The sequence below is a fragment of the Hymenobacter sp. BRD128 genome, from assembly GCF_013256625.1.
GTDB lineage: Bacteria > Bacteroidota > Bacteroidia > Cytophagales > Hymenobacteraceae > Hymenobacter.
In genome coordinates this window covers 4390058-4505400 of sequence record NZ_CP053908.1, presented here as the reverse complement: position 1 = coordinate 4505400, position 115343 = coordinate 4390058, and the positions used below count along the sequence as shown (strand labels likewise).

General features: G+C 61.7%; 96 protein-coding genes, 1 tRNA gene and 2 pseudogenes (2 of these 99 running past the window's edge). 64 read left to right on the top strand and 35 right to left on the bottom strand.

Going from position 1 to position 115343, the window contains the following annotated elements:
- From GKZ68_RS19945 to GKZ68_RS19895, 11 genes are all read right to left on the bottom strand, one after another.
- Positions 1–644, bottom strand: partial view of a hypothetical protein gene (locus tag GKZ68_RS19945; RefSeq protein WP_173117910.1) — the 5' portion only. The gene continues 199 nt to the left of window position 1, outside the view; only the first 644 of its 843 coding nucleotides appear in the window; it begins with the start codon at positions 642–644; the stop codon falls past the left edge of the window.
- Positions 645–689: 45 nt separating this feature from the next.
- On the bottom strand, positions 690–1874 hold the full coding sequence (locus GKZ68_RS19940) for a M20 family metallopeptidase (RefSeq protein WP_173117908.1): 1185 nt from the start codon (positions 1872–1874) through the stop codon (positions 690–692).
- Positions 1875–1951: 77 nt separating this feature from the next.
- Complete coding sequence (locus tag GKZ68_RS19935) at positions 1952–2524, bottom strand: hypothetical protein (RefSeq protein WP_173117906.1); 573 nt, start codon at positions 2522–2524, stop codon at positions 1952–1954.
- Positions 2511–3185, bottom strand: coding sequence for a deoxyribose-phosphate aldolase (gene deoC / locus GKZ68_RS19930; RefSeq protein ID WP_173117904.1), 675 nt, complete (start codon positions 3183–3185; stop codon positions 2511–2513). The genes GKZ68_RS19935 and deoC overlap by 14 nt, the downstream gene beginning before the upstream one ends.
- Before the next feature lie 28 nt (positions 3186–3213).
- Complete coding sequence (locus tag GKZ68_RS19925) at positions 3214–4434, bottom strand: T9SS type A sorting domain-containing protein (protein WP_173117902.1); 1221 nt, start codon at positions 4432–4434, stop codon at positions 3214–3216.
- A 602-nt stretch (positions 4435–5036) separates the two neighbouring features.
- On the bottom strand, positions 5037–8456 hold the full coding sequence (secA, locus tag GKZ68_RS19920; RefSeq protein WP_173117900.1) for a preprotein translocase subunit SecA: 3420 nt from the start codon (positions 8454–8456) through the stop codon (positions 5037–5039).
- 224 nt (positions 8457–8680) lie between these two features.
- Complete coding sequence (gene glf, locus GKZ68_RS19915) at positions 8681–9859, bottom strand: UDP-galactopyranose mutase (RefSeq protein WP_173117898.1); 1179 nt, start codon at positions 9857–9859, stop codon at positions 8681–8683.
- A gap of 60 nt (positions 9860–9919) precedes the next feature.
- Positions 9920–11146: a glycosyltransferase family 1 protein gene (locus GKZ68_RS19910; protein WP_173117896.1), complete on the bottom strand. Its 1227-nt coding sequence runs from the start codon at positions 11144–11146 to the stop codon at positions 9920–9922.
- A gap of 135 nt (positions 11147–11281) precedes the next feature.
- Positions 11282–11800, bottom strand: coding sequence for a GNAT family N-acetyltransferase (locus tag GKZ68_RS19905; protein WP_173117894.1), 519 nt, complete (start codon positions 11798–11800; stop codon positions 11282–11284).
- 5 nt (positions 11801–11805) lie between these two features.
- The gene (gene dapF, locus GKZ68_RS19900; protein WP_173117892.1) at positions 11806–12603 is read right to left on the bottom strand and encodes a diaminopimelate epimerase; all 798 of its coding nucleotides are present in this window, start codon (positions 12601–12603) and stop codon (positions 11806–11808) included.
- Positions 12604–12665: 62 nt separating this feature from the next.
- On the bottom strand, positions 12666–14567 hold the full coding sequence (locus GKZ68_RS19895; RefSeq protein ID WP_173117890.1) for a penicillin-binding protein 2: 1902 nt from the start codon (positions 14565–14567) through the stop codon (positions 12666–12668).
- A 180-nt stretch (positions 14568–14747) separates the two neighbouring features.
- Between GKZ68_RS19895 and galB the strand changes: the two genes are divergently transcribed.
- The gene (galB, locus tag GKZ68_RS19890; protein WP_173117888.1) at positions 14748–17195 is read left to right on the top strand and encodes a beta-galactosidase GalB; all 2448 of its coding nucleotides are present in this window, start codon (positions 14748–14750) and stop codon (positions 17193–17195) included.
- An 86-nt stretch (positions 17196–17281) separates the two neighbouring features.
- On the opposite strand, the gene GKZ68_RS19885 is transcribed toward galB, so the two are convergent.
- Entirely contained in the window at positions 17282–17803 is a 522-nt protein-coding gene (locus tag GKZ68_RS19885) for a Dps family protein (RefSeq protein ID WP_173117886.1), read from the bottom strand.
- A 188-nt stretch (positions 17804–17991) separates the two neighbouring features.
- Here GKZ68_RS19885 and GKZ68_RS19880 point away from each other — a divergent pair, with 188 nt between their 5' ends.
- Together GKZ68_RS19880 and GKZ68_RS19875 are read left to right on the top strand one after the other, a co-directional pair.
- A complete protein-coding gene (locus GKZ68_RS19880; RefSeq protein WP_173117884.1) occupies positions 17992–18888 on the top strand; it encodes a class I SAM-dependent methyltransferase in 897 nt (298 codons plus the stop codon).
- Positions 18889–19037: 149 nt separating this feature from the next.
- A complete protein-coding gene (locus GKZ68_RS19875; RefSeq protein WP_173117882.1) occupies positions 19038–19991 on the top strand; it encodes a phosphatase in 954 nt (317 codons plus the stop codon).
- On the opposite strand, the gene GKZ68_RS19870 is transcribed toward GKZ68_RS19875, so the two are convergent.
- On the bottom strand, positions 19962–21053 hold the full coding sequence (locus tag GKZ68_RS19870) for a putative zinc-binding metallopeptidase (RefSeq protein WP_173117880.1): 1092 nt from the start codon (positions 21051–21053) through the stop codon (positions 19962–19964). The two genes, GKZ68_RS19875 and GKZ68_RS19870, sit on opposite strands and share 30 nt — an antisense overlap.
- Before the next feature lie 227 nt (positions 21054–21280).
- Between GKZ68_RS19870 and GKZ68_RS19865 the strand changes: the two genes are divergently transcribed.
- The 4 genes from GKZ68_RS19865 to GKZ68_RS19850 are packed head-to-tail and all read left to right on the top strand — an operon-like array spanning position 21281 to position 24658.
- The gene (locus tag GKZ68_RS19865) at positions 21281–22726 is read left to right on the top strand and encodes a circularly permuted type 2 ATP-grasp protein (protein ID WP_173117878.1); all 1446 of its coding nucleotides are present in this window, start codon (positions 21281–21283) and stop codon (positions 22724–22726) included.
- A 21-nt stretch (positions 22727–22747) separates the two neighbouring features.
- Positions 22748–23671 carry an alpha-E domain-containing protein gene (locus tag GKZ68_RS19860; protein WP_173117876.1) on the top strand — a complete coding sequence of 308 codons (924 nt, stop codon included), beginning with the start codon at positions 22748–22750 and terminating at the stop codon, positions 23669–23671.
- A 12-nt stretch (positions 23672–23683) separates the two neighbouring features.
- Positions 23684–24367 (top strand): transglutaminase family protein, encoded by a 684-nt coding sequence (locus GKZ68_RS19855; RefSeq protein ID WP_173117875.1) that lies wholly within the window; start codon positions 23684–23686, stop codon positions 24365–24367.
- Between the two features lie 51 nt (positions 24368–24418).
- Complete coding sequence (locus tag GKZ68_RS19850; protein WP_173117873.1) at positions 24419–24658, top strand: hypothetical protein; 240 nt, start codon at positions 24419–24421, stop codon at positions 24656–24658.
- A 28-nt stretch (positions 24659–24686) separates the two neighbouring features.
- Here GKZ68_RS19850 and GKZ68_RS19845 read toward each other — a convergent pair whose 3' ends face one another.
- Genes GKZ68_RS19845 through GKZ68_RS19835 form a run of 3 tightly spaced genes read right to left on the bottom strand, consistent with a single transcriptional unit; the run spans position 24687 to position 27098 of the window.
- Positions 24687–26177, bottom strand: a complete 1491-nt coding sequence (locus GKZ68_RS19845; protein ID WP_173117871.1) for a TonB family protein — start codon at positions 26175–26177, stop codon at positions 24687–24689.
- Between the two features lie 39 nt (positions 26178–26216).
- Positions 26217–26675, bottom strand: a complete 459-nt coding sequence (locus GKZ68_RS19840) for a toxin-antitoxin system YwqK family antitoxin (protein ID WP_173117869.1) — start codon at positions 26673–26675, stop codon at positions 26217–26219.
- A gap of 12 nt (positions 26676–26687) precedes the next feature.
- Positions 26688–27098, bottom strand: coding sequence for a BlaI/MecI/CopY family transcriptional regulator (locus tag GKZ68_RS19835; RefSeq protein WP_173117867.1), 411 nt, complete (start codon positions 27096–27098; stop codon positions 26688–26690).
- A 224-nt stretch (positions 27099–27322) separates the two neighbouring features.
- Here GKZ68_RS19835 and GKZ68_RS19830 point away from each other — a divergent pair.
- Positions 27323–28386, top strand: a pseudogene (locus GKZ68_RS19830) (Ldh family oxidoreductase).
- Here GKZ68_RS19830 and GKZ68_RS19825 read toward each other — a convergent pair.
- The gene (locus GKZ68_RS19825; RefSeq protein ID WP_173117865.1) at positions 28383–29015 is read right to left on the bottom strand and encodes a phosphatase PAP2 family protein; all 633 of its coding nucleotides are present in this window, start codon (positions 29013–29015) and stop codon (positions 28383–28385) included. The pseudogene GKZ68_RS19830 and the gene GKZ68_RS19825 overlap by 4 nt on opposite strands.
- Before the next feature lie 113 nt (positions 29016–29128).
- Here GKZ68_RS19825 and GKZ68_RS19820 point away from each other — a divergent pair, with 113 nt between their 5' ends.
- A complete protein-coding gene (locus GKZ68_RS19820) occupies positions 29129–29665 on the top strand; it encodes a GNAT family N-acetyltransferase (RefSeq protein WP_217275280.1) in 537 nt (178 codons plus the stop codon).
- 40 nt (positions 29666–29705) lie between these two features.
- On the opposite strand, the gene GKZ68_RS19815 is transcribed toward GKZ68_RS19820, so the two are convergent.
- Positions 29706–30452 carry a hypothetical protein gene (locus GKZ68_RS19815; protein WP_173117863.1) on the bottom strand — a complete coding sequence of 249 codons (747 nt, stop codon included), beginning with the start codon at positions 30450–30452 and terminating at the stop codon, positions 29706–29708.
- Positions 30453–30488: 36 nt separating this feature from the next.
- Between GKZ68_RS19815 and GKZ68_RS19810 the strand changes: the two genes are divergently transcribed.
- From GKZ68_RS19810 to GKZ68_RS19800, 3 genes are all read left to right on the top strand, one after another.
- Positions 30489–31931 (top strand): alpha-amylase family glycosyl hydrolase, encoded by a 1443-nt coding sequence (locus GKZ68_RS19810; RefSeq protein WP_173117861.1) that lies wholly within the window; start codon positions 30489–30491, stop codon positions 31929–31931.
- Between the two features lie 47 nt (positions 31932–31978).
- Complete coding sequence (locus tag GKZ68_RS19805) at positions 31979–33226, top strand: alpha/beta hydrolase-fold protein (protein WP_173117859.1); 1248 nt, start codon at positions 31979–31981, stop codon at positions 33224–33226.
- Between the two features lie 100 nt (positions 33227–33326).
- The gene (locus GKZ68_RS19800) at positions 33327–34682 is read left to right on the top strand and encodes an alpha-amylase family glycosyl hydrolase (RefSeq protein ID WP_173117857.1); all 1356 of its coding nucleotides are present in this window, start codon (positions 33327–33329) and stop codon (positions 34680–34682) included.
- A gap of 52 nt (positions 34683–34734) precedes the next feature.
- On the opposite strand, the gene GKZ68_RS19795 is transcribed toward GKZ68_RS19800, so the two are convergent.
- Both GKZ68_RS19795 and GKZ68_RS19790 read right to left on the bottom strand, forming a co-directional pair.
- Positions 34735–34887 carry a hypothetical protein gene (locus GKZ68_RS19795; protein WP_173117855.1) on the bottom strand — a complete coding sequence of 51 codons (153 nt, stop codon included), beginning with the start codon at positions 34885–34887 and terminating at the stop codon, positions 34735–34737.
- A gap of 146 nt (positions 34888–35033) precedes the next feature.
- A complete protein-coding gene (locus GKZ68_RS19790; RefSeq protein WP_173117853.1) occupies positions 35034–37046 on the bottom strand; it encodes a M1 family metallopeptidase in 2013 nt (670 codons plus the stop codon).
- A gap of 158 nt (positions 37047–37204) precedes the next feature.
- Here GKZ68_RS19790 and GKZ68_RS19785 point away from each other — a divergent pair, with 158 nt between their 5' ends.
- On the top strand, positions 37205–37609 hold the full coding sequence (locus tag GKZ68_RS19785; protein WP_173117851.1) for a VOC family protein: 405 nt from the start codon (positions 37205–37207) through the stop codon (positions 37607–37609).
- Positions 37610–37612: 3 nt separating this feature from the next.
- Complete coding sequence (locus tag GKZ68_RS19780) at positions 37613–38560, top strand: hypothetical protein (RefSeq protein WP_173117849.1); 948 nt, start codon at positions 37613–37615, stop codon at positions 38558–38560.
- Positions 38561–38657: 97 nt separating this feature from the next.
- Here the strand turns inward: GKZ68_RS19780 and GKZ68_RS19775 are convergent, their stop codons facing one another.
- Positions 38658–39815 carry a T9SS type A sorting domain-containing protein gene (locus GKZ68_RS19775; protein ID WP_173117847.1) on the bottom strand — a complete coding sequence of 386 codons (1158 nt, stop codon included), beginning with the start codon at positions 39813–39815 and terminating at the stop codon, positions 38658–38660.
- A 444-nt stretch (positions 39816–40259) separates the two neighbouring features.
- Here GKZ68_RS19775 and GKZ68_RS19770 point away from each other — a divergent pair, with 444 nt between their 5' ends.
- Positions 40260–41204: an aldo/keto reductase gene (locus GKZ68_RS19770; RefSeq protein WP_173117845.1), complete on the top strand. Its 945-nt coding sequence runs from the start codon at positions 40260–40262 to the stop codon at positions 41202–41204.
- Positions 41205–41317: 113 nt separating this feature from the next.
- Here the strand turns inward: GKZ68_RS19770 and GKZ68_RS19765 are convergent, their stop codons facing one another.
- On the bottom strand, positions 41318–42043 hold the full coding sequence (locus tag GKZ68_RS19765; RefSeq protein ID WP_173117843.1) for an NADPH-dependent F420 reductase: 726 nt from the start codon (positions 42041–42043) through the stop codon (positions 41318–41320).
- A 129-nt stretch (positions 42044–42172) separates the two neighbouring features.
- Positions 42173–43165, bottom strand: coding sequence for a transglutaminase-like domain-containing protein (locus tag GKZ68_RS19760; RefSeq protein ID WP_173117841.1), 993 nt, complete (start codon positions 43163–43165; stop codon positions 42173–42175).
- A 212-nt stretch (positions 43166–43377) separates the two neighbouring features.
- Here GKZ68_RS19760 and GKZ68_RS19755 point away from each other — a divergent pair, with 212 nt between their 5' ends.
- The 4 genes from GKZ68_RS19755 to GKZ68_RS19740 all read left to right on the top strand — a co-directional run bounded on the left by GKZ68_RS19755 (position 43378) and on the right by GKZ68_RS19740 (position 48309).
- The gene (locus tag GKZ68_RS19755) at positions 43378–44004 is read left to right on the top strand and encodes a (2Fe-2S)-binding protein (protein ID WP_217275279.1); all 627 of its coding nucleotides are present in this window, start codon (positions 43378–43380) and stop codon (positions 44002–44004) included.
- Positions 44001–44981 (top strand): xanthine dehydrogenase family protein subunit M, encoded by a 981-nt coding sequence (locus GKZ68_RS19750; RefSeq protein WP_173117839.1) that lies wholly within the window; start codon positions 44001–44003, stop codon positions 44979–44981. Before GKZ68_RS19755 ends, GKZ68_RS19750 begins: the two co-directional genes overlap by 4 nt.
- Before the next feature lie 13 nt (positions 44982–44994).
- Complete coding sequence (locus tag GKZ68_RS19745) at positions 44995–47232, top strand: xanthine dehydrogenase family protein molybdopterin-binding subunit (protein ID WP_173117837.1); 2238 nt, start codon at positions 44995–44997, stop codon at positions 47230–47232.
- Between the two features lie 174 nt (positions 47233–47406).
- On the top strand, positions 47407–48309 hold the full coding sequence (locus tag GKZ68_RS19740) for an NAD(P)-dependent oxidoreductase (RefSeq protein WP_173117835.1): 903 nt from the start codon (positions 47407–47409) through the stop codon (positions 48307–48309).
- A gap of 123 nt (positions 48310–48432) precedes the next feature.
- Here the strand turns inward: GKZ68_RS19740 and GKZ68_RS19735 are convergent, their stop codons facing one another.
- Together GKZ68_RS19735 and GKZ68_RS19730 are read right to left on the bottom strand one after the other, a co-directional pair.
- Positions 48433–49035: an FMN-dependent NADH-azoreductase gene (locus GKZ68_RS19735; protein WP_173117833.1), complete on the bottom strand. Its 603-nt coding sequence runs from the start codon at positions 49033–49035 to the stop codon at positions 48433–48435.
- Positions 49036–49447: 412 nt separating this feature from the next.
- Positions 49448–49855, bottom strand: coding sequence for a hypothetical protein (locus GKZ68_RS19730; RefSeq protein WP_173117831.1), 408 nt, complete (start codon positions 49853–49855; stop codon positions 49448–49450).
- A 169-nt stretch (positions 49856–50024) separates the two neighbouring features.
- Between GKZ68_RS19730 and serA the strand changes: the two genes are divergently transcribed.
- Genes serA through GKZ68_RS19715 form a run of 3 tightly spaced genes read left to right on the top strand, consistent with a single transcriptional unit; the run spans position 50025 to position 52701 of the window.
- Complete coding sequence (gene serA / locus GKZ68_RS19725; RefSeq protein WP_173117829.1) at positions 50025–51926, top strand: phosphoglycerate dehydrogenase; 1902 nt, start codon at positions 50025–50027, stop codon at positions 51924–51926.
- Positions 51927–51952: 26 nt separating this feature from the next.
- Positions 51953–52216 carry a DUF6364 family protein gene (locus GKZ68_RS19720; RefSeq protein WP_367949237.1) on the top strand — a complete coding sequence of 88 codons (264 nt, stop codon included), beginning with the start codon at positions 51953–51955 and terminating at the stop codon, positions 52214–52216.
- 29 nt (positions 52217–52245) lie between these two features.
- Positions 52246–52701, top strand: a complete 456-nt coding sequence (locus GKZ68_RS19715) for a PIN domain-containing protein (RefSeq protein WP_173117825.1) — start codon at positions 52246–52248, stop codon at positions 52699–52701.
- On the opposite strand, the gene GKZ68_RS19710 is transcribed toward GKZ68_RS19715, so the two are convergent.
- From GKZ68_RS19710 to GKZ68_RS19700, 3 genes are all read right to left on the bottom strand, one after another.
- Positions 52652–53035 (bottom strand): hypothetical protein, encoded by a 384-nt coding sequence (locus GKZ68_RS19710; protein ID WP_173117823.1) that lies wholly within the window; start codon positions 53033–53035, stop codon positions 52652–52654. The genes GKZ68_RS19715 and GKZ68_RS19710 overlap by 50 nt on opposite strands.
- 304 nt (positions 53036–53339) lie before the next feature.
- Positions 53340–55115 (bottom strand): FG-GAP-like repeat-containing protein, encoded by a 1776-nt coding sequence (locus tag GKZ68_RS19705; protein WP_254244302.1) that lies wholly within the window; start codon positions 55113–55115, stop codon positions 53340–53342.
- A 274-nt stretch (positions 55116–55389) separates the two neighbouring features.
- Positions 55390–56757: a D-alanyl-D-alanine carboxypeptidase gene (locus GKZ68_RS19700; RefSeq protein WP_173117818.1), complete on the bottom strand. Its 1368-nt coding sequence runs from the start codon at positions 56755–56757 to the stop codon at positions 55390–55392.
- Between the two features lie 175 nt (positions 56758–56932).
- Here GKZ68_RS19700 and GKZ68_RS19695 point away from each other — a divergent pair, with 175 nt between their 5' ends.
- Positions 56933–57934 carry a S9 family peptidase gene (locus GKZ68_RS19695; RefSeq protein ID WP_173117816.1) on the top strand — a complete coding sequence of 334 codons (1002 nt, stop codon included), beginning with the start codon at positions 56933–56935 and terminating at the stop codon, positions 57932–57934.
- A 4-nt stretch (positions 57935–57938) separates the two neighbouring features.
- On the opposite strand, the gene GKZ68_RS19690 is transcribed toward GKZ68_RS19695, so the two are convergent.
- Entirely contained in the window at positions 57939–59483 is a 1545-nt protein-coding gene (locus tag GKZ68_RS19690; RefSeq protein ID WP_173117814.1) for a hypothetical protein, read from the bottom strand.
- Positions 59484–59649: 166 nt separating this feature from the next.
- On the opposite strand from GKZ68_RS19690, the gene GKZ68_RS19685 reads away from it, so the two are divergent.
- The 9 genes from GKZ68_RS19685 (at position 59650) to ilvA (ending at position 71243) form a co-directional block, all read left to right on the top strand.
- Entirely contained in the window at positions 59650–60816 is a 1167-nt protein-coding gene (locus tag GKZ68_RS19685) for a 2-isopropylmalate synthase (protein WP_173117812.1), read from the top strand.
- 302 nt (positions 60817–61118) lie between these two features.
- Positions 61119–62510: a 3-isopropylmalate dehydratase large subunit gene (gene leuC / locus GKZ68_RS19680; protein WP_173117810.1), complete on the top strand. Its 1392-nt coding sequence runs from the start codon at positions 61119–61121 to the stop codon at positions 62508–62510.
- Positions 62510–63106 carry a 3-isopropylmalate dehydratase small subunit gene (gene leuD / locus GKZ68_RS19675; RefSeq protein WP_173117808.1) on the top strand — a complete coding sequence of 199 codons (597 nt, stop codon included), beginning with the start codon at positions 62510–62512 and terminating at the stop codon, positions 63104–63106. Before leuC ends, leuD begins: the two co-directional genes overlap by 1 nt.
- Positions 63094–64215, top strand: coding sequence for a 3-isopropylmalate dehydrogenase (gene leuB / locus GKZ68_RS19670; protein WP_173117806.1), 1122 nt, complete (start codon positions 63094–63096; stop codon positions 64213–64215). Before leuD ends, leuB begins: the two co-directional genes overlap by 13 nt.
- Before the next feature lie 200 nt (positions 64216–64415).
- Complete coding sequence (gene ilvD, locus GKZ68_RS19665) at positions 64416–66137, top strand: dihydroxy-acid dehydratase (RefSeq protein ID WP_173117804.1); 1722 nt, start codon at positions 64416–64418, stop codon at positions 66135–66137.
- Positions 66138–66162: 25 nt separating this feature from the next.
- Positions 66163–67845 (top strand): biosynthetic-type acetolactate synthase large subunit, encoded by a 1683-nt coding sequence (ilvB, locus tag GKZ68_RS19660; protein WP_254244301.1) that lies wholly within the window; start codon positions 66163–66165, stop codon positions 67843–67845.
- A gap of 163 nt (positions 67846–68008) precedes the next feature.
- Positions 68009–68614 carry an acetolactate synthase small subunit gene (gene ilvN / locus GKZ68_RS19655; RefSeq protein WP_173117800.1) on the top strand — a complete coding sequence of 202 codons (606 nt, stop codon included), beginning with the start codon at positions 68009–68011 and terminating at the stop codon, positions 68612–68614.
- A 115-nt stretch (positions 68615–68729) separates the two neighbouring features.
- Positions 68730–69791 carry a ketol-acid reductoisomerase gene (gene ilvC / locus GKZ68_RS19650; RefSeq protein WP_173117798.1) on the top strand — a complete coding sequence of 354 codons (1062 nt, stop codon included), beginning with the start codon at positions 68730–68732 and terminating at the stop codon, positions 69789–69791.
- A 177-nt stretch (positions 69792–69968) separates the two neighbouring features.
- Positions 69969–71243: a threonine ammonia-lyase IlvA gene (gene ilvA, locus GKZ68_RS19645; protein ID WP_173117796.1), complete on the top strand. Its 1275-nt coding sequence runs from the start codon at positions 69969–69971 to the stop codon at positions 71241–71243.
- 77 nt (positions 71244–71320) lie between these two features.
- Here ilvA and GKZ68_RS19640 read toward each other — a convergent pair whose 3' ends face one another.
- Together GKZ68_RS19640 and GKZ68_RS19635 are read right to left on the bottom strand one after the other, a co-directional pair.
- Positions 71321–73369 (bottom strand): cellulase family glycosylhydrolase, encoded by a 2049-nt coding sequence (locus tag GKZ68_RS19640; RefSeq protein WP_173117794.1) that lies wholly within the window; start codon positions 73367–73369, stop codon positions 71321–71323.
- Between the two features lie 178 nt (positions 73370–73547).
- Complete coding sequence (locus GKZ68_RS19635; protein WP_173117792.1) at positions 73548–75416, bottom strand: right-handed parallel beta-helix repeat-containing protein; 1869 nt, start codon at positions 75414–75416, stop codon at positions 73548–73550.
- Between the two features lie 127 nt (positions 75417–75543).
- Here GKZ68_RS19635 and GKZ68_RS19630 point away from each other — a divergent pair, with 127 nt between their 5' ends.
- The 4 genes from GKZ68_RS19630 to GKZ68_RS19615 all read left to right on the top strand — a co-directional run bounded on the left by GKZ68_RS19630 (position 75544) and on the right by GKZ68_RS19615 (position 79788).
- Entirely contained in the window at positions 75544–77196 is a 1653-nt protein-coding gene (locus tag GKZ68_RS19630; RefSeq protein ID WP_173117790.1) for a CTP synthase, read from the top strand.
- A 188-nt stretch (positions 77197–77384) separates the two neighbouring features.
- On the top strand, positions 77385–77609 hold the full coding sequence (locus GKZ68_RS19625) for a hypothetical protein (protein WP_173117788.1): 225 nt from the start codon (positions 77385–77387) through the stop codon (positions 77607–77609).
- On the top strand, positions 77585–79168 hold the full coding sequence (gene yidC / locus GKZ68_RS19620; protein WP_173118569.1) for a membrane protein insertase YidC: 1584 nt from the start codon (positions 77585–77587) through the stop codon (positions 79166–79168). Before GKZ68_RS19625 ends, yidC begins: the two co-directional genes overlap by 25 nt.
- 128 nt (positions 79169–79296) lie before the next feature.
- Positions 79297–79788, top strand: coding sequence for a DUF6438 domain-containing protein (locus GKZ68_RS19615; RefSeq protein ID WP_173117786.1), 492 nt, complete (start codon positions 79297–79299; stop codon positions 79786–79788).
- 9 nt (positions 79789–79797) lie between these two features.
- On the opposite strand, the gene GKZ68_RS19610 is transcribed toward GKZ68_RS19615, so the two are convergent.
- The gene (locus GKZ68_RS19610; RefSeq protein WP_254244079.1) at positions 79798–81471 is read right to left on the bottom strand and encodes an ABC transporter substrate-binding protein; all 1674 of its coding nucleotides are present in this window, start codon (positions 81469–81471) and stop codon (positions 79798–79800) included.
- 109 nt (positions 81472–81580) lie between these two features.
- Between GKZ68_RS19610 and GKZ68_RS19605 the strand changes: the two genes are divergently transcribed.
- The 10 genes and pseudogenes from GKZ68_RS19605 to GKZ68_RS19565 all read left to right on the top strand — a co-directional run bounded on the left by GKZ68_RS19605 (position 81581) and on the right by GKZ68_RS19565 (position 88473).
- The gene (locus GKZ68_RS19605; protein WP_173117782.1) at positions 81581–82267 is read left to right on the top strand and encodes a metal-dependent hydrolase; all 687 of its coding nucleotides are present in this window, start codon (positions 81581–81583) and stop codon (positions 82265–82267) included.
- Positions 82268–82529: 262 nt separating this feature from the next.
- Positions 82530–83339, top strand: a complete 810-nt coding sequence (locus GKZ68_RS19600) for a ParA family protein (RefSeq protein ID WP_173117780.1) — start codon at positions 82530–82532, stop codon at positions 83337–83339.
- A 25-nt stretch (positions 83340–83364) separates the two neighbouring features.
- A complete protein-coding gene (locus tag GKZ68_RS19595; protein WP_173117778.1) occupies positions 83365–83637 on the top strand; it encodes a hypothetical protein in 273 nt (90 codons plus the stop codon).
- 129 nt (positions 83638–83766) lie between these two features.
- Positions 83767–83988, top strand: coding sequence for a DUF433 domain-containing protein (locus GKZ68_RS19590; RefSeq protein WP_173117776.1), 222 nt, complete (start codon positions 83767–83769; stop codon positions 83986–83988).
- Positions 83989–84053: 65 nt separating this feature from the next.
- Positions 84054–85055, top strand: coding sequence for a ParB/RepB/Spo0J family partition protein (locus GKZ68_RS19585; protein WP_254244078.1), 1002 nt, complete (start codon positions 84054–84056; stop codon positions 85053–85055).
- A gap of 43 nt (positions 85056–85098) precedes the next feature.
- Positions 85099–85839, top strand: a complete 741-nt coding sequence (locus tag GKZ68_RS19580; RefSeq protein ID WP_173117774.1) for a DUF5683 domain-containing protein — start codon at positions 85099–85101, stop codon at positions 85837–85839.
- Between the two features lie 23 nt (positions 85840–85862).
- Positions 85863–86585, top strand: a complete 723-nt coding sequence (gene dapB / locus GKZ68_RS19575) for a 4-hydroxy-tetrahydrodipicolinate reductase (protein ID WP_173117772.1) — start codon at positions 85863–85865, stop codon at positions 86583–86585.
- A 147-nt stretch (positions 86586–86732) separates the two neighbouring features.
- Positions 86733–87131, top strand: a pseudogene (lepB, locus tag GKZ68_RS22465) (signal peptidase I); the annotation flags it as partial.
- A gap of 48 nt (positions 87132–87179) precedes the next feature.
- The gene (gene lepB, locus GKZ68_RS22835) at positions 87180–87821 is read left to right on the top strand and encodes a signal peptidase I (RefSeq protein WP_367949236.1); all 642 of its coding nucleotides are present in this window, start codon (positions 87180–87182) and stop codon (positions 87819–87821) included.
- Between the two features lie 157 nt (positions 87822–87978).
- The gene (locus GKZ68_RS19565; protein ID WP_173117770.1) at positions 87979–88473 is read left to right on the top strand and encodes an HNH endonuclease; all 495 of its coding nucleotides are present in this window, start codon (positions 87979–87981) and stop codon (positions 88471–88473) included.
- Between the two features lie 72 nt (positions 88474–88545).
- Here the strand turns inward: GKZ68_RS19565 and GKZ68_RS19560 are convergent, their stop codons facing one another.
- Complete coding sequence (locus GKZ68_RS19560) at positions 88546–89451, bottom strand: alpha/beta fold hydrolase (RefSeq protein ID WP_173117768.1); 906 nt, start codon at positions 89449–89451, stop codon at positions 88546–88548.
- A gap of 194 nt (positions 89452–89645) precedes the next feature.
- Here GKZ68_RS19560 and GKZ68_RS19555 point away from each other — a divergent pair, with 194 nt between their 5' ends.
- The 4 genes from GKZ68_RS19555 (at position 89646) to GKZ68_RS19540 (ending at position 93026) form a co-directional block, all read left to right on the top strand.
- A complete protein-coding gene (locus tag GKZ68_RS19555; protein ID WP_173117766.1) occupies positions 89646–90875 on the top strand; it encodes a DUF3298 and DUF4163 domain-containing protein in 1230 nt (409 codons plus the stop codon).
- Between the two features lie 48 nt (positions 90876–90923).
- Entirely contained in the window at positions 90924–91517 is a 594-nt protein-coding gene (locus GKZ68_RS19550; protein ID WP_173117764.1) for a DUF4202 domain-containing protein, read from the top strand.
- A 17-nt stretch (positions 91518–91534) separates the two neighbouring features.
- The gene (locus GKZ68_RS19545; protein ID WP_173117762.1) at positions 91535–92113 is read left to right on the top strand and encodes a Crp/Fnr family transcriptional regulator; all 579 of its coding nucleotides are present in this window, start codon (positions 91535–91537) and stop codon (positions 92111–92113) included.
- 151 nt (positions 92114–92264) lie between these two features.
- Positions 92265–93026 carry an SDR family oxidoreductase gene (locus tag GKZ68_RS19540; RefSeq protein ID WP_173117760.1) on the top strand — a complete coding sequence of 254 codons (762 nt, stop codon included), beginning with the start codon at positions 92265–92267 and terminating at the stop codon, positions 93024–93026.
- Between the two features lie 67 nt (positions 93027–93093).
- On the opposite strand, the gene cobA is transcribed toward GKZ68_RS19540, so the two are convergent.
- Positions 93094–93870, bottom strand: a complete 777-nt coding sequence (gene cobA / locus GKZ68_RS19535; RefSeq protein WP_254244077.1) for a uroporphyrinogen-III C-methyltransferase — start codon at positions 93868–93870, stop codon at positions 93094–93096.
- Positions 93871–94200: 330 nt separating this feature from the next.
- Between cobA and nirB the strand changes: the two genes are divergently transcribed.
- The 12 genes from nirB to GKZ68_RS19480 all read left to right on the top strand — a co-directional run bounded on the left by nirB (position 94201) and on the right by GKZ68_RS19480 (position 112090).
- A complete protein-coding gene (gene nirB, locus GKZ68_RS19530; RefSeq protein WP_173117758.1) occupies positions 94201–96705 on the top strand; it encodes a nitrite reductase large subunit NirB in 2505 nt (834 codons plus the stop codon).
- 209 nt (positions 96706–96914) lie between these two features.
- The gene (gene nirD / locus GKZ68_RS19525) at positions 96915–97265 is read left to right on the top strand and encodes a nitrite reductase small subunit NirD (protein WP_173117756.1); all 351 of its coding nucleotides are present in this window, start codon (positions 96915–96917) and stop codon (positions 97263–97265) included.
- Positions 97266–97367: 102 nt separating this feature from the next.
- On the top strand, positions 97368–98687 hold the full coding sequence (locus GKZ68_RS19520; protein WP_173117753.1) for a NarK family nitrate/nitrite MFS transporter: 1320 nt from the start codon (positions 97368–97370) through the stop codon (positions 98685–98687).
- 52 nt (positions 98688–98739) lie between these two features.
- Positions 98740–100641 carry a molybdopterin oxidoreductase family protein gene (locus GKZ68_RS22830; RefSeq protein WP_367949182.1) on the top strand — a complete coding sequence of 634 codons (1902 nt, stop codon included), beginning with the start codon at positions 98740–98742 and terminating at the stop codon, positions 100639–100641.
- Positions 100584–102218 (top strand): FAD-dependent oxidoreductase, encoded by a 1635-nt coding sequence (locus tag GKZ68_RS22825; protein ID WP_367949235.1) that lies wholly within the window; start codon positions 100584–100586, stop codon positions 102216–102218. Before GKZ68_RS22830 ends, GKZ68_RS22825 begins: the two co-directional genes overlap by 58 nt.
- A 79-nt stretch (positions 102219–102297) precedes the next feature.
- Complete coding sequence (locus GKZ68_RS19510; RefSeq protein WP_254244076.1) at positions 102298–103773, top strand: rubredoxin; 1476 nt, start codon at positions 102298–102300, stop codon at positions 103771–103773.
- A 31-nt stretch (positions 103774–103804) separates the two neighbouring features.
- On the top strand, positions 103805–104491 hold the full coding sequence (locus tag GKZ68_RS19505; RefSeq protein WP_173117749.1) for a bifunctional precorrin-2 dehydrogenase/sirohydrochlorin ferrochelatase: 687 nt from the start codon (positions 103805–103807) through the stop codon (positions 104489–104491).
- 25 nt (positions 104492–104516) lie between these two features.
- Positions 104517–105122 carry a hypothetical protein gene (locus tag GKZ68_RS19500; protein ID WP_173117747.1) on the top strand — a complete coding sequence of 202 codons (606 nt, stop codon included), beginning with the start codon at positions 104517–104519 and terminating at the stop codon, positions 105120–105122.
- Between the two features lie 135 nt (positions 105123–105257).
- Positions 105258–107147 carry a 30S ribosomal protein S1 gene (gene rpsA, locus GKZ68_RS19495; RefSeq protein WP_173117745.1) on the top strand — a complete coding sequence of 630 codons (1890 nt, stop codon included), beginning with the start codon at positions 105258–105260 and terminating at the stop codon, positions 107145–107147.
- Positions 107148–107256: 109 nt separating this feature from the next.
- Positions 107257–107327 (top strand) — tRNA-Cys (locus GKZ68_RS19490).
- 138 nt (positions 107328–107465) lie between these two features.
- A complete protein-coding gene (cphA, locus tag GKZ68_RS19485; RefSeq protein WP_173117743.1) occupies positions 107466–110105 on the top strand; it encodes a cyanophycin synthetase in 2640 nt (879 codons plus the stop codon).
- A 170-nt stretch (positions 110106–110275) separates the two neighbouring features.
- Positions 110276–112090, top strand: coding sequence for a DUF885 family protein (locus tag GKZ68_RS19480; protein ID WP_173117741.1), 1815 nt, complete (start codon positions 110276–110278; stop codon positions 112088–112090).
- Positions 112091–112156: 66 nt separating this feature from the next.
- On the opposite strand, the gene GKZ68_RS19475 is transcribed toward GKZ68_RS19480, so the two are convergent.
- On the bottom strand, positions 112157–113083 hold the full coding sequence (locus tag GKZ68_RS19475; protein ID WP_173117739.1) for an SMP-30/gluconolactonase/LRE family protein: 927 nt from the start codon (positions 113081–113083) through the stop codon (positions 112157–112159).
- A gap of 131 nt (positions 113084–113214) precedes the next feature.
- On the opposite strand from GKZ68_RS19475, the gene GKZ68_RS19470 reads away from it, so the two are divergent.
- Both GKZ68_RS19470 and GKZ68_RS19465 read left to right on the top strand, forming a co-directional pair.
- Positions 113215–114582 (top strand): POT family MFS transporter, encoded by a 1368-nt coding sequence (locus GKZ68_RS19470; protein WP_254244075.1) that lies wholly within the window; start codon positions 113215–113217, stop codon positions 114580–114582.
- 37 nt (positions 114583–114619) lie between these two features.
- Positions 114620–115343: the 5' portion of a creatininase family protein gene (locus GKZ68_RS19465; protein WP_173117735.1), read on the top strand. Its footprint extends 41 nt past the window's final position; the window shows 724 of its 765 coding nt (coding positions 1–724); the start codon lies at positions 114620–114622; the stop codon falls past the right edge of the window.

Genomic DNA, 115343 nt, shown 5'->3' with positions numbered 1-115343 from the left:
TTGGCAAAGTGAAAACCCAGCTCACCGCGCAGGCTGGTAAAGTCGATGGTACGCTTATCGGGGTCGGTGGCGGCTTTTTGCAGGCGCAGAAACAGAGCGGGCTCGAAACTCAGGCGCGGATTCAGACTTACGGCCTCGCCCAGGCTAATGCCGTTCTGGAGTTGCAGGTCGAGCCGCAGGCGCACCAGCGTGGGGCTGGCGGCGTAGTAAGTTGGCAGTAACCCGTAGGCTGGGTTCAGGCGGATGCCGTCGGCCAGGGAGTACTCTACCGCCAGGCGCTGCCCAAAGGTGAGCGGGCCCAGCGTATTGCGGTGGCGTAGCAGCAGGCCCGGCTGCAACACGGTGCTGGAGCCAACGGCGTTGGCCAGGCGTGCGGTGGCACCCCAGCTCCAGAGACCGTTGTTGAACTGCTGCTCGTAGCCAGCCGCCAGGTAACGCGTATCGAGGCCCAGCGAGCGGTCTACCACAACGTTGTTGTAGTCGCTGTAGCGTGCGCCGCCCACGGCCAAGTAGGCGTAGCTGTGGTTGGTGGGGACCAGCTCGGCTTGCAGCTCAGGCTGAGCCACGTAGCCGCGCTGTACGTGCTCGGTACCCTGGCCGTAGGAGGCCAGCGGCAGCAACGCCAGCAGTAAAATAATGCGCATAATGAGGTATTCGGGCGTAAATACTAAACCAAGAACAAGCGCCACTTATTGCGCGCCGCCCAATTCCTGCAAGGTGAGCCAGGCCATGAGCCCCGCGCCTACGCTCAGCGCCTGCTCGTCGATGTCGAAGATGGGCGTGTGCACTGAGGCGGCGAAGCGGCCATCGGCGGCGCGGGTACCTAGCCGATAAAAGCAGGCCGGCGCCGCCTGCGAGAAGTAGGCAAAGTCTTCGGCCGCTAGCCACTGGTCGAGCTCAATTACGTTTTCGGCACCCAGGTACTGCTCGGCGGCGGCGCGCACGCGGGCCGTCACGGCGGGGTTGTTGTCGAGGCACGGGTAGCCGCGCCGGATTTCCAGCTCGCACACCGCGCCCATGCTGGCGGCCAGCCCCTCGCAGAGCTGCCGCAGGTGCTGGTGGGCTTCGTCGCGCCACGCTTCATCGAGGGTGCGGAAAGTCCCTTCGATGTAGACCTCGTCGGGGATAACGTTGGTGGCGCCGTTGGCGATGACCTTGCCGAAGCTCAGCACCGAGGGCATTTTGGGGTTGGCGCGGCGGCTCACTATCTGCTGGGCGGCCACGATGAGGTGGGCCGCTACCAGCACCGGGTCGAGGTTGAGCTCGGGCATGGCGCCGTGGCCACCCTTGCCCTTGATGCGCAGGTACAGCTCGTCGGTGCTGGCCATGTAGCGGCCCGGCCGCAGCCCAATCTGCCCCACCGGCAGGCGTGGAAACACGTGCTGGCCCAGCACCTCGGCCGGCGCGGGGTTTTCGAGCACGCCGTCTTTTATCATCAGCGAGGCGCCGCCGGGCAGCAGCTCTTCGCCGGGCTGAAAAATCAGCTTTACGGTACCCTTGAAGCGGGCGCGCTGCTCGGTGAGCAGGCGGGCGGCTCCCAGCAGGCAGGTGGTGTGCACATCGTGGCCACAGGCGTGCATCACGCCGGGGTTCGTCGATTTATACTCGACCTCGCTCAGCTCATGAATGGGCAGCGCGTCCATATCGGCGCGCAGGGCCACTACCGGCCCGCCCGGCTGGCCCTCGATGAGGGCCACCACGCCGGTGCCCGCCACGGCGTAGGGGGCTAGCCCCATGGCTTGCAACTGCTGGGTTACGAAGGCCGACGTTTCGGTTTCCTTGAACGAGAGCTCGGGGTGGGCGTGCAGGTGGCGGCGCACGGCCGACAGCTCGGGGGCTAACGCGGCAGCACGGGATTTTAGATTTTCTAGCATAACATCTTATCGGCTGTCCTGCTCATCTGGCGGCCGCTTGCCGAAGCAGGACGTTCATTTTGTTTATATACAGCCCACTAGGGCACCTTATTCAGCAGCACCTGCATGGGCTCCAGCTCGGCGCGGGGCACAAACTGGCGCACCCTGGCCAGGCCGCGCGCGGCGTCGAGCTTGTTGAGGTAATCGCCGATGTAGAGCCGGTACACGGGCTGCTTGAAGGTGATATAATCCGTCTCGTCGGGGTAGCGGCTGATGATTTGGCGCCGGATATTCATTACCTGGTCGCGCTCCAGCCCCAGATAGGCCCGCACCCGGAAGCCGCTGGCATACTTCACGTTTTGGTTGGTGAATGCCTGGTCGCGCAGGCGCTGCTCTACCTGGGCCGTGACGTGGCTGGTGGGCGCGGGGGCAGCCTTGGTAGCGGGCGCGGCAGGCCGAGGAGCCGCCGCTGGCGCAACAGGGCTAGCCGCCGTAGGCTGCGCAAACACTGGCCGGTACTTGGCTACCTCCTCGCTAGGGGCGCTGGCCACGGGCCGGCGCGTGGTATCTGCGGGCGTTTGGGCGCGGGCGGTGGGGGCGGCCGGTGAGGTAGCCGCGCAGGCCGCTAGTAGCGCTAGACTCAGGACCAGCACGGCATTACGAAGGCGCATTTTCATCTTCCTGCAAGATAGCCAGACTGTTGGACGTGCCCAGGCGGTCGGCGCCGGCGGCTAGCATGGCCAGCGCCTGCTCGCGGGTGCGAATGCCCCCGCTAGCCTTGATGCGCACCCCGGCGGGCAGCACGCGGCGCAGCAGCTCCACATCGGCCACCGAAGCGCCCCGGCTGGCAAAGCCGGTGCTAGTTTTTACGAAATGCGCGCCGGCCTCGGCGCAGAGCCGGGCGGCGGTTTCCAGCTCGTCTTCGGTGAGCAGGGCGGTTTCGATGATGACTTTTAGCAGGGCGTTGTGCACGTCGGCGAGGTCGGCCAGGTCTTCAAGCTCCGCCTTTACGGCATCGAGCTGGCCCGATTTCAGGAGCGACACGTTCAGCACCACGTCGAGCTCGGTAGCGCCTTCGGCCATGGCTATTTCCGCTTCCCGAAACTTGACCCGGCTGCTGCTGTACCCGAGCGGAAAACCGATGACTGTGCACACGGCCACGCCCGAGCCGCTGAGCTCACGGGCGGCCAATGCCACGTGGCACGGCGGCACACAGGCGCTGGCAAAACCATGCTGGCGGGCTTCCCGGCACAGCTGACTTATCTGGGTTTCGGTGCAGTCGGGCCGCAGCAGGGTATGGTCGAAGGTAGCGGCGAGGTTGGGCGTGGGCATGGGGCAAAGGTACGGCGGGGGCCGGGCCTTACTCAACCACCAGTTGCTGCGTGGCCAGGCGCTCGCCTAGCCACACCTGCACCGCATACATACCGGGCACCAACCCGCTCAGCTTTAAGGCGTAATCCTGCCCAGCCGGGACCTGGGCGGTACGTACTAGCCGGCCTAACCCATCGACCAGAGTAAGCGTGGCAGCGCCTGCCCCGGCCGGCACACGCACGGTAGCCGTGTTGGTGGCTGGGTTGGGATACAAGCCAAGACCGGGCAGCGAAGCAGACTTGCTGGTGGATAGCGGCCCGGCCTCGATAGAAGGGGCTAGGGCAGCTAAAAATGCTCTGGGACCACTCGGGGCCGGAATAGTTAGCGCCCCGAAAGTAGAGCCGGCCCCTACAATACCCGCTACGTACAAATTATTGCCGCTACGGGTCATTACGTTTGCTTGCATGCCCGTGCCCGTTGAGTACTGCAGCCAAGCTAGGCTAGCCATAGTACCCGTGTCGATGAGCTTAATTACTACCGCCCCATTGCCGGCCGCAACGGCAACGTTGCCATCAAAGCCAAATGCACCAGTGTATGTGCCGGCTACGTATACGCTGCTACCGCTTACTATTAGCGACGAGGCGCTGTGACCGCCACTCGCGCCGCCGGCCTGCCGCACCCAGTTTACATGGGCGGTAGTACCCGCATCGGTAAGTCGCCCTACCAGTAGGTCCTGGTCCCCGATGCTAGTGAGCGTGGTGGCCCCTATGGTTGCGCGGCCAGTAAAGTTTCCGGCCAGGTACACCGTCGAACCGCTAGCCGCCAAGGCCAGCACGGCTACGGAACGACTATTAGCCGGGCTGCTTAGTAGCTGTACCCAGCTGGCGCTGCTGCCGGCCCCGGTATCGGTGAGCTTAGCTATAAAGGAATTTTGGCCAGGTAGCGCCAAATTACCAATACTGGTAGAATTATAGTAGATACCCGCTACATACACGCTGCTTCCACTCACCGCTATGGCCCTAGCCGCGGTAGGCAAGGCAAAGCCAATGCGTTGGGTCCATGCGTAGCTGCCGGTAGCCCCAGCGTCGGTGAGCTTAACTACGTACATATCATTGTTTCCCAAGGCGGTATACGTAGCGGAGCCAAACTCAGCCGTTCCCGAAAAAGACCCCGTAGCGTACACATTACCGCCACTGGCCGCTAGCGCCACCGTCGGCCCACCCACCGGCTGCGCCCACACCAGCGCGCCGGCTTCGGTTAATTTGGTCAAGTAGTAGCCACTAGCCGCTGGCCCACCGCCTAAGCCGGCGGGCGCACCCCGCAACGCAGTCGCCACATATACACTACCGTTGTCGACGGCTAGAGCAGCGACGTAGTCCCCATCGGTAGTGCCGCCAGCCCGGAGCGCCCACACAAAATCGTTGGCTGTGGGGCTCCACTTTGCCACGAAGGCATCCTTACTGAAACCTACCGTATTGCCGCTGATCACGGCGTTAGTAAGCGTAAGGCTGCCTAGGACTAGCTGACTGTTAGAAAACCAGCCAGCGATGTACACGTTGCCAGCCGCATCAGTAGCCGCATCAGTTATGGTAGAATAGGACCCACCGCCGGCAGAAAGAGCCATTTGCCAGGCCGGTGCCTGGGCCCGAGCCGAGGCACCGGCCAATAGCAGTAGTACTATACTTAACAGGCGTGATACAGCGGCTAGCATGGCGTTGGGTGAGAGTTGGGAGTAAGTAAGCTTGATGATTAGCAGGTGCCAAGCAGCGTTGCATTGCAGCACCCAAAGTAGCACTATTTGCTTTATTATACTTGTACCCAACTAAAAAGGCCCGCTTGCGCGGGCCTTTTTAGTTATTACTGAGCCGTTTCTTACTCCACTAATACGCAGCGCTGAGCGGCCAGGTCTTCCTCTACCGTCTTGAACTTCACGTCGCGCAGCACGCGGCCGTCCATGTACTGCACACTCACTTTGTCGTTGCGGTTAGCAATTTTCTGGCTGCGCACCGGTTCCTGTTTGATGGCCGGAGCTGGGCCCACACCCAACTCAGCGGCCTGGTCGAGGTCTTCCTGGCCGGCGCCGAGGCTCACGTCCGACACAGCTTTCTCGGCTTTCAGCCTGGGCAGGGGCTCTACGATATCATCTTCGTAATGAAAATCTGGCTCGGCAAAACCGGCCTCGGCGGCCACCGGCACGTCGGCCTTGAAAAGGAATCCGCTGGTGCTGTGGTTCACCTTGGCTAGCATGCGCTTAAATAGTTCGAAGGCTTCGAACTTGTAGACCAAAAGCGGGTCCTTCTGCTCGTACACCGCGTTTTGCACTACCTGCTTGAGGTCGTCCATCTGGCGCAGGTGCTGGGTCCAGGCTTCGTCGATGGTCGAGAGCACGGCGCCCTTTTCCATCTGCCGAATGATGTCGAGGCCCTGGCTAGCCTGCGCTTTGCGCAGGTTGGCGATTACCTGGGTGTGCTTGTGGCCATCGGTGAAGGGAATGGCGATGTTTTCGTAGGGCGTGTTCTGGCTCAGCAGGTCGTTTATCATCGGCAGGGCGTTCTGGCCAATGTGCTCATTCTTGCTTTCGTAGTAGCCCGTGGCCTCGTCGTAGAGCTTTTGGGTGAGGCGCTCGGCGGGCAGGGCCGCAAACTCCTGGGCCGTGATGTGCGTGTCGTAGCCAAAGTCCTTGATGATGGCCAGCTTAAAATCCTCAAAGTCGTTGCTGATTTTATGGCCGGCGGCGATGTCCTCGCTCACGTCATAAATCAGGTTGAGAATGTCCAGCTCCAGGCGCTCGCCGAAGAGGGCATTGCGGCGGCGGCGGTACACCACCTCACGCTGGGCGTTCATCACGTCGTCGTACTCCAGCAGGCGCTTGCGGGTGCCGAAGTTATTTTCTTCCACCTTCTTCTGGGCGCGCTCAATGCTCGACGTAATCATCGAGTGCTGAATTACTTCACCCTCTTCCATCCCCATGCGGTCCATGAGCTTGGCAATGCGCTCCGAGCCGAACAGGCGCATCAGGTTGTCTTCGAGCGACACGAAGAACTGCGACGAGCCCGGGTCGCCCTGGCGGCCGGCGCGGCCCCGCAGCTGGCGGTCCACACGGCGGCTTTCGTGGCGCTCGGTGCCGATGATGGCTAGCCCCCCCGCCTCGCGCGAGGTCTCGCGCAGCTTGATGTCGGTACCCCGGCCGGCCATGTTGGTGGCGATGGTTACGGTGCCGGGGTAGCCGGCGGCGGCCACAATCTCGGCTTCGCGCTGGTTCTGCTTGGCATTCAGCACCTGGTGCTTGATGCCGCGCAGCTTCAGCATGCGGCTCACGAGCTCCGAGATTTCCACCGAAGTCGTACCCACCAGCACCGGGCGGCCAGCTTGTACTAGGGCCTGAATTTCCTCGGCTACGGCGTTGTACTTCTCGCGCACCGTGCGGTACACTTTGTCGTGGTCGTCCTTGCGCGAGATGGGGCGGTTGGTCGGAATCACTACCACGTCGAGCTTGTAGATTTCCCACAGCTCGCCGGCTTCGGTTTCGGCCGTGCCGGTCATGCCGCCCAGCTTGTGGTACATGCGGAAGAAGTTCTGCAACGTCACCGTGGCGTAGGTCTGGGTGGCATCCTCGATGCGCACGCCTTCCTTGGCCTCGATGGCCTGGTGCAGGCCGTCGGAGTAGCGGCGGCCTTCCATCACGCGGCCGGTCTGCTCGTCCACAATCATCACTTTGCCTTCCTGGCTCAGGATGTACTGGTCGTCGCGCTCAAACAGCGTGTAGGCTTTCAGGAGCTGGTTTACGGTGTGCACGCGCTCCGACTTCTCCTGGTAGTCGCTCATGAGCTGCTCCTTTTGCTGGAGCTTTTCCTCGGCGGTCAGGGCGTCGGCCTTTTCGATGTTGGCGATTTCGACGCCGATATCGGGCATAATGAACAGGTACGGGTCCTCGCCCTGCGCCGTAATCAAATCGATGCCTTTTTCGGTCAGCTCAATCTGGTTGTTTTTCTCATCGATGGTGAAGAACAGCGGCTTGTCGGCCTCCGGCATCTGGCGCGAGTTGTCTTGCAGGTAGAAGTTTTCGGCCTGCTGCAAAATCACGCGCATACCGGGCTCCGACAGAAACTTGATGAGCGGCTTGCTCTTGGGCAGGCCGCGGTAGGCGCGGAACAGGGCTAGCCCGCCGTCGCCGTTTTTACCACCTTCCTCGGCGCCGGTTTTGCCTTCGGCAATGAGCTTACGGGCCTGCACCAAGTAGTTCTGCACCAGCTTTTTCTGCTCGTCCACCAGCCGCTGAATGCGGGGCTTGAGCTGCAAAAACTCGTGCACGTCGCCCTTGGGCACGGGGCCCGAGATGATGAGCGGCGTGCGCGCATCGTCAATCAGCACGGAGTCCACTTCGTCCACCATCGCGTAGTGGTGTTTGCGCTGCACCAGCTCGCTAGGGTCGCGGGCCATGTTGTCGCGCAGGTAATCGAAGCCGAATTCGTTGTTGGTACCGTAGGTTACGTCGGCCAGATAGGCGTTGCGGCGGGCGTCGGTGTTGGGCTGGTGCTTGTCGATGCAATCCACCGTGAGGCCGTGAAACTCGAACAGCGGCGCATTCCACTCCGAGTCGCGCTTGGCCAGGTAGTCGTTCACCGTTACCAGGTGTACGCCCCGGCCGCCCAGCGCGTTCAGGAACGCGGGCAGGGTCGAAACGAGCGTTTTACCCTCACCGGTGGCCATCTCGGCAATCTTGCCCTGGTGCAGCACCACGCCGCCAATCAGCTGCACGTCGTAGTGTACCATGTCCCAGGTAATCTCGGCGCCGGCGGCCAGCCACTTGTTGCTCCACACGGCCTTATCGCCCTGAATAGTCACGTTCGACTTGGTGCGGGCAATGTCGCGGTCCATGTCAGTGGCCGTCACCACCAGCTGGCCATTTTGGGCGTAGCGGCGGGCAGTTTCCTTCACAATGGCGAAGGCCTGGGGCAGCACCTCGGTAAGGGCCGCTTCGAGGTCTTTGTTGCGCTGCTTTTCGAGGGCGTCTATTTGCTCAAAAATGGCCTCCTTACGCGTCACGTCGAGGTTAGGCTGGGTGTCAATCTGCTCGTGCAGGCCGGCCAGCTGCCCATCGATGCCGGCTAGCTTGCCATCGAGCTGCTGGCGCACTTCCTGGGTACGGTGGCGCAGCTGGTCGTCGGTCAAGGCCGCCAGTTTGGCATATTCCGCATTAATGAGGGCCACGTAAGGCACCACGTCCTTGAGGTCCTTTTCTGCTTTGGAGCCAAACAGCTTGGCGACGGTTTTGCCGAGGAAATCTAACATTGGGTAAACAAATTGACTAAAAAGAGCAGCGCGTTCTGGACAAATTTACGGCCTACCCGCTTAACGACGCGATGGGCCATAAACCACAAAACCCCGCACACTCAAAAAGAGTGCGGGGTTTCAGGAAGCGGAAATATTGGCAGGGCTGCCTGAAGGAAGAATGCTGAGCGAGAAATTATCGTTTGGAAAACTCCTGACTCCTCATTCAGCATTCTTCCTTCGGGCTACTCTACGGCCGGCTCGCGGTTGATAAGCTTCTCGACCAGCGAAGTCGAGCCAGCGATGGCCGGACGCACGGGCTTAGCGGCTTCCTCCTTGTCCGTCAGCTTCTTATAAAGTGTCAGCGCCTGAGCTACTACCTGGTCCATGTTGTAGTACTTGTAGGTGGCAAGGCGGCCTACAAAGTGCACGTTGGGCGTCTCGTCGGCGAGCTTCTTGTACTTGGCATACAGCTCGGCATTTTCGGGCATGGGCACCGGGTAGTAGGGGTCGCCCTCGGCCTGCGGGTACTCGTACACGATGGCTGTTTTGGGGTGGCTCTGGCCGGTAAGGGCCTTAAACTCGGTGATGCGGGTGTAGGCGTGCTCGTTGGGGTAGTTCACTACCGGCGCAGCCAGGTGCTGCTCTTTATTCAGCGTGTCGTGCTTGAACTCAAGCGAGCGGTAGGGCAGCTTGCCAAACTTAAAGTCGAAGTACTCATCGACCGGGCCGGTGAAAATCATCTCCTTAAAGGGGATGAATTTAATCACTTCGTGGTAGTCGGTATTGAGCATGATTTTGATGTTCGGGTGGTCGAGCATCTTCTCAAACATGCGGGTGTAGCCGTGCAGCGGCATGGCCTGGTAGGTATCAGTGAAGTACCGGTCGTCGCGGTTGGTGCGGGTAGGCACGCGGCTGGTCACCGACTTATCGAGCTGCGAGGGGTCGAGGCCCCACTGCTTATTGGTGTAGTTCTTGAAGAATTTATTATACAGCTCCCGGCCCACCTTACTCACCACCACGTCCTCCGACGTTTTCACGACCGGCACGTCCTCGGCCACCGAAGCGAAGAACTCTTCTACCTGGAAGCTAGTCAGGTTCAAGCCATAAAGCTTGTTAATCGTGTCGAGGTTAATCGGCATTGGCACCAGCTGGCCATCAACCGAGGCGAGCACGCGGTGCTCATAAGGGCGCCAGTCGGTGAAGTTACCGAGGTAGTCAAATACGTCCTTGGAGTTGGTGTGAAAAATGTGCGGACCGTACTTGTGAATCAGAATTCCGTCTTCGTTATAATGGTCGTAGGCATTACCCCCGATGTGACTGCGCTTGTCAATGATGAGCACTTTTTTGTTGCTGCGGGTGGCTAGCCGCTCGGCCAGCACGCTGCCAGCGAAGCCGGCCCCGACGATGAGATAGTCAAACATGGGAGGAAAATTTAGAGGATGTGGAGTAAAACCTTGAGTAGTTGGGCGGGAAAGAATAACTTATCGGGCGGCAGGTTGCTTGGCAGCTAAGCGCTCCTGCATCAGATTTACCATGTTTTGCCAGGTCAGGTCCCAGCTGATGGTGGCCAGGTAATCGTCGGTGCGGGTGCGCCAGCTGGCATCCTTGCCCTGCTCCAGCGCGCGGGCAATGGCCTGGCCGAATTCCTTCGGGTCGTCGGCAATCTGGACCAGCTCCAGGTCGCCGTAGGGGCGCACCACGTCGCGGATGCTGGTGCTCACCACCGGCCGGCCGGCCGCCAGGTACTCCGGCGTTTTGGTAGGCGAAATAAATTCAGTGCTTTCGTTGCGCGCAAAAAGCAGCGTCGCTACGTCCCAGCCGCGCAGATACGCGGGCAGCTCCTGGTAGTTTTTGCCGCCCAGATAGTGAATGTTTGCATTGTGGGGCAGCGTGGCGGGGTCAATCTTCACCACTGGTCCGATGATAACGAACTGCCACTGCGGATGGTTCGTGGCCAGCTGGCCTAGCAGCTCAATATCGAGGCGCTCGTCGACTACGCCAAAGAAGCCGACGCGCGGGTGCGCAATGCCGGCTTGGTCGGCGGGCTCGGCCAGCGCGGGGTTGCGGGCCTGGCCAAAGTGCTCTTTGTCAATGCTGCTCGGAAAGGCGTGGGCATCGTTATGCTGCTCGCGCTTCGCCTCGTAGAGGCGCTGGCCGCCGGTAAAGACAAGGTCGGCCTGCTGAAACAACTCCTGCTCGCGCTGCCGCAATTCGGGCGGCGCAAATTTGAATTGGGCCAGCTCATCCATGCAGTCGTACACGGTAAGCACGGGCTGAAACTGGCGCGCCCGGCTCATAGCCATTGGCGTATAAATCCAGAAGATGTAGGTATCGAGGCTGTTATCCGCGAAGAATTTCTTTAATACCGCTACCTGCGCCTGGTCGCTAGCCTGCTCGTTGCCCCGCAGGCGGTTGGGCAGGTGCACTACTAATACTTTCACGCCATTCTGGCGCTCCTTCACTTCCAGGTGCGGCTCGATGAGGTCATCGGGGTGGAAGAAGGCATCTTCAACATAAAAAACCCGACCGTGCTGCGCAAAGCGCGACAGCAGATGCTGGGGCCGCTGCCATACAAAATCCCAATGCAGGTGCGCAAAACACACCAAATCGGGCAGCGAATACGTAGGATGGTTTGCGTCGGCTAGGTCCGCAGCCGGGGCGGTGGAGGCGGCACGCACAGGTGCCTCCGCCGGAGTAGAAAGCGGCATGAAAAAAGACAGGAAAGAGCTTCAAGAGCCGCCAAAGCCGGGTAAAAACGTCCAGCAGGCAGCAATCTGCCTAGTCTACGAAAGCCCCCATAAAAAAGATATGGCTGAGCTTAAAATGGTAGTTTTTCGCAGCGCTTAGCCTTCCCCACTCAGTATTAGCTGCAATTCGACGGCATTTGCCCAGCCGGCGGGGGTATTTTCACGCAGCCAGTCGTGGCGCACGCCCACGCGCCGAAAACCCGTTTTTCGGAACAAGCTGAGGCTAGCCCGGTTAGTACTAGCTACGGTGCAGTATAGCTGATGCAGCCGCAGCTGCTGCCGGGCGTAGGGCAGCAGCCAGGCCAGGGCAGCCTGCGCGTAGCCGCGCCGCCGGGCACTTTTGCGCACCGTGATGCCCACGCCCGCCCGCTGATGCAGCGCCGAGTAGTCGAATAAGTCGAGCGTGCCAACCGGCTGATTTTCTTCAGAATTGATTATCAGGCGCATCTGTCCGGCTTCGGCGAGGCTAGCGGCGGCGTGGCGCAGGTATTCGCGCAGGGCGTGGCGCGAAATGGGCGCCGGCAGCACGTCCGAAACGGCCCACAGCGCGGGGTCGTTTTCGAGCTGAAATAAAAATTCTAAATCATCGGGTTCGAGCGCGCGCAGGGTCACCATCGCCGCTAGATTTCGCCGCCAAACACGCGCACGGCCGGGCCACTCAGCCACACGTTTTCAAAGCCACCGTCGGGGCGCTGGTCGAAGGCTACTTCAAGCAGGCCGCCGGCGGCTTGCAGCTGCACCGGCGAGACCGCGCCGCGCGTCGAGGCGGCCAGGGCCACGGCCGTGACGCCGGTGCCGCAGCTCAGGGTTTCGTCTTCGACGCCACGCTCGTAGGTGCGCACCGGCCAGGGGTGGCTAGGGTCGGCGGGCACCTGCACAAAGTTGACGTTGACGCCGGCCGGGTCGTAGGCCTGGTCGTAGCGGATGCTGTGGCCGTGGCCATACACGTCGAACTCGGCCAGCGAGTGGTGCTCTTCGGGGTCGAGAAAATGAATGTGGTGCGGCGAGCCGGTGTGCAGAAAAACGTCGTCCTCCCCTACCCCGGCGGGCTGGGCGGCGGCCACGTCTATCATCTTCAGGCGCACCGTGCCATCGGCTTCCACGCGGGCTTCGTGCGGGCCATCTACGGCGATAAAACGCGCCTTATTCTCAATGACTCCCAGATACTTGGCAAAGGCGACCAGGCAGCGCCCACCGTTGCCGCACATAGTGCTGGGGCGGCCATCGGCGTTGAAATACACCATCTCGAAGTCGTAGCCGGCGCGGTTGCGCAGCAGCATCAGGCCATCGGCCCCGATGCCGAAGCGGCGGTGGCAGAGCGCCGCAATGCGGGCGTGGTCGGTGTGGTCAAATTGCTGGGCACGGTCGTCGATGATAACAAAGTCGTTGCCGGTGCCCTGGTATTTATGGAAGTACATGGCGAGAAGGCGAAGGCGCCCCGAACCGAGCCGCGCTTGCAGCTACAAAGAAAACACCGGCATCAGTGCCCCTGGCTAGCCAGGTCGCCGCAGCGCAGCCAGTTTTCCCATTTTTTGCGCTTGGGGGCAATGTGGCCCTTCAGGTATTTCTCCATGAGCAGGGCTGCAAAAGGCGCCGCCGACAACCCGCCAAAGCCCGCGTTTTCGATGTACACGGCCACCACAATCCGGGGCTTAATGGCCGGCGCAAAGCCGGCGAAGGTGGCGTGGTCGTCGCCCTCGTCGTTTTGCACGGTGCCGGTTTTGCCAGCTACCGTGATGCCCACGTCGGCGAGGCTAGCCAGCTCGGCGGTGCCGCCGTGCTGCATAGCGGCTACCATACCGGGCACGAGGGCGGCCAGGTTGGCGCTATCGACCAGGGTGCGGTGGCGCGCGGTGAAGCGCGGCAGCGGCCGGCCGCTAGCCCCGATGCTGCGCACAAAATGAGGCGTAATAAACCAGCCCCGATTAGCAATGATGGCCAGCACATTGGCCGTTTGCAGGCCGGTGAGGTTGATTTCGCCCTGCCCGATGCTGAGCGAGTAGATGGATTTAAAATTCCAGTTCTTCGTGCGCCGGGCTTTGTCATAATACGCCGCCGTGGGCAGGAAGCCGGGCTGCTCGCGGGCCAGGTCTACCCCAAGCAGCGTGTCGAGCCCAAACGAGCGCACGTAGCGCCGCCAAGCCGTGAGGTGAGCGTGGCGCTGGGCCACGGTATCGGCCAGCGTGGCGGCCGAGTCGGGCCGGGGTTCGACCACCGTCCGCAGCACCTGGTAGAAGTACGGATTGCAGCTGTACTTGAGCGCCATCGTGAGGTTGCGGGCCATCGGGTGCGGGTGCACGCAGTTGATGAGCGACTGGTCGCAGGGAAACGGCGTGTTGGCCGTGACGGCCCCCAGCTGCAAGGCCACGGCCGCATTCACGAGCTTGAACACCGAGCCCGGTGGCTGGGCCTGCACGGTGGGGCGGTTGAGCAGGGGCCGGTTTTCGTCGTCGAGCAGCAGGGCCCGGCGCTCGGCATTGCGGCCGGGGGCGGTGAGCACGGCGGGGTCGTAGGTGGGGGCCGATACGCAGGCCAGAATTTCGCCGGTGGCGGGGTCGAGGGCCACCACGTAGCCGCGGCGCTCGCCCAGCAGGCGCTCGGCGTAGGCTTGCAGCTTGGCGTCGAGACTCAGGTGCAGGTCCTGGCCTTGCTGAAACGTCGTGTCGGCGGCCCAGCGGCCGTGCACGCGGCCGTGGCCATCGGTGAGCGGGTGGTAGGCGCCCCGGTGGCCGGCCAGCAGCGCATTGTAGTAGCCTTCGAGGCCGCTGTTGCGCAGGCGGTAGTAGCGGCCGTGGTCGAGCCGCTGGGCCAGGTACAGAAACGGCTGAGCGGCGGCCGGCTGGTAGCCCAGCACCGGCGCGGCCAGGCTAGCCACGTTGGCGCGCACCCGCCAGCGGCGCACCACCAGGCCGGGATATTCGCGGGCGTGGCGGCGCAGGCTGTCGGCCTCGGGCTTGGTGAGGACTAGCTCCACGGGCCAGCGCTGCACGCGCGGCGGGGCGGGCTTAGGCTTAGCCGTATCGGGGGCAATAAAGCCGGTAGAGTCGGCCACCAAGATGCGGCGGTGGGGCGGCACAGCCGGCAGGCGAGCGGCAAACACGCGCGCCTGCAACGCGCCGGCTGGCCAGCCCATTAGGCTATTAACGGCAACGGTATCGAGCGGCGCGCCTCTGGGCAGGCTGAGCGTATAAACTACCTCGTTGGTTATCAGCAGCGTGCCGTTGCGGTCGTAGAGCCGGCCGCGCACGGGCATGTACACCTCGCGGCATTGGAGGTAGTCTTCGGCCGGGGCAGTGGGCGCGTCCGGGCCGGCACAGGCCGCCACCGCTAGCCCGCTCAGGGCCACGAGCAGTTGGGGCCAGCCCGCAGATTTTCTTCGCAAAAAGCCAAGCATCGTGTAAAGCTAGGGCGCTGCGGCCCAGCCCCGACCACCGGGCCAGCCCAAGCAGCGCCGGGGCCAGCCCAACGGCCGCTACCGCCCGGCAAACCACGGTTGGGCGACCTGGCCGTAACTTGCCCGCCGATGCGGGCCGCCCCTTTTGCGGCCGGCCGCCCTTACCTTATGCCCCGTGCCAAACCCCTAGCTGCGGCGCTGCTGCTAGCCGCTAGCCTCCCTGCCGCCGCCCAAAGCCGCCAGGAAACGCTACTCAATACCAATTGGAAATTCACGAAAGGTGACCAGCCCAACGGCGCCAAGCCGGAATTCAACGACGCCAAGTGGCAGACGGTGCGCATTCCGCACGACTGGGCCATCACGGGGCCATTCGATGGCAAGAATGATGCGCAGGTAGTGAAGATTGAGCAAAACGGTGAAAAGGAGGCTAGCCTGAAATCGGGCCGCACCGGCGGCTTGCCCTTCGTGGGCGTGGGCTGGTACCGGCGGCAGCTCACGGTGCCGGCGCTGGGCAAAAATGGCCAGGCCGTGCTGCTCTTCGACGGCGCCATGAGCAATGCCCGCGTGTTTGTCAACGGCAAGGAAGCCATGTTCTGGCCCTATGGCTACAACTCGTTTTCGGTTGATATCACGCCTTTCTTGCGCGCCGGCGGCCCCAACACCCTAGCCGTGCGCCTCGAAAACCAAACCGAAGCCTCGCGCTGGTATCCCGGCGCGGGATTATACCGCAACGTGCACCTTATCACCACGCAGGGCGCGCACGTGCCGGTGTGGGGCACCTACCTCACCACGCCCGAGGTATCGGCCACTGCGGCCAAGGTGAAGCTCAAAACGCAGGTGGTGGCCGCCGGCCTGACGGGCCTGAAGCTGCAAACCGACTTGCGCGACGCCGCCGGCCGGGTAGTAGCCAGCGCTACTACGCCGGTTTCGGGCACCGAGGTCGAGCAGGAGTTTACGGTGGCTAGCCCCAGATTATGGTCGCCCGAAACGCCGGCTCTGTACACTGCCGAGTCGAAGCTGGTGGCCGGCAGCGCGGTGCAGGATACGTACAAAACGCCGTTTGGCATCCGCACTTTCAAGTTCGAGAAGGGCAAAGGCTTCTCGCTCAATGGGCAGCCGCGCAAGTTTAAGGGCGTGTGCAATCACCACGACCTCGGGCCGCTGGGCACGGCCATCAACGTGGCGGCGCTGCGCCACCAGCTTGTGCTGCTCAAAGGCATGGGCTGCGACGCCATCCGCACTTCGCACAACATGCCCGCGCCCGAGCTGATGACGCTGTGCGACGAGCTGGGTTTTATGGTGATGGTGGAGTCGTTTGACGAGTGGAAGTCACCGAAGGTGAAGAACGGCTATAGTCAGTACTTCGACCAATGGGTGGAGAAGGACCTGACCAATATGGTGCACCGCGACCGCAACCACCCGAGCGCCATTATGTGGAGCATCGGCAACGAAGTGCCCGACCAGAGCAGCCCCAACGGCCCCGAAATCGCCAAGCGCCTGCAAGACCTTGTGCACCGCGAAGACCCCACGCGCCCCGTCACGATGGGCATGGACCGCTACGACGACGACTTCAAGTACGGCATTGCCGCCGTACTCGACATTCCGGGCTTCAACTACAAGCCCATGCGCTACGCCGACGCCATCACCAAGCTGCCGCAGGGCTTTCTGCTGGGTTCCGAAACGGCGTCTACCGTCAGCTCGCGGGGCGTGTATAAATTCCCGGCCGTGCTGGCCAAGGACAAGCAATACCCGGATAATCAGTCGTCCTCCTACGATTTGGAGGCTTGCCGCTGGTCACAGATTCCCGACATCGAGTTCGCGGCCCAGGACGACCTGCCGTATGCCATCGGCGAGTTTGTGTGGACGGGCTTCGACTACCTCGGCGAGCCCACGCCCTACGACGAGAAGTGGCCCTCGCACAGCTCTTACTTCGGCATTATCGACCTGGCCGGCCAGCCCAAGGACCGCTACTACCTCTACCGCGCCCGCTGGAACCCTGGCCAGCCCACCGTGCACCTGCTGCCGCACTGGACCTGGCCCGGCCGCGAAGGCCAGCCCACGCCCGTCTTCTGCTACACCAACGGCGCCTCGGCCGAGCTCTTCGTGAACGGCAAAAGCCAGGGCCGCCAAACCAAAGCCACCACCGGCGCCACCGACCCGCAAACCCGCTACCGCCTGGAGTGGAAAGACGTGGTGTACCAGCCCGGCAGCATCAAAGTAGTGGCCTACGATGCGCAGGGCAAAATCCTTGGCACCGAAGAAGTACGCACCGCTGGCGCGCCCCACCATATCAAGCTCGTGGCCGACCACACCCGGCTAGCCGCCGACGGCGAAGACCTCGCCTACCTCACCGCCCGCGTCGAAGACGCGCAGGGCAACCTCTGCCCCGACGCCACCAACCAGCTGCATTTCACCGTGACGGGCGCCGGTAAGTTTCGGGCCGTCGGCAACGGCGATGCCACCAACCTGGAGCCCTTCCAGCAGCCGCAGATGCACGCCTTTCAGGGGCAGCTGGTGGCCATTGTGCAGGCTAGCGAGGCAGCCGGCGCCGTGCAGGTAAAGGCCTCGGCGCCGGGCCTGAAGGACGGCACCGTGCAGCTGACTACCAGCAAGTAGAAGGCTGCTATTAAAATCAGGTAACAGCAAAAAGTCCCGACTCACGCGTGAGTCGGGACTTTTTATTTTCTTGGCAGCGGGCTGCGTTAGTTGATTTCGCGGCTAGCCTCGAACAGGAACCAGGCGCGGCGCTCGGCCTCGTCGATGTACACTTCGAGCAGGCTAGCGGTAGCTACGTCCTTGATTTCATCGGCGATTTCGTGGGTTGCACGCATGTTGTGCACGAGGTTGCGGTTTTCGTTTTGCAGGTCGATGAGCATATCGAGGGGGTTCTCGAAGATGTCGTCGTTGTCTTTCACGCGCTGCTTGCGGCCGATTTCGCCAATCGAGTGAATGGTCGGAAAGCCCAGCTTACGCACGCGCTCGGCTACGTCGTCGGTGATGGCAAAAATCTGGTCGGCCTGCTCATCCAGCAGCAGGTGATAGTCGCGGAAGTGGCGACCGCTCATGTGCCAGTGGTAGTTCTTGGTCTTGAGGTAGAGCGCAAACAGGTCCGAAACCAGCAGGTTCAGGCTGTCGCTGAGTTTGGCGCGGCCGGTTTCGCTGAGGTCTGACGGCGTGTGCAGCAAAGTAGGCTTCGCTTCTTTGGCTTGAGCGGTGGTAGGCATAAAATGAATTTTAGATTAAATTTTTGAAAATCAAGCGCTTGCTCAGCAAGCGGCGGGTTCTGGTCTGTTTACGCAATAGCTGCGCGCTGGTTTAAAAAAAAGTAGGCATTCGGCAGTTTGCGGCTGCGCGCCCGACCTTTGCAAGTCACGGCCAGAACCTCGCGCCCTGTAAACCCGCATTTTACCTCGTGTACGATTTTCTTACTACCTCCCCCTGGCCCGACTATGCGCTGCTTGACTCCGGCAATTTTCAGAAGCTCGAGCGCTTTGGCAAGTACGTGCTGGCCCGCCCCGAGCCGCAGGCCATCTGGGATGCGCACCTGCCCGCCAGCGAGTGGCAGCAGGCCGATGCCACCTTTGCCCGCGCCCCCGGCAGCACCGAAAAGGGCCAGTGGAGCCTGAAAAAAGGCATGCCCGAGCAGTGGGTTATTGCCTACGAGCGCCCCGACGGCCTGCGGCTGAAGTTCCGGCTAGGGCTGTCGTCGTTCAAGCACGTGGGCCTCTTCCCCGAGCAGGACCCGAATTGGCAATTCATTTATAACCAGACCAAGGCGCGCCGGGCCCAGCTGCCGCGCGTGCTCAATCTGTTTGCCTACACCGGCGCGGCGACCCTGGCGGCCCGCGCCGCCGGCGCCGACGTGACGCACCTCGACTCGGTGAAGCAGGTCAACTTCTGGGCCCGCGACAATATGGAGGCTAGCCAGCTCGATGGGGTGCGCTGGCTCGTGGAAGACGCCATGAAATACGTGCGCCGCGAGGTGAAGCGCGGCAGCAAGTACCAGGGCCTCATCCTGGACCCGCCCGCCTACGGCCGCGGCCCCAACGGCGAAAAGTGGCAGCTCGAAGATGAGCTGAATGAGCTGCTCAAGCTCAGCCAGCAGCTCCTCGACCCGGAAGACCATTTCTTCGTGGTGAATTTGTACTCGCTGGGCTTCTCGGCGCTGATACTGGACAACCTGACCCAGGCCATTTTCCCGGGCAAAAAGGCCGTGCGCGAGCTGGGCGAGATATACCTGCACGATGCCGGCCAGCACAAGCTGCCGCTGGGCACGTTCTGCCGGTTTGCCACTTCGCACAAACACTAAAAGACGTTGTCATTGCGAGCGCAGCGCGGTAATCGCCCCAGAACGATACCCGCGCCCGTCGTTCGGTATGCGTTCGGGTGCGATTGCCGCGCTGCGCTTGCAATGACAGACGATTTTGACGCCTGCTTCATTCAGTAATACCTTCTCTTATGCACGCCCCCGTTCATCACCGCCGGCTAGCCCTTATCGACATGGGTACCAATACCTTCCACCTGCTGATTGTGGAAGACCAGCCGGGCCAGCCGCCGCACGTGCTGGTGCGCACCAAGGTGGGTGTGCGCCTGGGAGAGGGCGGCATCAGCAAGGGCGAAATTGCGCCCCTGCCCTACGCCCGCGCCCTGCAAACGGTGCGTGGCTTCAAGGAAGAAATTGAACTGCACCAGGTGACGGAGGTGCGCGCCACGGCCACCAGCGCCATGCGCGTCTCGCGCAACGGCCCCGACCTAGTGCGCGACATCCTGGACAGCACCGGCATTCAGGTTGAAGTAATTCCGGGCAACCGCGAAGCCGAGCTCATTGCCAAGGGCATCCGGCAGGCCGTGCCGCTCGGCCAGGCCAAGCACTTGCTGATGGACATCGGCGGCGGCTCGGTCGAGTTTATTATCGCCAACGAGGACACCATTTTCTGGAAGCAGAGCTTCGAAATCGGCGCCCAGCGCCTGCTCGACAAGTTTTTCCCCGACCCGAGCGGCGTGTTTCCACGCGAGCAGGTGCAGGCCGAGCTTGAATACCTGGCCGACAAGCTGGCGCCGCTCACCGCCGCCGTGGCCGAGCACGGCCCGCTGGCCAGTCTGGTGGGCAGTTCGGGCAGTTTCGACACCCTGGCCGACCTCAGCGTGGGCCAAGTGCGCCGCGAGGCCGACCTGCCGCCCAGCACGCCGCTGCCGCTGGCCGATTTTGAGCAGCATTTCGCCCAGCTCCTCACCCTCGACCACGACGGCCGCGTGGCCCTGCCCGGTATGTTCCCGATGCGCGCCGATATGCTGGTGGTAGCCAGCATTATCGTGAAGTATGTGCTGACTACCTACGGTTTAACGCAGATTACGACTTCCGCCTTTGCCCTTAAGGAAGGCCTATTGGCTGAGCTGCTGGGCCGGGGCTAGCCCCCCGCGGCCACCGGCTACTTTGTGGATAAACGCCAGTTTATCGGCCACCGCCGGGCTGATGATGAAGGGGTACGGGTCGGGCTGGCCCATGCTGCGGTTGAGGCTGTTCATGGCGAAGGTCAGGGGCAGCCACATGGCCATAATCTGCCCAAAGTCGGCTACTTGATAAGGGTCTTGCATGGCGGCGCGCAGGCCCTGGCTAGGGGCCGCGTCGAGCGGGTCGAGGCGCAGGCCGAAGGCGTGGGCCGTTTGCAGCGTGTCGAGAATGTGCAGGTAATGGGCCCAGGTTTCGGCCCAGTCCTCCCAGGGGTGGCTGCTGGCGTAGGCGCTGATGTAGTGCTGCGGCCAGTCGGGCGGGGCGCCCTGGGCGTAGTGCATTTTGAGCGCCTCGCCGTAGTCTAGCTGCTCATCGCCAAATAGGTGCCGAAAGCCGGCCAGGTTGGGCGAGTCGGCAAGGAGGCGGTCCCAGTAGTAGTGGCCCACCTCGTGCCGGAAGTGGCCGAGCAATGTGCGGTACACCTCATTCATCGACTGCCGGGCCTGCTCGCGCTCAATAGTATCGGCCTCAGCGATATTAATGGTAATGAGGCCGTTATCGTGACCCGTTAGTACGCGCTGCCCGGAACTTTCGTCGGCCTTGAAGTCGAATTGCAGGCCTTCTTTGGGGTACACGCTTTTGCTGACTACGGGCAGGTGCAGGCACAGCAGGCTATAAACGAGCCGGTGCTTGGCCGTTTCCAGGTCGCGCCAGCGGCCCAGGTAGCCGGGGTGCGCCAGGTCGGGAATGGTGCGGTTGAGGGCGCAGGCTGGGCAAAACGACGTGGTGCTTTCGCTGGGCACCAGCCAGTTGCATACACCGTGCTCGTGGTTGGCGCAGTACGAATAAGCGGGGCTTTCCGGCTCGCCATACAGGTGGAAAGTGTGGGCCTCGGGCAGCGCTTCCAGTGGTAGCAGTTGCCGCCGCGTAGCCTCAAACCCTAGCGGATACTGGCATTTCTCACACCGGCTGTTTTCAAAATACAGCACTTGGCCGCAGTGGGTGCAAGTAAAAAGCTTCACGGAAGTAGCGCTAAAAGTTGCCTTGCTCAACGGGAAGCTTAAGGTGGGGGTTAAGCTAGGCCCCTCTTTTTCTATCAAATCCATATTTTACTAAAAGCACCCCTAAGCCGCAGGGGTATTTGTCAAAAATAGTAGTCTTTTGAATTTTTTAGCCGTTTATTTAGCCCCAAGCTGGCACTTGCAAACTATGTTTTGCTGGCACTGGCCTTCTAACTAATTGCCGCCTTATGTCTAATCCGCTGCTAGCTTCCTACCAAAATCAGCCCCAGGTGTGGGACGAGATGTTTCGGACCGAAGGCGTGCGAGCCGAGTACCAGCACTTTGTGGCCGCCATTGCGGACCTAGCGGGGGCCGAGATGACCCGCAAGGACGAATTGGCTAAGAAACTCTTTATGAGCCAGGGCATTACCTTCACTGTGTACAGCAGCGGTGAGGGCATCGAGAAGATATTTCCCTTCGATATTATTCCGCGCATCATCTCGAATAGCGAGTGGCGGCGCATTGAGGCGGGCATTAAGCAGCGGCTGAAGGCACTCAATATCTTTTTGAAAGACATTTACCATCAGCAGTTTATAATTAAGGATGGTGTGGTGCCGGCGGCGCTGGTGTACTCGTGCCCGCAGTTTTTGCGCGAGATGGTGAATGTGGATGTGCCGCACGACGTGTACACCCACGTGGCGGGCGTAGACCTGATTCGGGACCACGACGGCGAGTTTTACGTGCTCGAAGACAACCTGCGCACCCCCTCCGGCGTGTCGTATATGCTGGAGAACCGGAGCATTACCTACCGCATTTTCCCCGACCTGCTGCCCAAGAGCAACGTGCTACCGGTCAAGGACTACCCCGATTTGCTGTACCGCAACCTGCTGGCCCTGGCCGACCGCCAGACGAGCGACCCCACCGTGGTGCTGCTCTCGCCGGGCATCTACAACTCGGCTTATTTTGAGCACAGCACCCTAGCCCGCCTCATGGGCATTCAGCTGGTGGAGGGCCGCGACCTTCTTGTGCACAACCACTTTGTGTACATGAAAACCACGCGCGGCCTGGAGAAAGTGGATGTTATCTACCGCCGCGTCGATGACGAGTTTCTCGACCCGCTGGCCTTCCGGCCCGATAGTGCGCTCGGCGTGCCGGGACTGTACTGGGCCTACCGCAAGGGCAACGTGGCGATAGTAAACGCCATGGGCAACGGCGTGGCCGACGACAAGGCCGTGTATTGCTACGTGCCCGACATGATACGGTACTACCTCAATGAGGAGCCGATTCTGAAAAACGTGCCCACTTACCAGCTAGAGCACCCGGAGCACCGCGAGCTGGTTTTCAAGGACATGGATAAGATGGTAATCAAGCGCACCAACGAAAGCGGCGGCTACGGCATGCTCATCGGCAGCGCCGCTACCGGGCAGGAAATGGACGATTTCCGCACCGCCATTCTGGCCGACCCGCGCAGCTTCATCGCCCAGCCGATTATCAGCTTGTCGTCCACGCCGTGCTACATCGATGGCAAGTTGCAGCCGCGGCGCATCGACCTGCGGCCGTTTGCGCTGTGCGGGCCTAGCGGCATTGATATTGTGCCGGGCGGCCTCACGCGGGTGGCCCTGCGCGAGGGCTCGCTGATTGTGAACTCGTCGCAGGGTGGCGGCAGTAAAGATACTTGGGTGCTAGGCGCCTAATCGACTCATTAGCACCTACCTATGCTTTCTCGCGTTGCCGATACTATCTACTGGCTGGGCCGCTACATGGAGCGCACCCAGGTCATGCTGCAAACTATTCGTATTCAGTATATTGCCTCGCAGGATGAGCCGCACTACTGGGGCTGGCAGCCGCTGCTGCTGACTTACGGCGACCTTAGCGAGAAGGAGCTGGCCAGGCGCGCCCCGCACACGCCGCAGGTACTCTACCACCTGCTGTTTGACCGCAATAACGCGGCCTCGGCCTACCGCAATATTGTGCAGGGCCGCGAGAATGCCCGCGCCGTGCAAGACCACATTACCAAGGAACTGTGGCAGACGCTGAATGACTACTACCACCTTATCCGGCACGATGCCCTGGCCCACCAAACGCTGGGCGAAGACCCGGTTTCAGGATTAGATAATCTATTGCAGCAAAGCGTATTGTACGTGGGTACGGTGCAAAATACCATGCCGCGCGATGAAGGGTACATCTTCCTCAAGCTGGGCAAGTTTCTGGAGCGCGCCCTGCAAACGGTGGACTTGCTGCGCCTCAGCCAGCACCTGTTTGAGCGCGAGCCTGAGACCGGCAACCACGAGCTGCGCTACCTGCTCTACAGCCTGCTAGGGTATGAATTGTACGTAAAAACCTACCAGGGCCAGCTCGACGCGAGCAGCGTGCTGGAGCTGATTTTGTACAATCCCGACTTCCCGCACTCGCTGCTCTATAGCCTGGGCCAGCTGCTGCGCTACTGCGAGCGCCTCAAAGACAAGAGCCGGCCCGAGAGCTACGAGCAGCTGCGCTTTCTCATCGGCAAGGCACGCACCACGGTGGCCTACAGCACCTTGCAGGCGCAGCAAGGCGGCGCACTAGGGCCGTTTCTGGGGCAGGTGAAAGGCGAGCTGCTCGACATTACGGCGGCGCTCAGCACGTCTTATTTCAATTGATAGTGAGCAGGTATGGCTACTTATAAAATTCAGCACCGCACGCGCTACGCCTACGCCGCGCCCGTTATCGACTGCGCCAACCAGCTGATGATATACCCGCTGCCCGATGCGCGCCTCACGGTGAAAAGCCACCTCGTGCACATTACCGGGCAGCCCGAGGTGGCGGTGTTCACCGATTATTTTGGCAATCAAGTGGGCGTGTTTTCGCTCATTCAGCCGCACGCCGAGCTAGTCATCGACTCGCTGGCCGAGGTCGAAACCCACGCCATCCAGTTTCCGATGGATGAGGAGAGCGCCGAGGCGCAGTGGGCCCAGCTGGCTAGCCTGCGCACCGACGTAGCCTTTATGGACTTTCTGAAAGTGCCGCCCGCCGAGGTCGAAGCCGAGCTGCGGGCGGCGCTAGGGGGCATCGTCACGTTCGGGGCCAAGCCGCTGAAACAGGCGCTCGAACTATCAGAATACGTGCACGATAACTTCCAGTACCAGCAAGGCGTGACGAGCATTGAAACGCCCATTGAAGACATTTGGCGGCTGCGGGCGGGCGTGTGCCAGGACTTTGCGCACCTGCTGCTGCACCTGCTGCGCCTCAACGGCTTGCCCGCCCGCTACGTGAGCGGCTACGTGTGCCCCCGCGAGGAGGGCGTGCGTGGGGCGGGCGCCACCCACGCCTGGGTCGAAGTCTACATCCCGTTCTAAGGCTGGCTGGGCCTCGACCCGACTAATAATTGCATCGTCAACGACGGGCACGTGCGCATGGCCCTCGGCCGGCACTTTGCCGACTGCACCCCCGTGAAAGGGACTTACAAAGGCACCGGCGCCCACACCCTGGAAGTAACGGTGCACATCGAAAACGGCCGCCCCATTGCCGGCAACGAGCTGCCCGCCACGCCCACCTACGTGCAGCAAGCCCCTAGCCCTACCCCCGCCGTCAACTCCTACCGCAAGTACATGGATTGGGAGCAGCAACAGCAACAACAGCAGCAGTAGGAACAGGGAACCGCTGGCTAGCCTCAGTTCAAGGCGCTACTTTAAACGTAACCGGCACCGTGAAACTCACGGCCACCGGCTGGCCGCTTTGCTGGCCGGGCTCGAAGCGTGGCAGCCGTTGGATAGCTGACACCACGGCCTCGTCGTAGGCTGGAGATAACCCTTTCACAATCTTCGTATCGCCCACGCTGCCACCGGCATTCACCGTGAAGCTGGCGAACACTTTCCCCTCCTGGGGCGGGCCGGCTGGGTACATGAGGTTGTGCTGAATCTGCTCGACGATGGCGCCCATGCCGGGTTTGCCGGGCAGATGAGGCATCTGCTCGACGTAGGTGTAGACTCTATCGGCCTCCCCAATGGCTACGTCGGGCCGGGTAGTCAGCACAGGTGGCGGCGGCGGCGGCGGGGCCATTTCCTGGGTGGCTTTAAGCTGCTGCTTGAGGTAGTCATACGACCGCTGTTGCCCGGCCGAAAGAGGCTGTCCAGCGCGTCGCTGCTGTTCATACGGGGCTAACTTTGCTTCCAGTATCCTGGTCATGCTGCTCTGGAGCGTTTCCAAGGGCATTTCCGCTATCTTTTCGGTGGCCGCTTGCTGGGGCACTACCGGCTCGTTGTTCGACTGGCAAGCCGTAGCCAAAAACATCCCACCCAGCACGGGCAAGGCTAGCCACTGCTTCCAGCGGCGCACAGGAATCTGATTCTGCAACATGGCAATTCGGGTTAAGGTGAAGGAAAAGGCAAACGATTGAACCAGGGATGAGTAGCCCGGCCCGGCCACGCGGCGCACGGCCAGCCGGGCCAGCAGCGAGGGGTAGGGCGGCGCCGGGGCCAGCGCATCGGCGGGGCTAGCCACTTGCCGCATGGCTTCCCAGTCGGCCAGCAGCTCGTGGGTGAGGCGCAGGGCCGGTAGCAGTAGGTGGGCGAAGGGATTGAACCAGAGCAGCGCTCGCCACACTTCGAGCCATAACAGCTCGTGGCTGTGCCCCTGGCGCACGTGCCCTAGCTCATGCGCCAGCACCGACGTAGCCTCCGTAGCAGTCAGTTCGGCTGTATCATCCCAAAAAATGGTGCGGCCGAAGGAGCTCGTGGGCAGGCGCCCGCCGGTATAGGCGAGCACGTAGCCGGGCCGGCGTTCGCGGGGCAGGTGCCGGGTAGCGCGCCGCAGCCGCCCGTAGCGATAAGCCAGGCAGCTCAGCGATACCAGCACCCCGAGCAAATACAAGCTAATCAGCCATGTATCGGGCTGCCAGCCCGGCGCAGACGCTAGCACCACGCGGGGCATGGGCAGCGCTACCGCCCCCGCTACTAGCACCGGCGCGCCAGTGGGGGCTAGCCAGCTGGCCACATTGGGGCGGGGCAGCAGCGGCAGCGCCAAGGCCACCACCGGCGCCAGCAGCAGCAAGGCGCGGTTGTAGCCAAAGCATCGCTCGCGCCGCAGCACCAGCCGAAACAAGAGCCAGACGGCCCCGAGCGGCACCAGCGTACCTGCTAGCCAGCCCATCAGAAAGGAAGTATCCATAGCACAAACGGGAAGTGGTGATGCATAATGGCCAAGCTGCTACTTAGCAAGCGTCATTGGGCTGGCACTCAGGTGGCGGGTGCCGGTGCGTTTGCCCAGGGTATACACCTGCACGCTATCGAGCGCCCCGGCGGGCGAGTAGTAGTTCCAGTCGCCGAACCAGTAGAAATGCAGGCCATCGGGCTCGTCGGCCAGACGCGCGTGGCCCTGCTTCGCCACCCGGCCGCTAGGGTAGTAGTAGGTGATGTCGCTGAGGCCGTGGCGGCGGTAGCGCTCCTTATGCTGCACTTCGCCGGCTTGCGCGTAGTAGCGCCAGCGCCCCACCGGCTGCCCGTGCCGGTAGCGGCCCCGCATAAAAAGCTGCGTGCGGGCATCGTCGTAGTAGGTGCGGTAGCGCCCTTGGCGGTCGCCCTGGCGGTCGAGGCGGCCAGTGGGCTTGGTGCTGGCGCAGGCCGTAGCCAGGGCCAGCAGGAGGCTGAATAGCAGAAGACGAGGCATGGCGGGGCGGGCTTAGGCTAGGGGTTGATTTTCGGTGGGCGAGTCCGGGGCTAGCCCCTCGGCCGGGGCCTGGCGCAGCAGGGCATCGAGCTGGGCGGCATCGAGGTTTTCATCCTGGGCAAAAAAGGATACCAGCTGCCCAAACGAGCCACCGAAGTAGCCGCGCAGCAGCTTGCGCAATGAGAAGCGCCGGTAGTCGTCCTGCGCCACCAGGGCGTGGTAGCGGTAGCCCCGCCCCACCGGCTCGTAGCCCACAAAGCCCTTTTGCTCCAGAATGCGCACAATGGTGCTCACCGTAGTAAGGGCCGGCAGCGGCAGCGGCAGGGCCTCGCGCAGGTCCTTCACGTAGCTGGGGCCGCGCTGCCAGAGCAGCTGCATCACCTGCTCTTCGGCGCGGGTTAGTTCAGGAAATGGTGGTTGCATAGCTAGCTAACTGAGGTGACAAGGCGAAGTACGTAAGTTTTCAACGTAAAAATTAGTTTTAAACTAATTTTTACGTTGAAAAAAAGTAACTTATTAATTATCAGTAATAAATTTATCAATACAATCCCCAAGTGGCGGCCTCGGCACGGCAGTAGTAGGTTTGCAGCCCCCAATGTGCCTCCTTGCCCAGTGCTTTGGCTTGCACGGGCCGGCCTTCTTTTCTCATGCCTACCTTCTCCTACCAGCAGCTGTTCACCTTTGCCGAGCAGGTGTTCCAGGCCATCGGCTGCTCCGAGGCCGACGCCACCCTAGCCACCGAAACCCTGCTCTCGGCCGATTTGCGGGGCGTCGATTCGCACGGCGTGGCGCGGCTCTCGGGCTACGTGCGCCTCTGGGAGGCGGGCCGCATTAATGCCCGGCCGCGGGTGGGCATCAGCTACGAAACGCCCAGCACGGCCGTGGTCGATGGCGACGGCGGGCTAGGGCTGGTGGTGGGCCCCAAGGCCATGCGCATTGCTATGCAAAAAGCCGCGCTGGTAGGCACCGGCTGGGTATCGGTGAAGAACTCCAACCACTTCGGCATTGCCGGCTACCACGCCATGCTGGGGCTGGCGCAGGACATGATAGGCATCGCCATGACCAACGCCTCGCCGCTGGTGGCGCCCACGTATTCGCTCGACAGGTTGCTGGGTACCAACCCCATCGCCGTGGCCGTGCCGGCCGGCGAGCAGCCCGACTTTGTGCTCGACATGGCCACCACTACGGCCGCCAACGGCAAGCTCGAAATCGCGCAGCGCAAGCACCTGCCCATCCCTGAGGGCTGGGCCCAGGATGCCGAAGGCCACCCCAGCACCGACGCCAACGCTGTGAAAAACGGCGGCGCCCTGCAGCCGCTGGGGGCGCCACCGGCTCGCACAAAGGCTACGGCCTGGGCGCGGTAGTCGATATTTTTTCGGCCGTGCTGAGCGGGGCCAATTACGGGCCGTGGGTGCCGCCGTTCGTGGCCTTTTTGCAGCCGCCCGCCGACCCGGTGGGCCAGGGGCTGGGGCACTTCTTTGGGGCCATGCGCGTCGATGCCTTCCGGCCGGCCGACGAGTTTAAGCAGCACATGGACAAGTGGATAACCACCTTCCGCGAAGCCAAAGCCGTGGCAGGCAAGCAGGTGCTCATCCCCGGCGACCCCGAGCGGGCGATGGCCGCGCACCGGCTCATTGAGGGCATTCCGCTGCTCGATGCGGTGGTGCAGGACCTGGAAAAGACGGGGACTAAGTTTGGCGTAAAGTTCTAATCGACCGCAGCTACTAGCGTGGGCTGGGCACGGCTAGCGGCCACCAACTGCACCAGCAGCACCCAGCCTACGGCGCTGCTCCAGCCCGCCAGCACATCGCTAGGGTAATGCACGCCCAAATACATGCGTGCCATGCCCACACTCAGCGCAAACAGCGGAGCCAAGGCCCACAGGCGGCGGTGGCGCGGCAGCACAAAAAACAGCGCCGTGGCCAGCGCCGCCGTGTCCATGGCGTGGCCGCTGGGAAAGCTGAACGTATGCTCGGGCCGCAGGCTGAGCCACAGCGCCGGCCGGGGCCGCTGCACCGCGTACTTGATGACTTGCGTGAGCAGCATGGAGCCGCCCAGCCCGGCGGCAAACAGCCAGGCATCGCGGCGCCGGCCGGCCCAGACCAGCGCGGCGGCGGTGAGCACGCCGGCCGCTGCCACGGGCCAGGTATTGCCCGCAATGGTAAAAAAAATGGCCAGCCCATCGAGCGCCGGCGTGGCATGGCGGTGCAGCGCCAGCAGCAGCGGCTCATCAACCGACGCCTGGCCGAAGCGAACTACCAGCGCCGCCATGCTCCCCAATATGCCCCAGGCTAGCCCGGCCAGCAGCCACAAGCGGCGGCGAAAAGCAACAACGCCCATAGAAAAACGAAAAAAATGTACGCGCACCGCATACGCAAAAATGCCGGTTCGCGTGGCCGCGTGAGCTGTTTTCCTGTATTTTGCCGCCCCCTGAACCTGGCTAGCCCTCACCTGTGCACCCTTTCACCACCAACCGCCTGCTGCTGCGCCCGCTGACAGCCGCCGACGCCCCCGGCATGTTTGCGCTGGATAGCGACCCGGCCGTGCGGCGCTACCTGCGTGGCATTGGCGGCCCGCAGGCGGCTAGCCCGGCCGATAGCCTGGCCACCATTGCCTACATTCAGGCGCAGTACGCGGCCCACGGCATCGGGCGCTGGGCGGTGCTGCTGCGCGCCACCGGCGAGTTTATGGGCTGGGCCGGCCTGAAGCTGGTAGCCGGCCCGGTAAATGGCCAGCGCGATTTTTACGACCTGGGCTACCGGTTCCTGCCGCGCTTCTGGGGTCAGGGCTACGGCTACGAGGCTGCCCAGGCCTGGCTAGCTCATGGCTTTGATGTGCTAAGGCTGCCGCGCATCTGCGCCTACGCCGATGCGCAAAACGCCGGCTCGCGGCGCATTCTGGAGAAAATCGGGCTAGCGGCGGGCAATGAGTTTGTGGAAAATGGCACGGCTTGCGTGTGGTATGAGGCACAACGCCCGGCCGGGCGCTGAGCGTATCCGTCGGGCGTTGGCAGCAAGCAGTTGCCTGGCATTACAGCTGGGCTAGCGCGGTACGCAGCTGCGCCAGCGTAACGGGGTGGAAGCTCAGCGTGGGCTGCGCCGTTTGCCCTAAGCTTACGCCGCTGGTGGCCAGGTAGGTAATGCCTTTTTCGCGACGCAAGGCTACCACCGTGGCCGCCTGACCGCCCGGCACTTGCTCGAAGATGGCCGCGCTGCCCCCGGTGCGCGAGCTGGCCAGGATGCTGCGCTGGCCTTTAAATACCAGGGAAACTACCGTGCAGGGGTCGGGGGTGGCGACGGTATAGCGAATGCGCGGGCCCGGGGCGAGCAGGCGGTCGCAGTTTATCCAACCCAGGCCACCGGCGGCCAGCTCGTAGTAGAGGCCACTAGCCAGGGTGAGGGGGGTACTGGCGTTGTTGAACTGCTTGGCAAACGCGGCGCGGCGGCGCTGAGCATTGCGGGCTAGCTCTTCCTGCAATTGCTTGTCCATGACCAGCCAGTTGAAGCCCACCAGCTGCCGGCCCGAGCGGGCATACAGCACCGAAAATACGCCCCGCGCCCGGCTAGCCGTGCGCTTGCCATGCAGCAGGGCGCTGATGAAGCTGGCCGCCCGTTGCGTGGGCAACTGCCGCACAAACGCCAGCACCTTGGCGGCCAGCACCGAGTCGCCCATTACTAATTCCGATTTCTGGAGCACGCCGGCGCTATCTACTTCTACATCAATTAGGAGGGCGCGGCGGATGGGCGTGTGGTTCTCCTGGCTCAGGTCTTTCAACATGCGCTGCTCTTCCTTGTGAGCCTGTTACCTTGCGCTATGCTTCTTCCCACTCTTCACCGGCCGGGGCGCGTGCTGCTGGGCCTGCTGGGGCTAGCCGCTTGTTCGCCCCCCGACCCAGCTAGCCAGGCCGATACCGCCATTCCGGCCAATTGCCGGCCGCCCGCGCCGTTCACCATTCAGCACCCGGCCTGGGCTACCAATGCCAGCCTCTACCAGGTAAATGTGCGCCAGTACACGCCCGAGGGCACGTTCCGGGCCTTCGAGAAGCACCTACCGCGCCTGCAAAAAATGGGTGTGAGCGTGCTGTGGCTGATGCCGGTGCAGCCCATCGGCGAGGTGAAGCGCAAGGGCAAGCTGGGCAGCCAGTACTCGCTGCGCGACTACCGGAGCGTGAACGCAGAATTTGGCAGCCTGGCTGATTTGCAGCACCTTATAAACGAGGCGCATAAGCTGGGTATGCACGTCATCCTCGACTGGGTGGCCAACCACACCAGCTGGGACAGTGAGTTGAGCAAGCAGCATCCCGACTGGTTTACCCACGATGCGAAGGGCAACTTCGTGCCGCCCGTGGCCGACTGGCAGGATGTCATCGACCTCGACTACTCGAAGCCTGGCCTGCGCCAGTACATGGCCGAAAGCATGGCCTACTGGGTGAAGGACGTGGGTTTCGACGGCTTCCGTTGCGATGTGGCCGGGCTGGTGCCCACCGACTTCTGGGACAGCACGCGGGCTGCTTTGGAGAAGATAAAGCCTGTGTTTATGCTCGCCGAGTGGGACGAATTGCACGACCCGCCCTTCCTGCCTAAAGGCACCTTCACGCCCCATACGCACCTGCTCGAAAAGGCCTTCGATGCCACCTACGCCCTCAAGCTGCACTACCTCCTCGACAGCGTGGCGCAGGGTAAGCGGCCGGTAGCGGCGCTGCCCGGCTACTTCGCGGCCGAGCGCCGGATGTACCCGGCCGGCGTGTACCTAATGAATTTCACCAGCTCGCACGACGTTAACAGCTGGGACAATCCCGAGGGCGTGCGGCTAGGGGCCAATGCCCAGGCCCTGGCCGTGCTCACGGCGCTGGTACCCGGCATTCCGTTGGTTTACAGCGGCCAAGAGGCAGACTCGACCAAAAAGCTGCGCTTTTTCGACAAGGATACCATTCAGTGGAATGGCTACCCGCTCAATGCGTTTTACGCCGCGCTGCTGCACCTCAAGCAAAATAGCCCGGCCCTGCGCAACGGCGACGCCTGCGCCAAATTTACCATCTTGCCGGCCCCGGCCGACTGCTTCGTGTTTGAGCGGGCTAGCGGCGATGGCCGGGCCAAAACCTGGGTGGCCGTGAACCTCGGCGCGCAATCCCAAACGCTTGCCCACCCCGCCGAAACCGTGACCGACGCCTTCGCCGACGTGGGCTCGCCGGTGACGGATGCGCAGGTAACGGTGCCCGCCCACGGCTGGCGCGTGCTCAGTACCAAAAAGCCCTAGCTTTAGTACCGCGCAGCACGTGCCGTGCGGTCTTTTCTCAAGCCACTATGAAACAACTTCTTCTGCTATGGCTCTGCATCCTAACCACGCTGACGCGGGCGCAAACCGTTAAGAACAACACCATCGTAATCGGCCGCGTCGATAGCGTGACTTCTAGCGTGCTCAACGAAAAGCGCAAGCTGTGGGTGTACGTGCCGGCCGGCGCCAACGACCCTACCTATGCCCAGCAGCGCTACCCGGTGCTGTACGTGCTCGATGGCGATGCGCATTTTGCCTCCGTGATGGGCATGGTGCAGCAACTAAGCCAAGTCAACGGCAACACGGTATTACCCGAGATGATTGTGGTGGGCATTCCGAACACCAACCGCACCCGCGACCTTACGCCTACCCACGTAACTAGTGCCCCGGGCCTGCCGGCTGAGGCGCTGAAAAGCTCCGGTGGCGGCGAAAACTTTACGGCGTTTTTAGAAAAGGAGCTGATTCCCTACGTCGATGCCCACTACCCCACCGTGCCCCACCGCACGCTGGTGGGCCATTCGTTTGGCGGCCTGCTGGTGATGAACACGCTGCTGCACCACCCTGCTTTGTTTGACAATTACGTGGCCCTCGACCCCAGCATGTGGTGGGATGGGCAGAAGCTGCTGCGGGAGGCTCCTGGCCTGCTGGCCCAGCCGGGGCTGGCCGGCCGGGCGCTGTTTGTGGGCATTGCCAACACGATGCCGACGGGCTTCGACACGGTGCAGGTGCGCCGCGACACGTCTTCGGCCACCGATTTTATGCGCTCCAAGCTGAGCCTGCGCGACGAATTGGCCCGCCACTCCGGCAACGGCCTGCGCGTGCGGTCCAAGTACTACCCCAACGATACCCACGGCTCGGTGCCGCTGCCCGCTACCTACGACGCGCTGCGCTTTCTGTTCCAGGCCTACGCCCCGTCGCCGGCGGCGCTTTACGATTTGTCTGAGCCCGGCTCGAAAATCCAGCCCGCCGCCTTTGTGGAGGCACACTACCAGCGTGTATCGGCCGCGATGGGCTACCCCGTGCTGCCGCCCGAGCCAATGGTGAACAGCCTCGCCTACTACTTGCTGCAAAGCAACCAGGCCGCCCACGCCCTGGCCATGTTCCAGCTTAATGCGCGTAATTATCCCACCAGCTTCAATGTGCACGACAGCTTGGGCGACTACTACAGTGCGCAGAAGCAGCCCGCGCTGGCTATTGCCGCCTATACCAAAGCGTTGCAGCTAAAAGACACCCCCGACACCCGGCAAAAGCTCAGCAAGCTAAGAGCCAAAAAGTAGGCCCTTGTGCGGCAGCCAGGGGGTAGGGCCCGCCCCGGCTGGGCACCCCGGCGCCGGGGTGCCGCGTACAGGTATTTTTTGCTACGCTTAGCAGGCCTCCATGACTGACACCGACCATCCGCTAGCCTCCCGCTTCACCGTGCGCCACCCCGAGTGGGCCGCCAACGCCACGATTTACGAAGTAAATGTGCGCAACTACACGCCCGAGGGCACCTTTCGGGCTTTTGAGGCGCACCTGCCACGGCTGGCCAAGCTGGGCGTCGTTATCGTGTGGCTGATGCCGATTCACCCGATTGGGGCGGTGGGGCGCAAGGGTTCGCTGGGCTCGCCCTACGCGGTGCGGGACTATTTCGGGGTGAACGAAGAGTTTGGCACCCTGGCCGATTTGCAGCACCTTGTACAAACGGCCCACGCCCTGGGCCTCAAGGTGATACTGGACTGGGTGGCCAACCACACGAGCCGCGACAACGCCCTCATTACCCAGCACCCCAACTGGTACCGGCACGATGCCCAGGGCCAGCTCGTGCCGCCCGTGGCCGACTGGACCGACGTGGTGGCCCTCGATTACACCAACCGCGAAATGCGCGCCTACATGATTGAGGCGCTCACGTATTGGGTGCGCGAGGCTGACATTGATGGCTACCGCTGCGACGTGGCCGGGCTGGTGCCCACCGACTTCTGGGACGAGGCCCGGCCCGCGCTGGAAGCCATAAAACCCGTTTTCATGCTGGCCGAATGGGACGAATTGTATCCCTCGGGCGGCCTTACCTGGGAGGAATTTAATTCCGACACCAAGCTGCTGGAGCGGGCCTTCGACATGAGCTTTGGCCTGCGCCTGCACTACCTGCTCGACCACATCGCCGAGGGCAAGGCCAGCCTGGCCGACATCGACACCTACCTGGCCGCCGAGCGCGAGAAGTACCCGCCCACCACCTACCTCATGCACTTCACCAGCAACCACGACGTGAATAGTTGGGACGGTACCGAGTACGAGCGACTAGGGCCGCTGGCGCTGCCCTTTGCCGTGCTCGCGGCGCTGCTGCCGGGCATGCCCATGCTGTATAGTGGCCAGGAGGCGGGGCTGAAGCGCCGGCTAGCCTTCTTCGAGCGCGACCCTATCGACTGGGCCGAGCTGCCGCTGCAAGACTTCTACACCAAGCTGTTGCAGCTTAAAAAGCGCCACCCGGCCCTGCGCAACGGCGACCCCGGCAGCCAGTTTCAGCGCCTGGCCGGGCCGGCTGGGCTCTACGGCTTCGTGCGCGAAAAGAATGGCTCGGCGGTAGTTGTGCTCATCAATGCCACGGTCGAGCCGCTGGCGCTACCGGGCCAGAAAACACTTATCAATCCCCAAAAAGGCTTGTTCGACGTGTTCAGCGGCGAGCAGTGCACGCTGGCCCAGGCCAAGGCGCGCACCGTGCCGGCCCACGGCTGGCGCGTGCTGCGCACCCGCGACTAGCAGCGCCAACCCTCGTCGAAGGCCAGGCGCTGCCGGCCGATTGGCGCGGCAGCTACGAGCTTACGAACGAGCCTAGCCACCGCCGGCCGGCCGGCAGCGGCGGTGCCGGCTGCGCTGGGCTAGCGGCACCGCTGCCACCCTCGGCGGCCGACCCCGACCAGGCAAAAAACACAACCGGCAGCAGCACAGCAAGCTTGCGCATCATTTCTCTGCTTTCTATATAATAGCAAGTTACTGCCAGTAAGACGCGGGCCGGCCGCGCTATAAGCCAGCACGGCACCCGTGGAAAACTCCGCGAGTGCCGTGGATTGGGCAAAGGACCGGGCCGGGCTAGCCCGGCGGCGCACGGGCCTATTCGGGCAGCTTCAGGGCCCGCCAGGTGTTGTTAAAGCGGTTGGCGTCGGGCAGCAGGTTGGTGGGGTTGAGCACTACCTGCGTGAGCGGCGTGGTGGTGTTGGCCCGGAAAGTCCAGGTGCCGCCGCGCTGCCAGATTTCGACCGGCAGGTGCACGGTGGTTTTTTTGCCGCTAGCCTCCGTGAGTTCGGCCGTCACGGGCATGGCCATCTGGCCTTTATTCTCGATGGTGATGAGCGCGCCCTTGCTGGGGTCCTGGTTCACGTAGGCTACCGAGTTCACGGCCTGGTCGAGCTGCCAGTTCTCGAAAAACCACTCGTGGTAAAACCACGTCAGGTCTTCGCCGGCCACGTTGTTCATGGTGCGGAAAAAATCGCGCGGCGTGGGGTGCTTGAAGGCCCAGCGCCGGATGTAGCTGCGGAAGGCGTAGTCGAAGCGCTCGGGGCCCAGGATTTCCTGACGCAGCAGGTACAGGCCGAAGCCCGTTTTGGAGTACGCCGCGAAGCCCAGGTTGCGGGCCTGCGTCACGTCGGGCACGGTGTAGGGCGTGTCCATATTGGGGTCTTGCAGCGCCCGCACGATGCCGGGCGTAGTGCGGGTTTCAACGTCCTCGATAGCCTTATACTCGCCGTTATTGAAGTTCTTGGTGGATAAGATGTTGATAAAGGTGTTGAAGCCCTCGTCCATCCACGGGTACTTGCGCTCGTTGGAGCCCACAATCATCGGAAACCAGTTGTGACCAAACTCGTGGTCGGTCACGCTCCATAGCTGGCCTTTGCGGGCCTTCGCGCCGCAAAACACGATGCCCGGGTACTCCATGCCGCCCACCACGCCGGCCACGTTGGTGGCCACCGGGTAGGTGAATTCGTACCACTGCTTCGAGTTGAATTCGATGCTCTTTTTCACGTACTCGGTGCTGCGGCTCCAGGCGGTGTCCTGGGCCGCTTCCACCGGGTAGAGCGACATGGCCAGCGACTTGCGGCCGCTGGGCAGGTTCATCTTGGCGGCATCCCATACGAAGGCCGACGACGCGGCCCAGGCCACGTCGCGCGCCTGCTGGCACTTGAAGTGCCAGGTGAGGCGGCCGTTTCGGCCGCTGGGGCGCGAGCCGGCCTGCGTCACCTCATCGGGGCCGCGCACTATCACGGTCTGGTCCGAGCCGGCGGCCTGGGCCAGGCGCTTTTGCTGGGCGGCGGTGAGCACCTCGGTGGGGTTCACGAGCTGGCCCGAGCCGCCCACGATGAGGTTGGCCGGCACGTTGATGGTGTAGTCGAAATTGCCGTATTCGAGGTAAAACTCGGCCGTCATGTAGGGCAGCGTGTTCCAGCCCTCCACGTCGTCGTACACGGCCATGCGCGGGTACCACTGCGCCACCTCAAAGATTTCGCCGTTCTGGGTCTTGAGGCGGCCGAGCCGGTCGGAGCCGTATTCGGGAATATTAAACCCGTAGGCGATGCTGATTTTGAGCTTGTCGCCGTGCGGCTTCATGGGTTCGGGCAGGATGATTTGCATCCGCGTATCCTGCACGCGGTAATTGGCCTTCATTTTTTTGCCGTGCAGCTCAATGTTGACCGTCTGCAACGAGTCGCCGCCCTGAAAGCCGCGCGCCCCGTTGCCGAAGCGGCTGCCCGCCACCGGCGTCGTGGCCGACCCGCGCGAGTCGGCCCGGTACAGGTTCTGGTCGAGGTACACCCACACGAAGGGCAGCGCGTCGGGGCTGTTGTTGGTGTAGGTGATGGTGACGCTGGCGGTCACGCGGGCCGCCTTGTCGTCGAGGCTGGCCGCAATCTGGTAGTCGGCCGCGTTCTGCCAGTAGGTGGCGCTGGGCTGGCCGCCGGCCGTGCGCGTGGCCGGCCCCACCTGGTTGAGGTAGTCGGGGTTAAAGAGTGCCCGGGCATTATAAGGAGGCAGGGGGCCGGTGGGGACCGGCGCGTTGGGCTGGGCCTGGGCAGCCCCGGCCAGCAGGACGGCCGCGCCGGCCAGCAGCGGGGCAAGAAAGCGTTTTTTCATGAAAAAAGAATAGACTAGGCTACGAAGCCAAAAGTAGCTACCCAAGCCCGCAGCGCCCCGTGGCGGGGGCTACTGGTTTCGGCAGGGCCGAAAGACGGCGCGGGCTGCGCACCGTTGCAGCGCCGGGCTAGCCGGCGCGCCCGCCCGTTCTTTGCGGCATGACTGCTCCTGCCAAGCTGCCCCTGCTGGGCGTGCACCACCTCGCCATTATCTGCACCGATTACGCCCGCTCGAAGCGGTTTTACACCGAGGTGCTGGGGCTGGAAATCCTGGCCGAAACCTACCACGCCGAGCGCCAGTCCTACAAGCTCGACCTGGCGCTGAATGGCCAGTACCTCATCGAGTTATTCTCGTTTCCCAGCCCGCCGCCGCGCCTCAGCCGGCCCGAGGCGGCGGGCCTGCGCCACCTGGCCTTTGCCGTGGCCGACGTGGCGGCGGCGGCGCAGCACCTGGCTAGCCACGGCGTGGCCTGCGAGCCCCTGCGGGTAGATGCGCTGACGGGCCGGCGCTTCACGTTTTTTAGCGACCCCGACGGCCTGCCCTTGGAATTTTACGAAGTGTAGCGTATGCCGAAAACCTACCTACTGGCCGGCTTGCTGGCCCTGGCCGGCTGCGCCACCCGCCCGCCCACGCGCCTGGCCGTGGCCGCCGGCTACTGCGACCCGCCCCTGCCCTACCGTTACAACCCGGCCTTTGCGCCCCAAGCCGATTTTGAGGCGGCGCTCACGCCCGCGCTGCTGGCCCGCTACCCGCGCCGCAACTTACTCACGGCCAATGCCGTCGGTATTTTACCCGCTTTGCAAACGCTGCTGGCCCGGCAAGAGGCCGCTCGCCAGCACCCCGGCCCGGCCGCCGAGCTGGCCGTGCTGCGCCAGCGCCAACTGCTTGCGGCGCAGGTGGCGCTGGTGAGCAGCACCGTGGCCAGCCTCGCCGCCGAGCTCGACTGCGAGGGCGAGCGCGCCGACCAGGTGGCCAGCTACCTCAAAAATCTGGACGACCGCCGCACCCAGCGCCTCAACGTACTGTCTATCAGCATCGGGGCGGCTAGCGGCATCGGCACTACCGTCATTGAGCATAAGCCGGGGCAGTACGCTTTCGGCATCGGGGGCGGCCTGCTGGCGGCGGGCCTGGGGTTGCTCACACTGCGCCAGCGCGGGCACACCATTGATTTTGAGCATCCGCGCAACCTGCTGGCCCAGGTGTGGGCCGAGCAGCCAGCCGCCGACCTGTTTCCGCCCAGCGTGTGGTATCTGCTCACGAACCCGGCCTTTAGCAACGGCGGCCAGACGAGCATTGTCCACAACACGCGCCAGCGCTGGCAGCGCTACGGCCAACTCGACAAGCCCGATTCCAAGCAAGGCCAAGCGCTGGCTAGCCTGCTCTTCGGCCCCGGCGGCCAGTACTCGGCCGACCAGCTCACGGTGCGCGCCAACCTGCTCAACGAGCTGCAATCGGCCGTGCGCCTGCTCAACCAGGAGGTGCAGAGCCTGCTGGTAGTGCTGAATGAGGACTGAGGCACCGACCGCAAAAAGCCGCTCACAAAAAGGCGGGGCAACCCGCCGGCCCGCGCCCGCTGGTTGCCCCGCCCCGGTAAGTGACCCTAGCCAGCCGCTACTGCACCGTAATGCGCTGCACGGCGCGCTGGCCATCGGCAGCGGTGATTTCGAGTAGGTAATTACCCTGGGGCAGGCCCGAAAGCAGCGCGGTAGGCTGGCCCAGCGTGCCGCTGCCGGCCACCAGCTGGCGGCCCAGCACGTCGCGCACGCTGAGGGCCACGGCCGCCCGCGAGCCATTGCCAGCTGCCAGCACGAGCGGCCCCTGCGCCAGCGGGTTAGGATACGCCGAGAGTCCGCCCACGGCGGCGGCCAGGCTGGGCCGGGTGGCCAGCAGGGTGCTTTCGCGCGAGTAGAACGCGCTTTGCAGCGTCTGGTAGCTGGCCGAGGTGTAGGTGAAGCCCGCTACCGGCTGCGACGAGCCCGCGCGGTAAAAATTGTCGTAGTAGGAGCGCGTCACAGTGCCCTGCGTCACGCCCAGCGCGCCCAGCAGCACGGCCGGCGCCGGCTGGCCCGCCAGGTAAAAGCTGTCGACTTCCACCACGCGGCTGCGCACCAGCAGCACCTGGCTGGCCGAGGCGCCGCCAGCCACGGGCACGCGCAGGGTGCCGTAGCCGGCCACGCTGTCGGTGCTGCTCACGCGCTGCACCAGGCGCAGCGGCGTTTTGTTGAGGGCTACCAGGCCCACGGTCAGTAGCCCCGTAGTGCCCGAGCGGTAGAAATTTTTAGTGACCGTGCCGGTGGTAGTGGGGAAAGCCATCAGCGTGGCGCCCACCGCTACCGACTGCATCGGCACCACCAGCGAGTCGGTGGCGGCGCCGGTGAGGGTGCCCAGCCCGAAGCGCTGCGTGGGAATGGTATAGCCCAGGTAGGTCAGGCCCGTGGCCGTCAGGGCCTGCGACTCAACGCCTTTCACCTGGAAGGACCCCAGCGGCAGCGTGTAGTTGTAGGTGCGGGTGGTGCCGGCAAAGGCGGGCGTAGCGCTCGGCGCGTTGTAGGTAGCCGTGGTTTGGCCCGTGGCCGTGAGGTTGCTGTAGTTCCAGGTCTGGTTGGCACCTACAGTAGGTGCCATCACGCCCGTAATGCTGGCCGTATTATACAGCTCCACCGTGGTGGGCAGGGCCGGAAAATTGCTCTGCGTGAGCGTGATGGGGGTTTGGGCAGCGGCCGTGAGGCCAGTCGCCAGCAAGCACGGCAAGAGTAGGAGTGCTTTCATACGTAAAAAAAAGGAAGAAATGAGAAATGAGTAGGCAAGAATAAGCCAACTTTTATGAATAGCTGGTGATACTAAAACACTCCTGCGGACAAACGTAGGGGCGGCGCGCCAGCTAGCCCGCTGCTTAAGCGCCCGCAGCAGTGCGACGTGGGGCGTGGGGGGCCGCAATCCTGGCTAGCCCCCCACCATCGAAAACCCTTGATTTAGAAGAAATAAGACCTGCTATGTCACCAAAGTACTAGCCTTTCGCTTGGTATTTAACACTCGCCCAAACTGCTGGTGGGGCGCTGATTTCAACTTTGGGTCAGCTCCGTGCGGATGCCTCGCAACCCAAGATAAATCAGGTAGAAATACCTAGGCGGGCCACCTGCTCACCAAGGCCCCCGCCGCACAAAACGCGGGACCCGCGGTTATAGGAGCTCCCCTTACTTTTCCACCTTATAAATGGCAACGCAACGTGAACTCGGCCACTCGGGCCTGCATATTACTCCGCTCGTGCTGGGCGGCAACGTATTTGGCTGGACGGCCGACGAAAAAACCTCTTTCGCCGTGCTCGATGCCTTCGTGGCGGGCGGCGGCAATGCCATCGACACGGCCGACGTGTACTCGGCCTGGGTGCCCGGCCACGCCGGCGGCGGGCAGTCGGAAACCGTGCTTGGCAAGTGGCTGGCCCAGCGCGGCCGGCGCGACGACGTGCTGCTTTTTACCAAAGTCGGCATGGAGCTGGCCCCCGACAAAAAAGGCCTCTCGAAAGCCTACATCAAGCAAGCCGTGGAGGCTAGCCTCCAGCGCCTGCAAACCGATTACATCGACCTCTACCAGAGCCACAAAGACGACGAGAGCCTGCCCGTAACCGAGCCGCTCGAAGCCTACGCCGAATTGCTGAAGGAGGGAAAAATCCGCGCCATCGGGGCCAGCAACTTCAAGCCCGCGCGCCTGCAAGCCGCCCTCGACGCCGCCCAGCATGGCCTGCCGCGCTACGAGAGCCTCCAGCCCGAGTATAATCTCTACGCCCACGAGACTTTTGAGCACGACGACCTGCCCATCGTGCAGGCCAGCGGCATCGGCGTCATCCCGTACTTCGGGCTGGCGGCGGGCTTCCTCACCGGCAAGTACCGCACCGAGGCCGACCTCAGTAAGAGCCCACGCGGCGCGGGCATCGGCCAGAAGTATTTCAACGACAAGGGCTTTAAGATTCTGAAAGCCTTGGACGCAGTGGCCCAGCGCCACGGCGTAAATCAGGCGCAGGTGGCCCTGGCCTGGCTGATGCAGGCGCCCGGCATCACGGCGCCCATCGCCAGCGGCACCAGCCCCGCCCAGGTGCAGGAGCTGCTGAAGGCGCTGGAGGTGCAGCTGACCCCGGCTGACGTAGCCGAGCTGCAAGGCTAGCCCCACCACTGTAGCCGGCACCAAACCCACCAAACCAAAAGAGCCGCGGCAGTTGCCGCGGCTCTTTTGGTTTGGTAATAGCCAGCCAAGTGGCCAGCCTCGGCTGCGGCTGATTATTTCAGCTTGATGCCTTGGGCTGCCATTTGCTTTTCCTGCTCGGCGTGCTTGGCCATAAACTGCTGGTGCTGCTCCGCCGTGCGCTCGTGGCCCAGGCTACGCAGGTGCTCGCGCAGCTTGTTTTCTGGCCAGTCGGCGCCGTAGGAGGGCGTGCCGGGCTGCTGGCGCCACGATTCGTGCAGGCTGCCATCGTCCACGGCGTCGAAGCCCAGCTCCTCAACCAGGTCCATTACCTTGCGCTTGGCGGCTTCGTCGTCGCCGGCCACGGGCAGCGCAATGCGGCCCGGCGCGCCTACCGGCTGGCCCTTCTTTTCGAGGTGGTCGGCGTAAATGTTGTTAAACACCTTCACCACTGGGCGGCCCAGGTGCTGCTGCACCCACTCGCTTTCGGTGAGCGAGCCGGTTTCGAGTTCGTGCAGGTGGCCATCGCGCAGCAGGGGGTAGTAGTTGCTGGTATCAATCACCGGCACGCTGGCGGGCACGCCCTCAAACAAGTCCTTGGGCAGGTCGGGAATGTTAATCAGCGGAATGGTAACTACGATGATTTCGCCGTGCCGGGCGGCTTCTTTGGCCGTGGCGGGGGTAGCGCCGGTTTTCTGGGCCACGTCGCCCAGCGTTTCGGGGCCGCGCGAGTTGGCAATAAGCACCGAGTGGCCGAGGCTGACGAGCCGCACGGCGAGGGCGCTGCCGATGTGGCCGGCGCCAATAATTCCAATGTTCATCCGTGGAAAAGTTAAGTAAAAAACGCACCGCAGCGTTGTAGCGCGGTGCGTTTTTTAAGACCATCCGGCGGGCAGATTGTTTTTGGCTTTAGTCAGCTTTGGCCGGAAAACCGCCCCTGGCGGCGGGGCTTACTTTCCGCCCGCCACGTCCTCAAAGGTGTAAGTGCGCGTCACTTCTACCGGCTGGCCATCGGCCTCGGCGTAGGGATACACGAAGTAATTGAGCGGCGGCCCGGCCTGCTTGGGTACCAGCGTAAGGTCGCGGCCACGGGTAAATTCGACGCGGTTTTCATCGTGCGCGCCGAAGAAGTAATTGCGCTTATCGGGGTTTTTGGCCGCCTCCGAGGCATCGACCGGCACCCAGCCGGTTTCCTTGGTGAAGAACTCGGCCCAGCAGTGATAGCCTTTTATCTCCCCCTTGCCGCGCTCGGCCGGCAGCGGCAGCCCAATGCTGAAGCGCGCCGGAATGCCCAGCGCCCGGCAGTAGCCAATGACAATGGCGTGGAAATCGGTGCAGTTGCCCCGGCGGGCATCGCAGGCGTAGTAAATGTCGCCGCGGCCCCATCCCTGGCCGGTTTTGTCGTAGGTCACGGTGCTCACTACGTGCTCGTAGATGGCGCGAGCCTTTTGCAGGTCGGTTTTGGCGCCGGCCTTATCTACCACTTCCTGCGCCTGGGCCTTGATTTTGAAATCGAGGGGCACCAAGCGGTCGGGGGCTAGCCAGCGGCTGAGGTTGGGGTCGCGGGCTTCGGTTTCGGCGGGGGCGTGGTCGTCGGTGGCGCGCAGGTTGAGGTGCTCGCGGCGCGTGATGAGGGCCGTGAGCGTGACGGTGAGCGGCGCCGTGGGCACGGTGGCCGGCTTCAGGTGCAGCATTTGGTTGCCGTACTGGTCGGGGGCCACGGTGTAGGGCGCGCTGGCCTCAATTTTGAGGTCGCGGACGTCCTGGCTTTTGTCGGAGTGCGGCACCGGCAGCCACAGCTCGACTGCTTTGGTGCCGGCGGCCGGCACGGGCACCGTGGCCCGGCACGTAAGCACCAGCGTGCGGCTGCGCGGAGCTAGCGGCCGGGTGGCCGGGGCGGCGGCCGTGAGCAGGGCAGCAGTAGCGAGCAGTAGCAATTTCATAAATACAGGGCGATTGAATAGCAGGCAAAGTTACGCCCCCCGGTTCAGCTTGAAATTTAGCGAAATAAGCCGGAACTTCGTGAGCCCACCTCCCCCCGGTGAAACGCCCGCCGGGCCGCACTAGCTTGGCAAGGTGGAGGTTCGGCGCAACATATAGGCTACGCCGAGGTCTTTACGCAAGTTGTCTCATTTTATCGCAGTCTTTTATGGCTATGAATCCCGAACCCGACACGCCCACCGGCCACGACGAAGCCCGGCGCACGTTTCTCAAGCAGTCGTCGCTGCTCACGGCCCTGGCCCTGGTGCCGGCGCCGGTGGTCATGGCCGCCGCCGAAGGCTTTGACGAGCGCGTGGCCGCCGCCTTCGAAAAAATCCCGCTCAGCCTGAAAGTCAACGGCGTAAAGCACAAGCTAGCGGTAGAGCCGCGCGCTACCCTGCTCGACTTTTTGCGCGAGCAATTGCACCTCACCGGCACTAAAAAGGGCTGCGACTACGGCCAGTGCGGCGCCTGCACGGTGCACGTGGACGGCCAGCGCGTGAACTCCTGCCTGAGCTTTGCCGTGATGCACGACGGCCAGGAAATCACCACCATCGAGGGGCTAGCCGACGGCGACCAGCTGCACCCCATGCAGGAGGCATTTGTGAAGCACGACGGCTTTCAGTGCGGCTACTGCACGCCGGGCCAGATAATGAGCGCCGTGGCCTGCGTGCGCGAGGGCCACGCCGGCACCGCGGACGAAATCCGGGAATACATGAGCGGCAATATCTGCCGCTGCGGCGCCTACGCCAACATTGTGGCCGCCATTCAGGACGTTAAAGGGGGAGGGCAGAAGGTATGAACCAGTTCCAGTACGTGCGCGCTACCAAGCCGCAGGCCGCCATCGACGTGGTGGCCAAGGACCCCACCGCCAAGTTTATCGCCGGTGGCACCAACCTCGTCGATTTGATGAAGCGCGGCGTGATGACGCCGCAAAAGCTGGTGGACATCAACCGCCTGCCCCTCAACAAAATCGAGAGTCAGAACAACACCCTGCGCATCGGCGCGCTGGCCCTGAACTCGGCCGTGGCCAACGATGCGCAAGTGCGCGCCCGGCAGCCGCTGCTGGCCCTGGCCCTGAACGCCGGGGCTTCGCCGCAGCTGCGCAACATGGCCACCGTGGGCGGCAACATGCTGCAGCGCACCCGCTGCGCGTATTTCTACGACCTGAGCATGCCCTGCAACAAGCGCGAGCCCGGGACCGGCTGCGCCGCCCTGGAGGGCATCAACCGCATGCACGCCCTTTTTGGGGCTAGCGACAAATGCATTGCGGTGCACCCTAGCGACATGAGCGTGGCCCTGGTGGCGCTCGATGCTACGGTGCTCGTCAGCGGGCCCAAGGGCGACCGGCGGCTAGCCTTCGGCGACTTCCACCGCTTGCCCGGCGACACGCCGGAGCGCGATGCTAACCTCGAAGCCGGCGAACTGATAACGGCCGTGGAAATTCCCGACGGGCCTTTTACCAAGCACGTGCACTACCAGAAGGTGCGCGAGCGGGCCAGCTACGCTTTTGCGCTGGTGAGCGCCGCGGTGGCGCTCGACATTGAAAACAACACCATCAAAGCCGCGCGGCTAGCCCTCGGCGGCGTGGCCCACAAGCCGTGGCGCCTTCCGGCCGCCGAGCAGGCGCTGGTGGGCCAGCCCGCTACCGAAGCCAGCTTCCGGCGCGCCGCCGAGGTGGCTATGCAGGGCGCCAAGGCCTTCAAACACAACGCCTACAAGCTCCGGCTAGCCCCCAATACCCTCGTGCAGGCCCTCAAAACGGCCAGCGCGGCCTAACCCACTTTCCGATATGAACACGCAAGAAAAGCACATCGGGGGCTCGATGAGCCGGGTGGATGGCCACCTCAAAGTGACGGGCGGCGCCCGCTACTCGGCCGAGTACGAGCTGCCGGGCATGACCTACGGCGTGCTCGTGGGCAGCACCGTGGCCAAGGGCCGCATCGTCAGCCTCGACACCAAGGCGGCCGAGCGGGCGCCGGGCGTGCTGGCCGTTATCACGCACCTCAACGCGCCCAAGGTGCCGGGCTTTAAGCCCACCGGCAAGGACCCGTCGCAGCCCCAAACCGAGGGCGGACCGCTGAAGGTATTTAATGACGAGAAAATTCGCTTCAACGACCAGCCGATTGCCCTCGTCGTGGCCGATACTTTTGAGCGGGCCCGCCACGCGGCTAGGCTCGTAAAGGCGCAGTACGCCAAGGAATCGCACCAGACCAGCCTGGCAGCCGGCGCGCCGCAGGCCTTTTTGCCGACTTCGGCCCAGAAAAACCCGAAGTCGCCGATGGCCGACTACCAGCGCGGCCAGGCCGATGCCTACAAAACGGCTAGCCTAAAAATCGAAGCCGAGTACGTGATTCCGACCGAGATGCACAGCCCAATGGAAATGCAGTCCATTACGGCGCACTGGGAGGCACCCGACCGGCTGACGCTGTATGACAAGACGCAGGGCACGATGGGCACGCGCCGCGACTTTGCCAGGGAGTGGAACCTGCCCGAGGAGAATGTGAAGGTGATTGCCACCTTCGTGGGCGGGGCGTTTGGCAACGCCCTGCACAGCTGGCCGCACGAGTCGGCCGCCGTGATGGGCGCCAAGGTAGTAAACCGCCCGCTGAAGCTGATGCTGACCCGCGAGCAGATGTTTACGCTGGTGGGCTACCGCCCCTATACCTGGCAGAAAATCGGGATGAGTGCCACGCCCGACGGCAAAATCACGGCCATCAGCCACGATTCTATTGGGCAGACGTCTAGTTACGAGGAGTTTACCGAATCGACGCTGGCCCAGACGCGCATGATGTACCAGTCGCCCAACCTGACGACGCGCTACCGCATCGCGGCCCTCGACGTGAGCACGCCCATTTGGATGCGCGGCCCCGGCGAGGCCACCGGCGCGTTTGCCCTGGAGTCGGCCATGGACGAGATGGCCCACCTGCTCAAGCTCGACCCGCTGGAGTTTCGCCTGCGCAACTACACCGACCAGGACCCCGAGCGCAACCGCCCCTGGAGCACGAAGTTTCTGAAGGAGTGCTACCAGCTGGGCGCCGACCGCATCGGCTGGCAGAACCGCAAGCTGGAGCCCGGCGCCGTGCGCGAGGGCGACTGGCTGCTGGGCTACGGCATGGGCGTGGGCACCTTCGGCGCGCACCGCGGCTCGGCCCACGTGAGCGCCCAGCTGCTACCTAGCGGCCACGTGGTGCTGCAATGCGCTACCACCGACATCGGCCCCGGCACCGGCACGGCCATGACCCAGATTGCGGCCGATGCGCTGGGCATCGACCCTAGCCGCATCACGTTTGAGCTGGGCAACTCGGGCTTTCCGCAGGCAGGCTCGCAGGGCGGCTCCTCCACGGTGAATACCGTGGGCCAGGCCGTGCAAGATGCTTGCCTGGCCCTGAAAGACAAGCTGCGCGAGCTGGCGGGGGCTAGCCAGCCGGCCTTCGCCGCGGCCAAGAAAGAGGATGTGCAGCTGGCCGATGGCTACCTCACTCTAGCCAGCGCGGGAGCTAGCCGCGCGAAATACGTTGACTTGGTGAAGCAGCCGGGCGCGGCTTTTGTGAATGTAGAGTCGAAGCCGACCGGCAACGATGGGCAGACGTATTCGATGTACTCGTTTTCGGTGCACTTTGCCCAGGTGGCGGTGCACGCGCTCACGGGCGAGGTGCGGGTGCGCAAGCTCGTGTCGTGCGCCGATGCGGGCACCATCATCAACCAGAAAACTGCCGCCAACCAGATGAAGGGCGGCGCCGTGGGCGGCATTGGCATGGCCCTGATGGAAGACGCAGTTATCGACCACCGCTACGGCCGCTACGTCACCGCCGACTTTGCCAATTACCACGTGCCCGTGCACGCCGACGCACCGGCCGTGGAAGTAGCCTTCGTGAACCAGCCCGACTACCACGTGAACGCGCTGGGCACCAAGGGCATCGGCGAAATCGCCACCATCGGCGTGGCCCCGGCCATTGCCAACGCCGTGTTCAACGCCACCGGCAAGCGCGTGCGCGAGCTGCCCATCACGCCCGATAAGCTGGTATAAAACTGGCTAGCCAGGCAGCTAATGCAAGCGCCGCTGTTTAGGTTTCGCCACCTGGACAGCGGCGCTTTTTTGCGGCGTTTTCTCAGCGGCCAAGGTCATTTGGCCGTACAAGGCGCTCAACCTCGATTGGCCACTAGCCCCGCGTGGCTTGGTCGCGTTTCCTTTTCCACTTTTATGAAATCTCCCCAAAAACCCGCCGCCAAAAAGCGCGTGGCCGTAACCGGCGGCACCGGCAAGCTCGGCAAAGCCTGCGTAAAAGACCTGTTGGCCCACGGCTACGACGTGTTCGTGATTGACACCGTGGCGCCCGAAAAAGGTATTCCGAGTATTATTGCCGACCTCAGCGACTTTGGCCAGACGCTCGACGCGCTGTCCTCAACCGGCAAGGAAATCCACGCCGGCGTGGGTACCAACGCCTTCGACGCCGTGGTGCACCTGGCGGCTTTCCCGACGCCGCGCCAGTACCCCGATGCCCACTTGTTCCAAAACAACATCATGGGTACCTACAACGTGTTTGAGGCCTCGCGCCGGCTAGGCATCCACAACGTTATCTGGGCCAGCTCCGAAACCACGCTGGGTGAGCCTTTTGAGGGCGGCGAACCCTATGCGCCCGTGGACGAAGACTACCCGCTGCGCGCCAAGAGCGCTTACGCCCTGGCCAAGGTGCTGATGGAGGATATGGCCCGCCAGTTTGTGCTGCAAACGCCCGCTATGAAGCTCGTGGGCCTGCGCTTCTCAAATGTGATGGAGCCGCAGGACTACGCCAAGTTTCCGGCCTACGACGACGACCCCGAGGAGCGCAAGTGGAATATGTGGGCCTACATCGACGCCCGCGACGGCTCGCAGGCCATCCGCAAGGCCATCGAGTGGGAGGCCACCGGCATGCACCCCTTCATCATCGCCAACGCCGACACGGTGATGTCGAAATCCTCGACCGAGCTGATGCAGCAGTATTTGCCGGACGTGCCGGTGAAGAAGGCGCTGGGCGAGCACGAAACGCTGCTCTCGATTGAGAAAGCACGGAAAGTGCTGGGCTACGAGCCCGAGTTCAGCTGGCGCGAGGCGAAGTCGCGCTAGCCTCGCCTTTGGCTACTGGCTAGCCACGGCAACGCACGAAAAAGCCCTTTCCGCACAAGCTTTATACTTGTCTGGAAAGGGCTTTTCAGGCTGCATGCTTGTTAGGCGCGCACTATGAGCGGTCTAGGCGGAGATGTGTACGCTATCGAGGCCCTTCTGCACGGCCGTGTCTTGCACGCCGGGAATGGCCAGGCCTTCGGCCCGTACTACGGTCACATCGGTCATGCCCAGGAAGCCGAGCACGGCCTTCAGGTAAGGCGCCACGAAGTCGTAGCCGGCCGACGGGCCTTCGGAGTAGATACCACCGCTTGCCATGGCCACGTACACTTTTTTGCCGGTGATGAGGCCTTCGGGGCCTTTTTCGGTGTAGCGGAACGTGATGCCGGCGCGGGCGATGTGGTCAATCCAGGCCTTCAGCGTCGAAGGGATGCCGAAGTTGTAGAGCGGCGCGCCAATCACGATGACGTCGGCATCTTTGATTTCCTGAATGGCGTCATCCGAGTGCTTAGCGGCCGCTTGTTGCTCGGGCGTGCGGTTTTCGGCCGGCGTGAAGAACGATTGCAGCTTGGCCTCCTCCAAATGCGGGAAAGGATGGGTAGCCAGGTCGTGCACGGCTACGTTGCTGCCGGGGTGAGCGGCTTGCAGCTTGGCGATGATACCATTGGCGAGCTGAATGCTGGCCGAAGCCCCTTTGCGCGGGCTCGAGATGATGTGCAGAATGTTCACGTGAAAAGGAATAATGGCCCGAGAGCCGGTAAAAACAATGGGGAGCTTTCAGCGCTTATAGGCGCCGGGCGCGACTAACTAGCTGGCTGGTGAAGTAACTAGCGCGCACAAATGTACATACATTTTATGTACCAACATTGTTTGCCAAGCAATGAAAAAATCTTGCTGTGGCTTCTATTAAAGGATTAGCCACAACGTAAAGAGAAAAAACTGACCTGCGAGCAGGCGCGAGGTTAGCGCAGCGTAACTCGTGACTGGCTTTGGTGTGGCGTTTTCAACTCCATTGCCGCGCTAGCGGCAAGGCGGCATCGCGCCGCTAGGGTCGTTCGGTTAGCTCGTTCTATAGGAGGCACCGCCTCCCCCGACGCACTGGCACGAGTTACGCTGCGCTAAACTCGCGCCAGTGCGAGCTCTACCCTTCCAAGCCAGCGTCATCGGCTATTTCCTGAATTTCTGGATTAGCATTTGCCTTGCAAAGTTGCAGGAAATTGGCTAGCTCCCCCTGGTAATTCAGCACTTCGTAGAGTTCAGCAATTCTCCGATAATGCCACTCGTCATTCTCAGCCAGATAGGTAGCTACGCAAATATGGATAGCGCCTCTCACCCGAGACTCGTCTTTATAATGCTGTAGTACTTCTCTGGCCAACATTATTGTAGGGATACGACTGCTGTCAATGGCTGCATGCATAATATCTACCACCAAAGGGACTATTAATTCTACCCTCGGTAACGCTTCCAGTAGAATTCTTAATGCGGCTTCTCTGTCGACAGTAGCCAGCGCTACGCCAAAATCGCTCACCATTACTGCTTCATCTTGCATGAAGGCAGAGTAGCTAGCGAAGTATTCCTCTCGTGCCTTCTGAAGATGGAGCCACGCGCTTGAGTATTCCATATTTTTTGAAGCCGGCTTCGCTTTTTACAAAGGCAAGTTCTATAAAATTGGTCCTAAGATACCCTAGCAAGGTAGCGCCCACCCCATCTTTGCGCCCATGCCCGACGCTGCCCCGCTTCTGCCCTATCTCGTTTTCGACTTCGATTCCACCTTTACGCAGGTCGAAGGCCTCGATGAGTTGGCCGACATTGCCCTGGCGGGCCAGCCCGACCAGGCCGCGCGCGTGGGCCAAATCAAGGCCCTCACCGACCGCGGCATGGCCGGCGAGATTGGCTTTCAGGAATCACTGAGCCAGCGGCTGGCGCTGCTGGGGGCCAACCGGCGGCACCTGGCGCCGCTGGTGGCGCACCTGCAAACCAAGGTGAGCGCCAGCATCCGGCGCAACGGCGACTTCTTTCGGCGCTTTGCCGACCGTATTTACGTGGTGAGCAGCGGCTTCCGCGAGTTTATCGAGCCGGTGGTGGCCGAGTTTGGCATCACCCCTAGCCACGTGCTGGCCAATACCTTCACGTTCGACGCGGAGGGCAACATCACGGGCTGCGACCCGGCCAACGTGCTGAGCCGCGACGGCGGCAAAATCCGCCAGCTCGTGCTGCTCGACCTCGACGGGCCGGTGTATGTGCTCGGCGATGGCTACACCGACTACCAGATTCGCGAGGCTGGGCTGGCCCACCGCTTCTACGCCTATACCGAAAACGTGAGCCGCCCCAGCGTGGTGGCCCACGCCGACGAGGTGCTGCCCACGTTTGATGAGTTTCTCTACCAGCTGAAATTACCCATGACCCTGAGCTACCCTAAAAACCGAATCAAGGTTTTGCTACTAGAAAACCCCGACGCCCGCGCCGCCGAGCTGTTTCGCCAGGAAGGCTACCAGGTAGAGCAGGTGAAGGGCGCCCTCGATGAAGACGAGCTGATTGCCCGCATTGAGGGCGTGAGCATCCTGGGCATCCGGTCCAAAACGCAGGTCACGGCCAAGGTGCTGGCCGCTGCCAACCGCCTCATCAGCATCGGCGCGTTCTGCATCGGCACCAACCAGATTGACCTGGCCGAGGCCATGCGCAAGGGCGTGGCCGTATTCAACGCCCCGTTCAGCAACACCCGCTCGGTGGTCGAATTGACCCTAGCGGAACTGATTGTGCTGGCCCGCCGCATTCCGGAAAAAAACCCCAAGATGCACCAGGGCGAGTGGGACAAGTCGGCCAGCGGCTCGTTCGAGATTCGGGGCAAAACGCTGGGTATCATTGGCTACGGCAACATCGGGGCGCAGTTGTCGGTAGTGGCCGAGGCTGTAGGTTTGAAAGTCATCTACTACGACATGGCCGAGAAGCTCCAGCTCGGTAATGCCGTAAAAATGAAGAGCCTCGAAGAAATGCTGCCCCAGGCCGACATCGTGACGCTGCACATCGACGGCCGCCCCGAAAACCAGGACTTCTTCGGCACCAAGGAATTTGCGCTGATGAAGCCCGGCGCGCTGTTCATCAATAACGCTCGCGGCCACGTGGTAGACGTGCCGGCCCTAGCGGCAGCGCTGCGCAGCGGCCAGCTTGGCGGCGCGGCCATTGACGTGTTTCCCTACGAGCCCAAGACCAACGCCGAGAGCTTTGAGAGCGAGCTGCGCGGCCTGCCCAACGTGCTGCTCACGCCGCACATCGGCGGCAGCACGGCCGAGGCCCAGCGCAACATCGCCGAGTTTGTGCCCGAGCGCATCATGGAGTATATCAATACCGGCAACACCCAGCAGAGCGTCAACTTCCCCAACATTCAGCTGCCGTTGCAGCAGGCGCACCGCCTCATCCACATCCACGCCAACGTGCCGGGCGTGCTGGCCAACATCAACAACGTGCTGGCTCAGCACCACGTCAACATCCTGGGCCAGTACTTGAAAACCAACGAGTTGATTGGCTACGTGATTACAGATATCAACAAGCAGTACGACCAAGACGTGATTCAGGCCCTGCGCGAGGTCGAGCACACTATCAAGTTCCGGGTGCTGTACTAAACTCCGGGCCGCGCCGGCCGTTCTACCTGAAAACCTCTTCGGCTATATCCCAGCTCACGCTTACCCTCGATGATGATTTGCTAAGAGCTGCGCAGCACTACGCGCAGCAGCAGGGGCAGGCGCTGGAAACGCTGGTGGCTGAGTTGCTGAAGGCGGCCGTACAGCCCGCCACAACTCCGCCACTAGTAGAGCCCATACGGCCGCTGTCGCCCCGCATTCAACGCCTCTTTGGGGCCGTGCAGGTACCGGCCGATTTCGACTACAGAAAGGTGCTGGACGAGGCTAGGTAGGAGCGCTACGGGGTATAAGTCATTTTTTCGTGGATACCAACGTGCTGCTCGATTTTATCACGCGGCGCGCACCGTTTGCCGTGGCGGCCGCTGAGCTGTTTCAACCGGCTGAAGACCGTAAAATCTGGCTTTACTGTAGCAGCCTGACTTTCAGCCAAGCGCACTATGTGCTGCGCAAACTAGTTGGGGCAGGCAAGGCCCAAGAGCTCTTGCTAGACATTGCTGACATCGTCACCATTATCGCCGTTGACTCGCGCAACGTCAAGGATGCGTTGCACGCCTCATTCCCCGATTTTGAGGATGCACTGCACTATTTTGCGGCCGAGGCCGAGGCTGAGCCCGCCCTCGAAGCCATCATCACCCGCACCCAAAGGGCTTTGCTGCGGGCGCGCTGCCGGTGCTCACGCCGGCGGCGGCGCTGGCCCGGCTGGGTGGCTAGCCCTCCTCAGCCGCCGGTGCCGACGCTATTGGCTGCTGGCCAGTAACCCACGCCGGCGGCAGAAACAGCGCCTGCTGGTAGGGCACCTGCCGCAGCTCGCCCACCGGAATATTCGTTTTCAAATCGACCAGCAGCTCGCCCAGCAGTTGCATGGCCTGCGGGGCTGGGCACCGAAATTTGTGGGCGATGTACTTAGTAGCCACGCCCACCCACTGGTCGATGCTGTGCTGCACAAATTCCAGGTCGGTATCGGGGGCGGTGCGCAGCTGCGGCTGGCGGGCCAGCCGGTCGTCTTCTTCCAGGTGCAGCCGCACGGCGTTCATGGCTAGTTTGAAAAGCGTATTGTCGCGGCGCAGCTGGCGCAGGCGGGGAGCAGCCATAAAAGCTCAGATAAAGGGGCAAGAACGGCCGCAAAGGTAGCAGGAGCAGCGCCGGGACATAGCTTACTTTTCACCTGGCGCGGCTTCCAAGTTGGTGTACAGGGCGGGCGGCTGGCTTTTCGCCCTAGCCAATCTGTACCCGGACTTGGGAACCGCGCTAGCTCGTTGCGTTGATACAAACACCGGAAAAAAGGCAGTCTAAAGTTCACGCAGCTGCTACGCCAGTAAAGCCAGCGACGCTGGCCTTTTGCCGCTCAGTTTGCAGCTAAAGACCAGCGTCGCTGGCTTATGTAGTTACTCGCAGTTAGTTGCGGCTGATGCGCTGGGTAGTGGTGCCGGCGGCCGTGGTGGTGCGCAGCAGGTAGAGGCCAGAGGCCAGGGTGGGTAGCTCGGCCAGGGCCTGGGGTGCAGCACTCAGGGCCAGGCGGCGGCTGTATACAGTGCGGCCGTCGAGCGTGAGCAGGGTCACGGTGGCGGCCTGCGGCACGTCGGAGCCGGGCAGGGCCACGCTCAGGGCATCGGTGAAGGGCACGGGGAAGGCTAGCGGGGTAGCGCGGGCGCTGCTGCCGGCTCCGGCACTAGTGAGCACCACGACCGGCGAGTAGGCGCTGGCGCCGTCGAGGTCTACCTGGCGCAGGCGATAGTAGCCGGGGCCGGCCGGGGCCGTAGCGTCGAGGTACTGGTAGCTGTGGGCAATGATAGTAGTGCCGGCCGCTGCCACGCTGGCTAGGGTAGCGTAGGTAGTCCCGTCGAGCGAGCGCTGCACTTCGAAGCGGGCGCTGTTGACTTCGCTGGCGGTGGCCCAGCTCAATTGGTTGCCGGTGCTGGTGCTTTGGCCGCCGAAGCTGGTGAGCTGCACCGGCAGCGGCGAAACCGTGAGGGCGGCTTGCTGGGCCTGCGTGTAGAGGTAAATGGTGCCGTTCATGTCGCCAATCAGCATATCGAGCCGGCCGTCGTTGTTGATGTCGGTGATGATGGGCGCCGCAAAGCCGCCTTCCGCGTTGCCACTGGTGCCCATGTTGATGGCCGTGGTGCCGTCGGTCGTCAGGTTGCCTTTGCTGGTAAACGTGGTGGCGTAGCGGGCACTCTGCTCGTAGCGGGTAATGGCCCCCAGCTGGCTGCCCATCACCATATCGAGCAAGCCATTGCCGTCCATGTCAAAAATCAGCGGCTTGGCCGTGCCGTTGGCTGCCGCGCCATCGGCCTTGATGTTGGCGCCGTCGGCCTGCACGTTGCCGGCATCGGCCACAAACGTAGCGGCGTTCACGGCGCTAGCCTCGTAGCGCTTCAGCAGGCCCGAATAATCGCCGATGAGCAGGTCGAGCTTGCCGTTGCCGTCGAGGTCAGTGATGGCCGGGCGCGGGAAGTTATTGCCCGTCGAGAGGTCGGCGCCCGAAGTCAGCTTGAGCGTGCCCAGCGAATTAAACGTGATGGCGCCGGCCGTCGTTTGCTCGAAGCGGGCAATGCGCTTGTCGTCGCCGGTGCCCACCAGCATGTCGAGCAGGCCATTACCGTCGATGTCGGCCACGGTGGGCTTGGCAAAGTCGGCCACCCGGATGTCGGTGCCCGAGGCTAGCTTCAGGTTGCCGGTTTTGCTGAAGGTGGTGCTACCCACCGCCGACTGCGGCCAGTATTCGATATTGCCGTTGGCATTGCCAATCAGCAGGTCGGTGCGGCCAGCGCTGGTGAGGTCCGCAATGGTCGGGGTTGAGTAGTAAGCCGCATTGCCGTAGGCAGTTACCACTGTCGAGTTGGTTGCTACGGCCACCTTAATGGCGTTAAAGCTGGCACCTTTGGCCGTTTGCTGCGGGAAGGTGACGCCCGAGGTGCTGCGCGTCACGCCAAACTGCGCACCCGTCACCACGTAGCCGCTACCAGTCGTTACTACCAGCTTGCCGGTACTGGCGGCCACGGGCACCGTTACGGTAAGCGAAGTGGCCGTGTTGGCCGTAATCTTGAGCGACTGGCCGTTGAGCATTACCGAGTTCGTGCCCGTAAATCCGGAGCCCGTGATAAGAATAGAGGTGCCCGCCGGGCCGGTCTGAGGCTGAAAGCTGCCGATATATTGGGCGCTGCTCACCAAAGGCAGGCCCAGGGCCCCTGCCAGAAAAAATTGGCTGAACAGTTTGCTAAGTAACTTTTTTGTAAAGAGTAACATAACGAAGCAGAAGGCAAGTAGCGAGGGTGATATAACGCTACAAAATTCTCCCAATCCCCCCGGCCATTCGCTTCAAAATCGTCCAACTCTCTTCAATTCTGTGTAAACGTTAGCCCGCTTCTGTTCAATAATTTTTACCTCTTCTTTACCGGCCAGCGGCCTTGGTCCGCTGCGGGGCCTCCCAAGCCGGCTAACCCTAAAGCCGCGCCCGCACCTCGCTCAGCAGGCGCTGCATGGCATTGCGCGTGGCCTGGTCGTCGCCGGGCACGCCGTTGTTGAAGAACGTAACGGCCACCAGCCGCCCGCTTTTGCAGCGCACAAAGCCCGCCAGGTTGCAGGTGTGCGTGAGCGTGCCCGTTTTGCCCCAAAACCACGTCACCTTGGGCGGGCCGGGCTCGAAGTAGCGCTTGCGCAGCGTGCCCTGGCCGCCGCCGGCCGCCAGCAGGCTCAGCAGGCGCGCCTCGGGCACTTGCTGACGCAGGCGGCACAGCACCGCCGTGAGCGTGCGCGGCGTGAGCAGGTTGAGCCGCGACAGGCCCGAGCCATCGACCCAGTCGGGGCGGTCGGGCAGGTTTTTAAACTCATTCTTAAGCATATACCGAATAGCGCGCGCGCTGCTCAGCGAGTCGCGGTAGCCCACGCGGGTGCTGGCCATTAGCAAAAGCTGCTCGGCCAGGAAATTGTCGCTCACGCGCAGCATGCGGCGGTAGAGCGAGTCGGCGCGCAGGCCGCGCAGCGTGCGCAGGCTGTCGCGGGCGGGGTGCGGGCGCCACTGCGCGCCCACAATAGCCCGGCGCAGCGTATCGCCGAGCAAGCGCAGCAGCAGCGGGCGGCTGGTGCGGTAGGGCACCTCGTCAATCCACCTTTTGGGGCTGGGCACGAAAGTAAAGCGGTTGTCGGCCTGGGTGCGGTACACGTGCATCTCGTCGTCCTGGTCGGGCGAAAGCCGAAAATCGGGGCTAGCCCGCTCGGTAAGGGGCGCAAACTGGCGCGGCGCCACCCGCACCCGCTGCGGCAGCACGCGCACCGCCGCGCCCGGCCCCGTGCGCACCGCCTGCGGCGCGGCCGCGTAAAAGCGCACCGTGTTGCCATACACCGGAAACGCCGTGCGCTCGGGCTGAAAATAGTAGCCAAAATCGTCCCAGGTCCAGCCCGGCCCGTAGGCCGGCACGGTGGCAATATCGCAGTAAGCCAGCACCTTCTCCGGCCGGCTAGCCAAGAAGGCATAGGCCCGGCGCGAGGGCACGTCGCCGTGCAAAAAGGTAGGGTCGCCGGTACCCTGAAAGAACAGCGTATCGCCGCGCGAGAAGTAGCGCAGGCTGGGCAGCGAGTCGGGCAGCAGCGTGAGGCCGGCGGCCAGGCTCAGCAGCTTCATGGTGCTGGCCGGGGTGAAGTACTTGCCCTCGTTGTAGCCAAAAAGCAGTGCGCCGGTGGCGGCATCGGCCAGGGCCACACCCACCTGCTGGTGGCGCAGCGTGCGCGAGCTATCCAGCTGCTGGCGCAGCCAGGGCATATCGACCCGGCCGGTGGCCGAATCGGTGACGGTGGCCGGCGGCGCGGCCACCGGCGGGTCGTTTGCCCGCAGGCGGTGGTGAGCGAAAGCAGCGTCGGCAAGAGCAGCGCAAGGCTGCGCCGCACCAAAAAAGTAGCAGGAGAAATACGCAGAGTAGGCACAGGTGCAACTTAAGCACGAATGCGGTAGTCGTTGGCCCATCGCCGCTGGTTTCACTGCCCTGCTTATGCCGAGTTTGCGCCTGTTCTCCTTGTTTCTCTTGCTGCTAGCGGGCACCCTGGCCGCCCATGCCCAGCCCAAAACACCCGCCGACTTTGGCTACCGCCACCTCACCATGCGCTACCAGCGCGACATGGTGCATATTCTGGTACTCTCCAAAAAGGGTGAGGAGTTGAAGCGCAAGCCGGTGTTTCTGTTCGTGCAGGGCTCTACGCCGCAGCCCGTCATTATGTACGACGACAAAGGCGCTTTTCCCATGCTACCCTTTGAACTAGATACGCTGCTAACCCGCTATCACTTCATCGAAATCAGTAAGCCGGGCATACCAGTAATAGCTCACACTAAGCTGCTAACACCCAACTATGCTTATCTCAACCCCAAAACCGGCCAAGTACCGTTAGCCTATTGCCAGCGCAACTACCTCGAATATTACGTGGTTCGCGACGCGGCTGTGCTGCGCTACCTCACCCACCAGCCCTGGGTGCAGGCCGATAATATCACGGCGATGGGCCACTCTGAAGGCAGCAACGTAGTAGCCCGGCTAGCCCGGCACCCCGGCCCGCTGCGCCGCGTAGTGTATCTCAGTGGCAGCCCGCTAGGTCGCATGCTCACCGTTATTTCCGGCAATCGGCAAGAGGTTGATTCAGTGGGCGCCGAAAATAATTTTGCCTATTGGAAGCAAGTAGTGGCTAGCCCTAAAGAAAATAATTGCCTAGGCGATACACACTTATTGGTATCCTCTCTGACTTCTACCCAAACGCCGCTCGACGATTTTTTGCACAGTAAAGTCCCCGTATTCGTGGGCTACGGCACCCGCGACCGCTCGGCCCTGCTCGAAGACTACTTACGCCTGGAAATGATACGGGCCGGCAAAACTAACCTCACGTTTCGTGCTTACCCCGAATTGGAGCACAATTTCATGGGCTTCACCAACGGCGTAGTAGACCCGAAGAAATGGAACTGGGACCGCGTAGCCCGCGACTTCTTCACCTGGATGAAAATGCACTAGCCTGCTACTTCATCGTCGAGAACTTCTGCTGCATCACCTCCTGCACCGAGCGACCCGAAATCTTGCTTTCGAGCCACGAGATAATGTCGAAGTAGAGAAACGGCCGGCGGTCGAAGGGCCTGGCGGCTATTTCTTCCAGCTTGTTTTTCAAGGCCCGGAACTCGTCGCGCAGCTGGCTAGGCTCGATGTGGCCCACGCGGCGCAAAAACCGGAATACCTCGACCTGCATGGGCTGCTGGTCGTCCATCTTGGCCAGGAAGTGGTACACCGAGCGCACTTGGTGCTCCAGCTCGGCGTCTTCGCCGGCCTCGTAGTGCGCCACCAGGTTGAGGATGCGCGCAAAGCATTGTAAATCTTCGCGCAGGCTCAGGTCTTTGTGGTCGATAATGCGATTTAAGTACTTGATAGCCTGCTTGTACTGGCCGCTCCCGAAGTACAGGCAGGCAATTTTGTAGTAGAACACCAGCGTGCGGTGTAGGTCGAGCTGCGCCTTGTACTGCCCTAGCTGCTCCAGCAATTCGGGAATAATTTCGACGCCCTCCGTGAAGCGCGCCTCCAGAAAACAAGCATTGATGCGGTTGGTCCAGATGTACTGAAACAGCAGAATTTCGGTGTTGGGCGTGGCCCGGCGCGTCTGGTTGGCCCCAAAGTCTTCCAGCCGCTGCAGCACCTCACTGAACTTACTGTAGTACTGCATGTTAAACAGCGCGGCCAGCAAATTGTGCAAGCCTTTGATGTAGAGCATCGTTTGACTTTCCTTCAAGTCGGGCTGCCGCTCAAACAGGTCAACCCATTTCTGCGCGTAGCGGTAGCACGACCGAAAATCCTGATTGATAGTGTGGTACCACACGTGCGCCTGGTAAAAGTAAAGCTTCTCCCAAAAGCCGCTGCCCCGCCCTAGCTGGGCCGGCAAGTGCGCCCGGAAATACACCGTAAACCGCTCGTGGTCAGCCTGGTTACGGGCATGGCCGGCTTGCAGGTACAGCCCGTACAGCCGCAGCGAGGCATTGGAGAGCGCGTGCTGCTGGCTGAGGTGCGCGGCCGTGGCCGTAGCCTCGGCTGCCAAAGATTCGGCCCGGCCCTGCAAGCTGCGCGTAATGTACTGCGACTCGATAAGCTTCTCAAAATCAATGGCTAGCAACGCCACATGCGGCAGCTCGGCCTGCTGGGCGGCTAGCTTCACTTTGGCCAGCATGCGCAGGGCTTGCTGATAAAAGCCTTTGTTGTAGAGCACACGGGCGTAGTCGAGCTGCTCATGCAGCTGAATATCAAAGTTTTGCCCGGCGTGGTAGAGGCGCAGGCTGGCCAGCAGCTGCTTATATAAGTTGGCCTTAAGGTTGGCAAGCTGCGCGCGCTTGAGCGTAGGCACCTGCACCAATACGCGCTCCTCATCGGGGTTGTCCTGAGCGTCGAAGGCATCGAAAAGCTGAAGGAATTTCAGGCCCTCGGTAGCGCCCTGCCGGTTGGTAAAGAGCCGAAAATGGCGCTTTTCCGACTGCGTCAGTGATTTTATGAGCTGAAAAACCGGGTCGCTGCTTTTGTTAGGCATTGTAAAATCTTTCTTATTAACCTATTTACTAACAAGTAGTTAACAAAATAATTTGCGCGTTTGGAAATAATAAAAACCAGTAAAAATTGTTTTTTACGCGGTCACGATGGCTAGTACTTGCAGCGCAATAACAAAGCTGGACCCGCACCGGCGGGCTTTTACTTCTATGGCGACGCAAAAAATTCAGATTTTCGATACCACTCTCCGCGACGGCGAACAGGTGCCGGGCTGCAAGCTAAACCAGCAGGAGAAGCTCGTTATTGCCCGCCAGCTCGAAGCGCTGGGGGTTGATGTCATCGAGGCCGGCTTTCCGGTGTCGAGCCCCGGCGATTTTGCCGCCGTGGCTGCCATCGCCGCCCAAACCAAAGAAGCCACCGTCTGCGGCCTCACCCGCGCCGTCGAAAACGACATTCGGGTAGCCGCCGAGGCGCTGCGCGGGGCCCGCCGGCCGCGCATCCACACCGGCATCGGCACCTCCGATTTGCACGTGCAACAGAAGCTGCGCACCACCCGCGAGGACGTAATTAAGCGCGCCGTTGCCGCCGTGAAGCTCGCCAAGAGCTTCGTGGAAGACGTGGAGTTTTACGCCGAAGACGCCGGCCGCACCGACAACGAGTTTCTGGCCAGGGTGTGCGAAGCCGCCATCGCGGCCGGCGCCACGGTGCTCAACATCCCAGATACCACCGGCTACTGCCTGCCCCACGAGTACGGGGCCAAGATTAAGTACTTGTACGAGAACGTGAAAGGTATTGACCGGGCCATTCTCTCGACGCACTGCCACAACGACCTGGGGCTAGCCACGGCCAACTCCATCGCGGGCGTCAGCAACGGTGCGCGCCAGATTGAGTGCACTATCAACGGCGTGGGCGAGCGCGCTGGCAACACGGCCCTGGAGGAAGTCGTCATGATTTTGCGCCAACACGCTGACCTCAACCTCACTACGGGTGTGAATACCCGCCTGCTGTCCGAGACTTCGGCCATGGTATCGCACCTCATGAGCATGCCCGTGCAGGCCAACAAAGCCATTGTAGGCGCCAACGCCTTTGCGCACAGCAGCGGCATCCACCAGGATGGCGTGATTAAGTGCCGCGAAACTTACGAAATTATTGACCCTAAAGAAGTTGGCATGGCCGATTCGAGCATCGTGCTCACGGCCCGCTCGGGCCGCGCGGCCCTGGCCTACCGCCTCCAAAAGCTGGGCTACGACCTGGAGCGCCCGGCGCTCAACACCGCCTACGCCAGCTTCCTGCAAATGGCCGACCGCCAGCGCGAAGTATTTGATAACGACTTACACATCCTCATCGAGCAAGAAAAAATAGTAGCCATCGGCTGAAAAGGCTAAGGAAACGGGGTGGCAGGCGCTGCCAGTGGGTGGGAGCAGGGAAATCAGGGGGTCGGGTTAAAACCCCATAAACGCCATTCTTTCACACCCTTAACACGACCAAAATTTCCCCCTGTTGCTTCGTTTCCTTAGCCTCTCGGCTGATTTGCTACTTGCTAATAAACACTTGTCATGCTGACGAAAGACGCATCTTGTCACGTTAGCACACACCGCTGAATCGGTAATTCAATTGGCGTACACCTGACAAGATGCTTCCTTCGTCAGCATGACAAACGTTATCCTATCCTTACCTCATGTCCCGCACGTTATTCGATAAAATCTGGGATGCTCACGTCGTTCGCTCCATCGAAGGGCTGGATGTCGTGTACATCGACCGCCACCTGATTCACGAAGTCACTAGTCCACAAGCTTTTGACGAGCTGGCGGCGCGCAATCTGCCGCTGTTTCGCCCCAGCCAGATTCTGGCCACCGCCGACCACAACGTGCCCACGCTGCACCAAGACCAACCCATCCGTGAGCCGCTTTCGCGCCTGCAGGTGGAGAAGTTGACGGAAAATTGCCAGAAACACGGCATCGAGCTTTACGGCCTGGGGCATGAGCGCCAGGGTATCGTGCACGTTATCGGGCCGGAGCTGGGCCTAACCCAGCCGGGCTTGACGATGGTGTGCGGCGACAGCCACACCTCCACGCACGGCGCATTTGGTGCGGTGGCCTTCGGCATCGGCACCAGCCAGGTAGCGCAGGTGATGGCCTCGCAGTGCCTGCTGCTGAGCCGACCCAAGCGCATGCGCATTTCGGTGGAAGGCGAGCTGCGGCCCGGTGTTACGGCTAAGGACTTGATTCTCTACATTATTGCGCAGCTCGGCACGGGCGGTGCGACGGGCCACTTCGTGGAGTACGCGGGCAGCGCGGTGCGAGCCTTGAGCATGGAAGGCCGCATGACCATCTGCAACATGAGCATCGAGATGGGCGCCCGCGGCGGCCTCATCGCCCCCGATGCTACCACGTTTGCCTACGTCGAGGGCCGTCCCTTTGCGCCCAAAGGTGAGGCCTGGAACGACGCCGTAGCCTATTGGCAATCGCTGTATTCGGACGACGATGCCACGTTTGAAACCGAATACACCTACCAGGCGGCCGACATCACGCCCATGATTACCTACGGCACCAACCCCGGCATGGGCATTGCGCTCACCGGCCACGTGCCGAGCGAAGTGCCCGCTGCCGAGGCTGAGAGCTTCGACAAGTCTCTGAAATACATGGGCTTCGAGCGGGGCGAGTCGCTACTCGGCAAGCAGATTGATTATGTATTTATCGGTAGCTGCACCAACTCGCGCATCGAGGACCTGCGCGCCGTGGCCGCCTACGTAGCCGGCAAGCAAAAAGCCGAGCACGTGGCTGCCTTCATCGTGCCCGGCTCTAAACAAGTTGAGCAACAAGCAATTGCCGAGGGCATCGACAAGATTTTTACCGCCGCCGGCTTCGAGCTGCGCGAGCCCGGCTGCAGCGCCTGCCTGGCCATGAACGAAGACAAGATTCCGGCCGGCAAGTATTGCGTGGCTACTTCCAACCGCAACTTCGAGGGGCGGCAGGGCCCCGGCTCGCGCACGCTGCTGGCTAGCCCCCTGGTGGCCGCTATCACGGCCGTGCAGGGCCGCATCGTAGACATTACGCAGTATTTGAACTAATGGAAAAATTTCAAACCCTGCACACCACCGGCCGCCCCCTGCCGCTGGAAAACATTGATACCGACCAGATTATTCCGGCCCGGTTTCTGAAAGCAACCACCCGCGAAGGCTTCGGCGAAAACCTGTTTTGCGACTGGCGCTACAACGCCGACGGCTCGCCTAAACCCGACTTCGTGCTGAACGACCCGCGCTACGCCGGCTCCGTCCTGGTGGCGGGCAAAAACTTCGGTTGCGGCAGTAGCCGCGAGCACGCCGCCTGGGCGCTGTATGATGCTGGTTTTCGGACGGTCATCTCCAGCTACTTCGCCGATATTTTTCGGGGTAATGCCCTGAACACCGGCCTGCTACCGCTGCAAGTGAGCGACGAGGTGCTGGCCCGCCTGCTGGCCGCCATTGAGGCCAACCCGACGTTGGAGTTGGTAGTCGATTTGCCGTCGCAGACCCTAGCCGTGCCGGCCTGGGGCGAAACGTTCAGCTTCGCCATCGACGGCTACAAAAAGGAGTGCCTGATTAATGGCTACGACGACATCGACTTTTTAGTAAATCAGAAATCGGCCATTGAGGCCTTTGAAAAACAACGCGCATGGACATGGTAACCAAGAAAATAGCTTTGCTGCCTGGTGATGGCATCGGGCCGGAAGTCTGTCGGCAGGCCGTGAAAGTGCTCGACGCCGTAGCCGAGCGCTTCGGCCACCGGTTTGAGTTTACTTCGCACCTCGTGGGCGCCTGCGCCATCGACGCCACCGGCAACCCGCTGCCCGACGAGACCCTGGCCGCCTGCCGCGCCTCCGACGCGGTACTCTTCGGCGCCATCGGCGACCCCAAGTACGACAACGACCCGACTGCCAAGGTGCGCCCCGAGCAAGGGCTGCTGCGCATGCGCAAGGAGCTGGGCCTGTTTGCCAACATCCGGCCGGTCACGGCCTACCAGGCACTGCTGAAGCATTCGCCGCTGAAGTCGGACCGCATTGAGGGTACCGATATGGTGATTTTTCGGGAGCTGACGGGCGGCATCTACTTTGGCGAGAAGGGCCGCGCGGCCGACGGCTCGGCTTATGATAATTGCACGTATTCGCGGCCTGAGATTGCGCGCATCGCGCACCTGGCGTTTCAGTCGGCCGCCGGCCGCCGCCAGCACCTCACACTGATAGATAAAGCTAACGTATTGGAAACCTCGCGCTTATGGCGCGAAGTGGTGCGCGAAATCGCTTCGGATTACCCCGCAGTGGAGGTCGATTACCTGTTCGTGGACAACGCCGCGATGCAGATTATTACCAACCCCCGGCAGTTTGACGTGCTGCTGACCGAGAACATGTTCGGCGATATTATTTCGGACGAAGCCTCGGTGATTGCCGGCTCGATGGGCCTGCTGCCCTCCGCCTCGGTGGGTGCCGAAGTAGCGGTGTTTGAGCCCATTCACGGCTCCTACCCCCAGGCCAAAGGCAAGGGCATCGCCAACCCGCTGGCCGCCATTTTGTCGGCCGCTATGCTGCTCGACCACCTGGGCCTGGCTACTGAAGCGGAGTTGGTGCGCGAAGCGGTAGATGAAGCACTCACCAACCAGATTCTGACGCCCGAGCTTAACCCGACCGCACCCTACACTACCGAGCAGGTGGGCAGCTACGTGGCCTTCTGGATTGCCGACTCGAACGAGCAGCAGTGGAACGCGCACAACATTGCGGTGGGCGTGAGTACGATTATCTAACCAATGCAACTGGCACGGAGCAGAGCCCCGCGCCATTCTTCAGCTCAATACTCATGCTCCTGCTACCCGTCATTTCCGTGGTCATTATTCCTACCCTAGCGGGCTAGCAGGTACTTCTTACCCTCAAGAAAACCTTCCTAGCCCGCAGCTCAGGAAGGTTTTTTTAGGACCAATCCGCTTTTTTTCGTCACCTTAACATCATGACGCTCAATAAATTCAGCCGCATCTACACCCAGGACGACAGCTTGCCGGCCTCGCAGGCCATGCTCATCGGGGCGGGCTTGTCGGATGCGGATTTACGCAAGCCGTTCGTGGGCATCTGCTCCACGGGCTTCGAGGGCAACACCTGCAACATGCACCTCGACGGGCTAGCCAACGAGGTGAAGCGCGGCGTGGCCGCCCAGGGGCTGGTGGGACTGCGCTTCAACACCATCGGCGTGAGCGATGGCATCACCAACGGCAACGCGGGCATGCGCTTCTCGCTGGTGTCCAGGGAGATAATTGCCGATTCGATTGAGGCCATGGCGGGTGCGCACTACTACGACGCCCTGGCCACGGTGGTGGGCTGCGACAAAAATATGCCCGGCGCGCTGATTGCGATGGCGCGGCTCAACCGGCCGTCGCTGATGGTGTACGGCGGCACTATCCGGGGCGGCGAGTTTAAGGGGCAGCAACTCAACATTGTCTCGTGCTTTGAGGCCTACGGCAAGAAAGTTAACGGGCAGATTTCGGAGGAGGATTACCAGGGCATCATTCACAATGCCTGCCCGGGGCCGGGTGCCTGCGGCGGCATGTACACCGCCAACACGATGGCGGCGGCCATCGAAACACTGGGCATGACGGTACCCGCTTCGTCGTCGCTGCCCGCCGAGAGCAGCGCCAAAGTGCAGGAGTGCCTCGACACGGGCGCTTACCTGCGCCGTTTGCTGGAGCTGGACCTCAAGCCGCGCGACATCCTGACCCGCGCGGCGTTTGAGAACGCGCTGGTTATCATTACCGTCCTCGGCGGCTCGACCAATGCCGTGCTGCACCTCATCGCCATTGCCCACGCGGCGGGTGTATCGCTGACGATGGAAGACTTCCAGGCCGTGAGCAACCGCGTGCCGGTGCTGGCCGACCTCAAGCCCAGCGGCAAATATTTGATGGAGGATTTGTCGAAAATTGGGGGCGTGCCCGCCGTGCAGCGCACCCTGCTCGACTACGGCCTGCTGAATGGCGACCTGCTGACCGTTACTGGCCGGACCCTAGCCGAAAACCTGGCCGACGTGCAGCCGCTAGGCTCCGGGCAGGATTTGCTGCGCCCACTCAGCAACCCCATCAAGGCCGACGGGCACATCCAGATGTTGTATGGCAACCTGGCTACCAAGGGCAGCGTGGCCAAAATCAGCGGCAAGGAAGGCCTGCGATTTGAAGGTCCGGCGATAGTATTCAACTCGGAAGAAGCGCTGAACCAAGGCATTATCGACCACAAAATCCAGGCCGGGCAGGTGGTCGTGATTCGCTACGTGGGGCCTAAAGGCGGGCCGGGCATGCCCGAAATGCTGAAACCCACCTCGGCCATTATGGGCGCAGGGCTGGGCGATAAAGTGGCGCTAATAACCGACGGGCGCTTTTCGGGCGGCACGCACGGCTTCGTGATTGGACACGTCTGCCCCGAGGCTTTCGACGGCGGCGGCATCGCCCTGGTGCAGGATGGCGACTGGATAGTGCTCGACGCCAGCGCCAACACCATCGATGTGCGCCTCTCGGACGACGAGCTAGCTACCCGCCGCGCCGCCTGGCGGCGCCCGCCGCTGCCCGCCCGGCAGGGCGTGCTGCTCAAGTACATCCGCACCGTGAGCAACGCCAGCCACGGCTGCATTACCGACTTACTCGAAGAAGATTATGTCCCTCAACCCGCTCTCAGCCCCACTCGCCGCTAGCCCGGCCGCTCTTACCTTGGCGCCCATGATGGGCGCGGTAGCCACGCTGCAAGCGCTGGTGGCCGAGGGCGTGGACACGATTTTTGGCTACCCCGGCGGGGCCATTATCCCCATTTACGACGCGCTCTACGACTTCAAGGACTCGCTGAACCACGTGCTGGTGCGCCACGAGCAGGGCGGCATCCACGCGGCGCAGGGCTACGCGCGCAGCTCGGGCCGGGTAGGCGTGGCGCTGGCCACGAGCGGGCCGGGCGCCACCAACCTCGTGACGGGGCTAGCCGATGCGCTGATTGACAGCACGCCGCTGGTGTGCATCACGGGGCAGGTATTTGCGCATTTGCTGGGCACCGATGCGTTTCAGGAGACGGATATTATTAACATCACGACGCCCGTTACGAAGTGGAACTACCAGGTAACCAGGGCCGAAGAGATACCCGAGGCGCTGGCCAAGGCCTTTTACATTGCGCGCAGCGGCCGGCCGGGGCCGGTGCTGGTCGACATTACTAAGAATGCCCAGATGCAAACGTTTGAGGCGCCCGCCTACGCGCCGTGCACGCACATTCGCAGCTACCGGCCCGCGCCGATGGTGCGCAAGGAGTACATAGCGCAGGCGGCGGCGCTCATTAACAGCGCTAAGCGGCCGTTTATCCTCTGGGGGCAGGGCGTGGTGCTGGGCCGGGCCGAGCGTGAGTTTCGGGAGTTTGTGGAGAAATCGGGCATTCCGGCGGCCTGGACCATCCTGGGCGTGGGGGCCCTGGCCACCGGCCACCCGCTGAACGTGGGCATGCTCGGCATGCACGGCAACTACGGCCCCAACGTGCTCACCAACGAGTGCGACGTGCTGATTGCCATCGGCATGCGCTTCGACGACCGCGTGACCGGCCGGCTCGATAAGTACGCCAAGCAAGCGCAGGTGGTGCACCTCGACATCGACCCCACCGAGATTGACAAGAACGTAAAAACTACCGTGCCGGTGTGGGGCGACTGCAAGGAAACCCTACCCCTACTCACGGCGCTGGTCGAGCGCCGTGAGCACACCGCCTGGCTAGCCCGCTTCAACGACTACGCCGCGCAGGAAGTCGACGCCGTGATTCGGGAGGAGCTGTTCCCGGCTTCGGAGGAATTGACGATGGGCGAAGTGATGCAGCAATTGAACGAAATCACGGGCGGTGAGGCCGTTATCGTGTCCGACGTGGGGCAGCACCAGATGGTGGCCTGCCGCTACGCTCGCCAGAACCAGTCGCGCAGCCACGTCACGAGTGGCGGGCTGGGCACGATGGGCTTTGCGCTGCCGGCCGCCATCGGGGCCAAGTTTGGCGCGCCCCACCGGCCGGTAGTGGCCGTCATTGGCGACGGCGGCTTTCAGATGACGATTCAGGAGCTGGGCACCATTATGCAGACGGGTGTGGACGTGAAAATTATCATCCTCAACAACCAGTTTCTGGGCATGGTGCGGCAGTGGCAGGAGCTGTTTCACCAGCGACGCTATTCGTTTGTGGATATTCAAAGCCCTGATTTTGTGGCCGTGGCGGCCGGCTACCGCATCGCCGGCCAGCGCGTAGGCGACCGCGCCGAGCTGCGCCCGGCGCTGGAGAAGATGCTGGCGCACCCCGGCTCTTTCCTGCTCGAAGTGATGGTGACGAAGGAGAATAACATCTTCCCAATGGTGCCGCAGGGGTGCAGCGTGGCGGAAATCCGGCTGCGGTAAACATTTGGCAGATACTAAATAAGGTTGTCATGCTGAGCGCAGCGCAGCGGAGTCGAAGCATCTCTACCGCTGAACTAACTCCTGACGCTAGCAACGAAGTAATAGAGATGCTTCGACTCCGCTGCGCTGCGCTCAGCATGACGACTGATTAAATCTATTGATTATGAGCCCCGAACCCGCCGACCGCCAGGAATACAACATCACCGCGTACACCGAAAACCAGGTGGGCCTGCTCAACCGCATTGCCATCATTTTTTCGCGCCGCAAAATCAATATCGAGAGCCTCAATGTATCGCCCTCGGAAATTGAGGGCATCCACCGCTTCAACATCGTGATTGTGGAGACGGAGGAGGTGGTGGAGAAGCTAGCCAAGCAGATTGAGAAGCAGGTGGAGGTACTGAAAGTGTACTTCAATACCAATGCCGACGTGATTTGGCAAGAGATGGCGCTGTATAAAGTGCCGACCGACGTGATTGCCGAAAAAGTGCTCGTGGAGCGCCTGCTGCGCGAAAACGGTGCCCGCGCCGTGGTCATTCGCAAGGACTATACGGTGTTTGAAACCACCGGCCACCGCGAGGAAACTGACAATTTGATTCGGGCTTTGCAGCCCTATGGCCTCATCGAGTTTGTGCGCTCGGCGCGCATCGCCATCATCAAGGCTAGCGACGGTTTTCACCGCAAGCTTCAGGAGTTTGAGCGCCGCGAACCCAGCGAGGAAGTGGCCGAGAACGAGTTTTTGAACGACCGCGAGCAGGTTTTTACGATGTAGCATGTGGGCTTTAGCTACGCTGACTTTCAGTTCAGTCCGCGACCCGAACGATTTAATAAGACACCTTTTTTTTCTCAACTCGCGGACTAACAGTCCGCGCTACCCCCCCACTCACATGGCAACCATCAACTTTGGCGGCGTACCCGAAACCGTGATTACCCGCGACGAATTTCCGCTGCAAAAGGCGCTTGAATTTTTGAAGAATGACACCATTGCGGTAATCGGCTACGGCGTGCAGGGCCCCGGCCAGGCATTGAACATGCGCGACAACGGTTTCCACGTAATCGTGGGGCAGCGCGAGGGCACGCCATCGTGGGCGCGCGCGCTCAAGGATGGCTGGGTGCCGGGCGAGTCGCTGTTCGGCATCGAGGAGGCGGCCGAGAAGGGCACCATCATCTGCAACCTGCTGAGCGATGCCGGCCAGATTGCCCTGTGGCCGACGCTCCAGAAATACCTCACGCCGGGCAAAACGCTGTACTTCTCGCACGGCTTCGGCATCACGTTTAACGACCAGACGGGCATCGTGCCGAGCAAGGACATCGACGTGATTCTGGTAGCGCCCAAGGGCAGCGGCACCAGCCTGCGCCGCTTGTTCGTGGCCGGCGGCGGCCTGAACTCGTCGTTCGCGGTGTTTCAGGATGCCAGCGGTAAGGCTTGGGAAAAAGCCATTGCGATGGGCATTGGCGTAGGCTCGGGCTACTTGTTTGAGACTGATTTTAAGAAAGAGGTTTACTCGGACCTTACCGGCGAGCGCGGCGTGCTGATGGGCGCCCTGGCCGGCATCATCGAGGCCCAGTATCAGGTGCTGCGCCAGCGCGGGCACTCGCCCTCCGAGGCCTTTAACGAAACGGTGGAGGAACTGACCCAGAGCCTGGTGCCGCTAGTAGGCGAAAACGGCATGGACTGGATGTTTGGCAACTGCTCGGTAACGGCCCAGCGCGGCGCCCTCGACTGGAAGGGTAAGTTTCGCGAGGCCACCCTGCCCGTGCTCAACGACCTCTACGACAGCGTGGCTAGCGGCGCCGAAGCCCGCCGCACCATCGAGCGCGGCTCGACGCCCAATTACCGCCAGGAGCTGGAAGCCGAGCTGAAAGAAGTGCGCGACTCGGAGCTGTGGCAGACCGGCGCTACCGTGCGCGAGCTGCGCTCGCGCACCAGTGAGAATGTGGAGGCATAATTTTTAAACTGCTCAGCGTAGCGCCTCACCCCCTGGCCCCCTCTCCGAAAAGGATAGCAGGGACTAGCCCTAACATTAGTCGTTAGCTCTCGTCCCTTTATCGGCTGGCTCCCCCGCTCCTTTTCGGGGAGGGGGTCGGGGGTGAGGCGCTACGGCTGCGCAATACCTCCTACTCCCATGCCCGACCTAGAAGCCCCGGCGGCCGCGGCCGTCACCCTGGAAAACGTCGAAGCCGCCGCGCGCCGCCTCAAAGGTGTGATTACCAAGACGCCCCTGATGCAAAACCTGGGGCTCTCGCGTCGCTACGACGCCACCGTGCTGCTTAAGCGCGAGGACTTGCAGGTGGTGCGCTCGTATAAAATCCGGGGGGCTTATAACAAGATTGCCACGCTACCCACCACCGTGCCGGCCTGCCAGATAGTGTGCGCCAGCGCCGGCAACCACGCCCAGGGGGTGGCCTACGCCTGCCAGCTTTTGGGCCTGAAATGCGACATCTTTATGCCTGCCCAAACGCCCGCCCAAAAGGTGGACAAGGTGCGCCTCTTCGGCAAAGATATGGTAACAGTGCACCTCACGGGCCGCACGTTCGACGACTGCTACCACGCGGCGCAGGCCTTTTGCGACGAGCGCGGTAGCACGTTTGTACACCCATTTGATGACCTAGCGATTGTGGAAGGCCAGGCCACCGTGGGGCTCGAAATCCTGAAAGCGGCCCATGACACACCGCTTGACTTTTGCTTTATGCCCATCGGCGGCGGCGGGCTGGCATCGGGGCTAGCCAGCGTATTTCGGCAGCTGAGCCCGCACACCAGGCTCATCGGCGTGCAGCCGCTAGGAGCACCCAGCATGCACGACGCCCTGGCGGCCGGGCAGCGGCAGGCGCTGGCTAGCCTCGACACTTTTGTGGATGGCGCGGCCGTGAAATGCCCCGGCGAGCTCACGTTTGAGATTTGCCAGGCCCTGCTCGACGAGGTGCACCTCGTGCCCGAAGGCCAGGTGTGCGAAGACCTGCTGAAGATGTACAACGAGGAAGGCATGGTGCTGGAGCCCGCGGGCACCCTAGCCATCTCGGCGCTGCACGCCTACGCCGACCAGATACGCGGCAAAACGGTGGTGTGCGTGGTCAGCGGCTCCAACAACGACATCACCCGCATGGAGGACATTAAGGAGCGCGCCCAGCGCCACCAGGGCCTCAAGCACTACTTTATGGTGCGCTTCAACCAGGCGCCCGGCGCGCTGCGGCGCTTCGTAAACAACGTGCTGGCCGAGGGCGAAGACATCATCCAGTTTCAGTACATCAAGAAAAACAACAAGGAGAAAGGCCCCGTTTTCATCGGCGTGGAAGTGCGGCAGCGCGGCGATGAGGCCGGTATTATGGCGCGCATGACGGCCGAGGGTTTTGGCTTTGAGTATTTGAATGAGCAACAGGATTTTCTGAGCTTGCTGGTGTAGCCAAAGATTCTTGCGTTTAGCCCCAACCACTGCCCGTCCTGCTGACGCCGGACGGGTGTGATTTTTAGCGCGGCGGCCTATTCTTTGGCCACCTTGAACGACTGCGTGAAATCAGCTCCCGTGAGGCGCACCACGTAGAGGCCGCGGGCTAGCCCCGAGGCGTCGAACACATTCTGCGCGCCGGTGTTGCCGTAGCTGCGCGTGAGCACCGTGCGGCCCGTGGCGTCGGCAATGGTGAGCGTGTGCGCCGTGGTGCCGCTGGGCAGCGAATACGTGAGCAGGCCTACTACGGGGTTGGGATAGGCGGTGAAGTCGGCTTGGTTGGCGGCGCCGGTGGCGGCCAGGGTGCTCGCCTCGCGGGCGGTGCCCACTACCGTATAGCTGAAGGCCTCCCAGCCCGAGATGGTCATGCGGGTGCAGGTCATGGCCTGGCTGCCGTTTTCGCTGGAGATGTAGCGGCCGTTGTAGCCGCCCAGGCTGATGGTGCCGTCGGCATTCACAATCCAGTCGAATGCCTCCCACCAGCCGGCGCTGCTGCGGTTGGCGGTGATGGCCTGGGTGCCGTTTTCGCTCGACACATACATATTCATGGCGCGCAGGTACACCTTACCGTTGCCGGCGTCGAGCACCGAAAACTGTTCCCAGGTGCCGGCCGTGGCGCGGGTGCAGGTCATGGCCTGCGTGCCGTTTTCGCCCGATACGTACTTGCCGTTGCTTACTGCTTTGAGGGTAATGATTTTGCCGATGGGCGCGCGGGTATTGCGCACCGTGCCGCCGGGGTTGGGCGCCACAGCGTTTAGGGTGCTGGTATTCGACACGCAATTGGCAAACTTGATATTCTGGAGCACGGCCGGGATGTTGCCCGCACCGTCTAGGAGGTACGGCGGGTTGATGTGAAACAGAGCCGCGTTTGAGCCGCTATCAAAGCGCTTGTACGTCCAGTGGCAGTAGCCGATGCCCACGCTGTTGAGGCCGTCGGCGGCATCCTGCATCCACTGGGCCGAGTTTTCGCCGGTTTCGCCCACCCAGATGGGCACGTTGTTGTCGGAGCGAAAGCGCGTGAGGTTGCCGATAAGGCGCAGGCTGTTAGGGTTATTGCCATCCACCGAGGTGGGGTTGTTGTCAATCTCGTAGCCGGTGCCGCTGTAGCGGTGCGAGTTGTACACCAGGTTGGCCGTGTTGCTGAAGGTACGCTTCTCCATGTAGTTAAAATCATTACCGAATCCATTGCCCTCCAACAAGATAAGGTGATTATCGCTATTGGCCCGAATGGTATTAATGAGGCGCTGCAGCACGTCGTGCAGGCGCTGGTTGCCGTTCTGGGTCGACGTGTTGGGGATGTTGTTGGGCTCGTTGATTACGTCGTACATGGCCACGCGCGGGTCGCCCTTGTAGCGGTTCGAGATGGTCTGCCACAGGCGGTTGGTGACGTCCTGGTTGAGTTGGTTGTTCCAGAAGTCGTTGCCGCCCTGCACCAGCGCATCGGGCGGCGTCATGTCGCTGCCCTGGGCGCCCGGCGCAGCGTGCAGGTCAAGCACCACGTACATGCCATTGGCCCCGCACCAGCTCAGTACCTCGTCGATGAGCCGAAAACCCTCAATGGTACTAGGGTCAGTAAATAGCTGATTATTAGTGTACCAGCCCGACAAATTGCCGAAGTACGTGCCGTAGGAAGTCGTGCCCTTGCTCACGCCGGTGCGCACCGCCCGTTGGCTAGCCGTCAGAAACAGCTCGTAGTGCAAGGGCAGCCGCACGCAGTTGAAGCCCTTGTCTTTGAGGTAGTCGATGTCGGCCTTGGTGAAGAAGTTATCGCGCCACTGCTGGTAAAAGCTCTCTACCTGCGCGTCGCTTTGGCCCTGGCTGAAAAGATAGTTCTTGGTGGCGCCCTGCGTGGCACCGTAGCCGGGCTTCATCATGTACCCTTCCTGAATTTGCCAGCCGCCGAGGTTCACGCCTTTCAGGATGACTTCCTGGCTGCTGGCGTTGATGATTTTGGGACCGCTGGCTTGCAAAAAGCTCTGGGCCAGGGTCAGGTGCCAGCCGAGGCTAGCTACTAAGAGGGTAAGGCCGGCCAGCACACGCTGAGCCAGCGCGCGCCCAGCGGCGCGGCCAATAAAATTGGGCATAATGGGTGGGAAAAGAAGGTGGAAAAGGAGCAGCCGGCCCACAAACGTTTGCAGGGCCGGCCACCTATACTACACCCTCAACCCCCTTTACCCCTAGCGCGGGCTGTAAAATATTTTTACACTTGGCCTTCACCCTCATTTTTAGGCAATTGCCTTGCCATTGGGGGTATTTTTTAACTCAGTTGGGGCGCTGCCTGCTGGCGTTGGCGGCCACCCGCAGGCGGCCCCGGCCCACTAGCTGGGTCTGGGCTAGCGGGTCTTGGTAAAATCGGGCGCCCTCTTCCACCACCAGCTCCCCGGCGAGCACCAGCCTGGTATGCGGCTGCAATTCGAGCAGCCCGCCTTTTCGCACCACTATTCGTGAGCCGGGGCCGATATAGAGCGTAGGCGTCTGGCCAGCCTGCGCTGCCAGGACCAGTTCATTAGCTGCTTCAACCACAATACTGGCCCCAGGCCGGCTTTGGAGCCCGGCTGGCAGCACGTAGCGGCTGCCGCCCGCCCCTAGCCGCAGCCGGCTACCAGCCTGGAGGACTACCGAGGTGGCCAGGCCGGCCGTGCCAAGGGTAATAGTTCTCGGGGGCGCTTCGGCGCGGGGCGCATTGTTTGTAAACGTGATTTCGCCCGCCAATACTGCCCCGGCTAGCAGGTCGGGGGCCCCGAGCGGTGGGTCGGCCCTGCTGAGCTCAAAGGTGCAGTTGCGCAACTGAAACCGGCTGGCCGAGTCGGGCGCGGCCGGCACGGCCAGCAGCAGGTTGTGGCGCGTGCCCACAAAGCGGCAATTGGTGAAGCTCATGGCCCGCGCTTCCTGCAGCGAGAAGAGCAGAAACTGCCCGTAGGCGGGCTGGCCGCGGTAGGGCCGGTCCTCGAAGGTGCAGCCCACAAACCGGGTAGGGTAAGCCGCAAGGCCACAGCCGGTTATGAACGCGCCGTAAATGCGGCAGTTTTGAAACAAAAAATCCGTTTGCCGCACCCAGACCGACCAGTTGGTGAGGCCCCACAAAAGGCAGTTGCTTAGCACGATATGCTTGGCAGTGGGGGGGCCATCGCCGTAGCGGTCCGACACGAGCCCTTGGCCGGCATTATCGACCAGGCGGCAGCGCTCGAGGCGCACATTGGTCACGTAGCCGCCTTCGGGCTCCACATCGACGCCCGCACCGGGATTAGAGTAGAGCGGGCGGCCCAGGGCCGGAATCGGCACCCGGCCGGTATGGCTAAAGCTGCAGTTAACGGCCCGAAAACCGTTGACGCTTGTCAGCGACAGGCCCTGGCGGCCGTTGTAGTCGAAGGTAGAGTTTTCGAGCAGAATGTCTTCCAGCGCCGGGCTATCCAGGCTCGTGGCCAGGTGGTTGAGCACCTGAATGCCATCGCGGCCGAAGTGGTGCAGGGCTAGCCGGCGCAGGGTAATATGGCGCGAGCCGTTGATAAACACGCCGTCGGCCCCGAGCTGAATACCCGTGTCGCCCCAGTGCCCGCCCACCCGCAGCTTGCCGCTATTGCCATTCACAGCCAAGCTGGTTACTTCCACATTGTCGCAGCCCTGCAGCACCAGAAACGAGCCGAGGCTAGCCGCATAGCTGGCGTCAACAAAATAGGCCGTGGGGGCCTCGTAGGGCTTTTTGGTAATTGGGTCAAACGCCCCGTAGCGCAGGCTATCGGCATACCGAATCTCGGTGGTAGCGCTATCGGCCCCCTCAATCGACAGGTTGCGGCAATTGACGAAGTGCAGCAGGTCGGTGCGTTGGCCCGCAGCCTCCGGCTGGCCCACCAGGTAGGTGCCCTTCGGAATGGTGAGCACGGCGCGGCCAGCGCCGGCCGGCGTTTGCGCCCGCTGATTAAAAAAATCGGCCGCCTTGCGGAAGGCCGCGTGGTCGTTGGTGCGGCCGTCGCCCACGGCCCCAAAATCTTTTTTCAGGTCCTTGCGCAGCACGGTAGCAGCGGCCTGGCCGTGCGCCAGGCCGCTGGCCAGCAGCACCAGCAGGCTGCCCAGCAGCGTGTGGCAGGCTAGCCAGCAGCCAGGGCGGGGCACTTTTGCAGCGTGTTTTTTCATGGGGTTGCCTTACCCCGGCTAGCCTTGGCACCAGGGCGGGTAAGGCAAAAATAGCCCGGCTGGCCGGGGCTCCGCTAGCCAGGCATAGCCGCTGCCGGGGTGCTACGCCGTAACTTTGTCCCCCGTCATGCCTGAACGCTCCACCCCCTCCCCCACAGCGTCGGCCGCGAAGTATATCTTCGTCACCGGCGGCGTCACTTCCTCACTCGGAAAAGGAATTATTTCCGCCTCCCTGGCTAAGCTCTTGCAAGCCAGAGGCTTTCGAGTCACTATCCAGAAGTTCGACCCTTATATCAACATCGACCCGGGCACGCTCAACCCCTACGAGCATGGCGAGTGCTACGTGACCGACGACGGGGCCGAAACCGACCTCGACCTGGGCCACTACGAGCGCTTCCTGAATACGCCCACCTCGCAGGCCAACAACGTGACCACCGGCCGCATCTACGACACCGTGATTCGGCGCGAGCGCGAAGGGGCTTTCTTGGGTAAGACCGTGCAGGTAGTGCCCCACATCACCGACGAGATAAAGCGCCGGATGCTGCTGCTGGGCCAGGGCGGCGAATTTGACGTAGTAATTACCGAAATCGGGGGCTGCATCGGCGACATTGAGAGCCTGCCCTTCGTGGAGGCCGTGCGCCAGCTGCGCTGGGAGCTGCCGCCCCACGACTCGCTCGTGATTCACCTCACGCTGCTGCCCTACCTGGCGGCGGCCGGCGAACTGAAAACCAAGCCCACCCAGCACTCGGTGCGCGACCTGCGCGAGGCGGGCCTGCAGCCCGACATCCTGGTGTGCCGCTCCGAGCACCCGATTCCGGCCGAGATGCGGCGCAAGATTGCGCTGTTTTGCAACGTCAAAATCAATTCCGTTATCGAGAGCCTCGACGCCGACAGTATCTACTCGGTGCCGCTGCTCATGCTCAAGGAAGAGCTCGATGCCCGCGTTATTGCCAAGCTGCGCCTGCAAGGCGGCCACACCCCCGACCTGGAAGAGTGGAAGGAGTTTTTGGGTCGCCTCAAGAACCCGACCGAAGAGGTGACCATTGCGCTGGTAGGCAAGTACGTGGAGCTACCCGATGCGTATAAGTCTATCATTGAAGCATTTATCCACGCCGGCGCCTTCAATGAGTGCAAGGTGCGGGTGCGCACCATTCAGAGCGAGTTTCTGACGCCCGAAAACGCGGTGCAGCAGCTCGAAGGCGTGGACGCCGTGCTGGTAGCGCCCGGCTTTGGCGAACGCGGCTTCGAGGGCAAGGTGGCCGCCGTGCGCTACGTGCGCGAAAACGGGATTCCATTCTTCGGCATTTGCCTGGGTATGCAGGTGGCGGTGGTGGAGTACGCCCGCCACGTGCTGGGCCTGCCCGAGGCCAATTCGACCGAGATGAATCCGCTCACGTCCGACCCGGTAATTGCCCTCATGGCCGACCAGAAAGACATCACCCAGAAGGGCGGCACCATGCGCCTCGGCGCCTACACCTGCGAGCTTAAGCGCGGCTCGCGGGCGGCCAAAGCCTACGGCCGCAACATTATCAGCGAGCGCCACCGCCACCGCTACGAATTTAATGGCGCCTACGCCCAGCAGTTTGAAGACGCGGGCCTGCACCTCTCGGGCACCAACCCCGAAACCGGACTGGTAGAAGTAATCGAGCTGCCCAAGACGGTGCACCCGTGGTTTGTGGCCGGCCAGTTTCACCCCGAGCTCAAGAGCACCGTCGAAACCCCGCACCCGCTGTTCGTGCGCTTTGTGAAGGCCGCTATTCAGCGCAAGAAAGGGCTGTAATACGCAAGTAAAAACTTCGATAGAACGTCATACTAAGCCTGCAAAGCAGCTCGCTCGCGCCGCTAGGGTATAGCAATCCTACTGCTTCGAACGAGCTGCTTTACGGCGCTTGGCAGGACGTTCTTTTTTGTTAGGCGCCCCTGCCCCGCCCCGCCGTACCTTTGCCTTTCGAATTTTTTTTACTATAAATGGACCGCAATCAAGCGACTGGCCTTTTTCTAATTTCGGCCTTGCTCCTGGTGTACCTGTTTTTCTTCTCGCCCAAGGTGGCACCCGAGAAAAACAAGGCCCAGGCCCCTACCACCGCCACCACGACTAAGCCCGCCGGCCCCGCCCCCGCGCTAGCCCCGAGGCCAAGCTCGACTCGGCCGCTGGCCCGGCGCGCAGCATCGAGCTCAAAAACCCCGAGCTGACGCTCACCTTCTCGACCCAGGGCGGCCGCGTGCAGGCCGTGCGCCTCAACAAGTACAAGACGTTCTTCGGCAAGCCGCTCGACTTGTTTGACGCCCAAAGCGCCCGCTACAACACCAAGCTGACCACCACCGGTGGCCAAACGGTGGACTTCGCCAGCCTCAATTTTCAGGCCGGCGCGCCCACGGCCACGGCCGATGGCGGCCAGCAGCTAGCCTTCACCGCGCCGGTGGGCGGCGGCACCGTGACGCAGACCTACACGCTGCCTAAGGCGGGCTACGAGGTGAAGTATAACCTCAAGCTCAGTGGCGTGGCCACCACGCAGCCGCTCACGTTCAGCTTCGTGGACAACGTGCGCCAGACCGAGCAGGACCTCAAGCAGAACCGCAACCACTCGACAATCAACCACTACCTGGCCAGCGACGACCCGGGCAGCTTGGCCGAGGCTAGCGAGAAGCCCGAGGAAATGAAAATCACGGCGCCTATCAAGTGGTCGGCCGACAAGCACGACTTCTTCGTGGCCGGCTTCATCGCCGATTCGCAGCCTTTTGCCAGCGGCACTTTCAACTCGACGGTGAACCTGGCCGACTCCACGTTTATCAAGACGCTGAGCACCTCGCTAGCCCTGCCCGCGGCCGACGTGACGAGCGCGGCCGGCGGCCAGTACCGCTTCTTTTTCGGCCCCAACCAGTTCAATTTGCTGAAGGACGTAGCGCCAAATTTTGACCGCAACGTGTACCTGGGCTGGGGCCTGTTCCGCTGGGTAAACCGCTTTGTGGTGCTGCCGGTGTTCCACTTCCTGGAGCAATACATCAGTTCCTACGGCGTAATCATCCTACTGCTGGTGGTGCTTATCAAGCTTGTAACGTGGCCGTTGACCTATAAAACCTACGAGAGCCAAGCCCGCATGAAAGTGCTGAAGCCGGAGCTCGACGAGATTAAGGCCAAGTTCCCGGATGACCAGGTGAAGAGCCAGCAGGAGACCATGAAGCTGTACACGCAGTTTGGGGTGTCGCCGCTCAGCGGCTGCGTGCCCACGCTGCTCACGCTACCGATTCTGTTCGCCATGTTCCAGTTCTTCCCCAACGCGATTGAGCTGCGCCAGCAGCCTTTCCTGTGGGCCCACGACCTGAGCACCTACGACAACCCGATTCTGCTGCCCTTCACGCTACCGTACTTAGGCAACCACATCAGCCTGTTCACGGTGCTGATGACCATCTCGACGCTCTTTATGACCTACCAGAGCAACCAGATGAACACGGCCGCCATGCAGGGCCCGATGAAGTTCTACAGCTACCTCATGCCGCTGGTGTTCTTCTTCGTGCTGAACAGCTTCGCCTCGGGCCTAACCTGGTACTACTTAGTTTCCAACGTCGTAACCCTGGCCCAGCAGGCGCTCACGCGCTCGTTTGTGGATGACACCAAGATTCGCGCTCAGCTCGAAGCCAACAAGGTGAAGAACAAAGACAAGAAGCCCGGTGGTTTCCAAGCCCGGCTAGCCGAGGCCATGAAAACCGCCCAGGAGCGCGAGGCCCAGGGCAAGAAGCCCGGCAAGGCGTAGCCTCTCCGGCAACCACAAAAAAAGCGTTCGGCAGTGCCGAACGCTTTTTTTGTGGTCTAAGGTGGCCCGGTTTTCGTTTTATAGTTCGGGCCGCCCTTTTGCGCTTGGCCTACCCTAGCCGTTTTTGTATGCGTTACCTTGTCTGGCTGCTCGCCCTTTCACTAGCTCTGCCCGCCTGCGCCCAGCGCAAACTGCCTCGCAAAGCCAAAGCTATCCCCACGGCCACTGTGTCCAAAACCCAGGAGCCCGTGCTCGTGTACCAGCGCACGCCCTGCTACGGGCGCTGCCCGGCCTACACGGCCACCATCTACGCCGATGGTCGCGTGGAGTACGATGGCCAGCGCTTTGTGCCGCTGCTCGGCAAGCACACGCTGAGCCTGCCCCCGGCCCAGGTGGCCGAGCTGCTGGCCGAAGCCAAGCGCATTAATTTTTCGAGCCTGGCCGACCGCTACGCGGGTCACACTTCCGACCTGCCCGCCACTATCATTACGGTGCATCCAGTGGGGCAGCCGCTGCACGCGGTGTACGCCTCCGAGGGCATTCCTGAGAACCTGCAAGGCTACATCAATTATCTCAACGGCCACCTCGACCCGCTAGCTGGCGTCAACGTGGATAAGTAGGCTAGCCGGCTACTCCTTGCGCACGCGCTCCAGCAGCAGCTGGTTCATGGGGTTGGGCGTGAGGCCGCGCACGTTGCGCTGCGTGAGGCGGATTATCTCGTCGTAGTAAAGAGAAATTACCGGCTGGTCGCGCACCACGAGCCGGTCCATTGCCTGGTACAGCTCGGTGCGCCGGGCGGCATCCTGCTCCCGAATGGCCCGGGCGTATAGCTGGTCGTATTCCCTTGATTTGTAGTGTGTTTTATCAGGTCCGGCGGGACTGAAATTAGGCGAGTAAAACAGGGCCAGGTAGTTTTCAGCATCGGGATAATCACCCAGCCAGCTCTTGCTGAAGAAGGCGGCGCGGCCATTGTCCACCAGCTCCTGCTGGGCGGCCGACTGGTTCACGTCAATCTGCACCTGCACGCCCACGTCGGCCCAGTTCTTTTGCAAGTATTCGGCCACGGCCTTGCGCTCGGCCACGGTGCTCAGGCGCAGCCGGAGCGGCCGGCCAGGGTCGTAGCCGGCCGCTTTTAGCAAGGCCCGCGCCTTTTGGGGCTGGTAGGTATAGCCAGGCACCCTAGCCGGCGAAAACGACGGCAGCGCCGCCGGCACGAAGCCCGACTCGCCCGGCCGCCCCACGTAGTTGAGCACATAGGCCAGCAGTTCGGGCCGGTTAATGGCGTAGCTCAGCGCCTGGCGCACCCGCACATCGCGCAGGGCGCGGCCCTGGCTAGCCTGCTCGCCGATGAGCTTGGCCGAATCGAGCTGAAAACCCAGGTACTCGGTGTTGAGGTAGGGCGCTTTCTGCAAGTTGAAGCGGCCCTGAAAATCGGTCCGCACCGAGCCATCAGGGTTAAGAATGAGGTCGCGCGAGCCCTCGCGGATGCCGCTCAGGAAATCCAGCTTGCCCTGCAAAAAGGTCAGAAACTCGGTCTTACGGTCGGCGATGAAGCTGATGGCAACTGCTTTTAAATAAGGAAGTTGCCGGCCTTGCGCATCTTTGCGCCAGTAGCCAGGGTTGCGGTGGTAGAGCAATACGTTGCCTTCGTCCCACACCTTGAATTGAAACGGCCCGGTGCCCACCGGGTGCTCGCGAAAGTCCTTGCCATACTTCAGCACCGCCTCATGCGGCACCACGTAGGTGTAGGGCATGGTGAGCAGGCTCAGAAACGGGATAAACGGCGCCTTGAGGTGAATACGCAGCGTCGAGTCGTTGGCCGCTACGAAGCAGGTGTCGCTGATGTTGCCTTGACTGTCTTCCAGCACCTTACCCCGAAAAATCCAGCCGCCCGGCGAGGCAGTAGCGGCATCAAACAGCCGCCGAAAAGAATAGACAAAGTCGCTAGCCTTCACTGCCCGGCCTTTGCCACCGGCAAAGGCTTCGCTGTTCTGAAAGCGCGCGCCGCGCCGCAGCCAAAACGTATACGTGAGCCCATCGGATGAAATCTGGTAGCGCCGGGCCAGCGCCGGGGCGGGCTGCAAGGTCGAATCCAATTCCAGCAGGCCGTTGTAGAGCTGCGCCACGGCCCAGCTATTGGCCTGGTTGCGAGCAAAGGCGGGGTCGAGCGAGGTGAGCGCCTCGGGCTGGTTGTAGCGAAATACGCGCCGCTCATCGGCCGCTGAGGGGCCGGCGCCCGAGCAGGCCGCCAGCAGCACCGGGCTAGCCACAGCGGCCAGCCCGGCCAGCCAGCGAAAACGCAATTCAGGTAGAAACATCGGTTAGGGGTGTCGGTTGCAAAGGTAGGGGCCGCGTTGGCCGCCTCGATACCGCATCTATCTTCCCCATTTCCACATTTTTTCATCCTTTCCAATGCAGCTTACCTATTTCGGCCACGCCTCATTTCTAGCCACCATCGGCGGCGTGCGCGTACTGTTTGACCCCTTTATCAGCCCCAACCCCCTAGCCAAGGCTATCAATGTAAACGCCATTGAGGCCGACTACATTCTACTCTCGCACGGCCACGGCGACCACATTGCCGATGCCGAGGCCATTGCCAAGCGCACGGGCGCCAAAATTGTGGCCATCGCCGAGATAGCCGGCTACTTCGGCGCCAAAGGCATCGAGGTTATCGGCACCAACCTGGGCGGCAAAGTCGTGCTGCCCTTCGGCACGGTGCACTGCGTGGCCGCCGCCCACAGCAGCTCGTTCCCCGACGGCTCGTATGCCGGCGTGGCCATGGGCTTCGTTATTAAAGCCAATGATGGCCAGCACAAAACGCTGTACTTCGCCGGCGACACGGCCCTCACCTACGACCTCAAGCTCATCGGCGAGCGCCACAAGGTAGATGTGGCGCTGCTGCCCATCGGCGACAACTACACGATGGGTATTACCGATGCCCTGGTGGCCGCCGACTGGGTGGGCACCCGCGAGATTATCGGCATGCACTACGACACCTTCCCCGTCATCGCCATCAACCACGAGGCGGCGCTGGCCGAGGCTAAAGCCGCTGGCAAAAACCTGCGTCTGCTGCGCATCGGCGAAACGGTGGAGCTGTAAAGCTTTTTGTTCTTATAAGCGCCACGAAGTGGCGCGCGGCAATCTTTCCTTTACGCTGGGTTAATACCCCCTTGATGCAGGCGACGAAGGAAAGATTGCCGCGCGCCACTTCGTGGCGCTCGCAAGGACAGACGCGGGCAGTTCGGGAGCAGCGCTTGGCGAATCCATTTTTTTTAGCCTTATTTTGTAGGTTGAACAGCGCCGGTTCCGGCTAGCTTTATTCCTCCGCTTAGCGCGTCTCCTTAGTATATCGTTTGTTGTTATGGGCAAAATTATCGCGGTAGCCAACCAGAAAGGTGGCGTCGGCAAAACCACCTCGGCCATCAACTTGGCTGCCTCTTTGGCGGCCCTGGACTACCGCACCCTGCTCGTCGATGCCGACCCGCAGGCCAACGCCACGTCGGGCGTGGGTTTCGACCCCAAAGACATCGAAAACAGCGTGTACGAGTGCATGGTTGATGGCATTGACCCCAAAGACATCATTCTGCAAACCAACATCTTGCCGCAACTCGACCTCATGCCCTCCCACATCGACCTGGTGGGCGCCGAGGTGGAGATGATAAACCTGCCCAACCGCGAGGAGAAGATGAAGGAGGCCCTGCGCCCCCTCGCCGACCAGTACGACTTCATCATTATCGACTGCTCGCCCTCGCTAGGCCTCATCACGGTGAACGCCCTCACGGCGGCGCACTCGGTTATCATCCCGGTGCAGTGCGAGTATTTCGCCCTCGAAGGCCTGGGCAAGCTCTTGAATACCATTAAGATAATCCAGAGCCGCCTTAATACCAACCTCGAAATCGAAGGTATTCTGCTCACGATGTACGATGTACGCCTGCGCCTCTCCAACCAGGTGGTGGAAGAAGTGCAGATGCACTTTCAGCAGCTCGTGTTCGACACCATCATCCCGCGCAACGTCAAGCTGAGCGAGTCACCGAGCTTTGGCATTCCCGTCATCCTGCACGATGCCGAGAGCAAAGGCGCCGTGAGTTATCTCAACCTGGCCCGCGAAATCGTGGAGAAGAACAGCGTGGAGGCTAGGCCCGAGGAAGCGCCGGAGGATGAGCTGGCGTAACTGTCTAGGTTAAAATACCCTAGCCATGATTGAGGAGCAAAAAGAGCCTGTCGCTTGGTACTTGCTCATGTATGAACTAATCGATGCTCAGGATGGCATAGAGAGTTTGCTCCGCGATATGAGGGAGGATAAAGAGTTTAGCGAGATTGAGTTCAGAATACATATGGCTCATATTTATGGACATTTAAATCGCGCTTGGAATGGTCGCAATGCTACTGACCAACAATGGCAAGCCGATAGAATGCCTGATGAATGGAACAGCTTTCCCACTGACTCAGACCTACCCCAGACTTTTTAATTTCTTGCAAAAGAACGTCCTGCTGAGCTTGTCGAAGCACCTCTCCCGCGCTGCTAGGGTCGTTCGGTAGAGATGCTTCGATAAGCTCAGCAGGACGTTCTTTTTTCATTTTCGTTTATTCCTAAAGCTATGCCCACCCTGCCTAACAACCTCCTCATCAGCAGCGACCCGACCGTGCGCTCGGGGCGGCCGTACCTGACGGGCACCCGCATCAGCGTGGCTGATGTGCTGGAGTGGCTGGCTAGCGGGATAACAGAGGCCGACCTGCTGCGCGACTTTCCGGAGCTGACGCCGGAGATGCTACGCGCCTGCCTGCGTCACTCCTCCGACCGCGGGCACTTGCAGTATTGAGGTGGCCGCAGCCTTGCCCTTCGACTGCTACGGCGTAATTTTGACGTTCGGCTGCTGCTTGCCTTTTGGGCCGCGCCGACGTTAGTATGTCATCAGAGAAGAACGAAGAGAAAATCCAGGCTGCCCTGAATGCCAATCCGGCCGCTGCCGCCGCTGCCAAGCGTAAGGTTGGTGGCTTGGGCCGGGGCCTCAACGCGCTAATTGAGGGCAGCTACGATAAAAAAGGGGAAACGCGCGAGCAGCGCCTCGTGCCCAATCCGCTGAACTCGGTAGGTCAGATTCCGGTCGAGCAGATTGAGGCCAACCCCTACCAGCCGCGCACGCACTTTGACCAGGAAGCCTTGGCCGAACTGGCCGACAGCATTAAGATTCAAGGCATTATCCAGCCCGTGACGGTGCGCCAGCTGGGCACCAATTCCTACCAGCTCATCTCGGGCGAGCGCCGCCTGCAAGCCAGCAAGCTAGCCGGCCTGGATACCATTCCGGCGTACATCCGCAAGGCCGACGACCAGCAAATGCTGGAAATGGCGCTGATTGAGAACATTCAGCGCGAAAACCTAAACGCGATTGAAATCGCGCTCAGCTACCAGCGCTTGCTGAGCGAGTGCCAGCTGCGCCAGGAAGACCTGGGCGAGCGCGTGGGCAAAAACCGCTCGACCGTCACTAATTACCTGCGCCTGCTGAAGCTGCCGCCCAGCATCCAGATTGGCCTGCGCGATTCGGTGATTGGCATGGGCCACGCCCGCGCCCTCATCAATATCGAAGACCCGCAGCAGCAGGTAGACCTCTACCGCCGCATCGTGGCCGAGGATATGTCGGTGCGCCGCGTTGAGGAGTTGGTGCGCAATGGTACGGCCAGGCCCGCCGGCGGCGCGGCCACGGCCAAGCCCCAGCCTACGCCCGTGGTGCCGGTGGCCGAACTGCGCCGCACCGAGCGCCAGCTCACCGACTACTTCGGCTCGAAGGTGCAGCTGCGGCCGAGCGCCCAGGGGCGCGGCGAAATCAAGATTTCCTTTGATTCGGTGGAGGATATGCAACGCATTCTGCATATTCTGCAACCTGCGTAAGTACCGCACTTATTCCGCGCCGGTGGGCGTTAGCGGCTTACTTATGAAAGACTTCGCGCTTCTTGGTTTTTGGCGGCTGGCTAGCCCCGCTTGGCTGCTGGCCCTGGTAGTAGTGCTGGCCGGCGCGCGGCCGGCACTGGCCCAGATTCCGACTTCGACCAATCCGTATGATGTGAACCCGACCACCCCCCAGGTGGTGCGGCCCGACACGGCTACGGTGCGTAAAATCAGCAAGAAGGAAAAGCGCGCCCAGCACGCCGCCGACTCGGCCAAGCGCACCGAGCGGCTGTTTGGCCTGCACCTCACCCGGCCCGAAAAGGCGGGCATTCTGGCGCTGATTCCGAGCGGCGGGCAGATTTATAACAAGCGCTACTGGAAGCTGCCCATTGTGTACGGCATGGTGGGCGGACTGGGATATTGGGTTTATTTTCAGCAGAAATACTATACGCAGTATTTGAAGGCGTATCACCTCGGCCAGCAATATACCGGCACGGGCGCGCCATCTGCTTACCTGAATGCGACTGACTTCCCGCAGGCCAGCCAGGAAACTTCGCTAACCAACATCTACAATAACCTCACTGGCTACCGCAGCTACCGCGATTTGGCGGTGCTTATCAGTGCGCTCGGCTATTCTTTGACCATTCTGGATGCCGTGGTGGATGCCCACCTGCACGACTTCGACGTGAGCGATAACTTGTCGCTGAACTGCCGGCCTACCCTGCTGCTGGTACCCGGCCAGCTTACCCCGGCCGGCGGGCTGGCGCTGACTTTGCGGGTGAAATAACCCGTTGCTACTCAGTATAGTACATGAAAATTCTGCTTATCGGCTATGGCAAAATGGGCCAGACGATAGCCGGGCTAGCCGCCGGCCGGGGCCACGAAATCGTGGGCATTGTGGACCACCAGACCTCCAGCCAGCGCATTGAGAATTTCACGCCTAGCCAGGTTGATGTGGCCATCGAGTTTACCCACCCCGAGGCGGCCTTCGGCAACGTGGCGGCCTGCCTGCGCCAGGGCCTGCCGGTGGTGTGCGGCTCGACGGGCTGGCTGCACCACTTTGAGGAGGCTAGCCAGCTGACGGCGGAAACCAAGGGGGCGCTGTTCTACGCTTCCAACTACAGCGTGGGCGTGAACCTGTTTTTTCACTTCAATGAGTACATCGCCGCCAAGATGAACCAGTTTGCGGCCGGCTACGATGTGCAGATGACCGAGATTCACCACATTCACAAAGTAGACCAGCCCAGCGGCACAGCCCTCACGGCGGCCGAAGGCATCCTGGCCCACTTTCCGGCCAAGACTACCTGGCGCAACGCGCCCGCCCAGGCGCCGCACGAGCTAGCCGTGCTCAGCGAGCGGCGCGGCGAGGTAGTGGGTACCCACGAGGTACGCTACGTATCGAGCGCCGACACCATTGAGCTGCGCCACGAGGCCCACTCGCGCGAGGGCTTTGCGCTGGGCGCGCTGCTGGCCGCCGAGTGGCTGCCCGGCCGCCACGGCGTATTCGGCATGAAGGAGCTGCTGGGGCTGTAAAACGGAGTGGCACTCCGTTTTATAGTTGTTTATTTGCTAAATATTATACGGGTGAGTAATCCACTCCCGCTTCCGTTTCATGCTCTTTCGCAAAACTGACCCGACTGCTCCCCCCAGCCGCCCAAGGGCAAAGGCCGCGAGTGGTTCGACTCGCTGCTGTTTGCCGTTATCGCGGCCACCCTCATTCGCTGGGCCACGTTTGAGGCTTACGTCATTCCGTCGCCGAGCATGGAACACTCGCTATTGGTAGGCGACTACTTGTTTGTGAGCAAGTTGCACTACGGCCCCATTACGCCCCAAACGCCCTTGCAGGTGCCGCTTACGCACCAGACGGTGCCGATTTTCGGCTTCAAGAGCTACTCCGATGCTATTCAGCTGCCCACGTACCGGCTGCCGGGCTTCAGCTCGATAAAGCGCAACGACGTGGTGGTATTTCACGTGCCGCACGAGCAGCAGTACCCGGCCGACCTGCGCACCAACTACATCAAGCGTTGCATCGCCATTGCGGGCGATACCCTGGAAATTCGTAATGGCCAGGTATTTTTGAACGGCAAGCCCGGTGTTATCGCCGGCGCGCCGCAGACTACCTACTTCATGGAAGTAGAAACGCCCAACGACGAGGTGCGCCAGGCCCTGCACGACCAAGGCGTGGTGGAGTACGAACAGCTAGAAGACGGGATTCCGGCGGCCGGCACTAACCCCGAAACGGGCAAAGTGGGCTACTTCATCAGCTGCCCGGCCAACGTGGCCGAGTATTTTAAAAAGCAGCCCTACGTGAAATCGCTGACCGTAACGGCCCCTAGCGTGCAGCTCTTCCCCGACGTGGCCGATTTTCATGTATCGGGCGCCATGAGCGCGGTGCAGCGCAAGTGGCAGCTCGACAACTACGGCCCGCTGCCCGTGCCCAAAAAAGGCCAGACCATCGCGCTCACGCCCGCCAACGCCGCCATTTACTACAAAATCGTGAGCCAGTACGAGCACAACCCGGGCGTTACCTGGGGCCCGGACGGCATGATTCAGCAAAATGGCAAGCCGCTGACGCGCTACACCATCAAGCAGAACTACTACTTCATGATGGGCGACAACCGCCACAATTCCGAAGACTCGCGCTTCTGGGGCTTCGTGCCCGAAGACCACGTGGTAGGCAAGGCCGTGCTTATCTGGCTCTCGCTCGACCCCTTCGGCAACGCCGCGCACAAGGTGCGCTGGGGTCGCCTGTTTCATACGATAGACTAGCCGTAGCGCAGACTTTGTAGTTCGCGCTCGCAAGCGGTTAAAACGCGGACTACAAAGTGCGCGCTACTGGGCCCCCGGCGGAATCATTCGGCCGGGGCCCTTGTTCATATGCGTGAAATCTAGTAGCTTGCGCCCAACTAGTTTTCGCCTACCGTATATGGACCAAAAAGTGCTTGTACTCAATGGCGACTACACCGCCATTACCTTATGCAGCGTACAGAAGGCTTTCGTGCTGTTGTTTCTGGATAAAGCGGAAATGGTGGCCAAGTCGGACCACGGCACGCTGCGCACGATTTCACAGGCGTATCCCAAGCCCAGCATCATCCGGCTGGCGCGCTATGTGCGCGTGCCCTACAAAGGCATTGCCCTCAGCCGCCACAATATTTTCAAGCGCGACCAGTACGAGTGCCAGTATTGCGGCTCGGGCAAGAACCTGACCCTCGACCACGTGATGCCGCGCTCGCGCGGCGGCGACTCGGGCTGGACCAACCTCGTGGCGGCCTGCTCACGCTGCAACCACGCCAAAGGCCAGCGCACGCCTTCGGAGGCGAATATGCCTCTCCGCACCCAGCCCAAGAAGCCAACCCTAGCCGGCTTTCTCAAACTCTCGGCCGGCACCCTCGACCAGAACTGGCACGCCTACCTGGGCTAGCCACTAGCTAACGCAACAAAAAAGCGTTCGGCCAGCTGGCCGAACGCTTTTTTGTTGCGTTAGCTAGTGGGGCTAATAGGTCTGCTCCTCGGCGGCACCGGCCGGGTAGGCTTCCCCTTCCGAATACTCTTCTGATACCGGCTGGCCGCTGATGAACGTGAGCAGGTCGCGGTTGAGACGGTCGGCGGCCGTTACGTTTAGGCCGTGGGCTTCGCCATTGTACACCACCAATTGGGCGCCGGGCACGAGTTCGACGGCGCGCTTGGCACTGTTGTCGAGCGGCACCGTTTTGTCGGCATCGCCGTGGATAAACAGCGCCGGCACTTTGATTCCTTTCAAATCCTGGCGGAAATCGGTGGCGCTAAAGGCTTTTACGCACTCGGTGGTGGCGCGCGGCGTGGCGTGCAAGGCAATGCTCTGGCTCCAGTCGAGAGTGGCCTGGCTCACGGGGTGGCTCAAGGCGCCCACGCCGTAGAAGCCTTTGCTGAATGTGGCCAGAAAATCGGGGCGGTCCTTGCCGATATTTTTCAGCATATCGTCAAACACCGACTTATCTACGCCATCGGGGTTATCCGCCGTCTTGAGTAGGTAAGGAGTCACGGCGCTGATAAAGACCACCTTGCTCACGCGCGCGCCCTGGTGGCGGCTCATGTAGCGGGCTACTTCGCCGCCGCCCATTGAGAAGCCGACCAGGGTCACGTTTTGCAAATCGAGATTATCGAGCACGGCCTTCAAGTCGTCGGCAAACTGGTCGTAATTGTAACCGTCCCAGGGCTTTGATGACTTACCAAAGCCGCGGCGGTCGTAGGCCACCACGCGCACGCCGTGCAACGGCAGCTCGGCCAGCTGAAACTCCCAGGACTGAAGGTCGAGCGGCCAGCCGTGGATGAGGACTACCGGGTTGCCCTGGCCATAATCTACATAATTGATTTCAATAGGCTTGCCAGCGGCGTCGCTGCCTGCTTTGATGAGGTTCATACGGGAAAAGGAAGGGTGAATGAGAAGGATTCCTTCAGATTTACGCAAAGCCGACTGCCAGGGATGACAAATGACATAATTTTTCTGTTAACAAGGCTAGCAGACTGGGTATTAAGCCGAAGCGTATACTGCTTTCAATCAACAGATTTCTTGCGCTTAGCAAACTACGCGCGTTTCTGACCGTCTTTTGCGGCATGAAATGCTCTCTGTACGCGCTGCTGGGGTTGCTCGGCCTGGCGGCCTGCAACCACCAGCCAGCGGCCACTACCACTACTGTCGGCGCGGGTGCGGCTAGCCCACCGTCGGCAGTGGCTAGCTCGCCCGGCACCTCCTACCACGTGTACCGCGCCCTGCTGCCGGGCCAGGCCGATAGCATTACGCTGCACCTAGTGGCCGCCCCGCGCAGCTTCGACGCCACGGGCACCACGGGCCGCTTCGGTAGCTACTACGGCCTTGATGGCCACCCCTATACCTTGCAAGGCCAGCCTAGCCTGACTCCCGACAGCGTGGTGCTGTTTGAAACCAGCCCCGAAAAGGCCATCGACCCCAACGGGCCTACGCTGTACTGGCGCCTGCGCCAGTCCGGCCGGGGCGACCTGGCGGGCACCGTGGGCGGGCAGCCGACGCGCCTGCGGCTGGTGCAGCCGGCGGCCGGCGCGCTCACGTTTGCCGTGCGCTACTTTGCCGACTCGGCCGCAGCTTTTCCCAAAGATGTGCAGTCGCCGCGCGGACACATCAGCTTGCAGGCACTGGTGCCGACCGGGGGCGACGCCGACTTGCGCCAGCGCCTGACCGACAACATATTAGTAGGCCTGCGCGGCGATACGCTCGATGGCTTACCGCCGGTGACGCTCACGGCGCTTTATAAGCAGCAGCGCCAGCAGTTTTTCAAGGAATACCGCGAGGATGCGGCCGATACCCGCCCGGCCACCGCCGACACGGCAGGCCTGGGCACCTATGCCCCCGGCCTGAGCTACGAAGACCAGACGAATACCTACGTGCTCTACCGCCAGACCAACTTGCTGAGCCTGGGGTTCTTTCATTACAACTACAGTGGTGGTGCACACGGCGCGTATGGCACTGCGGGCGCCAGCTACGACCTGCGCACCGGGCGCCGCCTGCGCTACGATGATATTTTTCGGCCTGAGGCGGCGCAGCAGCTGCCCGCCTTGCTAGGCCGGGCGGTACGCCCGCTGGTGGGGCTAGCCGCCGCCGAACCGCTCGATAAGCAGCTCTTCGTGAAGCAGATGCCGGTGACGCAGAATGTGTACCTGACGACCAGCGGAGCCGTTTTTATTTACCAGCCCTACGAAATTGCGGCGTATGCGCAGGGCGAAATACGGGTGTTTTTGCCACTTTCCGAACTGCGCCCGCTGCTGCGCGATGGCCTGCCGCTGCCGGGCAGCGGCGTAGTGGCCCGCTAGGGTCGGGCTGCTTTCTTTGTGATTACCCCGCTCATTTTACGCTTTCCTATGCCTAGCCAAACTCCGCCCCTCGCCGAAGCTTTCCGCCTGTTCGACGCAGCTAACAGCGCAGACCCCAACCTCGAACCGAATGAGACGGGCGAGCTGGTGCCCAAGGAAGTGCTGTATGCCCAGCGCATGAGCGCCTGCCTGGCCCGCGTGGCGCCCGACGCGCCCGAAGCCGTGCAGCTCGCCGCCCGCTGCCAGCACATCCGGCGCTGGAGCATTCCGCGCCAGGACTTCCCCATGACGCGGCCCGGCTACCACCAGTGGCGCAACACGCTCAAGAAGTACCACGCCGAGCTGGCTGGCCAGCTTTTGGCCCAGGCCGGCTACGCGCCCGAGCTGATAACCCGCGTGCAGGAGCTGGTGCAGAAGCTGCGCCTGAAAGACGACCCCGAAGTGCAGCTGCTGGAAGACGTTATCTGCCTGGTATTTCTGGAGTATTATTTCCTGCCCTTCGCCGCCCAGCACCCCGAAGAAAAGGTGCTTGAGATAGTGCAGAAAACCTGGCCCAAAATGACCGCGCGCGGCCACGCGCTAGCCCTGCAACTACCCTTCTCGCCCGAGGCGCGGGCGCTGGTGGAGAAAGCCCTGGCCTAAAAACTGCCACTTGTGCCATGACCACACAAGCCGCCCTGGCAGCTCACCTCCAACGCCGGGTACCTCTACCCGCCCCCGTACTGGCGGAGATGCTAGCCAGCTTCACGACCCAGCGTGTGCAGAAACGGCAGTTCATTGTGCAGCCTGGCTTTGTGGCTACTACCCGCAGTTATATCGTAGCCGGGGCTTTTCGCGCCTACGTCATCGACCAAGAGGGCCGGGAGCGCACTATTCAGCTGGCTATCGACGATTGGTGGATTTCCGATTATAACAGCTACATCTCCCAGCAGCCGGCCACCATGTTTGTGGTGGCGCTCGAAACCAGCACGGTATTGCAGATTACCTACGAGCGCGAGCAGCAGCTAAAAAGTGCGCACCACGCAGCCGAAACCTTTTTTCGGATAATGGCCGAGCGCTCAGCCGCTTTTTTTCAGCGCCGCATCATCGCCAACCTTACCCAAACGGCCGAGGAGCGCTACCACGATTTTCTGGCTCATTACCCGCTGCTCGCCCAGCGCGTGCCGCAATACGCCTTAGCATCCTACCTAAATATGACGCCTGAATTCTTGTCAAAAATTAGAAATAATAAAGCGTAACTATTTGTAATTTAATACGATAGACACCACACCGCGCGCGTTATGCAGCGGTTATTGCTTGAACTACTTCAACCGTATTTCTTAAGGTACTTCAAGGGAAGGAGGCTAGCCTGATGGGGAATTTTGCCTCATCATTTTACAACCCCTTCCCATGACAGAGACAGCAGCAAAACTCCGCAATAAGGTAGCCGTTATCACAGGCGGCAGCAGCGGCATTGGCCTGGCTACGGCCCAACTATTTGCCGAGCAGGGCGCTCGCGTTGCCATTACGGGGCGCAACCAGGCAGCCCTGGACCAAGCCGTGGCCCAGATTGGCCACGGTGCCCTAGCCGTGGCCGGCGATGTGGCCAATGTAGCCGACCTCGACCGCTTGTTTGCCACTGTACATCAGCAGCTGGGCGCGGTAGATGTGCTCATCGTCAATGCTGCCAGTTATGTGCTAGCGCCGCTGGCCGACTTCACCGAGTCGATGTTTGACCGCGTGAGTAACGTCAATTTTAAAGGCACGTTCTTCACGGTGCAGAAGGCTTTACCCTACCTGCGCGACGGTGCTTCGGTGGTCCTCACCTCGTCTACGGTAGCCGAAAAGGGTGTGCCCAACCACGCCGCCTACGCCGCCACAAAAGCCGCTACGCGCTCGCTGGCCCGCAGCTTTTCGGCCGAGTTGCTGCCCCGGCGTATTCGGGTGAATGTGCTTACACCCGGCCCCGTCGATACGCCAGTATTCGAGTCTGTTACGGCCAGTAAGGAAGAAGCCGAAGCTGCCAAAGCTGGCATGGGACAGTTTGCCCCCGTGAAGCGGGTCGCCACTGCCCGCGAAATCGCCCAGGCCTCACTATACCTAGCCACCGATGACTCTAGTTTTATGCTCGGCAGCGAGCTTTTGATTGATGGAGGCATTCGCACGCTGTAAGCAACATAGCTACCGGTAGTAAACGCGCCCCCTCGCTGGCACTAGCCCGGCGAGGGGGCGCTGCGCGTTAATCCATCGATGATAGTTCGCTGGTTGTGCCTAGCCCCATTTTTCGGCCCACGCCTACCACATCGCCAATAAAGATGATGGCCGGGTACGTGATGCCGGCCGCGGCTACCAGCGTGGGCAACTCTTCTACGCGGCCTACCACGACTTTGCGCTGCGGCAGTGAGGCGTGCATAACTACGGCGGCGGGCGTATAGCCGCGGCCTTCGGCTACGTAAGTAGCGGCGATTTCGGGCAGCTTTTTCATGCCCATGTAGATGACGACCGTCGAGTTGCTTTGCATGGCTAGCCGCAAATCGGCCGAGAGCGAGCCGTCTTTTTTGGTGCCCGTGAGCACCCAGATGCCCTCACTCACCTGCCGGTGCGTGAGCGGAATATCTTCAAAGCCAACGGCCTGCATACTCGAAATACCGGGCACGTAGTGCGCCGCAATGCCCTGGCTGCGGGCAAACAGCATCTCCTCAAAGCCCCGCCCGAAGATGAACGGGTCGCCACCCTTCAGGCGAATAACGCGGCCTTTGGCCAGCGCCTTCTCGCGGATTAACTTGTGAATAACCTCCTGGGGCGTGTATTCGCCGTAGGGTTTTTTGCCCACGTAGATGCATTCGCAAGCCACGGGGGCTAGCGCCAGCAGCTCCTGGTTGGCGAGGTTGTCGTAGAGAATCACATCGGCCGTTTGCAGAATGCGGTGCGCTTTCAGGGTCAGCAGCTCGGGGTCGCCGGGGCCGGCACCTACCACGTACAGTTCGGGAATAGTTGGCAAACGGGTCATAGGCATGACGGCAAATACAAAAAGCTAGCCTAGGCAGCCAACAAAGAAACGCTGCTAGCTGCCTGGCAAAATAACATCCTCATGCTGGCTGTGAGCAACCAAGCAAATAAGGCTGCCTGCTAAATTTAGGGTGTTGCTAAGAAAAATTAACCTTTATTTTTGAAACTACCTATTTGATAAAGGGTCATTTTTGTTTAAGTTTGCTGAACAAGATGTGTAACACCCCTTAATTAAGGGCCTTAGTGAAAACATCTTTATTTTAATTCTCGCCCTCCTCCCCCTCCCCACCCCCTCGATTTTGCCAACTCATTTTCTACCTATACCTAACTGGTTAGTATGGCACCGCAGGGAAAACCAACCGTCGTTGTTATCGGCAACGGCATGGTCGGCTACAAATTTTGCGAGAAGCTCCTCGCCAAATCGACCGCTTTTAACCTCGTAGTATTTGGCGAAGAGCCCCGCGTGGCCTACGACCGCGTGCACCTGAGCGAGTATTTCGGCGGCAAAACCGCCGACGACCTGCTGATGGCCCCCCAGCAGTGGTACCACGACCATGGTATCGTGCTGCATCTGGGCGATGCCGTGCAGGAAATCGACCGGGCTAGCCGCACGGTGCACGCCCGCAGTGGCCTCGTGCAGCCCTACGACTACCTGGTGCTGGCCACCGGCTCGTCGGCCTTCGTGCCCGATGTGCCGGGCGTGGAAAAGAAAGGCGTGATGGTGTACCGCACCATCGAGGACCTCGACCAGATAAAGGCCTACGCCGCCACCGCCCGCAGCGGCGCCGTACTCGGCGGTGGCCTGCTTGGCCTCGAAGCCGCTAAGGCCCTGCTCGACCTTGGCGTGGCCGATGCCCACGTGGTGGAGTTTGCCCCCCGCCTGATGCCCAGGCAGATAGACGCCGCCGGCAGCGCCATGCTGCAAAGCAAGCTGGAGGCGCTAGGGTTGAAAATTCACCTCAGCAAAGCTACCTCGCACATCGGCGGCGAGGGCAAGATTGACGCGCTGCACTTCGGCGACGGCTCCATTCTGGAAGTTGATATGCTGGTGATTTCGGCCGGCATCCGGCCCCGCGACGAGCTAGCCAAGCTAGCCGGCCTGGAAGTGGGCATGCGCGGCGGCATCGTGGTAAACGACGAGATGCGCACCAGCGACTCCAGCATCTTCGCCATCGGCGAGTGCGCGCTGCACGGCGGCATGATTTACGGCCTCGTGGCGCCCGGCTACGACATGGCTGAGGTGGTAGTGAGCCAGTTGCAGCAGGGCGCCCGCGCCTTCACCGGCTACGACATGAGCAGCAAGCTCAAGCTCATCGGCGTAGATGTGGCTAGCTTCGGCGACCCGTTTATCGCGGAGCCGCACAGCCGCAGCATCGTGTTTGAAGACGCGCACAGCGGCGTGTACAAGCGCATCAACCTCAGCCCCGACGGCAAGTACCTACTGGGCGGCGTGCTCATCGGCGATGCCGAAGCCTACAACATGCTGCTGCAAACGGTCAACAACAAAATCGTGCTGCCGCCGCACCCCGAAGACCTCATCCTGGGTGCCCGCGGCGGCGAGGCGAGCGAAGGCGCCGGCGTAATGAGCCTGCCCAACGAGGCCCTGGTGTGCTCGTGCGAGGCCGTAACTAAAGGCATGATTTGCGATGCCGTGACCGAGCTGGGCGCTACCAGCGTGGACGCGATGAAGAAATGCAATAAGGCCGGCACTGGCTGCGGCGGCTGCGTGCCCATGGTGAAGGACCTCATCAACGGCACACTCACGGCGCAGGGCGCCTACATCAAAAACGTACTGTGCGAGCACTTCGACTACTCGCGCCAGGAGCTGTTCGACTTATTGAAAATCAACGACATTCGTACCTATAGCGCGGCGCTCGACCACTTTGGCACCGGCGATGGCTGCGAGGTGTGCAAGCCCGCCGTGGGCAGCATCTTGTCGGGCCTCTGGAACGAGCTGATTGTCAAGCAAAACACCATCCAGGATACCAACGACCGCTACCTGGCTAACATCCAGAAGGGCGGCAGCTACTCGGTGATGCCGCGCATGGCGGGCGGCGAGGTATCGCCCCAGCAGCTGATGGCCATCGGTCGCATCGCGGAGAAGTACAACCTGTACACCAAGATTACGGGTGGCCAGCGCATCGACATGTTCGGGGCGCACGTCAGCGACTTGCCTAATATCTGGGAGGAGCTGATTGCCGAGGGCTTTGAGAGCGGGCACGCCTACGGCAAGAGCCTGCGCACCGTGAAAAGCTGCGTGGGCAGCACCTGGTGCCGCTACGGCCTGCACGACAGCGTGAGCTTCGCCATCGAAATCGAAAATCGGTACAAGGGCATTCGCTCGCCCCACAAAATGAAGAGCGGCGTGAGTGGCTGCGTGCGCGAATGCGCTGAGGCCCAAGCCAAAGACTTCGGCGTAATTGCCACCGAAAAGGGTTGGAACCTGTACGTGTGCGGCAACGGCGGCGCCAAGCCCCAGCACGCCCAGCTGCTAGCCGCCGATATTGATAAAGAAACCCTCCTCAAGTACCTCGACCGCTTCCTGATGTTCTACATTAAGACGGCCGACCCGCTGATGCGCACCGCCACTTGGCTCAACAAGCTGGACGGCGGCATAGCCTACCTCAAAAACGTGGTCATCAACGACAGCCTCGGCATCTGTGCCGACCTGGAGGCAGAAATCGCGCTGCTCATCAAAAATTACCATTGCGAGTGGAAGGAAGTGGTCGAAAACCCGGAGCTGCGCAAGCAGTTCACCCACTTCGTGAACGCGCCCCAGGTGAAAGACCCCACGATGGAATTTGCCGAGATGCGCGGGCAAAAAATGTCCAAAGCCTGGTAAACCCATTGGCCCGAACAGCAATAACCGGATGGCCCCGATGGCGCGAGGCTCGTGCCGACTATTCGCGGGCCTCTGGCCCGCACGCTAGGGCACGCTGGTAAAACTAGTTCCAACAACGCTTGCAGATGCGCCGGCCAGAGGCCGGCAAATAGATGGCACGGGGCAGCGCCCCGCGCCATCACATACAATCAATTAGTGAATAGCTTTTTATGGAAACGCTGACCGCAGTTACCTGGCTCCCCGTGTGCCGGACCTCCGACGTGCCCGCCGACGGCGGGGCCTGCGCCCTGGTAGAGGGCGAGCAGGTGGCCATTTTCAACTTTGCCCGGCGCGGCGAGTGGTACGCCACCCAAAACCTGTGCCCCCACAAGCAGCAGATGATACTGGCCAGGGGCATGATTGGCAGCACCGGCGAGGCTTGCGAGCCCAAGGTGGCCTGCCCCTACCACAAGCGCACCTTCTCGCTACTCACCGGCGAGTGCCTGAATGCCGATGAGTGCGCTATTCAGACCTATCCTATTCGGGTAGAAGGCGATATGGTATACATCGGCTGGGCCTGATGCTATATAGTGTGGACTCTGTGAGTCCGCGCGGCGAACTACTCTAAATACCTCTATTCGCGGACTAAAAGTCCGCGCTACTTCGCACCAAACCACTTGCTTATGGACTCCCTTGCTACTGCCCAGCAGCCGCTGACCCGGCTCAACATCTTCGCCGCCAAGGGCGTGCAAATGCGCACGTTTCACCTCACGTGGCTCACGTTTTTCTTCTGCTTTTTTGGGTGGTTTGGCATTGCGCCGCTCATGCCGCTGGTGCGCGAGCAGCTGCACCTCGATAAGGGGCAGGTGGGCAACATCGTGATTGCCTCGGTGTCGGCCACCATTCTGGCGCGCCTACTCATGGGCAAGCTCTGCGACACCATCGGCCCGCGGCTAGCCTACACCTTGCTGCTAGCGGTGGGTGCCATTCCGGTCATGCTTATCGGACTGAGCAACAGCTACCAGAGCTTCCTGCTGTTCCGGCTAGCCATCGGCATTATTGGTGCCTCGTTTGTCATTACGCAGTTTCACACCTCAATGATGTTTGCGCCCAATGTGGTGGGCACCGCCAACGCCGTGGCCGGCGGCTGGGGCAACCTTGGTGGCGGCATCGCCAACATGGTGATGCCCCTGGTAGCCGCCGCCTTCGTGAGCCTGGGCTACGTGGACAAAGCCAACTCGTGGCGGCTGGCGATGGTCGTACCCGGCGTTATTCTGCTGATAATGGCCGTGTTGTACTACAACTACACTGAAGACACGCCGCGCGGCAACTACGCCGATATTGAGCGCGACGCCACGACGCAGAAGAAAGGCACCTTCCTGCTGGCCCTGCGCGACTACCGCACCTGGCTGTTGGCGCTGGCCTACGGCGCCTGCTTCGGCATCGAAATCACCATCGACAACGTGGCCGCCGTGTACTTCGTCGACCACTTTGGGGCCACGCTGGTGGCGGCGGGCCTGCTGGCCGGCATCTTTGGCTTCATGAACATCTTCGCGAGGGGCCTGGGTGGCATCGTGGCCGACCGCACCGGCCGCGCCTACGGCCTCAAGGGCAAGTGGGTGCTGCTGAGCGCCTTCCTGGTACTCGAAGGCATTGGCATTGCGTTCTTTTCGCTGGCTCCCAGCCTCACGCTGGCCATCGTGTCGATGCTGGTGTTTGCGCTGTTTTTGAAAATGGCCAATGGCTGCACCTACTCCATCGTACCGTTTGTGAACAAGCAGGCCATCGGCAGCGTGAGCGGCATTGTGGGCGCGGGCGGCAACCTCGGCGCTATGCTGGTCGGCTTCCTGTTCAAGTCCAAGGAAATCAGCTACAGCACGGCCTTTCTCTACATCGGCTTCGGGGTGGCGGCCGTGGGCGCGCTGGTACTGCTGGTGCGCCTGCTAGCTAAAGAAACGGGCGAAGCGCCGGCCGAAGCGCCGCTGGCCCTGGCTGGGGCTTAGCCGGCTAGCCTCGCCGGCGGCGGCAGAACGATAACCAAATTCATAAACCACTATGTCAACCCTCTCCCCCGCCTCTCCGTCCATCTGCTGCTACTGCGGGGTAGGCTGCGGGGTGCTGGTGCAGCCCGAGAAAAATGGCGACGTGACCGTGGTCGGCAACCCCGATTACCCCGTGAACAAAGGTGCGCTGTGCAGCAAAGGGCTAAATCTGCAATACACCGTCAACGACCGCTCCGACCGCCTGCTGTACCCGCAGATGCGCTACAGCAAAAACCACCCGGTGCAGCGCGTGAGCTGGGACGAGGCCCTGGCCCGCACCGCGGCCGTTTTCAAGACCTTTATTGACCAGTATGGCCCCGATTCGGTGGCTTTCTACGCCTCGGGTCAGTGCCTCACCGAGGAATACTACGTGCTCAATAAGCTCATGAAGGGCTTTATTGGCAGCAATAATCTCGACACCAACTCGCGCCTGTGCATGAGCAGCGCCGTGGTGGGCTACAAAATGGCGTTGGGCGAAGACAGCGTGCCGGTGTGCTACGACGATATCGAGCTGGCCGACTGCCTGCTGGTGGCCGGCGCCAACCCCGCCTGGTGCCACCCCATCTTGTGGCGCCGCGTGGAGGCGCACAAAGCCGCCAACCCAACCACCAAAGTCATCGTCATTGACCCGCGCGCCACCGACTCTACCGCGCTGGCCGACCTGCACTTGCAGCTCATTCCCGGTACCGATGTGGTGCTGCTTCAAGCCCTGGCTAGGGTGCTCATTGAGAATGGCGACATCGACCTGGCTTTCATCGAGCAGCACGCCGAAGGCTTCGAGACGTACCGCGATAGTGTGCTGGCGCGCCCCCTGGCCGAGTCGGCGCAGCTATGCGGCGTGCCGGAAGAAGCTATTCGACTGGCCGCTAGCTACCTCGGCAGCGCCCGGGCCTTCCTCTCGATGTGGACGATGGGCCTGAACCAGAGTGCCGTGGGGGTCGATAAAAACCTGGCGCTGCTGAATCTGCACCTCATCACGGGTCAGATTGGCCGGCCCGGCGCGGGGCCGCTCTCGCTCACCGGCCAGCCCAATGCGATGGGCGGGCGCGAGGTGGGCGGCCTCAGCAACCTGCTGCCCGCCCACCGCAACCTGGCTAGCCCCGCTCACCGCGCCGAGGTGCAGCAGTTCTGGGGCAGCGGGCCGCTGGCCGCCACGCCCGGCTACACGGCCACCGAAATGTTTGAGGCCCTGGCAGATGGCCGCCTCAAAGCCATCTGGATACTCTGCACCAACCCGCTCACCAGCTTGCCCAACGCACGCCAGGCCGAGGCGGCCCTGGCCAAGGCCAGATTTGTGGTGGTGCAGGAAATCAGCCACAAGCCCGAAACGCTGGCCTACGCCGACGTTATTCTGCCCGCCGCCGCCTGGGCCGAAAAAGAAGGCACCATGACCAATTCGGAGCGCCGCATCAGCCACCTGGCGAAGGTGGTGGCCGCGCCCGGCGAGGCCCTGCCCGATGCCGAAATTATCTGCCGCTTTGCGCGGGCGATGGGCTTTAGTGGTTTCGACTACCCTAGCCCGGCGGCTATCTATGAGGAACATGCGCGCCTGACGGCCGGCACCACGCTCGATATTTCGGGTCTGACTTACCGCATTTTGCAGGAACGCGGGTCGGTGCAGTGGCCCTACCGGGCTAGCCAGCCGGCGCCCGACACAGCCCGCTTATTTACCGACCAGCAGTTTTATACGCCGTCGCGCCGGGCTATCATTCACCCGGTGCAGGTCGCGTTCCGCAGCGAAGCGACGGATACCGATTTTCCTTTCATCCTCACTACCGGCCGCATCCGCGACCAGTGGCACACGATGACCAAGACGGGCAAAGTCAGCAAGCTGAACCAGCACAGCCCCAAGCTTTTCTGGAAATACACCCGCACGATGCCGCCGCGCTGGGCGTGGCCGAGGGCGACCTCGTAACGGTGACCTCGCGCCGGGGTGAGGTGCGCGTGGCGGCGCGGCTGGCGGCGGGCCTACGGCCGGGCGTGGTGTTTTTGCCTATGCACTGGGGCAAGCAGCTAGGCTCCGATTTGAACCGGGCCAACAACGTGACTTCCGGCGCGCTCGACCCCCTTTCCAAGGAACCCGACTTGAAGTTTTGCGCGGTGCACGTCGTCAAGTATGCCAAGCCCCGGCAGCACATCGTCATCATCGGCGCGGGCGCGGGCGCGCACGGCTTCGTGCGGTCGTATCGCGAAGTTAATCAAGAAGATGACATTACCATTTTCAGCAAGGAAGACCAGCCGTTTTATAACCGCGTGATGCTGCCCGACTACATCAGCGGCCACCAAAGCTGGGCGCAGCTGGTAAAAATGCAGGACCACGAGGAGCCGGCCCACGCCATAGCCCTGCGGCGCGGCGTGCACGTGACGGAGGTAAACCGCGCCGAGAAATACGTGGTCGATTCGCTGGGCCAGCGCACCAGCTACGACGTGCTCATCCTGGCCACCGGCAGCCGGGCGGCCGTGCCGCGCGGCGTGCCCACGCTGCCCGGCATCTTCACGATGCGCAGCCGCACCGACGCCGATAACTTCAGGCAGCACCTGCCCGAGCAGGCGCACGTGGTGATAGTGGGGGGTGGCCTGCTCGGCCTCGAAATGGCCGCTTCCTTGCGCGAGGTGGGCACCCGCGTCACGATTATTCAGCGCATTTCGCGGTTTCTCGACCGGCAGCTCGATGCGCTGGGCAGCCAGCTTCTGCAGGAGGAAATGGTGGACCAGGGCTGCGACCTTTACTTCAACGACGAGGTGGAGCTGTACTACGGCCGCGCCCGCCTCACCGGCGTGGGCCTTAAGAGCGGCCGCCGCCTCGACTGCGACGCCCTTATCCTGGCCATCGGCACGGTGCCCAACGTGGAGCTGGCGCGCGACTGCGGGCTAGCCTGCCAGCGCGGCGTGGTGGTCGATGCCCACCTGCAAACCAGCGACCCTAACGTATTTGCGCTGGGCGAAATCGCCGAATTCCAGGGCACGCTCTACGGCATCACGGCGGCGGCCGAGCAGCAGGCGGCCGTGCTGGCCCGCTACCTCAGCGGCGACGTGGCTAGCCAGTACCTGGGCAGTACGTTTATGAACATCATCAAGATTCACGGCTTCGACCTGTGCAGCATCGGCCTGCCCGAATGCCCTAACAGCACTGATTACGAAGAGATTGTCTTTACCGACAAAGCCAAGCGCTACTACAAGAAATGCATCATCCACCAGGACCGGCTAGTGGGCGCCATTCTTATCGGCGATAAACATGAGTTTCAGGAATACCGCGACCTCATCGCCAACCGCACCGAGCTGAGCGACAAGCGCCTGCAACTGCTGCGCAGTGGTGGCCAGGCCACGCCAGTGCTCGGCAGGCTGGTGTGCAGCTGTAATAACGTGGGCGCCGACAACCTGCGCCAGGCCATCGCCACCGGCTGCAACTCGCTCAAGGAACTGTGCGCCAGCACCGGCGCGGGCACCGGCTGCGGCTCGTGCCGCCCGAGGTGCAGCGTATTTTTCAGTTAGCAGTGAGCAATTACCAGTTAGCAGCCCATGAAGCGTGACCGTCATCAACAAGAAAATAATTGCTAATTGCTCATTGAAATTGTCTCACCTCGTCAAAATTAATCTGGCCGGCGGCCTCGTGTCGGCCGGCGATTTGCTCACCATCTTGGAAGCGGCCGAGCGCGCACAAGTCGAGCAAGTGCGGTTTGGCAATCGGCAGCAGCTGTTTTTTGAGGTAGGTGCCACGCACCGGCGCGGGCTGCTGCACACGCTGGGCCAGGCCGGTATCGCGTGCGAGGTCGATGCCGATAAGCACCCCAATATCAGCAGCTCCTACGTGGTGGAGGAAGTTTTTCATAACACGGCCTGGCTGCGCGAGGGCGTGTACCGCAACATTCTGGACCTCTTCGATTACCAGCCCAAGCTGAAAATCAACCTCATCGACCGCCACCAGACGTTCATTCCTTTCTTCACCGGCAACCTCAACTTCATCACCTCCGACACCAGCAATTACTGGTATCTCTACCTGCGCTTTCCGCAAACCAATGCCGTGTACTGCTGGCCCGGCCTCGTTTATTCGGAGGATATCCCCGGCCTGAGCCGCGCCGTGGAATGGGCCATTTTTGCCAATAAGGACCAGTTTTACGACCAGCCGGCGGCCGATGGCGCACTGCTGCACCGCCTCGTGAGCGACAGCCAACGCTTTATCACGCAGCCCATTACTACGCCGCTTAGCCTGCCCGATTTCACGCTGCCCTACTACGAAGGCTTCAACCGCTACGGCAGCAAGCTGTGGCTAGGCATCTACCGGCGCGACGAGCAGTTTTCGGTGGCTTTCCTCAAAGACGTGTGCCAGGTATGCCTGCGCACGCGCCTCGGCCAGCTCTGCACCACGCCCTGGAAGTCGCTCATCATCAAAGGTATTGCCCTGGCCGACCGCCCGCACTGGGACGCCGTGCTGCGCCGCCACCGCATCAACGTGCGCCACGCCGCCAATGAGCTAAACTGGCAGGTCGAGGACCACTGCGCCCACGGCCTAGCCCTGAAGCACGAGCTGGTGCGCCATTTCAACGAGGAGGATGTGCGCACGTTTCAACTGTGCTTTGCTATCAAAACCAAGCCCAAGACCGGCCTGTTCGGCTCCATTGTGGTGCGCCGCCACTTCGACAGCCTCACCCAAACCGGCCTGCACGCCGAGCAGTACGAGGTGCTGCACACCCGCGATTTCAACCCCAACAGCAAGGATTTCATCAGCTTCCGCAAAAAGGTGAGCCGCGAAAACCTACCCTGGTACCTCACCCAGCTCTGCGACCAGTTTTACGAGCAGCAGGCCGCCGCTAGCCTGCCCGCCGCGCCGCCCGCTGAGGTGGCTAGCCCCTCGTCCACAGCTCCTGACCAGCCGCCGCTGTACCAGTGTCGCCGCTGCTTTACTATTTATGATGAGGCCTATGGCGATGCAGCCCAGGGCATTGCGCCCGGCACGCCCTGGGCTGAGCTAGCCAGCTACGCCTGCCCCACCTGCGAGGCGCCGAAAGAGACTTTCGCCGCTGTGACCACCCGCTTTCAGCCAGCATGACGTTCTTTGGCGAAGTATTATCTCCCGCCACATGCCCGACCAAAATCCCCTTTTCCCCGCCTTCCTCAAGCTCGAAAACCTGCGCGTGCTACTCGTGGGCGGCGGCAACGTGGGCCTCGAAAAGCTCACTGCCATCCTGCGCAGCAGCCCCAAAACGGCCGTTACCATCGTCAGCCTCAGCTTTCTACCCGAGCTGCGCGCCCTGGCGGCTAGCCACCCAGGTATCCAGCTCGTCGAGCGCGGCTGGCTCGAAACCGACCTCGACGCGGCCGACATCGTCTTCGCTGCCACCGACGACCCAGCTCTGCATCGCCGCATCAAGGCCGCCGCCCGCCAGCGCCGCCTGCTCGTGAACGTGGCCGACACGCCCGACCTCTGCGACTTCTACCTCTCCTCGGTGGTGCAAAAAGGCCAGCTCAAAGTGGCTATTTCCACCAATGGTAAGTCGCCCACCGTGGCCAAGCGCGTGCGCGCTATGCTGGAGGAAGCCCTGCCCGACGAGTTAGACGAGGTATTGCAGCAGATGACCGTTATCCGGGGCAGGGTGTCCGGCGACTTCGCCGCCAAAGTGAAGTCGCTCAACGCCGTCACGGCCGAGCTGGCCGGCGGCAAGGCATACGAGTCGCCCGCTACTAGGAAGTGGCGGCGCGTGGCCACGGGCGCGCTGCTTGCGGCTGGGGGTTTGCTGGCTAGCCGGCTGTTTCGGCGGCCGGAGTAATAACCAGTTATTCTCTCATCTTTAAATGAGCAAACGGCAACTTACTAACCGCGAACAGTTACGCAAAAACCTGAGAGAGGCAGAACCTAATTCCATCTTACATCAGGAGCTACTGACTGTACAAACTTGCATCGAAAAGCCTCGGGTAAAAGCTATACCTGAGCTAATTAAGCTACTTAAAATAGCGACGACGCAGGAAGCCAAGCATTTTATCGCTGCCATTCTTGGTTCAACAAAAGACCCACGGGTTATCCGGCCGCTTATGCAGGCCGCAGTCGCGCCTGAAAACAAGAATTACAGTTCAAATTTTCTTTGGCCACTAGAGAAATTCGACTGCACGAAGCACCTCAATTTTTTCGTCAACTTCATGCTCAGTCTAGACGACTCTGGTGAAGCAATGCTAGCTTGTAGCTACGTCATCATGGCAATGAAAGGGCCTTTTGTGGCCCAGAACGTCAAGAAGAACATTAAAAGGCTGATGAAAGCCCGACCTACGCAAGACGACCCCGACCTTCAATTACAAGCCGAACACTTTCTGATGGGAGCTGCCGACCACTTAATGGAACAGTATTTTCTACAAGTGGCTAGAGCGTATCATCGTAAGCCGGCCACTCCAACCCCTACTTGCTAAACCCGCTGAAAATCCGTACCTTTGCGGCCCTGTCAAGGCGGCAGGTCGGGGGCTCGCGCCTTCGGAACCAACCCAAAATGCGCCCCGCTCCGGGTTTCGGCGTGGCGTTCAGTAGCTTAGGAACCTGCTAGTAACATGGCAGAAATGGTTGACGACTTCGACTGGGACAATGTTGGAGCAAGCGGCTTCGGCGGCAATTACAACGCCGAGCAACGCGCCGAACTCGAAAAAATGTACGGCGACACCCTCACCACCGTTCAGGAGGAAGAGGTAATTAAAGGCACCGTGGTGGGCATCACCGACCGCGATGTTATCCTGAACATCGGCTTCAAATCGGACGGCCTCGTGCCCCTGAGCGAATTCCGCGACCTGCCCGAGCTCAAAGTGGGCGACGAGGTTGACGTGTTCATCGAAGACCAGGAAGATGCTAACGGTCAGCTCATCCTGAGCCGTAAGAAAGCTAAAATCAAGCAGGCCTGGAACGCTATCTACGCGGCCCTGGAGAATGACACCGTGCTGGAAGGCGTGGTGAAGCGCCGCACCAAGGGCGGCCTCATCATGGAGATGGATGGCGTAGAAGCCTTCCTCCCCGGCTCGCAAATCGACGTGAAACCCATCCGCGACTTCGACATCTATGTTGGTCGCCGCATGGAAGTGAAAGTGGTGAAAATCAACGCTGCTTTCGACAACGTAGTGGTGTCGCACAAAGTCCTGATTGAGAAGGACCTCGAGCAGCAGCGCGAAGCCATCCTGAACAACCTCGAAAAAGGTCAGATTCTGGAAGGCAACATCAAGAACATGACCAACTTCGGCGTGTTCATCGACCTCGGCGGTGTCGATGGTCTGCTGCACATCACGGACATTTCGTGGGGCCGCATCGCTCACCCGAGCGAAGCACTGCAGCTCGACCAGAAACTCAACGTGGTGGTGCTGGACTTCGACGAAGCCAAGAAGCGCATCTCGCTGGGCCTGAAGCAACTGACGCCCCACCCGTGGGATTCGCTGCCGGCCGACCTCGGCCCCGGCTCGCGCGTACAGGGCCGCATCGTGAACGTAGCCGACTACGGCGCGTTCATGGAAGTGGTACCGGGCGTTGAAGGCCTCATCCACGTTTCGGAAATGAGCTGGAGCCAGCACCTGCGCAACCCGCAGGACTTCATCAAGCAGGGCGACACGGTAGAGGCAGTCGTACTGACCCTCGACCGCGAAGACCGCAAGATGAGCCTGGGCATCAAGCAACTGACCGAAGACCCGTGGACCCGCGCCGACTTCGCTGAGAAGTTTGCCGTAGGCACCAAGCACAGCGGCGCCGTGCGCAACCTGACCAACTTCGGCCTGTTCGTAGAGCTGGAAGAAGGTGTGGATGGCCTCGTGCACGTATCGGACCTGTCGTGGACCAAGAAAATTAAGCACCCTTCGGAGGTGGTGAAGGTTGGCGACAAGCTCGACGTAGTAGTACTGGAGCTGGATATGCCCGCTCGCCGCCTAGCCCTGGGCGTGAAGCAGTTGGAAGAAAACCCCTGGGATACTTTCCAGACGGTGTTCACCCCTGGCTCGGTGCACAAGGCGACCATCACCGAGAAGTCGGACCGTGGCGCGGTACTCGAACTGCCGTACGGCATCGAGGGCTTCGCTTACCCCAAAGGCCTGGTGAAAGAGGATGGCACGACCGCCGAGAACGGCGAGCAGCTGGACTTCCGCGTTACCGAGTTCTCGAAGGATGACCGCCGCATCGTGCTCTCGCACACCGCCGTGTTCAACAAAGAGGACGAAAGCAACAAGACGACCAACTCGAAATTTGCCAAGAAGGCCCCGACCGGTGGCGCTGGCGCTAGCCAGGGCGAAGGCAAGCTGAGCGACCTTAAGAAGCCCGCTGAGAAGAACACTCTCGGCGACCTCGACGCCCTCAGCGCCCTGCGCGACCAGCTTGCTGGCGCCGAGCGCCAGGCCGGCGAAGACAAGCTGCGCGCCCGCCAGGATGCTCCCGCCGCCGGCGCTGCTCCCGACAACGCGGAGATTGCCTAAGCGCTAGCTATAGGTTAAAATGAGAAGCCCCAGCCTTGCGGCTGGGGCTTTTTTATGCCTTAGCAATTTGGCAATACAAGGTTTTTGCGTACCTTTGTGCCCCCAAGCCGGTAACGTGACCGAGTGGCTAGGTAGAGGTCTGCAAAACCTCCTACGGCGGTTCGAATCCGCCCGTTACCTCGAAAGCCCCCATTGCTTCTGCTGAAGCGGTGGGGGCTTTTTTGTGCCTTGGCTGCCCAACACCGGCCACTTAAGCAGCGTACTGCCTACCTTGCCGGACTGCTGGCCGGGCCGGCACCTTATCCTTGTTTTGGCTATATGAAGATTATTGACCTCCGCACCATGCGCGGGCCGAGCTACTGGTCGGTGAAGCACTACCGCCTGATTGTATGCAAAGTTGATTTACAAGAATTTGCCGGCGAATGGAGCAATACCATTGACGGCTTTGCCGAGCGTCTCACGGCCCTGCTGCCCGGCATTGGGCAGCCTCAGCAGGCTAGCCGGCCGTCGAGCAAGCAGCTCGCTAAGCACCCACCCCTGACGCAAGAGCAGCTGGCCGATGGCGAGCCGCTGGGGCACGTTATCCAGCACGTGGCGCTGGAGTTGCAGCGCCAGGCTGGCATGCCGGTTTACTGGGGCAAAAGCTACCCGGCCCGCGAGGAAGGCGTAGAGTACGTGGTGTTTGCCTACCAGGAAGAGCGCGCTGGCCGCTACGCCGCCGAGGCCGCCGTAGACCTGGTAGAGGCGCTCTGCAAGGGCGAGGCATTCAGCCTCAAGCCGGTTATCAACGAGCTGCACGACATTCGGGAAGAAGAGTTTTTCGGGCCGAGCACCTGGAGCATTGTGGCCGAGGCTGCCTCGCGCAACATTCCGTACATTCAGCTGAAAAACAGCTCAATAATTCAGCTTGGCTACGGTGTAAACCAGCGCCGCATCTGGGCTACCACTACCAACCTGACCTCGCACGCGGGCGTGGAGGTGGCCGGCAATAAAAACCGCACCAAGGCTATGCTGGCCGATGGCGGCGTGCCGGTGCCGCGCGGCACCACCGTGTATTCGGAAGACGGCCTGCGCGACGCTATCGAGGAGTTGGGCTTTCCCATCGTGACCAAGCCGCTCGATGGCAACCACGGCAAAGGCGCCACCATCCGCATCACGAACTGGGACGACGCCGTGGAAGGGCTTAAAGCGGCCAAAGAATACTCGCGGGCCGTGATTGTGGAGCAGTTTGTGGAGGGCGACGACTACCGCCTGCTGGTGGTGAATGGCAAGCTTATTGCCGCCGCCAAGCGCACGCCCGCTGCCGTAACGGGCGATGGGCAAAAAACTATCCAGCAGCTCATTGAGGAAGTAAATAAGGACCCGCGCCGGGGCGTGGGTCACGAAAAAGTACTCACCAGCATCAAGGCTGACCAGCACACGCTGGACATCTTAAAGGGCCGCGACCTGACCCTGGAATCGGTGCTACCGGCCGGCGAAACGCTGTATCTCAAGAGCACCGCCAACATCAGCACCGGTGGCACGGCCACCGACGTGACCGACCTCATTCACCCCTACAACCTGCTGCTGGCCGAGCGCGTGGCGGGTATCGTGGGCCTCGACATCTGCGGCATCGACTTGCTAACCAGCGACATCGCTATTCCGCTGAATGAAACGCGCGGCGCGGTGATTGAGGTGAACGCGGCCCCCGGCTTCCGGATGCACATCGCGCCTACTGATGGCCTGCCGCGCAACGTGGCGGCGCCGGTGATTGACATGCTCTTTCCGCCCGGCTCAACGGCGCGGATTCCAATTATCGCCGTGACCGGCACTAATGGCAAGACCACCACCACGCGCCTCATTGCGCACTTGGTGGCTAGCATCGGCTACAAGGTCGGCTTTACGACTACCGATGGCATTTATATTCAAGGTGTTCAGCTGCAAAAAGGCGACTGCACCGGCGGGCAAAGCGCCGAATTTGTGCTGCGTGACCCCACGGTGAACTACGCCGTGCTGGAGACGGCGCGCGGCGGCATGCTGCGCTCGGGCTTAGGCTTCCACACCTGCGACATTGCGGTGGTAACCAACGTGGCGGCCGACCACCTGGGTATGCGCGACATCCATACCGTGGAGGAAATGGCGGCCGTGAAGGGCGTGCTGCCCCGCACGGTGCAGAAATACGGCTGGGCCGTGCTCAACGCCGACGACGACCTGGTGTATGAGATGGGCCGTAACCTCGACTGCCGCGTAGCTTATTTTTCGATGAATGAGCATAATCCGCGTATTCAGGAGCACGTGGAGGCCGGCGGCGTGGCGGCCGTGTACGAGGAAGGCTACCTCACGATTTACAAGAACTCGTACAAGCTGCGCATCGACCGGGCGGCCGAGTTTCCGGTCACGTTTGGCGGGCGGGCTACCTTTAACATTGAAAATTCGCTGGCCGCCGCCCTGGCCGGCTATCTGGCGGGCTTTGACAAGGACACGATTAAGACGGCGTTCCGCACCTTCGTGCCCTCGGCAACCAAGACGCCGGGCCGCATGAACGTCTACAAGTTTCCGCGCTTCGAGGTGATTGTGGACTACGCGCACAATACGGCGGGCATCAGCAAGTTTGCCGACTTTATGAACGCCACGCCGGCTAGCCGCAAAATCGGCGTGGTGAGCGGCCTGGGCGACCGCCGCGATGAAGATACTTTAGGGTTTGCGCGCATCGCGGGCCGCATTTTCGACGAGGTTATTTTGCGGCAGGACCGGGATTTGCGCGGCAAGTCGGCTGAGTTTCTGCAAGAAATAATGACGCGCGGCCTGCGCCTCGACAAGCCCGAGCTGCCCATTACCTACATTGAGAATGAGCTGGATGCCATCGACCACGTGCTGGCCACGGCGCCCGATGGCGCCGTCATCACGCTGCTAACCGAGAATATCAGCGGCACGCTTAAGAAGCTCGACGAGTTTGAGGCCAGCCTCAAAAACGGCTAGCCTGCTCTTGTACGTTTGTCTTTTCTACGTCTGTCATGCTGACGACGGAAGTATCTCGTTAGGTTTGCCCCCCAATGCGCTATCCTGGCAAGATGCTTCCTTGGCCAGCATGGCAGATGTTTTTTAGCGCCTTTTTAGCTGCCCTACCCTCCTACCCAACCCTTTTTTCGATGAAATACTTTGCCCATGCCGCCCTAGCAGCGGCAGCTTTGTGGCTGGCAGGCTGCCAGTCGGGTTCAACGGCTGATAAGGCTAGCCAGGATACTACGGCTAGCGCCAGCGGCGACAAGGACCTGAACGCCTTGTTTGACAGCTACTGGGAGAAAAGCTCTAAGCTCTTTCCGCTCGATGCTACGGCCTACGGCGACAACCGCTACAACGACCAGCTGCCCAACAACCAGACGCACGCGTTCCGCGATACGCTGCGCACTTTTTACCAGAGCTACCTGACGCGCCTCCAGAAATTTGACCGCGAGAAGCTGGATGCCAACGACAAAATCAGCTACGACATCTTTCAGTACGAGATGAACCACGGGCTAGCCGGCCTAAAGCTGAACACGTGGATGATGCCGGCCAACCAGTTTTACGGCCTGCCCATCACGCTGGGCCAGTACGGCTCGGGGCAGGGCATTCAGCCCTTTAAGACGGTGAAGGACTACGACAACTGGCTAGGGCGGGTGCGCGGCTTCACGGCCTGGACCGACTCGGCCATTGCCAATTTCCGCACCGGCATGAAGTCGGGCGTGGTACTGCCGCGCGCCTTGGTGGTGCGCATGGTGCCCCAGCTCACGGCCAAGGATATTGTGGTGACGGACCCGACTAAGAGCTTGTATTACGGGCCAATAGCGAATTTTCCGAAAGACTTTTCGGACGCCGATAAGACGCGCCTAACGGCTGCTTACAAGCAAGCCATCCTCACCGAGCTGGTGCCCGCCTACAAAAAGTTGGGCACCTTTATGCAGACGGAGTACCTGCCCAAGGCCCGCGCCACGAGCGGCATCGACGCGGTGAACGGCGGCAAGGACATCTACGCCTACGATGTGAAGTACGAGACGACGACCGACAAGACGCCGGCCGAAATCTACCAGACTGGGCAGGCCGAGGTGGCGCGCATCCGGGCCCAGATGGAAAAAATCAAAGCTGAAGTAGGCTTCAAGGGCGACCTGCCGGCATTCTTCAAGTACCTGAATACTGACCCCAAATTTCGGCCCTTCAAAACGCCGCAGCAGGTACTGGCGGCCTTCGAGAACATTCACCAGCGGATGCTACCCAACCTGAAAACGATGTTTGGGCGCACGCCTAAAACGCCGTTTGAGATTCGCGAAACCGAGAAATTCCGCGAGGCCTCGGCATCGGCCGAGTACAACCAGGGCTCGCCGGACGGCTCGCGACCGGGCATTTTCTACGTGCCCATTCCCGATGCCACCAAGTTTGCCACCACCTCGGGCATGGAATCGCTGTTTTTGCACGAGGCCATTCCGGGCCACCACTACCAGATTTCACTGCAGCAGGAGAATACCAGCCTGCCCAAGTTCCGGCGCTTTGGCGGCCAAAACGCCTACGTGGAGGGCTGGGCGCTGTATTGCGAAAGCCTGGGCCCCGAACTGGGCCTCTACAAAGACCCCTACCAGCGCATGGGCGCCCTCGGCGACGAGATGCTGCGCGCCGTGCGCCTGGTAGTAGACACGGGCCTGCACTCGCGCCAGCTCAGCCGCGAAGAAGCCATCACCTATTTGCTTAATAACCTGAGCACTACACCCGACGAAGCCACCTCGGCCATCGAGCGCTACATGGCCATTCCGGGCCAGGCGCTGGGGTATAAAATCGGGCAGCTCAAAATCCGGGAGCTGCGCGCCAAGTACGAGAAGCAGCTCGGCAGCAAGTTCAAGCTCAGCGACTTTCACGACGAGCTGCTGAAAGACGGCTCGATGCCGCTAGCCGTGCTCGAAAAGAAAATGGACGCCTGGGCGGCCGGGGTGCAGTAAGCCCTGGCCCCGACCAAAAAAGCCCCGCCGGATTACTTCCGGCGGGGCTTTTTGCAGAATTTACCCCTAGCGGATGCCGCGCACGCGCATGGGCACCGTAAAAACGGCTTCCGAAGCTGTAATAAACAGCGTTTTCATATCCCGGCCGCCAAAGCAGAGGTTGGCCGTCCAGGCGGCGGGCACGTCGATATGGGCCAGGCGCTGGCCAGCGGGGCTATAAATGGTGACGCCCTGGCCGGTGAGATACACGTTGCCGCGCTCGTCGAGCGTCATCCCATCGGAGCCCTGCTCGACAAATAGCTGCTTGTCGAGCAGCTCACCTTTCGGCCCGAGGTGGTAGCGGTAGGTTTTGTTCCCCTCGATGTCGGCCACGTAGAGCAGCTTGCCATCGGGCGTGCCAATGAGCCCGTTGGGCTTGCGCAGCGTAGTTTCGACGGCCACGGGCTGGCTGGCGCCGGGCGCCAAGTAGTACACATACTGCTCAATCGAGGCCGGGCGCGCAGCCTCCCAGTAGTCGCGCTTGTAGTAGGGGTCGGTAAAATACAGGCCGTTTTTCGGGCTGACCCACACATCATTAGGACCGTTGAGGCGGCGGCCGGCCACGTCTTTTACCAGTACTTTAGGCTGGCCAGCGGGGCTGATGGACCAGAGCTGGCCCTGGGCATCGGCGCAGGCAATGAGGTTGCCCTTTTTGTCGAAATACAGCCCATTGGACCGCCCGGCCGGGCTCAAAAATACGCTGAGCTTGCCATCGAGGCCATATTTCCAAATTTTATCGTTGGGCTGGTCGGTGAAGTAGACGTTGCCCGCCCGGTCTACGGCCGGCCCTTCGGTGAAGGCAAACTGCTTGGCCACGAGCTGCGGCGTGGGCGCGCCGGCGAAGAGCGCGGCGCCCGCTTCGGTAGTGGTGGGGCTAGCGGGCGCCTGGGCGCTTACCCAACCAGGCAGCAAGCCGATGAATAGTGCGCACAGGCTGAAAATGAAAGTGGGCATGAGGCAATGTGATAGAAGAAAGAAGCCACACAAAAGAACGACGTGCTGACGCAGCAAGCCCCTCGTTTGTGTTGCCTGTGCCCCGGCACTCCTTACATTTAGCGAGTGCTAATCTGCACATGCTAAAGCCCATGCCCCCTTCTTTACCTGCCAAATTTCCCCGGGCCGTGCCGTTTATTATTGGCAATGAGGTGGCCGAGCGCTTTAGCTACTATGGCATGCGGGCTATTTTGCCCACGTTCTTGGTGGCGCATTTTTTCAACCCCGGCCACAGCGCGGCGCTCACGGCCGGGGCAGAGGCCCGGGCCAATGACTTCGTGCACTCATTTGCGGCGCTGGGCTACGCGCTGCCGGTGGTGGGCGCGCTGCTGGCCGACTGGGTGCTGGGCAAATACCGCGTTATCCTCTACCTGTCACTTTTTTACTGCCTGGGCCACGCGCTGCTGGCGGCTTATACCGACAACTTAGCGGGCTTTCGGGCGGGGCTGGTGGTCATTGCCATCGGCATGGGCGGCATAAAGTCGAGCGTAACGGCCAACCTCGGTGACCAGTTTGACCAGACCAATGCCCACCTGCTGCCCAAGGCCTACGGGTGGTTTCAGCTGGCCATCGATGCGGGCGCGGCCGTATCCACGGCGCTCATCCCCGAGCTGTATGCCTACGCGGGCGCGGCCTGGGCTTTCGGGGTGCCGGGGCTGCTGATGGGCGCGGCGGCGCTCACGTTCTGGCTAGGGCGGCGGCACTACGTGCGGGTGCCGCCCACGGGCCTGCTGGCCGGCCTGCGCCACACGCTGGGCCCCGGCGAAAGCCGCGCCGCGCTGCGCCGGGTGGGCGCCATTTTTCTCTTCATACCGGTGCTGTGGGCGCTGTACAACCAGAGCGAATCAGAGTGGGTGCTGCAAGCCGCCCACCTCGACCGCCACCTGTGGCCCGGCGGCTACGCCCCGCTGCCCGAGCAGCTGCAGATACTGGGTATTGTGTTCGGCATCGGGCTCAACCCGCTGCTTACGTATCGCATTTATCCGGCGCTGGCGCGGCGCGGCATTCGGGCCACGCCGCTGCGGCGCATGGGCGTGGGCATGGTGCTGGTGGCGCTGGCCATGTGCATTATTGCCGGGGTGCAGCATGGCCTCGACGCGGGGGCTAGCCCCTCGGTGTGGTGGCAGGTGATGGCCTACTTTGTGGTGGCCGGCGGCACGCTGATGGTGGCCGTGACCGGCCTCGAATATGCCTACACCCACGCGCCGCCGGCCCTGAAAAGCCTCACTACCTCGCTGTGGCTGCTCACCATCGCGGGCGGCAATTATTTTTTGGCTCTGATGAACGCCAGCATTGCGCGGGGCGGCTTTTTTGCCCGGTTTCAGGGGGCTGGCTACTACTGGTTTTTTGTGGGATTGATGGCCGTCAACTTCATTTTGTTTGTGCTAGTGGCGGCGCGGCTGCCGCAAAAAACGTATGTGGGGGCAGTTCCCTTGCCGCTAGAGCCGCTAGCCGAGTGAGGTCTGTGTCACTTGCTAGCCGCCAACACTAATCGCCATGCCCGCCCGCCCCTACATTCTGGCCGAAACCACCTGGCAGGCCGTAAAAGATGCCGCCTTCGAAGTTGTGGTGTTGCCCTGGGGCGCTACCGAGGCGCACAACTACCACCTGCCCTACGGCACCGACAACTTCCAGTGCGATTACCTCGCGGCCGAGGCGGCGCGGCTAGCCTGGGCGCAGGGCGCCAGGGTAGTTGTGCTGCCCACTATTCCGTTCGGCGTAAACACTGGCCAGCTCGACATTACCCTTGATATAAACTTGAACCCCAGCACGCAGCTGGCAATTCTGTGCGATATTGTGCAGGTACTGGCCCGGCAGGGCATTCCAAAACTGGTGCTGCTGAATGGGCACGGCGGCAATGATTTCCGGCAAATGCTGCGCGAGCTGCAAGCCGAGTTTCCGGGGGTGTTTCTCAGCACCGCCACGCTGTTTAGAATAGTGGACCGCCGCCAGTTTTTTGACGCGCCCGGCGACCACGCCGATGAGATGGAAACGAGCATGATGCTGCACATTGCCCCCGAGTTGGTGCGGCCTCTTTCCGAAGCTGGCGCGGGGACTAGCAAGCGGTTTCGCATCCGGGCCCTGCGCGAGTGGGCCTGGGCTCAGCGCGAGTGGAGCCAAGTAAGCGCCGACACGGGCGTGGGCAATCCGGCCGCCGCCACGGCGGCGAAGGGCGAGGCTTTTTTACGGGCCGTTGCCGGGCAGCTAAGCCAGTTCTTGG

Excerpts from the sequence above, each read along its gene's own strand:
- GKZ68_RS19595 (WP_173117778.1), top strand. The coding sequence starts at position 83,365 with ATGATTGAGGAGCAAAAAGAGCCTGTCGCTTGGTACTTGCTCATGTAT.
- GKZ68_RS19730 (WP_173117831.1), bottom strand. The coding sequence starts at position 49,855 with ATGCAAGATGAAGCAGTAATGGTGAGCGATTTTGGCGTAGCGCTGGCT.
- GKZ68_RS19860 (WP_173117876.1), top strand. The coding sequence starts at position 22,748 with ATGCTTTCTCGCGTTGCCGATACTATCTACTGGCTGGGCCGCTACATG.
- leuD (WP_173117808.1), top strand. The coding sequence starts at position 62,510 with ATGGAAAAATTTCAAACCCTGCACACCACCGGCCGCCCCCTGCCGCTG.
- GKZ68_RS19710 (WP_173117823.1), bottom strand. The coding sequence starts at position 53,035 with ATGGCTGCTCCCCGCCTGCGCCAGCTGCGCCGCGACAATACGCTTTTC.
- GKZ68_RS19815 (WP_173117863.1), bottom strand. The coding sequence starts at position 30,452 with ATGTTGAAAGACCTGAGCCAGGAGAACCACACGCCCATCCGCCGCGCC.
- leuB (WP_173117806.1), top strand. The coding sequence starts at position 63,094 with ATGGACATGGTAACCAAGAAAATAGCTTTGCTGCCTGGTGATGGCATC.
- GKZ68_RS19550 (WP_173117764.1), top strand. The coding sequence starts at position 90,924 with ATGCCTAGCCAAACTCCGCCCCTCGCCGAAGCTTTCCGCCTGTTCGAC.
- GKZ68_RS19765 (WP_173117843.1), bottom strand. The coding sequence starts at position 42,043 with ATGAACATTGGAATTATTGGCGCCGGCCACATCGGCAGCGCCCTCGCC.
- GKZ68_RS22830 (WP_367949182.1), top strand. The coding sequence starts at position 98,740 with ATGTCAACCCTCTCCCCCGCCTCTCCGTCCATCTGCTGCTACTGCGGG.
- GKZ68_RS19865 (WP_173117878.1), top strand. The coding sequence starts at position 21,281 with ATGTCTAATCCGCTGCTAGCTTCCTACCAAAATCAGCCCCAGGTGTGG.
- cobA (WP_254244077.1), bottom strand. The coding sequence starts at position 93,870 with ATGCCTATGACCCGTTTGCCAACTATTCCCGAACTGTACGTGGTAGGT.
- GKZ68_RS19935 (WP_173117906.1), bottom strand. The coding sequence starts at position 2,524 with ATGCGCCTTCGTAATGCCGTGCTGGTCCTGAGTCTAGCGCTACTAGCG.
- GKZ68_RS19755 (WP_217275279.1), top strand. The coding sequence starts at position 43,378 with ATGAATCCCGAACCCGACACGCCCACCGGCCACGACGAAGCCCGGCGC.
- secA (WP_173117900.1), bottom strand. The coding sequence starts at position 8,456 with ATGTTAGATTTCCTCGGCAAAACCGTCGCCAAGCTGTTTGGCTCCAAA.
- nirB (WP_173117758.1), top strand. The coding sequence starts at position 94,201 with ATGGCACCGCAGGGAAAACCAACCGTCGTTGTTATCGGCAACGGCATG.
- GKZ68_RS19545 (WP_173117762.1), top strand. The coding sequence starts at position 91,535 with ATGACCACACAAGCCGCCCTGGCAGCTCACCTCCAACGCCGGGTACCT.
- cphA (WP_173117743.1), top strand. The coding sequence starts at position 107,466 with ATGAAGATTATTGACCTCCGCACCATGCGCGGGCCGAGCTACTGGTCG.
- GKZ68_RS19615 (WP_173117786.1), top strand. The coding sequence starts at position 79,297 with ATGCGTTACCTTGTCTGGCTGCTCGCCCTTTCACTAGCTCTGCCCGCC.
- GKZ68_RS19625 (WP_173117788.1), top strand. The coding sequence starts at position 77,385 with ATGGACCGCAATCAAGCGACTGGCCTTTTTCTAATTTCGGCCTTGCTC.
- GKZ68_RS19560 (WP_173117768.1), bottom strand. The coding sequence starts at position 89,451 with ATGAACCTCATCAAAGCAGGCAGCGACGCCGCTGGCAAGCCTATTGAA.
- ilvD (WP_173117804.1), top strand. The coding sequence starts at position 64,416 with ATGACGCTCAATAAATTCAGCCGCATCTACACCCAGGACGACAGCTTG.
- ilvB (WP_254244301.1), top strand. The coding sequence starts at position 66,163 with ATGATGGGCGCGGTAGCCACGCTGCAAGCGCTGGTGGCCGAGGGCGTG.
- GKZ68_RS19770 (WP_173117845.1), top strand. The coding sequence starts at position 40,260 with ATGGCAACGCAACGTGAACTCGGCCACTCGGGCCTGCATATTACTCCG.
- GKZ68_RS19910 (WP_173117896.1), bottom strand. The coding sequence starts at position 11,146 with ATGCCGCTTTCTACTCCGGCGGAGGCACCTGTGCGTGCCGCCTCCACC.
- GKZ68_RS19745 (WP_173117837.1), top strand. The coding sequence starts at position 44,995 with ATGAACACGCAAGAAAAGCACATCGGGGGCTCGATGAGCCGGGTGGAT.
- leuC (WP_173117810.1), top strand. The coding sequence starts at position 61,119 with ATGTCCCGCACGTTATTCGATAAAATCTGGGATGCTCACGTCGTTCGC.
- GKZ68_RS19605 (WP_173117782.1), top strand. The coding sequence starts at position 81,581 with ATGCAGCTTACCTATTTCGGCCACGCCTCATTTCTAGCCACCATCGGC.
- GKZ68_RS19940 (WP_173117908.1), bottom strand. The coding sequence starts at position 1,874 with ATGCTAGAAAATCTAAAATCCCGTGCTGCCGCGTTAGCCCCCGAGCTG.
- GKZ68_RS19555 (WP_173117766.1), top strand. The coding sequence starts at position 89,646 with ATGAAATGCTCTCTGTACGCGCTGCTGGGGTTGCTCGGCCTGGCGGCC.
- GKZ68_RS19840 (WP_173117869.1), bottom strand. The coding sequence starts at position 26,675 with ATGCCTCGTCTTCTGCTATTCAGCCTCCTGCTGGCCCTGGCTACGGCC.
- GKZ68_RS19855 (WP_173117875.1), top strand. The coding sequence starts at position 23,684 with ATGGCTACTTATAAAATTCAGCACCGCACGCGCTACGCCTACGCCGCG.
- GKZ68_RS19760 (WP_173117841.1), bottom strand. The coding sequence starts at position 43,165 with ATGAAATTGCTACTGCTCGCTACTGCTGCCCTGCTCACGGCCGCCGCC.
- GKZ68_RS19640 (WP_173117794.1), bottom strand. The coding sequence starts at position 73,369 with ATGCCCAATTTTATTGGCCGCGCCGCTGGGCGCGCGCTGGCTCAGCGT.
- lepB (WP_367949236.1), top strand. The coding sequence starts at position 87,180 with ATGGAAGTAGAAACGCCCAACGACGAGGTGCGCCAGGCCCTGCACGAC.
- GKZ68_RS19790 (WP_173117853.1), bottom strand. The coding sequence starts at position 37,046 with ATGAAAAAACGCTTTCTTGCCCCGCTGCTGGCCGGCGCGGCCGTCCTG.
- GKZ68_RS19740 (WP_173117835.1), top strand. The coding sequence starts at position 47,407 with ATGAAATCTCCCCAAAAACCCGCCGCCAAAAAGCGCGTGGCCGTAACC.
- GKZ68_RS19795 (WP_173117855.1), bottom strand. The coding sequence starts at position 34,887 with ATGATGCGCAAGCTTGCTGTGCTGCTGCCGGTTGTGTTTTTTGCCTGG.
- GKZ68_RS19885 (WP_173117886.1), bottom strand. The coding sequence starts at position 17,803 with ATGCCTACCACCGCTCAAGCCAAAGAAGCGAAGCCTACTTTGCTGCAC.
- rpsA (WP_173117745.1), top strand. The coding sequence starts at position 105,258 with ATGGCAGAAATGGTTGACGACTTCGACTGGGACAATGTTGGAGCAAGC.
- dapB (WP_173117772.1), top strand. The coding sequence starts at position 85,863 with ATGAAAATTCTGCTTATCGGCTATGGCAAAATGGGCCAGACGATAGCC.
- GKZ68_RS19690 (WP_173117814.1), bottom strand. The coding sequence starts at position 59,483 with ATGCCTAACAAAAGCAGCGACCCGGTTTTTCAGCTCATAAAATCACTG.
- ilvC (WP_173117798.1), top strand. The coding sequence starts at position 68,730 with ATGGCAACCATCAACTTTGGCGGCGTACCCGAAACCGTGATTACCCGC.
- GKZ68_RS19825 (WP_173117865.1), bottom strand. The coding sequence starts at position 29,015 with ATGGGCGTTGTTGCTTTTCGCCGCCGCTTGTGGCTGCTGGCCGGGCTA.
- GKZ68_RS19845 (WP_173117871.1), bottom strand. The coding sequence starts at position 26,177 with ATGGATACTTCCTTTCTGATGGGCTGGCTAGCAGGTACGCTGGTGCCG.
- dapF (WP_173117892.1), bottom strand. The coding sequence starts at position 12,603 with ATGTACTTCCATAAATACCAGGGCACCGGCAACGACTTTGTTATCATC.
- deoC (WP_173117904.1), bottom strand. The coding sequence starts at position 3,185 with ATGCCCACGCCCAACCTCGCCGCTACCTTCGACCATACCCTGCTGCGG.
- serA (WP_173117829.1), top strand. The coding sequence starts at position 50,025 with ATGCCCGACGCTGCCCCGCTTCTGCCCTATCTCGTTTTCGACTTCGAT.
- GKZ68_RS19875 (WP_173117882.1), top strand. The coding sequence starts at position 19,038 with ATGCACGCCCCCGTTCATCACCGCCGGCTAGCCCTTATCGACATGGGT.
- GKZ68_RS19750 (WP_173117839.1), top strand. The coding sequence starts at position 44,001 with ATGAACCAGTTCCAGTACGTGCGCGCTACCAAGCCGCAGGCCGCCATC.
- GKZ68_RS19480 (WP_173117741.1), top strand. The coding sequence starts at position 110,276 with ATGAAATACTTTGCCCATGCCGCCCTAGCAGCGGCAGCTTTGTGGCTG.
- GKZ68_RS19695 (WP_173117816.1), top strand. The coding sequence starts at position 56,933 with ATGCCGAGTTTGCGCCTGTTCTCCTTGTTTCTCTTGCTGCTAGCGGGC.
- galB (WP_173117888.1), top strand. The coding sequence starts at position 14,748 with ATGCCCCGTGCCAAACCCCTAGCTGCGGCGCTGCTGCTAGCCGCTAGC.
- GKZ68_RS19540 (WP_173117760.1), top strand. The coding sequence starts at position 92,265 with ATGACAGAGACAGCAGCAAAACTCCGCAATAAGGTAGCCGTTATCACA.
- GKZ68_RS19470 (WP_254244075.1), top strand. The coding sequence starts at position 113,215 with ATGCCCCCTTCTTTACCTGCCAAATTTCCCCGGGCCGTGCCGTTTATT.
- GKZ68_RS19475 (WP_173117739.1), bottom strand. The coding sequence starts at position 113,083 with ATGCCCACTTTCATTTTCAGCCTGTGCGCACTATTCATCGGCTTGCTG.
- GKZ68_RS19905 (WP_173117894.1), bottom strand. The coding sequence starts at position 11,800 with ATGGTGACCCTGCGCGCGCTCGAACCCGATGATTTAGAATTTTTATTT.
- ilvN (WP_173117800.1), top strand. The coding sequence starts at position 68,009 with ATGAGCCCCGAACCCGCCGACCGCCAGGAATACAACATCACCGCGTAC.
- GKZ68_RS19630 (WP_173117790.1), top strand. The coding sequence starts at position 75,544 with ATGCCTGAACGCTCCACCCCCTCCCCCACAGCGTCGGCCGCGAAGTAT.
- GKZ68_RS19590 (WP_173117776.1), top strand. The coding sequence starts at position 83,767 with ATGCCCACCCTGCCTAACAACCTCCTCATCAGCAGCGACCCGACCGTG.
- GKZ68_RS19635 (WP_173117792.1), bottom strand. The coding sequence starts at position 75,416 with ATGAAAAAACACGCTGCAAAAGTGCCCCGCCCTGGCTGCTGGCTAGCC.
- GKZ68_RS19780 (WP_173117849.1), top strand. The coding sequence starts at position 37,613 with ATGCCGAAAACCTACCTACTGGCCGGCTTGCTGGCCCTGGCCGGCTGC.
- GKZ68_RS19800 (WP_173117857.1), top strand. The coding sequence starts at position 33,327 with ATGACTGACACCGACCATCCGCTAGCCTCCCGCTTCACCGTGCGCCAC.
- ilvA (WP_173117796.1), top strand. The coding sequence starts at position 69,969 with ATGCCCGACCTAGAAGCCCCGGCGGCCGCGGCCGTCACCCTGGAAAAC.
- GKZ68_RS19505 (WP_173117749.1), top strand. The coding sequence starts at position 103,805 with ATGCCCGACCAAAATCCCCTTTTCCCCGCCTTCCTCAAGCTCGAAAAC.
- GKZ68_RS19565 (WP_173117770.1), top strand. The coding sequence starts at position 87,979 with ATGGACCAAAAAGTGCTTGTACTCAATGGCGACTACACCGCCATTACC.
- nirD (WP_173117756.1), top strand. The coding sequence starts at position 96,915 with ATGGAAACGCTGACCGCAGTTACCTGGCTCCCCGTGTGCCGGACCTCC.
- GKZ68_RS19600 (WP_173117780.1), top strand. The coding sequence starts at position 82,530 with ATGGGCAAAATTATCGCGGTAGCCAACCAGAAAGGTGGCGTCGGCAAA.
- GKZ68_RS19810 (WP_173117861.1), top strand. The coding sequence starts at position 30,489 with ATGCTTCTTCCCACTCTTCACCGGCCGGGGCGCGTGCTGCTGGGCCTG.
- GKZ68_RS19580 (WP_173117774.1), top strand. The coding sequence starts at position 85,099 with ATGAAAGACTTCGCGCTTCTTGGTTTTTGGCGGCTGGCTAGCCCCGCT.
- GKZ68_RS19500 (WP_173117747.1), top strand. The coding sequence starts at position 104,517 with ATGAGCAAACGGCAACTTACTAACCGCGAACAGTTACGCAAAAACCTG.
- GKZ68_RS19685 (WP_173117812.1), top strand. The coding sequence starts at position 59,650 with ATGGCGACGCAAAAAATTCAGATTTTCGATACCACTCTCCGCGACGGC.
- GKZ68_RS19835 (WP_173117867.1), bottom strand. The coding sequence starts at position 27,098 with ATGCAACCACCATTTCCTGAACTAACCCGCGCCGAAGAGCAGGTGATG.
- GKZ68_RS19785 (WP_173117851.1), top strand. The coding sequence starts at position 37,205 with ATGACTGCTCCTGCCAAGCTGCCCCTGCTGGGCGTGCACCACCTCGCC.
- GKZ68_RS19775 (WP_173117847.1), bottom strand. The coding sequence starts at position 39,815 with ATGAAAGCACTCCTACTCTTGCCGTGCTTGCTGGCGACTGGCCTCACG.
- GKZ68_RS19805 (WP_173117859.1), top strand. The coding sequence starts at position 31,979 with ATGAAACAACTTCTTCTGCTATGGCTCTGCATCCTAACCACGCTGACG.
- GKZ68_RS19520 (WP_173117753.1), top strand. The coding sequence starts at position 97,368 with ATGGACTCCCTTGCTACTGCCCAGCAGCCGCTGACCCGGCTCAACATC.
- glf (WP_173117898.1), bottom strand. The coding sequence starts at position 9,859 with ATGTTTGACTATCTCATCGTCGGGGCCGGCTTCGCTGGCAGCGTGCTG.